This is a genomic window from Streptomyces sp. NPDC007917, from assembly GCF_042959105.1.
Lineage (GTDB): Bacteria > Actinomycetota > Actinomycetes > Streptomycetales > Streptomycetaceae > Streptomyces.
This window is the reverse complement of sequence record NZ_JBIBKK010000009.1, coordinates 226,404-337,327: the sequence shown is the minus strand read 5'-3', so window position 1 is coordinate 337,327 and position 110,924 is coordinate 226,404. Positions and strand designations below refer to the sequence as shown.

Below are 110,924 nucleotides of genomic sequence, written 5' to 3'. Positions count from 1 at the left end.
CGACGCCTGCGCCGAGCTGGCCCGTCAAGTGGGCGCGGACACGGCGGTGTTCCGGCCGCTGTACCCGGTCGGTGTCGCGGAGCGGAATCAGGAGCTGATGCCGAGTTTCGCGGACTACACCGAGGCGCTGAACGGCCTGGCCCGGCTGGGCAGTGCAAGCCCCACCGACCCCGGCAGCCCCGGCGGCCCCGGCAACCCCGGCAGCCCCGGCAGCCCCGTGGATCTACATCACATCGACCCGTTCAGCCCGCATTCCCGGCAGGAGACGCAGTCCGTCATCCACCAGAACTACGGCTGCGGCGCCGGAAACCTCGTGTGCTCCGTCTCCGTGTCCGGCGACGTCAACCCGTGCAGCTTCCTCGGCCCGGATTTCGTCGCCGCCAACGTACGGGACACCTCCCTGGCCGAGATCTGGCACCACAGCGCCGGCTTCCAGGCGATACGGGCCCTCCCGCACACCGACCCGGCCAGCGGCCACGGCCAGACCGCCACCTTCGCCGGCGGCTGCCGCGCCCGCTCCCTCGTCCTGGCCGGTTCGGTCAACGCCCCCGATCCCTGGATCGCCGAACAGGTCCAGGCCGAAGCGCTCTCGGGGTCGGCGGTCCGCAACCCGCTCGTCATCCTCGACGTCTCCGCCCGGCCGGGCGGGCGCGCCTGCCACGGATCGTGCGGGTAGGGCGAGATGGGAGCGGAACACGACATGGGAGCCGCGTACGAATGGCTGCGCGCCGACCACACCGCCACCGGCAGCGCCCGTGAACTGCTGCGGCTCGCCCGCGAGCTGGAGGCCCGGGGCGACCCGCGCACCGCCGCGACCGCGTACGACCGCGCGCGCATGGTCGCCCCGGACGACCCCGAGATCGCCGAGGAGCGCGGCGCGCTGCTGGACCGGATGGCGGTCGAGGAGCACGGCATCCTCTTCCGCTATGTCCCGGCCGGCTCCTTCGCGATGGGCTCCGCCCACGGCGACCCGGACGAGCGCCCGGTGCACCCGGTCCGGCTCGGCGACTACTGGCTGTCCGAGACCCCGGTGAGCTGGGCCGCTTTCTGCGACCTCATGGACTGGGAGCCGCCTCCCACCGGGATGCCCCGGGAGGAGCTGAAGCGGAGCGGAACGGTGGACCCCGGCTGGTTCCTGTACGAGGCGAACAAGATCCGCCTGCAGTACTGCGAGGACGCGACCGTCCGCGCCACCGACTGGCACGCCCACGCGCCGCGCCACGACTGGGTCAGCGGAGACGGCGAGCGGGTCGACTCCCGGACCCTGTTCGGCACGCCGCGCCGGGACGACCCCCGGCGGCCGTGGGCCTATGACCGCAAGCCCATGGTGAGCGTGTCCTGGCAGGACGCCGAGGAGCTGTGCGAGCGGCTGTCCACCGGCGAGGTCCGCTACGGCCTGCCCACCGAGGCGGAGTGGGAGCGGGCCGCGCGCGGCGGCCTGCCAGGACACCGCTACCCCTGGGGGGACGCGCCCCCCACCCCCGAGCGCTGCGACTTCGACCGCTTCGACCAGTTCTCCATCCTGCCCATGCGGCGCCTTCCGGCGAACGGCTACGGGCTGTACGGGATGAGCGGAGGGGTGTGGGAGTGGACGGCCGACTGGTACGACGCGCAGTACTACGGGACCGGCCCCGGGACCGACCCGACCGGCCCCGCCCGGGGCCAGGAACGGGTGCTGCGCGGCGGCTCGTGGGCGGACTGCGCCGAGGCGGTCACGGTGTCCTTCCGGATGTCCCGTGAGGCGGGCAGCTGGCGGGAGGGCGGCTGGGGCGCGCACATGACCCCCAACATCGGCTTCCGGCTGTGCCGCAAGGACCTCGCGCCCACGGCGACGCCATGACGGGCCACCCCCCGTACGGCGCCGTGCGCAACCCCGGCGCCGTACGGGCCCTGATCGACGGGGCCCTGTCCGAGGACGAGATCCGGGACCTGTGCTTCGACCACTACCCGCAGGTGTATCGGGAGCTCGCGGCGGCCATGAGCCGCCGCGAGTGCATCCGCAGGCTGGTCGCTTGGTGCCACGGCAGACGGGAGCTCGGCGCGCTCGTCGCCCGCGTCGCCGAGCTCAACGCGGAGGCCGTCGCCGCGCACGCCGAAGCGCTCGCAGCGCCCCCACAGGACTCGCAGCACGCACAGGACTCGCACGACCCACAGGACTCACAGGACCCACAGCACTCACAGGGCTGGCAGGGCTGGCAGGACTCGCAGGACGGGGCCCCGGAGGCCGCTCCCCGGGGACGCCCCCTGACGGCGGGCATCATCCACGCCCTGCCGCCCGCCCCCGGCTTCGTCGGCCGCGCGGACGAACTGGCGGCCCTCGGCCGCTTCTGGCAGGACGGCGAGCCGGGCGTGCTGGCGCTGCTCGGACTGGGCGGCGCGGGGAAGACGGCCCTGGCGGGGGAGTTCCTGGCCCGGCTGCGGAGGAAGGGGGACCCGCCCCCCGACGAGCTGTTCATCTGGAGCTTCTACCTCAACCAGGACGTCAAGGAGTTCCTGGAGGTCGCCTACGCCTACTTCAGCGGGGGCGCGGTCGTACGCGGCAGCCCCATGGGCACCTTCTACCTGCTCACCGAGATCCTGACCCGACCGGGCCGCAGGCTGCTCGTCCTGGACGGCCTGGAGCGGGTGCAGCGCCCGGCCACCGACCGTCAGGGCGTCTTCGGCGATCTGACCGACCGGCTGCTCGCCCAGGTCATCGACCGCCTCGCCGACGGCCTGGGCACCACCAAGTGCCTGATCACCAGCCGCCTCCCGCTGCCCCGGCTGGCGCCCTGGCACGGCCGCGGCTACGCCTGGCTCGACATCGACCAGCTGTGCCGCAAGGACGCGGTGGCCCTGGTCCGCGACCGCGGCGTACGCGGCGACGACGACGCGCTGCACGCCCTGGTCGACGAGTACGGCGCCCACGCCCTGACCCTCGACCACCTCAGCGGCTACCTCGTCGCGTACGCCGACGCCGACCCGGCCCGCGCCGCCTCGCTGCCCGAGCCGCGCGCCGACTCCGGAGAGCCGCAGGAGCGGCGCCTGGCGCGGGTGCTCGACGCGTACGAGACCGCGCTGAGCGAGCGGGAGACGGCCCTGCTCGCCCGGCTGTGCATCTTCCGCTTCGGCGCGTCCGCCGAGCAGCTGCACTCCGTCTTCACCCGCGCCTCCAACCCCCTGATCGCGGGCCCGCTGCGCGGCCTCGACCAGCGCGAGGTCCTGGCCGCCCTGCGCCGCCTGCACCAACTCCACCTGGTGCTGCGCGAATCCGGCGCCCTGTTCACCGTCCACCCCGCGGTCCGCGACCACTTCTACCGGTCCTTCGCCGACCCGCGCTCCGTCCACCAGGCCGTACGCCGCCACTACAGCGCCCTGGTCACCGGCCCCGGCGTACGGCCCGCGGACCACCCCGAGACCCTGGACCTGCTCGAAGAGCTGGTCCACCACTCCCTCGCGGCCGGCCATGTCGCCGAGGCCGAGGAGGTCTACCGGCTCCGCATGGGCGGCTATCAGCACCTCGCCTGGCAGATCGGCCAGTACAGCCGCTGTGTCCGCGTCCTGGAGGAGTTCCCCGCCTGCCCCGACCCCGGCGGCCTCCTGTGGTGCTACCGCGCGATCGGCGACCTTCCCGCCGCCCTGGCCCGTATCGACCCGGACGACAGCTGGTGGCTCGCCATGATCGGCACTCTCAGAGGCCGCCTCGCCGAAGTGGCCGATCTCCTGCGCGGCAGCCGCCGCGACCCCATCCTCGCCGTCTCCCGTGCCCTCACCGGCTCCCTGCCCGTCGACGAACTGGCCGCCGCCCCCGTCTGGTTCGGCCTGCCGATCTCACCGGCCGAATGCCTCCTGGAGGCCGGCCTTACCGAACCGGCGAGCGCCTACCTCGCCCGCGCCCGCGCGGAGCTGACCGACGTCTCCCTGGGCGCCGACTGGAAGGACGAGGTCGCCCGCTACGACCTGATCGAGGCCGCTCTCGCCTGCCACTCCGGCGACCTCGTCATGGCCCAGAGCCTGCTGGACAAAGCCACCCAGTGGATCGTCACCTCCGGCTCGCAGGAACACCTCTGCCTCCTCCACCTCGGCCGCGCCCGCCTCGCCCGCGCCCAGCGCCACCACACCCTCGCCGCCACCGCCCTCCGCGAAGGCCTCCGCACCGCAGAACAGTGCGGCTTCGGCCTCCACCGCCTCCCCCTCCTCCTCGAAAAGGCCGAACTCGCCCTCCATCTCGACGACCTCCACACCGCCACCGCCGCCGCCACCACCGCCCTCGACGCCGCCTCCGACCCGGCCTGCCACCACGTCTGGGCCATGGCCCGAGCGGGCCGCCTCCTGGAGACGATCGAGCAGCGGACGTAGTCGTCCCCTGAACCGGAGTCGGTGACCTCAGACCGCCGAGACCAGCGCCAGCGCCTCGGCCAAGTGGTGCTCGGCGATTCCCCGCATGAACGCCCGGTCGGGGAAGTCCCCCTCCAGCAGTCGGAGCGGACCCGCCGTCAGCGAAAGCCGCTGGGCGAGCGTGTAGAGCGCGATCCGGTCCTCGTCGAGGCCGTCCACCGCCAACCGCCGGTAGTGGCCCTCGGGGTGCCGGACCCGCAGGAACACGTGCTCCCACTCGACGTCGAAGTACATCAGATCCTCGATGTCGATCAGAACGGGGTTGCCGTCCCGGTCCACCAGCACGTGATCCAGCCCCAGCTCGCCATGGACGACCGAGTACTCGGCACGCGGCCGCACCGCCGCGGCGAGCTCCCGTAGCCGCTCCTCCAGCCGGTCGCGGGCCCCCGCGATCCTCTGGTCACGCGCGGCCGCCTCGGCGAGGCAGCGCAGCGCGAAGTCGAGCACGGCACCCTCGCACGACACCCCCCGCGACGTTCCTCCCCCGTCGACCAGGGCCACCTTGCCGAATGACCGCGCCTGATGACCCCGCATCGCCGCCAGGGCATCGGCGAGGCGCGCCATCGTCGGCTCCGCGCCGCTCGGGTCGCGGTTGACCAGGTCCAGCAGGTCCTCGCCGGGGAAGTCCTCCACGATCGCGAGGTCGGCCGGGCAGTGAACGCGGTCGCGGTCGACCAAGTGGAGCTCGGGAACCCGCAGGCCCAGCGAGCCCAGCCGGGCGCGGGCGGCCTCGAACAGGCCGAGCCCGACACCGGGCGAGAACGGATCGGTGAGGTCGCCGTCGCCCTCGGCCGCCGGCCAGTAGTTCTCCGACTCCTCCCACAGATAGGCGATCGCCGTGGTGGAGTCGTCCATCGTCAGGCGGTACACGCCCTTCCGGCTGCCACCGGCCAGCCGCTCGACCGCCTCCAGCCGCCGCCCGCCACCCAGAGCGACCCGCGCCGCCTCCGCCAACTGCTCTCGCGTCACTGTCCGGGGTGCCACGTCCACCACTCGCCTTTCCCACTCGACAACCGCTGGGCCTTAGGGTGAAGGCATGCTTTGACGCCTGCCCGCCGGCCGGGCACCCCCGCGAACTCCTTCGTACGTCCGATTCCGACTCCGCGAATCCCACGAAGGAGACTTTTTCATGAACACGTCGACCCTGATCGACGTCCCCGACGCCTTCGCCGCGTCCTACGGCGGCAACGACCCCTCCGCGCGCGCCTGGATCGCCGGGCTGCCCCGCCTGGGCGGTGAGTTCCTGGACCGCTGGGAGCTGCGGTCCGACGGGCCGGTCGCGTATGGGATGGCCTCGCTGGTGCTGCCCGTCCGGCGGGCCGACGGGACGGCCGCCGTCCTCAAGCTGCAGCAGCTGCGGGAGGAGACGGCGGGTGTCGCCGCCGGGCTGCGCGCGTGGCGCGGTGATGGCATCGTGAGGCTGCTCGACTACGACGAGGAGAACGGTACGCAGCTGCTGGAGCGGCTGGACGCGGGGCGGACCCTGTCGTCGGTGGCCGACGACAGCGCGGCCATGCGCATCCTGGCCGAGCTGATGGCGCGGCTGACCTCGGTGGCCGCCCCCGAGGGGCTGCGGGGGCTGGCCGACATCGCGGCCGCCATGCTCGACGAGACCCCGCGGGCGGTACGGGCGCTGCGCGACCCCGCCGAGCAGCGGCTGTTGCGCGGCTGCGCGTCCGCCGTGGCCGAGCTCATCGGCGAGCCTGGAGACCGGCTGCTGCACTGGGACCTGCACTACGACAATGTCCTGGCCGGGGAGCGGGAGCCGTGGCTGGCCATCGACCCCGAGCCGCTGGCGGGCGACCCGGGGTTCGAGTTGCTGCCCGCGCTGGACAACCGGTGGGACGACGTGGTGGCCACCGGCGATGTCGTCCGTACGGTGCTCCGCCGCTTCGACCTGCTGACCGAGGCCGTCGGGCTGGACCGGCAGCGGGCGGTCGGCTGGACGCTCGGGCGCGTGCTGCAGAACGCGCTGTGGGACATCGAGGACGGCAAGGCGGCGCTGGAGCCGGCCCAGGTCGCCATCGCCACGGCCTTGCTGCGCCACCGTTAGACCAGGAGATCAGGCCGCTGGTGCCGGGGCGGGCTCCTAGCCCAGCACCAGCAGCGTCGCCAGCGCCGGGCCCAGCGCCCCGCCCAGCTGGTAGCCGAGGGTGAACAGCCCGATGGCGGTCGGGCGTTGGGCCGCGGGGACGGCGGAGGCGGCGTCCATGGACTGGGTGGCGTTGGCGCCCGTCGCGCAAAACACCGCCGCACCCGCCGCCGCGAGCAGCGCGGGCGCGCTGTGGGCCCACGTCGCCGTCGCGGCGGCCAGCACCCCGACCGTGAGCAGCACCGCCCGCACCCGCAGCCGCCCGAGCCGCGCCGAGACCGCCGCGAAGCCGAGGGCCAGGGCCGAACCGGTCAGCAGCGCCACCAGCTGGCCGGTGGCCACCGCCCCCGTCGACCAGCCGGCCCGCCCGGCGATCAGCCGTGGCACCGCGAACAGCAGCACGAAGTACGACGTGGAGAGGGTGAGCGCGAGCAGCGTCGCGGTGCGGAAGACGGGGGTGCGCAGCACCGCCGACGGTACGAACCCCTCCGGGCGGCGGCGTATGTGCAGGGCGAGCAGCACGGCCGCGGCCACCGCCACCCCGACGGCCGGCAGCGGACAGGAGGGCAGCAGGATGACACCGGTGGCCAGGGCCGAGAGCAGCAGCGCGCCCCGGGTGTCGAAGCGGCCCTCGGCGGGCGGGGCCTTGGTGACATGGCGCCCGACGGCCGGTACGGCGAGCAGCGCCACCATGGACACCGCCAGCGCGGCCCGCCAGGACACCGCCCCGGTGATGCGCTCGCCGAGCAGGGGGCCGGCCGCGCCCAGCATGCCGAACCCGGCGCTGATCACCCCCATCCGCCGGGCGTTGCCCGCCAGGCTCATCGCCACCGCGATCAGCCCCGCGCCGCCCGCGGCCTGCGCGGCGCGCCCGACGAGGGTCAACGGCAGCCACGGCGACGCGATCAGCACCACGCTGCCGCCGAGCACGAGAGACGCCCCGACCCGCAGCGCCACCCGCGCCCCGCGCCGCCGCAGCAGCGTCGCCAGCAGCGGCATCCCCACGCTCATCGCCCACGCGAACGTGGTGACCAGCCAGGCGGCGGTCGCCGTGCCGACGCCCAGCGAACGGCTCATGTCGTCGAGGATCAGTACGGGCGCGTTGGCCCCGGCGGCGACCGGCGTGGCCAGCAACGCCAGCCAGAGCACGGGGACGTGGCGGGCTCCGTTGCCGCTTGTCCCGGTGCCGGTGCCGGTGCCGGTGCCGGTGCCGGTGCCGGTGCCGGTGTCCGTGCGGGTGCCGGCGTCGGCGTCGGCGTCGGTGGCAGCGGAAGTCGCGGTGGACGTGGTGCCGGTGGCGCGTGGGTCCGGCCTCGGGGTGGTGGACAACGGTTCCCCCGTCTCATTTATCTCAAGGTTGACTCTCTCAACGTTGAGATAAAAGCAGCCGGGCTTGTGCGCCGTCAAGTGTCTTAACCTTGAGAAGGTCTACGCTGAGGAAGTCGAGGAAACCGGGGGACGTCGAGAGGAGCGCCGATGAGCGACGTGGTCGACCACATCACCGAACAGTGGGTGAAGGAGCGCCCCGAGCTGACGGACGATCTCTGGCCGGTCCACGTGCTCGCCCGCGTGCAGCGGGTGCAGCGCGTCATCGACAAGTCGCTCAAGGCGTTCTGCGCCGAACACGGCCTGGAGCCGGGCGAGTTCGATGTCCTCACCACGCTCCGCCGCTCGGGCCCGCCCTACGCCCTGACGGCGGGCGGCTTCCTCAAGGCGGCCATGGTGACCTCCGGGGCCATCACCAACCGCATCGACCGCATGGAGGCCAAGGGGCTGGTCGAGCGGGTGCGCGAGGGCGGCGACCGGCGCACCGTCCTCATCCAGTTGACCGAGCGCGGCCGGGAGCTCATCGACACCGTGATGGTCGCGCATCTGCGCAACTACGCGAAGATCCTCGATACTCTCGACCGCGACGAGTGCGAGCGGATCGCCGCGGGTCTGCGCAAGGTCCTGGAGGCCCACGGCGACTCGTCCATCACCTGAGAGGCGTCCTGAGCCCCTGACTCTCCTGGGCCCCTGACCCTCCTTGAGCCCCGTGTCCTCCGCGACTCGTCAGGGCTCGAGGTCGGCCACTCCCTTGCCGCTCGCTATGTCGAACGGCACAGAGACCTGGTCGTGTGCGATCAGCCAGGTGCCGTCGGTCTTCCGGAAGCAGAGAGTGCCCCGGACCCACATGCCGCCTATCGCCGCCCCGTTGGGCAGCGTGCCGCTGAGCCGGCCGAAGAAGTGTCCGAACGCCACATCGCCGCCCACGGTGACGGACAGGTCGCGAACCTCATACCGCACGTCCTGGAAGAACGTGAACGCCCTCGCCCAGTTCTTCATCTTCGCCTCCACCCCCACATGCTGCAGCGGCGGCTCGACATCGAAGGACACGACGTCCGTGGCGTAGAGCCGCTTCAGGCCGTCGAGATCCTTGGCTCCGATTCCTTCCACGATTCTGTCGACCTGCTGACGGATCTCGGCCTCGTCGGCCTCGCGCTGCGTGGACATCGCGCCACATCCCTTCCGATCGGTGTGGAATCCCGGTTTCGAGCTCCTTCGATTACTACGACGGCGTAGCCCGTCGAAATGTCACGTGGCGGCCCGGCGGCTAGCGCGGGGCGAGGAGCCGGTCCACGGCGCGGCGGGTGCGGTCGGCCGCTTCCGGGGCGGCGAAGAGCTGGATCTCCTGGTTGAGGGCCATGTAGAGGCCGACCAACTCGTACGCGATCTGCTCCGGGTCGGCGTCAGCCGGCAGGTCGCCCGCCGCGACGGCGGTGCGCGCCTCCGCGGCCAGCCGGCGCCGCCAGAGCCCGAACAGCCGGGCCACCGCGTCCCGTACGAGCCCGGCGCGGGCGTCGAACTCGATGGAGGCGGTGGTGAAGAGGCAGCCGCCGGGGAAGGTGTCGCGGGCCGTCTCCAGATAGGTGATCCACGCCTCACAGAGGGCGCGCAGCCTCGGCAGCCCCCGCTGTGCGCCCTGCGCGGGCTCCCACACCAGCCGTGAGAAAGTGGCCGCCCCCGCGTCCAGGGTGGCGAGTTGCAGCGCCTCCTTGGTGCCGAAGTGGCCGAGCACCCCGGCCTTGCTCATCCCCAGGTCGGTGGCGAGCCGCCCGATGGTCAGCCCTTCGAGGCCTTCGACCGAGGCGAGGGCAACTCCGCGTTCCGTGATGCGCTCCCGTGTTCTGCGGGCTTCGGCGACGGACTTGCGTGGGCTCATGGCGTCAGGATACCCAGCCGCACCCATTTAGCTTCCGATCGATCGGTTGCTATATTCCCCGACAGTGAAGCGTAGACAGTGTCTGCCGTACGTCCAGCCGAGGAGAACAGCCGTGTCCGGAAGCCGCATTGCCGCCCTGGGGCACTACCAGCCCTCGCGCGTGATGACCAACGACGACCTGTCGGCCATGGTCGACACCAGCGACGAATGGATCCGCCGCCGCACCGGCATCGCCACGCGCCGTATCGCCGCCACCGACGAGTCCGTCACCGACATGGCGACCGCCGCCGCGGGCAAGGCCCTCGCCGGAGCCGGCCTGCAGCCGTCCGACATCGGTCTGATCACCGTGGCCACCTGCACCGCGATCGACCGCTGCCCGTCGATCGCCGCCCAGGTCGCGGGCCGCCTCGCCATCCCGTCCGCCGTGGCCTTCGACCTGAACAACGGCTGCGCCGGCTTCTGCACCGCCCTCGCCTGCGCGGACCACTCCGTACGGGCGGGCGCCGCCCGCCACGCCTTGGTCATCGGCGCCGAGAAGATGTCCGACGTGACGGACTGGGGCGACCGCAGTACGTGTGTGCTGCTCGGCGACGGCGCGGGCGCCGCCGTGATCAGCGCCGCCGAGGACACCGGCATCGGCCCCGTTACCTGGGGCTCCGACCCCACCCGCGGCCACGCCGTACGCCTGGTCGACGACTGGCACCCGTACTTCGCCCAGGAGGGGCAGACCGTCTTCCGCTGGGCCACCGGCGAACTCCCCGCCATCGCCCGCGAGGCCTGCCACCGCGCCGGCCTCGCCCCCGCCGACCTCGCGGGCGTGGTCACCCACCAGGCCAACCTCCGCATCATCGAGGCCGTCGTACGCCAACTCGACCTCCCCGAGGACGCGGTGATCGCCCAGGACGTCGTCGAGTCCGGCAACACCTCCGCCGCGTCCGTCCCGCTCGCCCTGTCCAAGCTGACGGCGCGCGGCGACCTCCCCTCGGGCGCCCCGGTGCTGCTGCTCGCGTTCGGCGGCGGGCTGTCGTGGGCGGGCCAGGTGGTGGCCTGCCCCTGAGGCACGCTGGGAAAGATGGCATGGAAAACTTCCGGCCATGAACGTTGGGGCGGCGGAGCTGCTACTCGGCGGCGTCGTCCTGGCAGGCGCGTCCGTGCAGTGGCTGACGGGGATGGGGTTCGCCCTCGTCGCCGTGCCCGCCCTCGTCCTGCTGCTCGGCCCGGCCCAGGGTGTCGCCCTCGCCAACTGCGCGGCCGGCGTCATCTGCGCGGTGGGCCTCGCCGACGGCGGCTGGCGGCGGGTCCGGCTGACCGCGATGGTCCCCCTGGTCGCCGCCTCCGCCTGTACCGTCCCGGCCGGCACCTGGGTCGCCGCCCGCCTGCCCGAACCCGTCCTGCTCGCCGCCATGGGCGGCCTGGTCACCGTGGCCGTCCTGCTCGTGATGGGCGGCACGCGCGTGCCCGCCCTCAGCGGCGTCAAGGGAGCGCTGACCGCGGGCGCAGCCGGGGGCTTCATGAACTCCTCGGCCGGGGTCGGCGGCCCACCCGTGTCCCTGTACGCCATGAACGCGGGCTGGGCCGTCCGCGAGTTCGTGCCGAACGCGCAGTTCTACGGGATCGTGGTGAACGCCTTCTCCATCGCCGCCAACGGGGTTCCCCGGCTGGAGTCGGGCGTATGGGCGTTGGCGGTGGCCGGAATGGCGGCGGGCGCGGTCATCGGCAAGGCGCTCGCCGAGCGCGTCCCGGAGCGGGGCGCCCGGCTGCTCGTCCTCCTGATCGCGCTGGGCGGCGGGCTGTCCACGCTGGTCAAGGGGGTATGGGAGCTGTGAGCCGGGGGCTGTGGCCCGAGGGCCGCGACCCGGAGACTGGGGCCCCGGGACCGTGTCCCGAGGCTGTGTCCCTCACCGCGTTCCGCTGTCCTCCCGTTCCACCGGAAGCCACAACTCCGCGTCGGCCTCCGCCTTGTCCGGTGACATCCGGACGCGCAAGATCTCCGGGCCGGGGCGGCTGCGGTACGGGTTCGACGGGAACCACTCCGTGAACACGTCATGCCACAGGAGCTGGATGGCCTCCGGCGCCGGCCCGGAGGTGGTGAACACCGCCCAGCTACCGGCCGGGACGGGGAGGACGGCCGCACTCTCGGGCAGCGCCGCACTCTCGGGCGGCGCCGCGCCCTCGGGCGGCGCCGCGCCCTCGGAGGTGCCCGCCGAGGTGACCACCCCGTGGTAGTAGTCGAGCTCGGTGCCCTCGGCGCGGCTCGTGTCCAGGTCGTCGCAGACCGCGACAATGCCCTGCGGCTCCTGGTCCGACAGCTTCTCCAGGCGCTCCAGGGCCTGCGGTTCGACCCCCCGGACGAAGTCGATGATCGCCTGGTTCGGCCCCATGTGTACCAGTGGCACCCGGGCCTTGAAACCGACGACGCTGAAGGCCGGCCTGTCCACGACCCGATAACGCATACTGCTGCTCCCTTCGACGGTGAGCCGGAAGGTCAACCGGGGCTGGGAGACCAGCGCCGCACCGCCGCGCCGCGCCTCGCCTGGCCCGACACCGTGCATGGCCCGGAACGCCCGCGCGAACGCCTCACCCGAGCCGTAGCCGTAGCGCACCGCGATCTCCAGCAGCGACTCGTCCCCCGCAAGCACCTCGGCCCCCGCGACGGTGAGCCGGCGCCGCCGGATGTACTCCGACAGCGGCATCCCCGCCAGCGCCGAGAACATCCGGCGCAGGTGGTACTCGGAGGTGGCCGCGATCCGCGCCAGCCCCGCCCCGTCGATGGACTGGTCGAGGTGGCGCTCGATGTGCTCCATGGCCTGGTTGAGCCGCTCCAGCACGCCCGGTTTCCTTCCTCTCGTGCGCTCACCACGCTAGGCAGCGCGCAACCCCCGGCACCCGACATCCTGTGCCCGATCAGATCGGGTTCTCCGTCCGGGGCTCTAGGACCACGGCCCGAGGCGTGCGGGCCTCGTGATCAGTACCGTCGCGAGCCATGAACACCGCCAAGGAACCGCGCGGCGCTGAACAGCGGCGGCGTGACGTGCTCGAAAGACTGCGGACAGAGGAAGACGTCTGGGTCGCCTCGGCGGACGCGGAAGGACTGCCGTGCCTGGTGCCGCTGTGGTTCCTCTGGGACGGCGCGGCGATGTGGATGTCGACCAGACTCACCAACCCCACCGGGCGCAACCTGCGGCAAACGGGCCGGGCTCGCCTTGCGCTGGGCCATACCCGGGATGTCGTCCTGATCGACGGAAGGGTGGAGACCTTCACCGCCGAGGAGGTGCCGACCGCCGCAGCGGACGCGTTCGCGTCGAGGTGGGGCTGGGACCCGCGGGAGGACCACGCCTCCTACGCGTATTTCAAGGTGCTTCCGCAGGCGATACAGGCGTGGCACGGGGAGCATGAGCTCAAGGGCAGGCATGTGATGCGCGACGGGGAGTGGATCGACAGGTGAGTCTCATGATCGGCACACGGGGGTGGGGGGTTGGTCCGGGAGGTAGAGCGACCGTTCACTGCGGGTGAAGGACCTTTGGACCGATTGACAGACCTTCTTGATGGAGGAGGCGGGGTCAAGCAGATCGACATCCCAGAAGCGGATCTTCCCGTCGTCCCCGCCGCTGGCCAAAGTACGGCCGTCCGGGTTGAACGCCACCGACCGCACGGTGTCGGTGTGTCCGGTCAGGGTGGTTCGGAGCGTGCCCCTCGCCGCATCCCACAGGCGGATCTTTCCGTCGCCCCCGCCGCTCGCGAGCATCCGTCCGTCCGGACTGAATACCACTGTCCCGACGGCATCGGCGTCGCCGGTTAGGGTGCTACGGAGCTTGCCGGTTGCCGCATCCCACAGGCGGATCTTCCTGTCGTTCCCACCACTGGCCAGAACGCGGCTGTCCGGACTGAACCCCACCGACCACACCGCATCGGCGCCCCCGGTCAAAGTCGTGCGCAGCCTGCCCGTCCCCGGATCCCACAGGCGGACTTTCCCGTCGTCCCCGCCGCTTGCCAGGGTGTGGCCGTTCGGGCTGAACGCCACCGACCGCACGGTGTCGGTGTGCCCGGTCAGGGTGCTACGAAGCTTGCCGGTTGCTGTATCCCACAGGCGGATCTTTCCGTTGTCCCCGCCGCTCGCCAGCGCTCGCCCGTCCGGGCTGAACTCCATTGTCCCCACGGCATCGGCGTTGCCGGTCAGGGTGGTTTGGAGCTTGCCACTCGCTGTATCCCACAGGCGGATCTTTCCGTTGTCCCCGCCGCTCGCCAGCACCCGCCCGTCCGGACTGAACCCCACCGCCCACACCGTATCGGCGACCCTGGGCCAAGTCGTAGGCATGGTGCGCAGCCCTCCAGTCGCTAAATCCCACAGGCGCGCCGTCCAGTCACCACTGCTGCTGGCCAAAGTGCGGCCGTCCGGACTGAAGGCCACCGACCACACGGCGCCGAAGTCCACAGTGAGCGGGATGCGCGGCCCGCGGGGCGCTGCATCCCACAGGCGCACCGTCGTGTCGACCGCACTGCTGGCCAAGGTGCGGCCGTCCGGACTGAACGCCACCGAGTTCACAGTGGCGGTGTGCCCGGTCAGAGTCGTGCGCAGCTTGCCGGTTGCTACGTCCCACAGGCGCACCGTCGTGTCGCCCCCGCTGCTGGCCAAGGTGCGGCCGTCCGGACTGAACGCCACCGAACCCACAAAGTCGGTTGATCCGGACAGGGTGGTTCGGAGCTTGCCCCTCGTCGGATCCCACAGGCGGATCTTTCCGTCATCTCCGCCGCTTGCCAGAACGCGCCCGTCCGGGCTGAACACCACCGACATGCTGTGCCCGGTGAGAGTCGTGCGCAGCTTGCCAGTGGCTGTATCCCACAGGCGCACCGTCTTGTCGCGCCCGCTGCTGGCCAAAGTGCGGCCGTCCGGGCTGAACGCCACCGACCGCACGGCATCGGTGTGTCCGGTCAGGGTGGTTCGCAGCTTGCCACTGGCTGCATCCCACAGGCGGATCTTCCCGTCGTCCCCGCCGCTCGCCAGTACCCGCCCATCCGGGCTGAATACCACTGCCTTCACGGCATCGGCGTCCCCGGTCAAAGTCATGCGCACCCTGCCGGCCGCCGGATCCCACAGCCGGATCCTTCCATCGTCCCCGCCAGTCGCCAGAACGCGCCCGTCCGGGCTGAACGCCACCGACAAAGCGTGGAAGGTGCGCCCGGTCAGAGTCGTGCGCAGCTTGCCGGTCGCTACGTCCCACAGGCACACCGTCGTGTCGTCGCTGCCGCTGGCCAGGGTGCGGCCGTCCGGGCTGAACGCCACCGGTGCCACGAAGCCGGTGTGCCCGGCGAGGCGGTGCTTGAGGGGAAGAGCCGCAGCGGTGAAGAGACCGGCTGTGGCCTCCTTAGTCGGACTGGTCCGGTACGCCTGCACCGCCAGGAGCGAGGCCAGGTCGGGATTAGAGTCCAAGAGGTCGGCCGACTGGGCGGCCAACTGGCGGGAGAGCGCGATCCGTTGGGCCGCGAGCGCCTGGTGTCGTTGCTGCTCGCTGGTCCGGTACTGCTGCCAGGCGATCAGTCCGGCGGTCAGGGCGAGGACGAGCAGGACTGAGACGGTGGTGGCGAACTGGCGCAGACGCCGAGTGGCGCGGGCAGCTGCTTGTTCCTCGTGGTGGCGGGTGGCCGTGCTGCGGGTGAGGAAGTCGCGTTCCAGAGGGGTGAGGTCGGCGTCAGCTGTGGGGAAGGACTCCTCGGCGGCGGCGAGTCGCGTGCCCCGGTACAGCGCGCCGGAGTCGCGGCCGAGGTCCCGCCAGGTGTGGGCGGCGTCGGTGAGCTGGCGGTGGAGGCGCAGGCGGTCACGGTCCTCGTCGATCCACTTGCGTAGCCGGGGCCAGGTGCCGATGAGGGCTTCATGGGCGAGGTGCACGGTGTGGCCGTCGAGGGTGACCAGTCGTGTTTTCACCAACCGCTCCAGCACCTCAGCGGTGGCGGGGGAGGTGTCGGTCTCCAGCTCTTCCTGGGGCACGGGCCGCCGGGTGTCCTGTGCGCCCTCTCCTGGGGTGATCAGGCGCAGCAGGATCCGCCGGGCGTAGGCGGCTTGGTCGGAGGACAGGCCGGTGTAGAGGTCTTCGGCTGTCTGGGCGATGGCGCCGTGGACGCCGCCGGCGGCTTCGTAGGCGGTGAGGGTGAGGGCACGGCCTTTGCGGCGGTGCCAGGTTTCCAGCAGGGCGTGGGACATCAGGGGCAGGGCGCCGGGTTCGCCGTCGACTTCGTCGATGATGCGGGCGGTCAGAGTGCGTTCGACGATGAGACCTGCGGCTTGGGCGGGTTTGACGACGGCCTCGCGGAGTTCGTCGCGGTTCATCGGCGGGACCAGGAGCGTGGCTTCGCGCAGCGCGTCGGCGAGGGGGCGGTGGCCGGCGAGGTGGCCGAAGAAGTCGGCCCGTACGGCGATCAGCACCCGCAGCCGACTGTCGGGGGCGGCGGCGGTCAGGAGGCGGTCGATGAACGCGGTGCGTTCTTCCGGGTCGGTGCAGAGGGTGTACAGCTCCTCCATCTGATCCACGACGAGCCACGTGTCCCCCTCCTCACCCTCCTTTGGCACCAACCGCTGCTCGTGGTCGCGCAGGGGGTGGCCGCCGGGGGTGATGACCCGCAGGGCGGCAGGCCGTAAGCCGAGGTTGTCGGTGGTGCGCAGGCGCGGAATGAGACCGGCGCGCAGCAGGGAGGACTTTCCGCTGCCGGAGGCGCCGACCACCGCCGTGATCCGGTGGTGGCCGGTCAGGTGGAGCAGGTCTTCGATGAGCTGGTCGCGGCCGAAGAACAACGCCGCATCGTCCGGCTCGAAGCGGGCCAGGCCCCGGTACGGAGGCTCGGCGTCCTCGTCGGCGCGTGGCTCGGCGGCTTCTTTCGCCGCCGCCTGCCGCCACCGTTCCTCCCACTCCTCAGGGTCGCCGCCACAGGCCTGCGCGTAGGCCAGCACGACCGGCAGGGTCGGCAGCCGTTCCCCGGCGGCCGCCTGGGACAGCGTGCTCGCGCCGTGGTCGGTACGCGCGGCCATGGCCCGGTACGTAGGGCTGCCCGCCTCCGCCCGCAGCTTCCGTAACTCGAACGCCAACCGCTGCACCGGACCCGCGCTCGGATCCAGCGGACTCTCAGGACGCCCCGCCATCGGTCACCCCTCCCCCTCCCGCCTCCCCCGGACGCGGATTGACCGCCGCCAAGCTACGCACGCCCTGTCGGGTCGGCAAGAGCTGTGAGCTGGGGCGCAGGCATTGATCAGACCGGCGGAACAGGGCTGCCATTCAATTCCGCAGCCGCTGAACTCGATGTCAGACACCCACCGGGCCGACGCCAAGGGGCGGCTCCCCCGCCGGTGTTCACATCTCCACTCATCCGGAAGGGCACATTCATCATGAGCACACAGCTGGCGGATTCAGGCGAACGGAACCTGAGCCTGTCCCGGACACGCCGCTGACCTGCGTGGACATTCCTGGACTGTCCCGGACGCCCGAAATCGTTGCCGAGGCCGCCGAACACTCCGAGGCTCCTTCTCACGGCCCTGTGCCGGCGGCCGCACGGTCCACTTCATCAATCTCCGAGGGGGTATCACCATGCACAGCACACCGGTGAAAAGCCCGTACGTCGTGAACTCGTCCGAGGACGACAACTACTACCAAGGCCGCTGTCTGGTCAGCAGGCCACCGGCAGCTCTCTGCAGTCGCGGCAGCGGGTCGGCTCCACCGCGCGGAAGGCGCGTTCGCAGCCGTCGCATGTCTGCCACGGCAGCACGGCCGGCTTGCTGGGCGCGGTGAACGCGGCGGCGCCGGGGGCCGGGAGGGGCGGTTCGCTGAGGCGGAAGGCCAGGATCCGGGCCGGGCGGGCGCGTAAGCGGTCCGGGAGGCCGGTGGTGAGCGCGCCGGTGATCTGCCTGGGGCCCACGCCCGCCGCGAGCCACTGCGTGACCGCCGGGGCCAGTTCGGCTACCTCGCGCCTGGACAGGATCAGCCGTGGGTCGGCGATCCGCAGCGAGGCGAGGAGGGCGACGGCCTGTGCGTCGGCCTCGGCGAGTGGCGGCGGGGGAGCGGGCGCGGGGGTCCGCTCCGGCGCTGTCGGGGTGGGCGGCTGGGGTCGCGGTGGTGGGGTGGGCAGGTCGCGTTGCGGTACGTCGCGGACGTACGTACGCGTGCGGATCAGCCCGCCGGGCCCGCGCTCGCGGCGCCGCTCCAGATAACCGGCGGTCTCCAGTTCCCTGAGCGCCCGCGAGATCAGGATCTCGCCCTCGGTGAAGTGCTCGCATAGTGCGGCGATGCTCACGGGAGCGCCATCCGGCAGCGAGAGGATGTAGACCGCCACGCCGATCGTGACCGCGCTTCCGCGTCGCTGTGCGAGGGCGTTGGCGATCACGGTGAAGTCGGCGTTGAGTCGGGTACGGATGTGGATCACGCCGGAGGTCGTTGCTCCGGCGTCGACGCGCGCATGCGCGTTAGACTGCGGCTCAGCCATCGGGAAGGTGCTTCTTCCTGATTGGTCAGGCCCTCGTTCGGGATTGCCGTCCCTGCGGGGGCCGTCGTCTGTTTGGGGTTGTTGCGGCGAACGTAACCGCCTGCATCCCACACCCGCAAGCCGGTCACTCGTACGGGTGATGCGAGGGAAGGGAGGGTGGGTGGGAGGTTATTTACTCCAGGTTCTTTAGGGGAGTTCGTGGCCCGCCGGGCCCCCGCGTACGAGGACCCGGCGGGGCAGGGGTGCGCACGGCGGTGGCGGCGTCAGGGCGCGGGCGGGCGCCTTGGGGACGGAAACCGGAAGAGGCTGTAGATCAGCGCCACGCACCCGAAGGCGAAGGCCCACGCGCCCGGACCGAGGGAGGCGAGGTCCCCCTCATCGTCGTACGTGAGGATGACGAAAACCGCGAACAGGGTGGTGGCGAGTGCGGTGGTGAGCAGGTGCAGAAGCCGGACCCAGCGTGGGATGGGAGCGGCGGGGGCGCGGCGCAGCACAGTCAGTGCTGCGGCGGAGGTGCCTGCGCTCAGCACAGCGAGCACGGCGAACGGCCAGGAGCCCTCCTCCAGGTGGTTGACAACATTCTCCCCGTGGGAGGCGGGCAGGAGCATGGCGAATGCCAGCGCCACCAAGGCGGTCCACAAGGGGCGGGCGGCGCGGTGGTGTGCCGGGGGTGGGGTGAACGCGTTGGCGGGCACGCCAGCGGGAGCCGCCGCAGGCTGCGCGGGGGCGAGGGCGGGCGCGGGTGGCGCGGCCACGGGCTGCGGCGGAACGGGCGGGGTGGGCGCCGTGACGGTGGCGGGCAGCGCACGGGCGACCGGGTCGGGCAGCCAGGCTGCGGTACGGGGGACGACCTCGGTGGGTGTGTATCCGTCGGCAGCCGGCACCAGGGCCAGCTCCTCGACGAGTTCGGCCACCGCCGGACGCCGGGCGGGGTCCTTCGCCAGGCAGCGGGAGATAATCTCCAGTCCCGGCGACGGCAGTTCGGCGAGGTCCGGTTCCTCGTACACGATACGGAAGTTGAGCGCCTGCGCCGAGCCGGTGCCGAAGGGGCCCACGCCGGTGGCCGCGTACGCCAGCACCGCGCCCAGGGCGAACACGTCGCTGGCCGGGGTGACGGGCTTGCCGGTGAGCTGTTCCGGCGCCATGAAGCCGGGGGTGCCCACGATCATTCCGGTGCTGGTGAGCGCGGTGGCCTCGGCCGCCACGGAGATCCCGAAGTCGACGACTCTGGGCCCGTCCGGGGCGATCAGTACGTTGGAGGGCTTGAGGTCCCGATGGACCAGACCGGCCGCGTGGATGGCCTCCAGAGCCTCCGCCAGCCCCGCGCCCAGCGCCCGTACCGATTCCGCCGGCCAGCGGCCGTGCGCCGCCACGGCCTTGTCCAGGGGCAGGCCGGGCACGTAGGCGGTGGCCAGCCACGGGGGTGAACCGTCGGGGTCGGCGTCGACCAAGGCGGCCGTGAAGAACCCGTTGACCTTCCGTGCCGCCGCCACCTCCCGGGCGAACCGGCGGCGGAAGCCGGGGTCCTCGGCCAGGTCAGGCCGCACCACCTTCACCGCCACCAGCCGCCCGCCGGGCGAATGCCCCAGGTAGACCCGGCCCATCCCGCCCGCGCCCAGCCGCCCGGTGATCCGGTACCGCCCTACTTGCCGTGGATCAGTCGGCTGAAGTTCACTCATCAGACCCCCGTTGCATATCCGAGTCGAAGTGATCCGCCGGACGCCCGTGTACGGGGATCCGGCGGGGCGGGTCAGAGGCCGGGGCTGGTCTTCAGGCTGGCTATGAAGGACGTCCAGGAGCCCGCCGGGAAGGTGAGGGCGGGGGCGTCGGGGTTCTTGCTGTCACGGATGGGTACGACGCCGGGTATCCCGTCGGCCACCTCCACGCAGTCGCCACCGGCCTGGTTGCTGTAGCTGCTTTTGCGCCAGGCGGCGCCGTTCAGATCGGGACGGGACACTCGCTCCACGGTGGTTGCCCTCCATCACGGATCGGATCATGTCAAGCGACATGAATGGGGGCAGAGACACTGCCCGCAGCCGATCGTAGGTCACCGCGAGACGCTTGACGTGGCTTGGTTCTTCGAAGAGTTGACCAAAGTCCGCGCCCTCCTTGTAGGCGACTTCGGCACCATCCGGCAGGGTCAGCACGGTCAGGGATCCGCCCATCTCCTCGTGCTCGCCGTGGTCGAACGGCAGCACTTGCACAGTGATGTGGCGCTGTTCCGTTGCCTTCAGTAGTTGGGCCAACTGGGCCCGCATGACCGTCTCGCCACCCACCGGGCGTCTCAGCACCGCCTCGTCCAGGACCACCCACAGCTCCGGGCGACCGGGAGACACGAGCCGCTTCTGGCGGCCGAGGCGGGCGGTTACGCGTTCCTCTAATTGCTCCTCTCCGCTGAGCAGCGTGTCGAGGCTCAGGACGGCCCTCGCGTAGTCCTCCGTCTGCAATAAGCCAGGCACTACATGCGCCGCGTACTGCCTGATGGACACCGCCCGTTCCGAGTAGGCCATGAACGCCCGCGACCAGTCCGGGAACGCCTCGCGGTACACGTACGGCCACATGTCGATCAGCAGATTGTCCGCCCCGAGGATCGTGTCGAGCACCTGCGTCAGCTCGAACGTCGGTTTCGCTCCGGAAGCCCGCTCGATCTGGGTGATACGCGTGCTGACCACGTGCGCCTTCGCGCCCAGCTCGGTCTGGGTCAGCCCGGCGGCCAGCCGGAGTCTGCGCACCTGTGAGCCGAACAGCGCCGCCATGGACGACTGAGGATCAATAGCTTTGGCCAAAACATCACTTCCGTTCCTTACGGGATGAGAGGTAATGCGTCACGGCCTTTTGAGCGTAGACCCGCCAGGCGACCCTTGAGTACGGAACGTCACGATGCGCACACGCTACGAATCGTACGAAAGCTCGATGGACAGAAATGGACAACAACCGTGCTGAAGGCGAACACCCTGCCGGACGAAGGCGTCCAGCTCCCCTCGACACCGCGCGGGGCGCGGCTCGCGCGGCGGCTTGCCGTGCGGCGCATGGGGGAGTGGGGATATCCGCCCGACTCGGACACGTCCTGCACCGTGGCCCTGCTGGTGGCGGAGCTCGCCTCCAACGCCGTACGCCACGGGCGCGTGGCCGGGCGGAGCTTCCGGCTCCGGCTCGCCCTCGTGGCAGCGGCTCGTACGATCCGCATCGAGGTCTCGGACGCCCGCGAGGACCGGCTCCCGGTCAGTCCGCAGGCTCCGTCGGACGACGACGAAACGGGGCGCGGGCTGCTGCTTGTGGAGCTGTTGGCCACGCGGTGGGGGGTGGTCCCTCGTAGCCCGGTCGGGAAGACGGTGTGGGCGGAGGTGGCGGCCGACCGCTTGGCGGGCGATGCCGCTAGTGGAGGTGGAAGAAGTGCGTCATGATCGGACGCGTATCAGTCGTCAAGTTCCGTGAGGACCTTTCGGCATGGCCATCATCCACCGCACCACCCTCAAGCCGACCAAGGTGGAACTGCTCACCTCCTGGCTGCCCTCCCGCCCGTGGTACGTCGGCGCCGGTGAACCCAGGCTGGCCAAGGCCGGTGGTTTCCGGCTGGACGACCCGCAGGGCGAGGTCGGGATCGAGTTCATGGTGGTCACCGACGCCGCCGGGGCTGAGCCGATCAGCTATCTGGTGCCGCTGACCTATCGCGGGGCCCCTCTCGACGGGGCGGAGCACGCCCTCGTCGGGACCATGGAGCACGGAGTGCTGGGGCCCCGCTGGGCCTATGACGGCTGCCATGACCCGGTGCTGGTCGCCCAGTTGTGGGCCCTGATCGAGGGACGGGTCCAGGCTCAGGCACAGAGCATCACCGACACCGTCGACCGGGAGGTCACCCGCTCCTACGACGGTGCGGGCCTCACGTCGGAGAAGGTCACCCCTGCCACCGACGAACGGGACGGCACCTGGCTGCCCGCACCGGATGGCACGACGCTCCGTCTGCACCGGGTCCTGCGGCCCGCCCTGGACGGCGCGTCGCTCCTTCCCGAAGGCGCCACCGGCCACGTCGCCGGTGCCTGGCAGCTGCCGGACGGCACCCGCGCCCGCGGGCTGTTCGCCGCCCTGCACACCGACTCTCGGGGCTAGGTTCAATACCGGTGAATTCCGCGTCCGGAGGCTGAGTTGCTGGTGAGTATCGGACAGCGACACGCCGTGGTGTCGGCGTGTCGCTGTCCGATACTCACCGCAAAGTCACTGGCACTGGGCTAGCTGGCGTCCTCCCCGTTCGGTGCAGCAGTCGCATCTGTGGGGATGCGTCGTGAGCGAGCACGCCTTCGGGAGCGGCAAAGAACCGGTGAGTTGTTTCGACAGCGGTGGGCGATTCCGTCAAGCCGGCATAGATCTCGTCCAGATGCTCGTCGATCCATGCCACTAGGCTGCCATCGAGGCTTTCGTCCACATTCACAGCCCGCGCGAGATCCCACGTGTGGACAGTGCTGTCCGTGATCCTCACGGCAAGTGCCTGCTGGCCGCTCACCGGGCCCAAGGGGTAGTCCAGAGTCCGCTGAAGAGCACCGGTCTCTCCGAACGCTTGGGCACACTCCCGTACGGACAGGGTGTACGCGCCAACCGGATCCGTACCCAGCGCGTCAGCGTCCCGCAGCCGCAGGAAATCCGCGGCGCTGCCGCCATGCAGCAGACTCGCGTAATTGAGGTTTCCGCGAGCCATGTGGTTGACCAACTGCCGCACGTTCCACTCGGTGCAGGGAGTCGGCCAGGACCACTGCTCGGATCGCACTGCTCGCAGCTTCCGTTCGAACTCGGCGCTGGACAGGAGGAACCGATCGATGAGCCCTTCAAACACGTTGACCATGTGGCCCAGGATGCTCGCCGCGGGCGGCCGGGTCTGGCGGGTATCGGACATAAAGGTGGAGTTCTCGAAATACCGATACCTGCCCACCCCCAGGGTCTACGAGGGCATCGCCGCGCTGCAGACCGGGCGACGGCCGGGGGCGTCCGGCTCCCGCTCGATGGTGGCGTCCTGGTCGGCGCGGAAGGCGTCCAACGAGATGTCGGGAGCGGTGCGGGACATGGCCGTGAACTCGCCGCGCGGGACGAACCGCCTGCGTCGCCGCAGGGGGACCAGCTCACCGATGCGGTGCCCGTCCCACGTGACGGTGAAGGCCTGGCCGGCCTGGACAGCGTCCATGATCTCTTTGGATCTGGTGCGGAGATCGCGTTGGGTGATTTCGGGCTGTCCACTCATATCGCCCACGATAGGCGCCCGTGCCATCCGGTGCTAAAGGGTGCCATGGGCACGACGAGCGCCATCCGGAACTACTCGCGCGCCTCGCCCGCGCGGCTCACTTCCCGGTGGCCGACAGCGCGGTGACGCTGTCGCCGATGGCGACGTAGACCCGCCCGAAACCGGCCGCGGCTTCGAAGGTCTCCGAGGGCCTGTACCTCCACCGCGACTTCCCGTTCGCCGCGTTCACGGCCCAGATGAACGGCCACCGATAGTCGTCGTCCGGCTGGTAGTAGTAGCCCACGTCGGTGGCGATCCGCTGGCCGACCAGGACGTAGACGGTGGAGTCGGCGACCAGGAGATTCACCAGGCCGACCTTGCCTTCGGGGATCACGGAAGAGCGCCACTTCTCTTCACCGGATCGGGGATCGAGTGCGTGGAGCGTCAAGGTCGTACGTCCGGCGGCGTCCTCGGTCTGCGTGGTGACGAAGACCTGCGAGCCGTTCGCGTTCGCCGCCGGGATGCCGAAGCCCCCGTACGCCTTCGCGGGCCGCCTCTTGGTCCAGATGCGCACTCCGGTGGCGGGGTCGACGGCGATCAGACGGTCGGCCGCGTAGATGAGGGTGTCGCCCACCGCGCACAGGTTGGGGAGTTCGCTGACGTTGCCCGTTGCCTCGGGCAGAGGAGCCGTCCATCCCGGGGCGCCCTGCTTCCGGGCGCTGAGCACCTGGAGACGGGCCTGCTGTCCGCCGCCATATGTGGAGAGCAGGTGAAACACCCGGTTTCCGGAAGGCGGCACGACCACGGTGCCGAACCCCTCCGCCTTGTTGAACTCGCGCTCCCAGATCTTCCGGCGTGACGCGATGTCCACCGCCCAGACCATGTTGAAGGTGCCTCTTTCGATCGTGCTGCCGGTGGCGTAGACGATGCCGTCCCGCCCGCCGGATATCGACCCGATGTAATACGGGTGCGGGGCGACGGGCGCTGACCATGCCCGCTTCCCTCTCGCGAGATCCACGGCGACCACCTGTGCGTCCGCATCGCTCGAGGCATCGACGGGGAGTGGCCCCCCGGCGCCGAGACAGAGCATGCCCTCGCGGATCACACCGGCGCAGACTCCCCTGGTCCCGAGGGTGTCCAGGCCCAGCAGGGGCAGCTTCCAGCGCGGGTTTCCCGCGGTGTCGAAGCTCCAGACCGCTTCGGCGGACTCGTCCGAGTCGGGCCGAGCTCCCATCCACAGGACGCCGCCGTCGTATGCGATGAGCGAGTCGATTCTCGGGACGCTGCTCCGCCACAGCGGACGCGCTTCCGCCACATCGTCGATCTTCGGCACCGGGCCCGTGCCCTTGCCGCCACCGCCGTCACCGCCACCGCCGAAGCCCTTCGCGGCGATCACCCCGCCACCGATGAGGACGGCCGCGCCTCCGGCCATGCCGAGGATCGCCCGGCGGCTCGGTCTCGCGACGTGGGTCCGATCGGCAGTCGTCGGCGGTTGGACGGCGGCGGGCTCGGTGTCGCGTGCCGCGAGGGGCACCGGCGCCGTGGGGTCCACGACGGTGCCGTGGCCGTTGTGGCTTCCCGGGCGTTCCTGACCGCTCGGAGCCAGCCTGGCCAGTACGTCCGCGATCCCCGGCCGGTCGTCGGGCTCCTTGGCGAGACACGCCTCGACGGTGTCCCGGAGGGCCCCCGACAGGCCGCCGAGCCGGGGTGGTTCGCTGATGATCCGGTGCACGATCGCGGGAATGGTCTCCGCGTCGAAGGGGCCGTGCCCGGTTGCGGCGAAGCCCAGGACGGCGCCGAGCGAGAAGACATCACTCGCGGGCCCGGCCTGGTCCGCGCGCACCTGTTCCGGCGACATGAACGCGAAGGTGCCGATGACCACGCCCAGCGACGTCAGCGCGCTGGCGTCTGCGGAGCGGGCGATGCCGAAGTCGATGATGCGCGGCCCGTCGTCCGCCATGATGACGTTGCCGGGCTTCAGATCGCGGTGCACCAGACCGCACCCGTGGATCGCCGCGAGTCCTTCGGCGAGCCCGGCCCCCAGGGCGCGCAGGGCGTCCGGGGCGAGCGGGCCGCCCGTGGTGACGACCTCGTGCAGGGAGGGGCCGGGGATGTACGCCGTGGCCAGCCATGGCGACGGCGCGTCGGGGTCGGCGGCGATGACCTGCGCGGTGTGGAATCCGCCGACGAGCCGGGCGGCCTCGACCTCCCGGGCGAAGCGGCGGCGGAACTGCGGATTCCTGGCGTGTTCGGGACGGATCACCTTGACGGCGACGTGGCGGCCACCGGGCGACCTGCCGAGGTAGACCTGCCCCATGCCACCGGCGCCGAGCCGCCCCTCCAGGACGTAGGGGCCGATCTGGTCGGGGTCTGCCGGGAGCAAGTCGTCCATCAGCGTCCTCTCCGGACCCGGTGTCGTTCCCGGCCCCCATGCCCGCTGCCGCTGACCGGAGTTGTCCGGCGACAGTCGAGCGCAGTCTGCCAGACGGCGGGCGGCGAAGGTCAACGGGAGCAGTGAAACGACGCGCCCGGACGGCCTCCTAACGAACCTCGCATTCCTTGAGGCCTGCGAGCGCCTGTGCCCGCTCCGCCGGGTGCGCGGCGGCCCCGGGGACGTCGAGGGCCAACCGGAACTGCTCGCGCGCCTCGGTCACGCGGCCCGCCGCCGCGTAGGCGCGGCCCAGGCGGCAGCGGATGTCCATCTCGATCCGGTCGTAGTGGGGTTCGGTGAGCGGGTCGAGCACGTGGTGCCGGGAGAGCGCCTGGTGATGGATGGCTATGGCGTCGCTCAGGTTTCCCGCGCCCTGCTCCGCCGTGCCCAGCCGGGCCAGGGTGAGGCAGTGCAGGAAGACGTCCCCGGCCTCCTCGACCAGGTCGGCCGCCCGGCGGAGCAGGGTCGTGGCCTCGCCGTAGTCGCCGAGGCCGACGTGGACATCGGCGGCGAAGGTCAGGACCCTGCTGAGCATGCGGGGCCGGCCGTTCGCCTTGGCGTGGGTGCGGGCGCCGTCGAAGGAGATCAGCGCTTCCTCGTTCCGTCCCTGGAGGTGGTGGATGGCGCCGAGGAGGGACAGGCCCATCGCGATCAGCCAGTCGTCGGCGAGCTGCCGGGACAGCTCCACCGCCGCGGTGAGATGCGGAACCGCCTGGTCGGGCCGGCCCAGATTCAGGTCGGCGGTGGCCAGCCCGCCCAGCGCCCGGGCCTCTTCACGCCGGTCCGCCCGGCGGCGGCTGAGGTCGAGGGCTTCGGTGAACCAGGCGTGCGCTTGCGCGTAGCGGCCCTGGTAGACGTCGGTGATCCCCATGCAGTTGCGCAGCGCGAGGGCCATTCGCTGGTCGCCGGCCCGGTCCGCGTGGGCGAGCGCGAGCTCGAGGGCCGTGCGGCATTCGTGGTAGCGGCCCCGGCCCAGGAAGTGGTCGGTCAGCGCCTCGGCGATCCAGCAGGCGTAGTCGGCTTCGCCGAGCGCGGCGGCGTGCCCGACGACGTCGGCGAGTTCCGCGCTGGCCGCGTCCAGCCAGGATTCCGCGTCCCTCCAGCCCGCGAACGGCGCTTCGGCGGGCCGCGGCCCGGTGGGGAAGCCGCGGGGGCCCCAGTCGCTGGTGATCCGGCCCGCGTCCAGGAAGAGGCGGAGGGCGGCGGTGCGCGCCGCGGCGGCTTCGGCGGCTTCGGCAGGGGTGGCTTCCGCGAGCCGGCGGGCATGCGCGCGGACCAGGTCGTGCAGTCGGTAGCGACCGGGGCGGGGCTGCTGGAGGAGGCTCGTATCGACCAGGCTCTCCAGGGTCCGCTCGGCCTCGCAGGACGGCCGGTCCAGCATGGCGGCCGCCAGCAGCAGATCGAACTCGACGGTCGGAGCCACGCCCAGGGTGCGGAACCCGCGCTGCTGCTCCGGCGTGAGCTGGTCGTACGACAGGCGGAAGGCCGCCTCCACGCTGCGGTCCCCGGCGCTCAGCTCGCCGAGGAGATGCTCGTCGTCGGCCATGCGGTCCACCAGGTAGGCCAGCGTCCAGGCGGGGCGGGTCTGCAGCCGGGTCCCGGCGATACGCAGCGCCAGCGGCAGCCCGTCGCACAGCCTGACCAGCTCATGCGTCGCGTCCGGCTCCCGGTCCGCGCGGTCCTCCCCGACGATGTTCCGGAGCAGGGACACCGCGGCGCCCGGCTCCAGGGGCTCCAGGGTGATGCGCCGATCGGCGTCCAGGCCGGGCAGCCGCCGTCGGCCGGCCACGATCACCAGGCTGCCGGGGCCGGCGGGCAGCAGCGGCCGGATCTGCCGCGTCCCCAGGGCGTCGTCCAGTACGAGCAGCAGCCGCAGCGAGCTGGTGGCGGCGCGCCAGGCGGCGGTGAGTTCGTCGAGGTCGCCCGGCACCTCGCTGTCGGCCGCGCCGAGCGACCGCAGCAACCGCCGCAGCACGCGCTGCGGCGCCAGCTTCTGCCGCCCTCCTGCGCTGTGGGCGCGCAGGTCCACGAACAGGCAGCCGTCGGGGTAGTGGGCGCGCAGGCTCTGGGCCGCGCGTACGACCAGGGCGGTCTTGCCGACCCCGGCGGGGCCGTCCACCGTCACGACCGCCACGGATTCGGGTGGAAGTGGGGTGGTGAGGAGGGCCAGTTCGGGTTTTCGGCCGATGAGGTGGCCTGCGTCGCCCGGCAGTTCATTGACCGCGGCGCGGTGGGGGCGGGCCTGGGCGGGCGGAGCGGCGGGGCGCCGTGCCGGCTCCCGCCCTGGTTCCCGTACAGGCTGCCCTGCCGGCTCCCGCCCTGGTTCCCGTACCGGCTCCCGTGCCGACTGCCGCCCTGGTTCCCCTACCGGCTCCTGCCCGAGGAGATACGCGTCGTCCCGGCGCAGCACGGCTTCGTGCACCCGGCGCAGCTCCGTGCCGGGATCGACCCCGAGCTCGTCGCGCAACCGCTCGCGCATGGCCTGGAAGGCGTTCAGCGCCTCCGCCTGACGTTCGCTGCCGTACAGAGCGCGCATACGCAGCGCCAGCAGCGACTCGTCATAGGGATCGGAGGCGGACAGCGCGGCGAGGTCGTCCAGGGCTTCGCCGGACCGGTCCAGCAGTACCAGGCACTCCAGCCGCTCCGACTGGAGCTTGCGCTGACGCTCCGCCAGCCGCCGCCGCTCGACCTGCGCGAACGGGCCCGGCAGCCCGGCCAGGGGCTCGCCCCGGAACAGGGCGAGTGCTTGCGAGAACCGGTCCGCGGCGGTGGCCAGGTCGCCGGATGCCTTCGCGCGCTGTGCCTCGTCGGCCCGTTCGGCCAGCTCCGTCACATCGAGCCGGACCCCGTCGGCGACGAAGCGATACCCGCCCCGGCCGCTGCGGATCACGGACTGCTGCTGCCTGTCGGCCCCTGCTTCGGCGTCGAGCGCCTTGCGCAGCGGGTAGACGTAGCTCGGGAGCACCCGACGGCCGGACTTCGGTGGGCTCGACCCCCACACCCCGTCCAGCAACTGCTCATGGCTCACCATCACGCCCGGCCGCAGCACCAGCGCGCCGAGCACCGCCTGCCGCCGCACCGGACCCAGCTCAAGCGGCGTACCATCCCGCCAGGCCAGGACCGGTCCGAGCACCGCGATCCGAAGCCGCTGCGGTTCCGGCTCCGGTTCCCGCTCCAGTACCCGCTCCGGCTCCCGCTCCGGCTCCCGCTCCGGTTCCCGATGTGGTCGCCCCTGCGGAGTTCCCCCGTCCACCTCGAAGCCTCCGCCCACCGCATCATCGAAATTTCATCTGCATTGCAGCGCCTGCGGCGATGGTTGGCAAGTCACGACTGAGTACCGCTGGAAGCGTGGGGTCCATGGCTGGGATGAAAAGACGGCATGTGAACAGAGTCGTCTCCGACGCCAGATTCGCCTTCAATCGAGGCGATTTCACATTCGAAGCCGTCATCGACATCAACCCGCGCGCCAACCCCTCCATGAGAAAGATCCGCGGAGCCGTGGACGAACTCGTCTCCGCCATCGAGGCAGTGGGCTGGCAATGCGTCGGCGTCCAACCCTTCCTCGCATCAGTCGAAATGCAGTTCGTCCGTGCCGTTTGACGCGGTGGAGCGGTTCAGAAAGGAACAGGCGTTGACGGGGGAAGAGCTCACGTCGGCCGACGCACAGCCGCGGTCGGTGGACCGCAGGAAGGCCCTGCTGCTCGGCGGCGCCGCAGCCGTGGTGCTGGCCCTGGTGGCCGGGTTGCTGGTCTGGCTGACCTCATCGGACGACGACGAGTCGACGAAGGCGTTGGAGCGGAACCGGAAGCCGTTCGTCGAGGCGCTGTCCGAACTCGCGGAAGCCCGGGGCCTGCACTACAAGGACACGGCGATGGTCGGCATCACCGAGCGGGACGTCATGGTGACCGCGTCCGGCACGGTGTTCGGCCACACGGGCGATGGCGTCGAGAGTCTGGACAGGGACGTCCTCCGCATCGGCGGCAAGACCTATACGCGCTGGAAGAAGGGCCGGGACTACGAGGCACCGGACGGGAAGCAGAAGGACCCGGACGCCCCGGGCAGGTGGACCATCGGGTCACCGGGAGAGTCGTACACCCTCGACCCGGTCATGGCCCAGTACCTGCCTCCGAGCGACCTGGCGTTCAAACTCCTCGGCGCACTCGACCAGCTGGACGAACTGCCCGACCCGAGCGACCCGGGCCTGCCGTCGCTGACGGTGGGCGGAGTGCCCGCGCTGGCGGCCGACACCTCGGCGGGCCGCCTCGTCGTCTCCAAGAACAAGCCCTACCGAGTGCTGCGGCTGGAACCCTACGATCTGCGCGACCAGATCAAGGACGCGCGCAAGCAGCTCGAGGCGGGCGCGACCCCGTCCGTGGCTCCGCGGGTGACCACCGGTCCGTTGAAGGACGGCGACTCCCAGGGGATGGAGCTGTCCCCGCTCGTCGGCGAGCAGGCCGACGCGATGTACGACACCCTCGAGCAGTACGCCAAGCAGCTGAACGGCGCGGTGGACGACGGGGTCGACTTCACACTGGACGGCTCCGGGAAGCTGAACTGCGGGTCCGGGGGATGCTCGGTCGTTCAGAAGTTCACCGGGAAACTGTCCACCGAGGCCAAGGCCCGGATCACCGGCGGCACGGTCACCGCCACCATGAGCGCGACCATCAGCATCGACGGTCAGCCCGCGGGCGGCTGTACGGTCCCCAGCCGCACCTTCCCCCTCACCGGCAACTCCGTCTCCGGCTCCCTGTCCTGCTCCGCCCCGGAGGCCGGCCCCGTCTTCGCCGCGGCCGACGCGAAGGCCAAGGCCCAGGCCGAACAGCAGGCCCGGGCATCCGGCGGGCGGGTCACGGTCCGCTTCTACTCGCGGGCCAACACCCTCATCGACGCCCGCGCCCTGGCCGTGGGCGAGGTGGACCGCCTCGTCGATCAGGTGGGGCGGGAGCGGCGCAGCGAGCCGTGCCTGACCGGCAAGAGCTCCGCCTCCGGTGTTTCCGCGCAGCTCGCCGGCGGTCACCGTCCGATGGCGCAGCCGATCCTCAGCGGCCGGAGCCACACGCTGGGCGACACCGCAGCCGAACGGCCGAGCGGTACCGTCCCCGTCTTCGGTGACCTTTCGCTTCAGCGCGGAGGAGGGTGCCTTCCCGCCCTCCGGGACTGGAACAGCCAGCGATTCCAGTTCGGGAATCAGACATTCCTGCTCGACAAGAAGGGGATGGAGCACATCCTCACGCGCCATCACCCCAAATACTGGGACGGTTCGACCAAGAAGGATCAGTCCTTCTTCGACTCCCGCATGAGCGTCAAGGACGTGCAGAACGCGATCGGCGAGGTTCTGCGGCAGAACCGGGAAAAGCTGGTGCAACGGGGGAGCAGGGGGATGTACCAGATCCAGGGGAAGGTCGACGGAGTCGAGTACGTGCTCGGTCTGAACAGGGGCCGGGTGGGTCAGTTCTACCCGAAAGGCGAGTAGCTGGATAATCTGGCGACATGGTGGAGATCGAGACGTTCCTGAGGGACCCGGCCGGTGGGTTCGTGCGGGCGGAGGCCTGTCACACCCCGCCGCCGGACCTCGACTACATCGAGGGCGCCATCCGGTTGTCCGTGGATGGGCTGGAGCTGATCGGTCTCGGGGAATGGGACTACGTCGACCAGCTCTGGTGCTACATCGCCGAGATGGTGCCGCGGTTTTGCTCGACGGGTCACGCGGAGACCTATTTCCCGGACCAGCCGATCGGGCTGTCCTTTCAGAAAACGGGATCCCGCGTTTTGGTGACCGTCAAGAGCGGCGGAGAGGTCAGGAAGGCGAGCGCTTCGTCCGCCGATCTCCTGAACTCCCTCAAAGCGGCCGGGCTGAGCTTCTTCGAGAAGATGTCCGAGCTGGCCCCGGGCCATTCGTACGCCGAGGCGCGGCAGGAGCTGCTGTCGGTCTGAGCACGCGGCCGTGCCAGGGAACGATGGGTAGCCAGGGAAGGGCGGATAGTCAGGGAAGTGCGGGTGGTCAGGGGAGGGCGAGTAGTCAGGGAACGATGCGCACCGCCCGGTAGTCGTACCCGTCCTGCTCGAAGCCGGGCGCTTCCCATTCGAGGGAGACCCGCTGCCCCGCCGCCAGGGAACGGAACCCCTCCGTCTCGACGGCGCTGAAATGACCCCAGCAGCCGCCCGGGGTGTCGGGGCAGTCGAGCACGCCCCAGCCTTCCTCGTCGTGCCACTCGCGTACCGTCGCAGTCACCATGAGCGGGAGCCTACTCAAGCTCCGCCTCCTGTGCCTCGACGAGCCGGGCGAGGTTGGCCAGCGCCATCCGCGTACCGGTCTCGTTGTCGGCGGCGGGCACGGCGTCCGGAATCCCTTCGTGTACGACGAGGACATCGGTGCCGCCACCGTCCGCGTCGGCGAGGGTGGTCGTCATCGTCATCGTGGCGCGCAGCGCGGTATCCGCGGTCTCGAACGCGAACACCTCGACCACCTGCTCGTCCGGCACGAGCTTCGCGAAGTGGCCGTGGTAGGTGTCGGTGTGCGGAGCCGTCTTGCCGGTGCCGACCGGCTCGTCGTAGGTGAGCGAGATGCGGAACGCCCCGCCTTCGCGGGCGTCGAATGTGTGCACATGGCTGCTCATACCCGTCGGCACCCGCCATTTCGCGAGTGCGTCAGCGTCCACGAGCGCCCGGTAGACGGCCGTACGCGAGGCATTCACATGCTGGGAGACCCGAGTCGAGTGCATGGCGTCAACGTACCGCCGATGAGAGGTGAGAAGTAGGGTCGCCTCACCTGTCTGATCTCTTCCCGAGGCGGCCCCGTGAGCGACACGTACTCACCGATACCTGAACTCAATCTCCTCAAAGAGTTTGATGACGAATGCACGGACTTCTATTCGCCAGGTTTCGAACTGCGGGAGTACCACCAGGGATTCTGGCTGGAATCGGAGAACTCGGAGTTCGACGACCGAGTCATTCCCTTCGCCCAGGCCACCACCTCCGGTTCCCTTTACGCGCTGTGGCGGTCAGACGACCGGGAGGACCTTGCCACGCTTCCCGTCCTCTTCCTCGGCGACGAGGGGGATCTCTATGTCGTCGCGCACAATCTGCGGGATCTGTTCTGGGACCTCCTCGACGAAGAGCTCGACGGTGGCCCCGCCCCCACGCGCCAGACGTACCTCGACACCCGCCAGGCGTATCTCACCTGGCTGCGGCGGAACTTCGGGCCCACACCGCCCGCATTCGACCGGAGCCCCATGGAGGAGCACGGCTGGCGGTTCGTGGACTGGCTGCTGAGCGTGGGGGAAGAGGATGCCGCTGACGTCGTGACCGAGAATCTCGACCTTTTCGAGGTGCCGCGCCCCTCGTGAGGAGCGACGGTCGGACAGCGCCGCGATCGAACGGCGATGGGACCGAACGGCTGGTTACACAACAAGGACATCCAGGCGTACAACCGGAGACCTGCCTTCCGAGTCGGACTGTGTGGGGGCGCGGCGCGTGCCGTGATGAACTCGACCACGTTGAGAGGCAGTTGTATGTCCCGAGCAGGACGCAGGATCCGTACCGCACGGCTGGGCTCGCCCCTGGCCGCCGCGGTGCTGCTCGCCGGAGGGTTCAGCGCCTGGGCCCTCACCGGAGCCTCGGCCCAGGCCGCCCCCGCGTCGGTGGACGTCCAGGACGACTTCAACGGCGACGGCTACGCCGACCTCGTCATCGGGGCGCCGAACGCCACGGTGTCCGACAAGGCGAAGGCCGGCTACGTGGCCATCACCTACGGCTCGGCGAGCGGACTGTCCACCGCCAACAAGAAGATCGTGAGCCGGTCGACCAGCGGGATACCGGGCTCCGCGACCGCGGGCGAGCGCTTCGGGCTGAACTTCACCAAGGGCGACCTGGACGGCGACGGCTACGGCGACCTCGTGATCGCGGGCGGCGCCCAGGGCTCCGTCGTGCTGTGGGGCTCCCCCTCCGGGCTCACCGGCGGCACGAACCTCGCCGGGTACGGGCAGGCCCCGCAGGCGGGTGACTTCGACGGGGACGGCAAGACCGACCTCGCGCTGTTCGCCCACAGCACTGTCGCGGGCGACGACCCGCCGAGCGCCAAGGCCGCCCTGTGGAAGGGCCCGATCTCCCGGACCGGCACGCCCGCCGCCGTGCTCAACATCCTCGACAAGTCCGAGTGGTGGGGCTACGACGAGGACGACGCCTCCTGCGCCACGGGTGGCGGCTGCGAGGAGGACGGTGACTCGATCACCGGTCCCATCGTCAACGGCCACGTCGGCGACATCAACGGCGACGGCAAGGACGACATCGTCCAATGGATCTACACCGGTGACGGAACCTGGGGCAACCGGCTGCTGTACGGAAGCGCGTCGGGCTTCACCAGGTCCTGGGCCCCCGGCGACGGCACGAGCGAGGCCCCGGGCACCGGCGTGGGCGACGTGAACGGTGACGGCTACGACGACATCGTGGTCGGTGGCGACAGCCGGACCAGCGAGGTCCGCGTCGCCTACGGCTCGGCCTCCGGCCTGTCCGACGCGAACACCAAGTCCTTCGACCAGAGCCTGCCCGGCTTCTACGGCGCGGAGGAGGAGGGCGACGGCCTCGGTGCCGCCGTCTCCGTGGACGACGTCAACGGCGACGGCTACGCCGACATCGCCCTCGGTATCCCCGGCGAGGACTTCAGCGGCCTCACCGACGCCGGTTCGTTCGCCCTGGTGCCCGGCAGCGCCTCCGGCTTCACCGGTACCGGCAGCCAGGTCTTCCACCAGAACACCGACGGGGTGCCCGGAGTCGCCGAGACGGGCGACAAGTTCGGCGCCACCACCGCGCTCCTCGACGTCAACGGAGACGGCCACCGCGACATCGCCGTCGCCTCCACCGCCGAGAACGGCGACAACGGCGCGGTCTGGGTGCTGCGCGGCACGTCCACCGGTCTGACCACGAACTCCGCCCTCGCCTTCGGCCCGGACGACCTGTCCGCGCCCGCCACCAAGGCCCTGTTCGGGGACAGCCTGCGCTGACCGCCCGGGCGGAGTGACGTACGGCGGGAGTGACGTACGGGCGGAGTGACGTACGGGCCGTACGGCCGGCCTCACCCACGTGGCCCCTGGCTTCCCGCCAGGGGCCACGGCTCACGCTCCGCGTCACCCCCCTGAACAGCCCCGGTGAGCTTCGGAGACCGCGCTGCGTGCGCCGGGCGTGATTCACTCGACGGCGGCGGGTCGGTAGGCGTCACGGTCGGGGAAGAGAACCGCGGCCACGTGCTGGGTGTCGGCGTATTCGACGACGGAAACGATCTTGCCCTCGCGCACCGTGTAGATGCCGAGGCAGCGGTTGTCGTAGGTGCCGCCATAGACGGTCTTGGCCTTCGAGGTCCATTCGGCCACCACGCGGTCGCCCTCGGCGATCGTGCTGACCAGTTCGATGTCCAGGGTTCCGGGGACGAGGATCGGCCCCATGCCACCGAGGAAGTCGTTGATGATCTGGTCGCGGCCGTGCCACACCTTGGAAATGGGCAGGTTGCCCGGGTAGTGCCAGGTTGCGTCTGCGGCGAAGCTGTCATGGATGACATCGACGGCGCCGTCGCGTACGGCCTCGACGTAGCGGATGACGACGGCCCTGGGATCGGCTGTGGTGGTCATGGTCTTGCTCCTTCGGTCGTACGTGTGTCCGGTCGTTCCGGCGTGGTTCAGGAGAGGGTGAGGACGGCCCTGCCGTGGATGCGGCGGCCGACCGCACCGCCAGGCCTTCCGGTGGGGTGGCTTCCGGGACCATCTGACCGCGTGGTGTGGCGACGCGGCCAACAACCAAGCCGCTTGACGGACAACGCATGGTTGTCGCATCGGGTCGGCGGCACGGACGGCGGGCCGCCGATGAGCTGAACACCAGCCCTCGTGTGAACTGGTGAAGCTCGCGGCGTCGGGCAGTAGGGGAACGGTTTGCTGTTCGTCCGCGTCGTCCCTCTTCGGGGCACGGTGGCTGTGCCCGGGGAGGGGAGACCGGGTGCATACGGGCGGCTTCGCCAAGTGGACACGGCGGTTCGAGGACGAGTGCGAGCGCAGGCGCGCCCAGGGTGACCCGGACTGGGGGCAAGGCGCGACGCTGCATCCGGCGGTGTGGGCCGGCATCCAGCGCTTCCAGGTCGGCGAGGACGGTGACGGCGCCAACCTCGTCGGCAAAGCGGACAAGGCCGGCGACGGCGACTACGCGCAGGCAGTCCGGCTCTTTGTCGCCGAGGAGCAGAACCACGCCCGTCTCCTCGCCCGGCTGCTGGCCGCAGGCGGTGTACCGACGCTGACCGGCCACTGGAGCGACACGGTCTTCGTCCGGCTGCGGCGTCTCATGGGCCTGCGCATGGAACTGCTGGTGCTGATGATCGCGGAAGTGGTGGCACTGCGTTATTACCGGGCCCTGCGCGATGGCGCAGGCGACTCGCTCGCTTCGGATGTGGCGGGGCGGATCCTCTCCGACGAGCAGCGCCACGTCCCGTTCCACTGCGAGCGGCTGCACGCCTCCCTGGCGGAGCTGCCACGCGCGACGCGTCGCCCGGTCATGGCTCTATGGCAGCTCGTTCTCCTCGCGGTCTCCCTGGTCGTCGCCGTCGACCACGGTCCGGCGCTGCGACGGCTCGACATCGGACGCCTGCGATTCGTGGCTGATGTCGCGGCCTCGTCCGGCGCGGTCGTCTCCGCGGTGCTGTCGCCCACCTCACCGGGCGCGAGAGGTGAACGAGGCCGCCTTTCGCGTCGGACCGCCGAGGGCTAGGGTCTCGGTGGAGCGAGTCAGCCACGAGGAGCCAAGCCATGGTCGGTGTTCCGAGCGCGCGTTGACGTTGTAGGCCGTGACCGGCCCGTCATCGCGTGCTGCCCCTGAAGTTGCGGCACAGCGAGCCTTTCCCTGCCTGAACCGCCGGTGCACCTTTCATGTGCTCGGCGGCGGGCCTCGTTGTCGGCAACACAAGGGATTCCCGTGCCGTCCGCTTCCTCCGCTGCATCCGATTCCGGTCGACCTGTTCCGCCAAGCCTGTGGCGGGACGCCGACTTCCGCAGACTCTGGATGGGCCAGACAGCCTCCCAACTCGGCGAACACGCAAGCCTGGTGGTGCTGCCGCTCTTCGCCGTCCTGACGCTCAACGCCGGCGCCGGCCAGCTGGGCGTCCTGCGCGCGGTGGGACAGGCGCCGATCCTGCTCCTCTCGCTCTTCGTCGGCGCGTGGGTGGACCGATGGCGGTCCCGCACGACGATGGTGCTCACCGACGCCGGCCGGGCCCTGGCCCTGGGCGCCGCCGCCATGGCCGGCCTCTTCGGCTGGCTCGGCCTGCCCGGCCTGCTCGCGCTCGCCTTCGCCGTCGGGGCCCTGTCCGTGTTCTTCGACGTGGCGTACCAGGTGTCTCTCGTACGACTGGTGGATCGAGACCAACTGGTCCCAGGCAACAGCGCGCTCGAGGGCAGCCGGTCCGCGGCGCAGATCGGCGGCCCCGCTCTCGGCGGTGCGCTGGTGTCCCTGCTGTCGGCGCCGATCGCTGCCGCCTCCAGCGCGCTGTTCTTCGCGCTGTCGTTCCTGTCGATCCGGCGTATCCGCCGAGCCGAATCGATCCCGGAGCGCCCGGAACACGCCCCTCGGGTCTGGCGGCGGATTCATGAGGGCCTGCGTTTCGTCGCCGGCGATACCGCCCTGAGGACCGTGTGCCTGGCCTCGGCCGCCTTTCAGTTCTCCTTCGCGGCCATGATGACCGTCTATCTGCTCTTCCTGCCACGAGAACTGCACCTGTCCGGCACCGTCATAGGGCTGGCCCTCGCGGCGACGGGGCCGGGCGCGCTCCTGGGCTCCCTGCTGGCCGCCCGCCTGCCGAGCCGCTTCGGTTATGGCACGGTCCTCGTGTGCGCGGCGGCACTCGGCGACGGCGTGTTCCTGTGCGTACCCGCCCTCCACGGCTCCTCCGCGACAACGGTTCCCGCCCTCCTCGCGGTCAGCTTCCTGTTCGGGCTCGGCTGCCAGTTGGTGAATGTCACGGTCATGGCCGTCCGGCAGGCCGTCACTCCGGCCGGGATGCAGGGCCGCACGGCCGCGACGATCACGTTCGTCGGCATGGGGCTGTCCCCGCTCGGTTCTCTGACCGGCGGATGTCTCGCGGAGGACTGGGGTCTGCGCACCGGCCTGCTGGTGACGGCCGCAGGCATGATGCTGTCCCCAGTGATCATGACGTTGTCCCCCCTCGCCCGCCTGGGCCGGAAGCTCCCGGCCTCACACGACGCGCCGCCGACGGCCGTCCACTGATCTCAGGACCACTGACGAGGTGGCGCGCATGACCGCAGACCAAGCGCTGAGTGTGCTGCATGAGCGGCATGACGGGCCCTGAGCGGTTCCTGCCAACGGCGGCCGTGCCCCATCGCCGAAACGACAAAGGGCCAGTCCGGGAGGATCACCCTCCTCAGCTGGCCCTTTCTTCTGTGCCCCCGGCAGGATTCGAACCTGCGACACCCGCTTTAGGAGAGCGGTGCTCTATCCCCTGAGCTACGGAGGCGCGACGCTCTGCTCGCGCAGCGTGCACCGGCGTCAGTGTAGCGGTTGCGCTGGAGGCGGCGCAGGGCGCTGAGGGGTGGGGGTGCTGGTTGACCGCCGGTTGGCGGATTCTGGGCTTGAGGCAACCCTGTCCCGGTGTCATGGCGTTCACCATGTGTGAAAGACACGGTTCGGACAGGGGCGCCATGGCGAGGACACGACAGTGACGGGCGCGACGCCCGGCTTCGAGGAGTTCGTCGCCGCGCGCGGGCCTCGGCTGCTGAGGGTGGCCTGGCTGCTTACGGGGGATGCGCACCTGGCCGAGGATCTGCTGCAGACCGTGCTGGCCAAGGTGTGGCCGAAGTGGCGGCGGATCGCGGGGGAGAATCCGGAGGCGTACGTCCGGAAGGCGCTGGTCAATACGCATGCCTCGTGGTGGCGGCGGCGCTGGCGTGGGGAGGTGCCGCACGACGAGGTGCCGGATACGCGGGCCGTGCCGGATCCGTTCGAGGGGGTGGATCTGGAGCAGTCGCTGGCGGCGGTGGTGCGGGGGCTGCCGGTGCGGCAGCGGGCGGTGGTGGTGCTGCGCTATTTCGAGGACCTGAGTGTGGAGGACACCGCCGAGGTGCTGGGCTGCTCCACCGGCACGGTCAAGAGTCAGGCGTCCAAGGCGTTGCGCACCCTGCACGGGCTGCTGCCCGCCGCCGAGATGGTGGAGGGTGGTGAGCGCCGTGGGTGAGCCGGTTCCTGGGCGGGATGTTTCTGGCGGCGGTGGTGGCGGCGGTGGTGGATGCGGTGGGGAGGGCGGCGAGAGCGCTGAGGCCCGCTGTGAGGCGGAGCTGCGGGCGTTGCTGGAGCGGGGTGTGCCCCGGCTGGCCGCTCCCGCGCAGCGGATGCGGCGGGTGCGGCGGCTGGTGGTGCGGCGACGGCGGCGGCGGGTGGCCGGGGTGGTCGGGGCCGCCGGGGTGGCCGGGGGAGTGGTGGCCGCTGTGGCGCTGGTCGTGCTGGGGCAGGTGTCGGCCACGGGGTCCGGGGGCCCCGGCGCGACGTATCAGGTGCCGGCCGCCTCGCCCACCGCCGACGGTGTCCTCTTTCGCTATTCCGGGCTGGATGGGCTGACCGTCCGGCTGCCGAGCGGCTGGAGTGGCCGGGACACCGGGGGCGCGGGCGGCGCGGGGGCGGTGGGGCCGGCAGGGGACCGGCCGGCGGCGGTGGGGCTGGCGGGGGACCAGCCGGCGGCGGTGGACAAGGATCGGTGTACGGACATCCGGCGCTACTGTCTGGCGCCGGATGAGCTGCGGCGCGGGGAGGGGCTGCTGGTCCTGCGGCTGGGGCGGAAGAACCCCCTGGGGGCCACCGGCCAGCGGGCGAGGCTGATGGACACGCCGCCGGGGGATTCCTGCCGCCTCGCGGGCGGTACCCGCGAGCTGGTGGGCTGGCGTGCGGCCGGGGACTCCCGGCCGCACGAGCTGATCACCGCCTCCGTCTGTCTCAACCGGCCGACCGCCGTCACGGTGGGGCAGGTCCGGTCCATACTCGGTTCCGCCGTCTTCCGAGGCGGTGAGGCCACACCTCCTACCCCCTGAACCGCGCGATGGGGTTCTCCAGCGTCCCGATCAGCTGGAGCGCCCCGGCCGGGTCCTGCAGGTCGAGCATCTGCTGGTTGTTCCGCAGCTGCAGGCGGTTCAGGCAGGACAGCGCGAATTCGGGCGCGAACATGTCGTACCGCTCGAACTTCTCCGCCAGCTCCGGCACCGATGCCTGGTAGTCCGAGACGCAGTCCGCCACCGTCCGCCAGAAGGTCTCCTCCTCCAGGAGGCCCTCGGTGACGAGGATGCCGCTCAGGAAGCGCAGGAAGCAGTCGAAGACATCGGTGAAGACCGACAGCAGCTTCTTGTCCTCAGGGACCTCCACCCGGATCCGCGTGACGGCCGGCGGAAGGACGGCGTCCGGGTCCATGACGGCGATCTCCTCGGCGATGTCCTTGAAGATCGCCCGCCGCACCGCGCCGTCCTCGATCACGAGGATGACGTTCTCGCCGTGCGGCATGAAGACCAGGTCGTAGGCGTAGAAGCAGTGCAGCACCGGCCTCAGGTACGCGTCGAGGTAGCGGCGCAGCCAGCGTGCCGGGGGCAGGCCGGACTCCTCGACGAGGGCGCTGACGAAGGAGCCGCCGTCGGGGTCGGTGTGGAGGAGGGAGGCCATGGTGACGAGCCGCTGGCCGGGTTCGAGGGTGGGGACGGGGCTCTCGCGCCAGAGCGCGGCGAGCATTTTGCGGTACGGGGAGTACTTGTCGGTGGCGCGCTCGTACTGCCGGTGGTGGTAGCCGATGGCGGCGCGCTCGCGGATGATCGAGAAGCGGGCGGCACGGAGGAGGTCGTCGCCCGCGATCAGGCCCGCGAGCCAGTCGTTGATGGCGGGGGTGGCCTCCATGTAGGCGGCGGACAGGCCGCGCATGAAGCCCATGTTGAGGACGGACAGGGCCGTTTTCACATAGTGCTTGGCCGGGTCGTCGGTGTTGAAGAAGGTACGGATCGACTGCTGCGCGAGGTACGCGTCGTCGCCGGTGCCCAGGCACACCAGGCGCTGCTGGGCGACCTCGGCGGCGAAGGTGACCGACAGCTTGTTCCACCACTGCCAGGGGTGGACGGGGATGAGGCGGTAGTCGGCCAGGTCGAGGCCGAGGCCGGCCAAGGTGTCGGCGAAGCGGGTCAGGGTGGCCTCGCCCAGCTCGCCGCCGATCAGCCCGTCGTAGTCGAGGTCGGAGGAGGAGGTGAAGGTGGCGTGGTCGCGGTGGGCGGCAAGCCAGATCAGCTGGACCGGGCTCGCGGTCTCGGGGGCGTACGAGAGGTATTCGTGGACGCCGAAGCCCAGGCGGCCGTTGTTGGCGACGAAGCAGGGGTGGCCCTCGGTCATGCCGGTCTCGACCGTCTGGAAGTCGGACTTGGCGAGCTCGGCGGCGCCGGCCGGCTCGCCGCTGAGCTTGTACGCGGTGCCGGAGAGGGTGGAGCTGATCTCCTCCAGGTAGACGGGGAGGATCTGGTCGCCGAGCCCCAGCCGACCGCGCAGCTCCAGGAAGAAGTCGAGCGCGTCGAGCGGCAGCTCGGAGCCGTCGCGGGTGTCGTGGCGGCTGATGGAGTCCGCGTCGACCATCCAGTGGTCCAGGGCCAGCAGGCGGGCCGCGAAGCGGTAGGTCACCGAGCCGTCGTCGCTGGTGACGGCGTAGCGGCCGGGGTCGTCGGGCAAGGGCTCGGGGGCCAGCAGGCGCTCGTGGGAGAACTCGGCGAGCGCCTTGCGCACGAGGAGGCGGCCCGCACGCTCCCAGAGGGCGGGGGTGAGGTGGGCGACGGCGTCGCGGGGGCTCATCGCAGTCCTCCTTGGACGGGCTGGTCTGACTCTTCGGGTCCGGTCGCTTCGGGGCCGGTCGCCTCGGGTACGGTCGCCGTCGCGGCACTGAATTGATCCCGGGTACAGAAGCTCAGATACGCCTCCTTCTCCGGTTTTTTCACCGTCCCCGCGATCTCGAAGCCGACGGCCGCGTTGAGCCGGTGCACCGCCGTGTTGCGGACGTCGGGCTCGACCACGACGCGCCGGGTCGCCGGGTCGGCGAAGAGGAACCCCATGACGGTGGTGATCACCGCGCGGGTGAACCCGTGCACCGGGGTGTCGGCCGGCGCGCACAGGAAGTGCATGCCGACGTCGCCTTCCTGGGCGGGGTAGAGGCCCGCCAGCTCCACCCGGGCCGGGTCGTAGCGCTCGGTGAGGAAGGCGGGGCGGTCCTCGTGCAGACCGATGAAGGCGTCGTGGTGCGGATGCTCGGCGATCTTCCGGTACTCGAAGGCGACCTGCGCCACATCGGCGTCCTGCATCAGCCAGAAGGACGCCTTGGGGTGGGTGACCCAGTGGTGCAGCAGTTCGGCGTCGGCGGCCGGGTCGAGGGGGCGTACGGAGAAGCGGCCGAGCGCGGCGTCGTGGTGGGTGAACAGGGCCGTGGTCATCGAAGCGATCCCTCAGGGGCCGCGAACTCCTGGAAGGCGATGGTCTTCTCGACGGCGTAGTGCTCGCGGCCCAGCAGCCCGCGGATGATGCACGAGTTGCGGTAGGCGGCCATCCCGAGGTCGGGGGTGACGAAGCCGTGGGTGTGCAGTTCGGCGTTCTGTACGTAGATCTCCCGCCCGGCGGTGGCGGTGTTGATGCTGTAGTCGCGGGCGACCGCGAAGCGCCCGGCCCCGTCCCAGGCGATGCGGTCCCGGACGGGCGCCAGGAACTCCGGCACCTGGTAGCGGTAGCCGGTGGCCAGGATCAGGCCCTGGGTGGTGAGGGTGAAGTCCTGGCCCTGCTCCTCCTGGCGCAGCCCCAGGGTGTACGAGCCGGCCGAAGCGTCGTACGAGGCCTCTTGCAGCGCGGTGTTGGTCATCAGCCGGGTCGGGCACGGACCTCTTCGGTTCTTGATGTAGAGCAGATCGAAGATGGCGTTGATGAGATCGGAGTTGATCCCCTTGTAGAGGTTCTTCTGCGTGGTGTTCAGCCGTTCGCGGGTGTGCGCGGGCAGCCCGTGGAAGTAGTCCACGTACTCCGGGGAGGTCATCTCCAGCGTGAGCTTGGTGTACTCGAGCGGGAAGAAGCGGGGCGAGCGGGTGATCCAGTCGAGCCGGTAGCCGTGTGTGTCGATGTCCTGCAGCAGGTCGTGGTAGATCTCGGCGGCGCTCTGGCCGCTGCCCACGACGGTGATGCTCTCCTTCGCCTGGAGGGCTTCCTTGTGCTCCAGGTAGCGGGAGTTGTGGATCAGGTCGCCGCCGAGGCCACGGCAGGCCTCGGGGACGTACGGCGGCGTCCCGGTGCCCAGCACCAGCCGCCCGGCCCGCCAGGTGCGGCGCTCGCCGGTCGCGGTCTCGGTGGTGTGGACGACGTACCGGCCCTCGGCCTCGTCGTACTCGACGGAGGTGACCTCCTGGCCGAAGCGGACCGAGCCGAGCCGGGCGGCCACCCAGCGGCAGTAGTCGTTGAACTCCTCCCGCAGCGGATAGAAGCTCTCGCGGATGTAGAAGGAGTACAGCCGGCCGTTCTCCTTCAGGTAGTTGAGGAAGGAGTACGGGGAGGTGGGGTCGGCGAGGGTGACCAGGTCAGACATGAACGGCGTCTGCAGTGTGCTGCCTTCGAGGAACATCCCCGAGTGCCAGTCGAAGTCCGGCTTGCGCTCCAGGAACACCCCGTTCAGCTCGTCGATCGGGTCGGTGAGCGCGGCGAGGCCGAGGTTGAAGGGGCCCAGGCCGATGGCGATGAAGTCGTGGGAGTCGTGTGATGCGTGGGAAGACACGGTGGACACGTGGGTCTCCGGCGGGGTGGAAGGCGGTCAGCTGGCCCGGGCCCGGCTGAACTCCGGTTCGGCGGCGTCGAGGGAGGACAGGTAGCGGTCGGCGTGGCCGGCGATCAGGTCGAGGACGTGGGCGATGTCGCCGATCGAGGTCTCCGGGTTGAGCAGCGTGAACTTGAGGTAGTGCGCCCCGTCCACGACCGTTCCGGCCACCACGGCCTCGCCGGAGGCGGCCAGCGCCTCGCGCGCGTGCAGATTCGCCCGGTCCAGCGGCCCGGGGTCCAGCAGTGCGGGGTCGAGCCGCGCGGCGGACGGCCCCCCGGTGTAGCGGAAGACCAGCGTGCTCAGCTGTGGGCGGGTGACCACCTCGTACCGCGGATCGGCGTCCAGCAGCCGCCAGGCCTCGGCCGCCCGGTCCACCACCTCGTCGAACAGCTCCCCGACGGCGTCCGCGCCCATGACGCGCAGCGTCAGCCACAGCTTGAGCGCGTCGAAGCGCCGCGTGGTCTGCAGGGACTTGTCCACCTGGTTGGGGATCAGCCGCTCCGCGCTGTGCGCCGGGTTGAGGTAGTCGGCGTGGTACGTGGCGTGGCTGAGCGTCGTACGGTCGCGCACCAGGACCGCGCTGGAGCTGACCGGCTGGAAGAAGGACTTGTGGTAGTCGACGGTGACCGAGTCGGCGCGCTCGATGCCGTCGAGGAGGTGCCGGCGGCGCGAGGAGACCAGCAGGCCGCAGCCGTACGCCGCGTCGACGTGCAGCCAGGCCCCGGCCCGCGCGCACAGGTCGGCGATCTCGGGCAGCGGGTCGATGGAGCCGAAGTCGGTGGTCCCGGCGGTGGCCACGACCGCCATGACGACCAGGCCCTCGCGGCGGCAGCGGTCGAGCTCGCGGGCGAGCGCGACGGTGCGCATCCGCCGGTCCTGGTCACAGGGCACGGCGATGACCGCCTCGTAGCCGAGCCCGAGGACGGCGGCCGCCTTGGCGATGGAGAAGTGGCTCGCCTGGGAGGCGAGGATGCGCAGCCGGGGCAGGATCTGCGGTTTGCCGAGCGGCGCCCCGGCCGCCGCCGTCTCCTTCTCCACCAGCTTGCAGGCCTCGTCGCGGGCGAGCAGCATCGCGTGCAGATTGGACTGCGTCCCGCCGCTGGTGAAGACGCCGTCCGCGGCGTCGCCGAGCCCGAGGCGCGCCGCCGTCCAGTCGATCAGGCGCCGTTCGATCAGGGTGCCGCCGGCGCTCTGGTCCCAGGTGTCCAGCGAGGAGTTGACGGCGGAGAGGACCGCCTCGCCGAGCAGCGCGGGGATGACCACGGGGCAGTTGAGATGGGCCAGGTAGCGGGGGTGGTGGAAGTAGACGGCGTCCTTGAGATAGACGCGTTCGAGCTCGTCGAGGGCGGCGGCCGGGTCGCCCAGCGGCCGCTCCAGGTCGATCCCGGAGATCTCGGGGGCGAGTTCGGCCGGGGTCACGCCGGTGAACGGGCGGGTGGTGCGGGCGACGGTGGAGGCCACCAGGCCGACGCCGTCGGACACGGACCGCCGGTAGCGGTCCGCCGTACGGTCGTTGAAGAGGTGGGCCCTGCCATCCGCCGCCCCGGGTATCGGCCCTGACGACGGGTCCTCAGCGGGGTGCGCGAGGAGACTCACGGTCTGTCCCTCCTGGGTTGGGCTGCTTGCGGGCATGGGTGTGCCCTGGACACGGCATGGGTGTGCCCTGGACGGGGGTGCGGGCGTGCTGACGTGCTGGTGTGCGGGGTGATGAGCGGTACGGGGCGCTGGGTGCGGGGTGCCGGGTGTGTGCGGGGTGCGCGGCGCTGGGCGTGTACGGGGTGCCGGGTGGGTTCGGGGTGTCGTGTACGGGTGTTCCGCGCTGGTCAGTCGTCGTCCGACGCCGGGCCGGTGCCGCTCACGGCCTCCTCGACGAGCTGGTCGTCGGTCGCGCCCAGCCGCCAGTAGCCGGTGAAGGTGACCGCCTTGCGGTCGTAGCCGCGCTCGCGTACGAGGTGGCGGCGCAGCGCGCGGACCGTACCGGCCTCGCCCGCGATCCAGGCGTACGGCACGCCCTCGGGCAGCGCCGCGTCGCGTACGCCGTCCAGGAGGAGGGCCGAGCGCGGGTCGGCGGGGTCGGCGCCGTCGCGGACCAGCCAGACGATCTCGGCGTCCGCCTCGGTGGGCAGTTCCCGCAGGTCCTCCGCGTGCTGGACCTCGATCCAGACCCTGGCCCCGATGCCGGCCGGCAGCCAGTCGAGGATCCCGGCGACGGCGGGCAGCGCGGTCTCGTCGGCGGCGATGAGGACCCAGTCGGTGCCCGGCGGCGGGCGGAAGTCGACGCCGCCGTTGTCGGGGGCGACCGGGCCGAGGAGCATGGCGCGGTCCCCGGGCCGGGCGCGCGCGGCCCAGCGGGAGGCCGGGCCGCCCGCTGTGGCGGCACCGGCCGCGTCGGCGCCGTGCAGCGCGAAGTCCACGTCGACCTCCTCGGGTTCGCGCCGCTGCTCGCGCACGGTGTACGAGCGCATGACGGCGCGTACGGCGGGGTCCATGGCCCGCCACACCGGGAACCACTCCGCGCCCGCCTCGACCGGCACGACGGGGGCCTCCTGGTGGGGGTGCGGCAGGAACAGCTTGAAGCGCTGGTCGCGGCCGCCGGAGGCGAAGTCCTTCAGGGCCTCGCCGCCGAAGGTGATCCGCACCATGGACGGCCCGAGGGCCTGGGTGCGGACGACCCGTACGTCGAAGAAGCGGAACGGGACGGCGGCCGGGGCCGGGGCGGGGGCCGGGGCGGGGGCCGGGGTCTCGGCCGGTTCGGCGGAGGTGCGGGGGGTGGAGAGGGGGGAGGTGGCGGTGCGGGGGGTGGCGGCGGTGGTCATGAGAGCGGTCTCTTCCCTTCGCTTGCCTGAGTCAGCTGACCTTCTTCGCGTCCTGGATGGCCTTGGTGAGGGCCTCGACATGCGGTGCGGCACCCGCGTACGAGAAGCGCGGCTCGCTGCTCCAGGGGACGATCTGGCCGGCCTTGACGGCGGGGAGCTTGGACCACGTCGGCTTGGCGGTCAGGTCCTTGGGCTGCAAGGTGGCGGTGCGGTTGTCGAGGAACAGCAGATCGGCACCGTATTTGTCGGCGTTCTCCCAGCTCAGGCTCTCGAAGTAGCCGCCCTTGTCCGTCTTCTCCGGGACGACGAAGTCGACGCCGAGCTCGCGGAAGTAGATCAGGTCGGCGTTGACCGCCGGGTTGGAGACATAGAAGAGGTCGGCGCTGGCGGAGCAGGCCATGACCTTGACCTTCTTCGACTTGACGGTCTTGCGCAGCGTCTCGGCGGCGGCCTCGAAGCGGGCCTTGGCGTCGGTGACCTTCTTGGCCTTCAGGTCGGCGCCGAGGGCGGCGGCGAGTTCGGCGTAGCGCTTGATGGGCTCGATCATGGAGACCCGGCCGGTGGCGAGGGCGGCGCTGGGGGCCAGGGCGAGGATCTTGTCCTTGGAATCGTCCGGGATGTAGAACAGGGCGCCCGGGTCGTACATGTTGGTGATCAGCAGCTGCGGGTTGAGCGAGGCGTACTTCTCGAGGTTGAACTGGCCCCAGGCGTTGCCGAGGACGGTCACCTTGTCGACGTCGAGGTCTCCGGCCTGCACGTCCGGCTCGCCGTTCTTCAGCTTGGTCGGGCCGAAGACGCCGACGATCTGGTCGTCGATGCCGAAGTCGTGCAGCGCGGCCGCCGCGCCGATGTACGCGACGACGCGCTCGGGGCGGCCGCCGAGGTCGATCTTCTTCTTGCGGTCGTCGGTGAACGACCAGGCCCCGCCGCCGCTTTTGCCCTCGTCGCCCGAGGACCCCGAGCCGTCTTTGCTCCCGCACGCGGTGACGAGGGCGCCGATTCCGGCGAGGCCGCCGGCGGCCAGCAGTCCGCGGCGGGAGAGGGGGAGGGCGCTGGGGTGGGGCATGGGGTGCCTTCTCTCGATGCGTACGGGGGCAGCCACGGACATCGCCCGAGGTCATAGTTAGGTTAGCCTAACCAACCTTGATGTCCAGTGGGCAGGGCCCGGAGGCGGTACGCATCACAGGCGGCGGACCGGAGGCCGTCAGCGGTTCTTCAGAGGTCGAGGACGAGACGGCGGCCGCGGCAGCGCGAGACGCAGATCATCATCGTTTCGCCCAACTCCCGCTCCTCATCGGTGAGTACGGAGTCCCGGTGCTCCACCTCGCCCTCGACGACCTCGGTCTCACATGTCCCGCACGTCCCTTCCCCGCACGAGTACAGAACCGAAACGCCCGCCGCCTCGACCGCCCGCAGCACGCTGCGCTCCGGCGGCACGGTCAGGGTCAGCCCGGAGCGGGCGAGGACCAACTCGAAGGATTCGGCGTCAGTTCGGGGGCGGTCCGCGGTCACCGGCTCCGTGACGTCCGTACGGGGCTGGAAGCGCTCGGTGCGCAGCGAACCTGAGGGCCAGGCGCGGCAGCGCTCCTCGACCGCTTGCAGCAGCGGCTCGGGGCCACAGCAGTAGACGAGCGTGTCCGGGGCGGGTGCGGCGAGGAAGGACGCGAGGTCGGGCAGGCCGGACTCGTCCTGGGGGACGAGCCGCACCTTCGGCCCGTAGCGGTCGGCGAGTTGGCCGGCGAAGGCCATCGAGGCGCGGGTCCGCCCTCCGTACAGCAGCGTCCAGTCGGCCCCCGCCGCCTCGGCCGCGGCTGTCATCGGGACCAGTGGTGTGATCCCGATGCCGCCCGCGATGAAGAGGTAGCGGGCGGCGGGGCGCAGCGGGAAGCGGTTGCGCGGGCCGCGCACTTGGACGGCGGCGCCCTCGGTGAGGGCGTCGTGGACGTACGCGGAGCCGCCGCGTCCGTCGGGGGCGCGGTGCACGGCGATCTGCCAGCGGGCGCGGTCGGCGGGGTCGCCGCACAGCGAGTACTGGCGGGTCAGGGACTCGCCGAGGAGCAGGTCGAGATGCGCGCCGGGCCGCCAGGCGGGCAACTCGCGGCCGGCGGGGTGGCGGAGGGTGAGGAGGACGACGTCCGACGCGGCGTCGGCTCTGTCCGTGACGACGAGGGTGTCGGTGAACTCGCCCGCCGGGCCTGCCGATGCCCGCGAGGGGACGGTGGTGGGGCGGGCATCGGCGGGGCGGGTGTCGGCGGGATGGGCGTGTCCTGTGGGGTGGCCGTGGACCGCGGGGTGTTCGTGGCCCGTGGGGTGGGCCAGCATCCACTCCCACAGCTCCACCGGGTCCTCCGCCGAGCGTTCGGCGCCGCAGTGGCAGACGCCGTGCAGAAGGTCGGTGCCCGGCAGCCAGTCGATCCGGTAGACCTCGGCGGTCGGCGGCCCGCTCATCGCCCGCTCACCGAGGCGGGCCCAGCGGGGGCTGCGGGCCGGCCGGTGTCCGGGGCGGCCGGGGCGGCTGGGGCGGCTGGGGCGGCTGGGGCGGCCGGGCGCTCGTGCGCGCCCTCGGCGGCGAGGCGGGCGAGGATACGGCGCGCGGCGAGGCCGCCGGTGTCGATGTTGATGCTGAGCTCCTGGTAGTCCTCGGGCTCGGTGTCCAGTGCCCGCTGCAGCAGGTTCAGCGCGTCGACGTCCTGCATGACCACGGTGCGGTTGAAGTCGTGGAGGAAGGTGGTGACCTCCTCGTCGTCCTGCGCGAAGTCCCGTGAGACGGCCCAGAAGTCGTACACCGCGCGCTCCGTGGACGGTGTGATCGCGTACGTGATCTCGACGTGGAAGGCGTCGGGGTCCGCGCCGTCAGGCCTCGGCAGCACGCCGACCGGGGCGATGCGGCTGTGCAGCAGATACAGGCAGGGGGCGTGGTATTCGATGTCCTGCCAGCGGGTGATGCGGCCTTCGATGCCGGTGGAGCGGGAGTAGAAGGGCGGGCACTCCGCGTCGTCCATGTGCCGGCTCACCCGCACCACGCCCGCGCCCTCGTCGACGGTGGTGGTGATGGGGGTCTCGGCGACCTCGGGGGTGCCGATGTAGCCGCCGTGCAGATATGTCTCATGGGACAGGTCCAGGAGGTTGTCCACGAGCAGCCCGTAGTCCGCGTCGATCGGCTCCATGCCGCCGACGGTCGTCCAGCGCGGGTCGGCCAGCCACGGGGCGCGCGGTATGGCGGCGGGGTCGGCGAGTTTCGGGTCGCCGATCCACACCCACACCAGGGAGTCCTGCTCCACGACCGGGTACGAGGCGACCCGGGCGGTGCGCGGGACGCGTTTCTGGCCGGGGACGAAGACGCAGGTGCCGGTGGTGTCGTAGGTGAAGCCGTGGTAGCCGCAGACGACCCGGTCACCGTCGAGCCGGCTGGCCGACAGCGGGTAGCGGCGGTGGACGCAGCGGTCGTGGAGGGCGACGACCGTGCCGTCCGACTCGCTGCGGTAGAAGGCGATGGGTTCGCCCAGGATGGTGCGCCCGAGCAGTTCGCGGCCGATTTCACGGCCATAGGCGGCGACGTACCACTGGTTCCGTGCGAATGCGGTCATGACATCAGCGTGGTGACGTGCGTCACGTACGGGCAACGGCCCTTCCGCTCAGTGGAAGGGCCGTTGGGCGCGTGGGGGAGCGTCAGCCGAACTGCCAGAAGACCGAGTTGTCCAGCGTCACCAAGGTGATCAGCAGCACGACATCGGCGACCCCGAGGGCGAGGCCGAGCAGGGCGCGGCCGCGGCGCTGGGTCTGCCGGGCGATCGCCAGGGTGCCCAGGACGATCGCGCACGGTCCGAAGACGGCGTTGAAGAGCAACAGTCCGATCAGGCCGAGGACGAATGAGGCCACGGCCATGCCGTCGGCGTCCCGGCGCCGCGCGGCCGACGCCGTGTTGGTGGTGGGTGCGGTCAGTGCCATGGGTCAGCCCTCCTTGTGGCCGGTGCGTTCGCGGACGAAGAAGATCAGCAGCCAGGTGGCGATGGCGGCGGACGCGGCGAGGAAGACCGGGAGCGGGGTGTGGGCCGCCGCTCCCAGGAGGATCCCCATCAGTGCGAGAGCCGCGACGATGAAGAGCATGTGTGCCTCTCTCGGGAGCCGGTTCAAGGGTGCGGATGGCGTACGTCGGATGCAGCTTCGGTGAACACTTGGGATGACAACTGTTCACTGACTTCAGGGTACCCCCGTACGACGCTGGAAAAAGTCGGCGAACGATTGTTTACTGAATGACATGAGTCACACCCTCGGGGTACGGCAGGCCCAGAAGCAGCGGACCCGGCGGGCGCTCCTGGACGCGGGGCTGCGGCTGCTGGAGGACCAGAGCCTCAGCAGCCTGGGCCTGCGCGAGGTGACGCGCGTGGTGGGGGTGGCTCCAGCCGCCTTCTACCGGCACTTCCGCGATATGAGCGACCTCGGCGTGGCGCTCGTGGAGGAGTCCCTGGGCAGCCTGCACGGGGTGGTCCGGGTGATCCTCGCCGAGCGGGACGGGGACGAGGAGCTGATCGACGCCACCGTCGAGGCCGTCGCCGAGCTGGTGCGCCGCTATCCGGCGCACATCCGCTTCATCGCGCGCGAGCGCCACGGCGGCGTACGGCCCGTACGGGAGGCGATAGCCGCCGAGCTGGGCCGTTTCGCCGATGAGGTCGCGGAGGCGTTCGCCCCCCAGCTCACGGCGGAGGGCTGGTCCGCCCAGGACGTCCGGATGCTTGCCGAGCTGTATGTGGACCACATGGTGATGACCGCCACGGCGTTCCTGGAGGCCCAGCCCGGCGTTGGGCCCGACGCTCGGCCCGGCGTTGGGCCCGAGGCTCGGCCCGGCGTTGGGCCCGAGGCTCGGCCCGGCGTTGGGCCCGAGGCTCGGCCGGGGGAGCCGGTCGCCGAAGGGTCCGGCGACTCCGAGGCCGTACGGCGGGTGGCGGCGACCGCCCGCAGACAGCTGCTGCTGATCAGCCTCGGCCGCCGCCACTGGCGTACCGGGTGATCTCCACGCGGTAGTCCCCCCGGGAGTCGCGCCCGGTGACCCGGACCCGGACGCCGGTGCCCAGCGCGCCGCCGGTGAAGGTCTTGCCGGGGGTGAAGGCCGCGTCGCTCAGCCCGGGGTGCACATTGCGCTCGTCCGTGCAGCCGCCGCTGCCCGGGGTGCTGTCCACGACGGTGATCGGTCCCCGGCCGGAGTCGAGGCGGGTGTCCACCCAGGAGACCAGGACTCCGGCCTTGCAGACCGCTTCGTCGTTGCCCTCGTCGGTGCGCGCCTCCACGGCGTATCCGGCGTACTTCGAGACCGGGATGAAGATCAGCTTGGTTCCGCCCCGCCGGCCGAGCGGGCTCAGGGCCCGCCGTGTGATGCCGGGGCGGGCGATGCACCGGACCTGCCCCGCGCCGAGCCACCCGAGCTTCCACTTGTGCCAGGCCATCAGGTCGTTTCCGGTGCCCCAGTCCTCGGACATCACGTCCCAGTGGCCCGCGCTGTCCCCGCCGTGTCGGGTGTAGAGGTCGGGGAGCCCGAAGACATGGCCGTTCTCGTGCGGGAGCACGCGGTAGCCGGTCTGCGCGAGCGTGCCGGAGCCGTCGTCCTGGCGGCTGTAGACGAAGGAGACGTTGGCCAGGGGTACGCCGTCGGCGACCGGGGCGTGCTGGTTGTCGGCGTAGGTGACGGACAGCACGGCGCGTGCGGCGGGCGGTCCGGCGTTCGGGGTGACCAGGACGTTGACCAGGTCGTAGCGGCTGAAGTCGACGCGCGGGTCGGCGGCCTTGACGATGTCCGCGATCAGCTTGCGGTAGCCCGGCTCGAAGGGGCTGCCGCGTTTGATGCCATAGCTGCGGAAGGAGTGGGGCATCCGCAGCCAGCGGTTGATCGGGGTCATGGGCCGGTACTTCAGCCGGCCGTACGAGCTGCGCTTGAACCACCGCGAGGTCTGCGGGAAGAACTCCGCGAAGCGTTTGCGGGCGGTGCCCTGGCCCTTGACGTCCGGGAAGTCGATCATGAGGGTGAGGGCCTTGACCGTCCCGGTGCTGCGGACATAGCCGTGTCCGGTCGGCAGTCCCTCGGTCATCTGCAGCCCCTCGGCGGGGGCCAGGGCGCAGGGTGCCAGCGCGGCGCCGTACGCCGGATTGGCCGACAGGGCCGGGGCGCGTACGGGAGGGGCGGGGGCGGAGGGCGGGTCGGGGACCGCCGCCGGGGTGGCGGCCGCGGCCAGTGTGAGCACGGCCGCCGCGGCGAACGCGCTGCCTCGGCGGGGCCTGCGTATTCGGTGGCGCACGCGGTGGCGCATGCGGTGGGGTATTCGGTGGCGCGCCCGATGGGGGGCTCGGCGTCGCGCTCGACGGCGGGTCGGCTCGCCCGAGCGCTTCAGGGTCGGCTCGCCCCCCGAGCGCTTCAGGGTCGGCTCGCCCGAGTGTTTGCGGGGCGTCTCGCGTGAGTGCTTCATGGCGAGTCCACCGTGTGGCGGCGCCCGTCCGGGCGCCTGTGGGGTGCGGCCGGGCGGGGGAAAAGGCTGCTCCGTCCGGGCGGCTCGGCTGCCGGACAGGTGTGATGCAGGTCACTTCGGCTCGTGAAATTTCCGGGGACCGCCTCCCCGTTTAACTGGATGTACGAAACGGGGACCGACTCCCCGGAAATGTTGAACGCCGAATCTTCGTGCCGGAAGGAGTGCCGCCGTGGGTACCGCCATCACCCAGCAGCCCGCGCGGCCCAGGCTGCGCGCCGACGCCCTGCGCAACAGGGAGCGGATCGTCGCGGCGGCCCGGGAGGTGCTCGTCGAGCATGGGGCCGAGATCTCGCTCGATGAAATCGCTCGACGGGCGGGGGTCGGCAATGCCACCCTTTACCGGCACTTCGCGGACCGCGGCGAGCTCGTCCGCTACGTCACCGTCTCGGTGATGGAGCGCATCGCCGACCAGGCGGAAGCCGCCTTGGCGGAGGAGCCCGACGCCTTCGCGGCGCTGCGTCGCTTTGTGCACGCGGCGGCCGAGGAGCGCGTCGGCGCCCTGTGCCCGCTGCTTTCCGACGGCATCGACAAGGAGCACCCTGACCACATTGCCGCGCAGACGCGCCTGGAGGGCGCCATAGGCGCCCTGATGGCCGCCGCGCGCGACTCCGGCCGGCTGCGCGCCGACATCGACGTCGGTGATCTGATGGTCGCCCTGACTCAGCTCACCAGGCCGCTGCCCGGCGGCGCCTGTGTGAACTTCGACCTCTTCGTGCACCGGCACCTGCAGCTGTTCCTGGACGGGCTGGCTGCCCCGGCGCGCTCCGTACTCTCCGGCTCCGCCGCCACCTTGGAGGATCTCAAGCGTCGTCCGTGACACACATCACGCGTCGTCCGGTGACCTGGACCGATTAGTTCCCGTTCGTTCGCCGGTCAGTCTTCTCGTCGTCAGTAAACGGCTCGTAGCCAGTAACGACCCGTAGCGCCGCCGTGCGATGTCACGTGCCGGTGTGTCGCACGTCGTTGTTGTGTCAGTCCGTTGCGCTATTAGTTACTCGGTTCCTTACGTAAGTCCCTTACGCCCGTCAGACGTCCCGTTTTTCACTCTCCGCACCGCTAGGTAGGCCCACCCATGCCTGAAACGGCACAGCTCGTCGATCCCCGGCGCTGGAAAGCGCTGATATTCATCGCCCTCGCCCAGCTGATGGTCGTGCTCGACGCGACCATCGTGAACATCGCGCTGCCCTCCGCCCAGGACGCCCTGGACATCTCCGACGGCAACAAGCAGTGGGTCATCACGGCCTACGCGCTGGCCTTTGGAGGTCTGCTGCTCTTCGGCGGACGCCTCGCCGACCTGTGGGGTCGTAAGCAGACCTTCATCGTCGGCCTGATCGGCTTCGCGGCCGCCTCGGCGCTGGGCGGCGCCGCGCTCAACTCGCCCATGCTGATGGGCGCCCGCGCGCTGCAGGGCATCTTCGGCGCGCTGCTCGCCCCGTCGGCGCTGTCGCTGCTGGCGGTGACGTTCACCGACGCCAAGGAGCGCGCCAAGGCGTTCGGCATCTTCGGCGCCATCGCGGGTGGTGGCGGTGCCGTCGGTCTGATCCTCGGCGGTGTGCTGACCGAGTACATGAACTGGCGCTGGACGTTCTTCGTCAACATCCCGTTCGCCGTCGTCGCCGCGGTCGGCGCGATCTCCGTGATCCGCGAGCCCGCCGAGAGCCGTAACCCCGCCAAGCTCGACATCCCCGGTGTGCTGCTGGCCACGCTGGGCCTGGTCTCGCTGGTCTACGGCTTCACCCGCGCCGAGAGCGACGGCTGGACCGCGGGCATGACCGTGGGCCTGTTCGTCGCGGCCGTCGTGCTGCTGGCCGCCTTCGCGGTCGTCGAGTCCCGGGTCAAGGCGCCGCTGCTGCCGCTGCGCGTCGTCACCGACCGCAACCGCGGTGGCGTCTACCTGGCGCTGGGCCTGGCGATCATCGGCATGTTCGGTCTGTTCCTGTTCCTCACCTACTACATGCAGATGGTGAAGGGGTACAGCCCGGTCAAGAGCGGTCTGTCCTTCCTGCCGATGATCGTCGGCATGATCACCGGCTCGACGCAGATCGGCACCCGGCTGATGACCCGGGTCCCGGCCCGGATGCTGATGGGCCCGGGCTTCCTGGTCGCCGCGGTCGGCATGCTGCTGCTGACCCAGATCGACCTGGACACCTCGTACCCGCTCCTGATCCTGCCCGCGTTCCTGCTGCTGGGCCTCGGTATGGGTACGGCGTTCATGCCGGCGATGAGCCTGTCCACGTTCGGCGTCCAGCCGCGTGACGCGGGTGTCGCCTCCGCGATGGTCAACACCTCGCAGCAGGTCGGCGGCGCGATCGGCACCGCGCTCCTCAACACCATCGCCACCAGCGCGGGGGAGAAGTACGGCAAGGCGCACGCCGCCACGGCGTCCTCGCCCGACCTGCTGCGGCTGCAGTCGCAGGTGCACGGCTACACCACCGCCATCTGGTGGGCGGTCGGCATTCTGGTGGTCGCCGCGGCGATCGCCGTGACCTTCATCACCGCCGGGCGGCAGGACGGCGGCTCCGCGGCCACCGGCTCCGGCGAGGGCGCGGCCGAGGACGCGATCCCGGTCATGGCGCACTGATGCGGGTTCGGCCGTAGCCGTACGACGTGGAAAGCCCCGCTCCGGGAGGAGCGGGGCTTTCCGCTGTTCTCGGCCGCGCTGTTCTCGACTCCGCTGTCCTCGGCTGCGCTGTTCTCCGCTCAGCGCAGCCAGGGGAGGTCGGCACCCTCCGGCTGCAGCCCGTCGGCGATGATGCGGCAGATGTCGCCGAACTGGGCGACCTGCTCCGGTGTGAGCCGGTCGAATATGGCGGCGCGCACGGCCTCGACATGGCCGGGCGCCGCTTTCTTCAGCACCTCGAACCCCTCCTCCGTCAGCACGGCGTTCTGGCCGCGCTTGTCGGAGGAGCAGTCCTCGCGCCGTACCCAGCCGTTTTTCTCCAGGCGGGTGATGGCATGCGAGAGGCGGGACCGGGTGATCTTCGCGGCGGCGGCCAGCTCCGTCATCCGCAGCCGGTGCCGAGGTGCCCAGGAGAGCTTCACCAGCAGGCCGTAGTACACATGCGGCAAGCCCGCGTCGCGCTGCAGCTGACGGTCGAGATGGTCTTCGAGCAGCATGTTCGCCTGGACGTAGGCCTGCCAGGCGTGCTGTTCATCGTCGGTCAGCCAGCGGGGTTCTTCGGCGTCTGCAGGGATCTTCATCGCTTCCACGGGCTCATTGTAAAAGCTGTTTCTTGAAATTTAAACTAGTGGGGGCTACAGTGGGTTCCGAAAGTTTTTCTTGAGACTTCAAGTTATGGCAGGGGAGCCGCCATGTCCGCCGCCGCCACGCCGTCCGCGTCCGTATCGGGTGGGCGTATGCCTGCCCTCTATCTCAGCCACGGTGCTCCGCCGCTCGCCGACGACCCGGTCTGGCCCGGCCAGCTCGCCGCCTGGTCGGCGGGGCTGCCCCGGCCCACGGCGATCCTGATGGTCTCCGCCCACTGGGAGGAGGCGCCGCTGGCCCTCGGGGCGACCCGGGCCGTGCCGCTGGTGTACGACTTCTGGGGCTTCCCCGAGCACTACTACCGGGTGCGCTACGACGCCCCCGGCGCGCCCGAACTCGCCGAGCGCGTGCGCAAGACGCTGCGTACGGCGGGCACGCCCGTCCAGGACATCCCGGACCGGGGCCTGGACCACGGCGCGTACGTCCCGCTCGTCGAGATGTACCCGGACGCCGACATCCCCGTCCTGCAGGTGTCGATGCCGACCCTCGACCCGGGCGAGCTGCTGGCCATCGGCCGCAAGCTCGCCCCGCTGCGGGACGAGGGCGTGCTGATCGTCGGCAGCGGCTTCTTCACCCACAACCTGGCCGCGCTGCGGAACGCGGGGCCGACGCCGCCCGGCTGGTCGACGGAGTTCGACGACTGGGGGCAGCGGGCGCTGGACGCCCAGGACGTCGACGCGCTGCTGGACTTCGAGCGCAAGTCCCCGGCGGGCCGCCTGGCTCATCCGCGCACCGAGCACTTCGCGCCGCTGTTCGTCACCCTGGGCGCCGCGGAGTCCGACCTCGGCAGCCAGCGCAGCGTCATCGACGGCTTCTGGATGGGGCTGGCCAAGCGGTCCGTGCAGTTCGGCTGACGGTCGCGCGTTCGCGTGTTCGCGCGCTTGCCCGTGCGAGGGTTCGCGGATTCGCGGGTTCCCTCGTTTCCGCGTTTCCGCGCGGGGTCATGCCATCGGCTCGATGAGCGCGCAGGCGCGCAGGGCCGCCGCCGGGGCGAGGTCGTCGCCCCCGCCGGTCGTCTCTGTCCGGGCCGCCTGCGGCATCGCCATGACGTCGAGCACGGTGTCGGCCAGCTTGATCGCGTGCTCGTCGCCGTGCGCGGCGGCGCGCGCGAAGATCTCCTCGGCCCGCTCGGCGGGCGTGGCCCCGGCCGGTACGGTCGGCAGCTCGCCGGGCGGAAGGGCCGTGGGCGGCGCGTACGCGGCCAGTACCGCGGCGTTCGCCGCCCACGCCGCGTCCAGGCTGGTCGCCCAGAGCTCACGGGGGAGCGCGGGCAGGGTGCGCAGCACGGCGTTGGGCGCGGTCACGGCGTGGACCATCATGATCGGCGAGCCGTGTGCGTGGGTGGCGTAGCGGTGGGCGGCGGCCCGTACGAGCTCGGCCAGCAGCTCGCGCGCCCGGTCAGGACCCAGCGCCCCGGAGGCGGGGTCGGGCCAGAGGGGGAACGTCGTGATCTGCGCCAGCCGGTCGCGGATGCCACCGCTCTGGTCCGCGACGCGCGGGACGGCGGCCATCGCCTCGGCGGCGGTGCGCGGGGCGGGCCCCGGCAGCCGGTCGAGCGGGGGCAGCGGGGCGTGGCGGGCGGCCCAGTAGCCGAGGGCGTGGGCGAGCTCATGGGCGCGGGGCCCGGTCGCGAGCTCGTCGGCGGGGGAGGGGGCGCCCTGGGGGCCGGTGGCGGGGTGCGTCTCGCCGAGGAGGGTGCGTACCGCGTGGCCGACGCGGATGACCGGGTGCGTCGCCCCGCCGGCGATCCCGGGCAGCAGCCGCGGCCACCACTGGGCGAGGACGTCGCGCCAGGGCTGGTCGGCGAGTTCGCGGGTGAAGTACGCGGTCCAGTCGGCGATCCGGCGCGGGTCGCCGAGCGCCTCGGGCCAGTTCTCGGCGGTGACGGTGGCGTACGGGGTCGGCATGTCCTCGAGCTTGCCGGCGTAGAGGTCGAGCCAGCGGTGCACCGTGGGGCCCTGTCCGTGTCGGACCAGGGCCTCGACGGCCATCGGGGCGTGGTTGGTCAGCCAGCCGCCGCGCTCGGGGCCCGTGGCGTGCAGCCGTTCCAGTGCTTCGTCGAGTGTGCCGCTCGTGTCGTCCATGAACGCCACGCTAGGCAGGGGCGCCGGGCCCCGTAACGGTCCGGCGATGTACCGCAGCGGGGCCCGCGGACCTACGCCGGGCGACCGGGGCCAGTGGGTCCGGGGGCCTGGGGCGCTTGGGAATTCCGCGGGCTCTGGGAGGTTTGGGAGGTTTGGGGGGCCTGAGCGCCGCCCCGTCGGCCGGACGATGTCGGGTGGGTGCGGAAGACATAGAAGGACGCGGCGTACATCGCGAGCGCGCCGCCGAGGCCCATCATCGAGGAGCGGAACACGGAGTGGCCGCTCAGGCTGTAGAGGAAGCCGAAGGCACAGCCGAAGAGCGCCCCGTACGCGACCGACCTCAGCTCCGGCATCAGGGCGGACTGGAACCGGCCGACCAGATAGCAGAGCGCCCCGACGACCACGGCCGCCACCAGGCCGAGCAGGCCGGCCTGGAGGATGGGAGACCCCTCGTTGTGGGCGATGAAGATCGCGTATCCGCCCAGGAAGATCCCCAGGACGACCGGGACCACCCAAGACGCGGAGGGGTGCGGCCGGGTCTCGAGGTGGAGGTGGGGGATGCGGAGGTGCGGGTGATGGCGGTGGCGCGCCGGAGCGGCGGTGGGGGCGTTCATGGCGGCTCTCCTTCCTCGACGCCCTGACCTCTCTTCTCTTCTCTGTCCAGCGCACACCCGGGTGACGGGCCGGGCAACTCGGCCGGGTGCCGGTGGGACGTCGGTGCGGTGCCGGTGGGGTGATCGCGCAACCAGAATCCGGCCACGGACGTCTTCGGGGGTGAGAGCAACCGCGGGCGCCGCACCGGACCGCCCTTGACACCCGCCCTGACCTGCACTTCCGGGCGTTATGAGGGCAAATCGGCACCGTGTGTCGGGACAGGGTACTGCATGATCGCGAAAACGCGTGCGCGGCATGGGAATTCTGTCCGGATTCCAGTCGTTGTTTCCATCGGACGGGGCACCCGGCAGGAATACCGTCCATAGTCCGCGCCCGATCCATCTGTAAGGGAGCACGCATGGCAACCCGTGCCGTCGCCCGCAATCAGGCCACCGGAAGTGGCGCTGATGGGGCCAACAGTGTTCGCGCCACAGGCGGGGAGATCGCCGATCGCGACCTGGTCGGCATGTATCTCGACGAGATCGCTCGCACCCCGCTGCTCGACGCGGCCAAGGAGGTCGAGCTGTCTCAGGCAATCGAAGCGGGTGTCTATGCCCAGCAGATCCTGGACGGTGAGGCCGACGACGCCCCGGCGGCCGGTGCGAGCCGCGAGGAGCTGGAGGCGATAGCCGCCGAGGGCGCCCGTGCCAAGGACGTCTTCATCCGCTCCAACCTGCGCCTGGTCGTGGCCGTCGCCCGCCGGTACCCGCGCAGCGGGCTGCCGCTTCTCGACCTGATCCAGGAGGGAAACGCAGGCCTGGTCCGCGCGGTGGAGAAGTTCGACTACACAAAGGGCTTCAAGTTCTCGACGTATGCCACGTGGTGGATCCGCCAGGCCATCACCCGCTCGATCGCCGACCAGTCCCGCACCATCCGGCTGCCCGTCCACCTGGTCGAGGAGCTGGGCCGGATCCGGCGGGTGCAGCGCGAGTTCAACCGTGAGCACGGCCGCGAGCCGGAGCACTCGGAGATCGCCGCGGAGCTGGGCTCCACGACCGAGCGGGTCTCGGATGTGCTCGACTGGGCCCGCGACCCCGTCAGTCTGAACATGTCGGTGGACGACGAGGGCGAGACCCAGTTCGGCGATCTGCTGGAGGACACCTCGGCCGTCTCGCCCGAGCAGTCGGTGATGACGCTGCTGCGCAGCGAGGAGCTGGAGGATCTGATCGGTCGGCTCGACGACCGCACGGCGTCCATCATCAAGGCCCGGTACGGCATCGACGACGGGCGGGAGCGCACGCTCACCGAGGTCGGCAAGCAGCATGGCCTCACGCGCGAGCGGATCCGCCAGATCGAGAAGCACGCGCTGCTGGAGCTGAAGAAGATGGCGCGCCAGACCGGCTTCGACGAAGCCGCCTGAGCCACCGTCCCCCGTTACCCCTCTCCCTACGTCTTTGCTTGTCTCTGGTCCCTGTCCGCAGTTTCCGCCCGCAGCCTCTCTCCGCGGAGTCTGCCCATGACCGAGCCCCGGTGCCTCTCCCCCCCAGGCGCCGGGGCTCGACCCTGGGCTGCTCAGACGGCGAAGCCGCCGTCCACGGCGATCGCGGCCCCGGTGATGTACCGGCCGGCGTCCCCGGCGAGATGGGAGACGGTCGCGGCGATCTCCGACGGCTGTCCGTAGCGGCCGAGCGCGGTGAAGCCGCTCTGCATGGCGGCGCCCTCCCCGTCGGCGGGGTTCATCTCGGTGTCGACGGGGCCGGGGTGGACGAGGTTGGCGGTGATGCCGCGCGGGCCGAGCTCGCGGGCCAGCGCCTTGGTCAGACCGGTGAGGGCGGTCTTGCTCATCGCGTACAGCGAGCCGCCGGGGAAGGCGACGCGCTCGGCCATGCAGCTGCCGATGTTGATGATGCGACCGCCGTCGGTCAGGTGGTGGGCGGCGGCCTGAGCGGCCAGGAAAGGCGCGCGGATGTTGACGGCCAGGACGCGGTCCACGTCCTCAAGCGCAAGGTCGCCGACCGGGCCGAGCACGCCGACGCCCGCGTTGTTGACCAGGATGTCGAGCCGCCCGAACTCCGCGGCCGCCCCGGCCACGGCCTCGCGTACCGCGCTGGGGTCCGCGCTGTCGGCCCGGACGGCCCAGGCCCGGCGGCCCAGGGCCTTGATCCGGTCGACGACGGCCGCCGCCCGCTCCTCGCTGTTCTGGTAGGTCAGGGCGACGTCGGCGCCGTCTTCGGCGAGCCGGAGCGCCACCGCTTCGCCGATGCCCCGGCTGCCGCCGGTGACCAGTGCCGCCTTGCCGTCGAGTGCCATGTGTGTCCCTCGTTCTGATTCCCGCCGACTGTTTTCTGCCGACGTTTTCTGTTGATCCGTTGTGGTCTGTGCCGTCCTGGAGGACATGACTCGATCCTCGTGGGGCGGGGTCGGAGATTCCGGCGGCATTCGGACGTCGCGCTGACCCGTCGCGGGCCGTCACGGACGTACCGCGAACCCCTCGCGAACCCCTCGCGAACCCCTCGAGACCGCTGGCGAACCACTCGGGCGTGCCCGATCCCGTCCGACTTGGGTCCGAGCGTGTCCGTACGGGGCTGTTTTCTGCCCGAGTCTGTTTACTTCCCGGCATTGGGGACGTAACCTGGCCGCGAAATCACAGGTTCGGGCATGGAAAGGACGTAAACCCACATGTACGCACCGGAGCGGCAGCAGGAGATCCTCCGGCTGGCTCGCGAGAGCGGCCGGGTGGATGTGCTGTCCCTCGCCGAGGAGTTCCAGGTCACCGCCGAAACGGTGCGGCGCGACCTGCGGGCGCTCGACCGGGCGGGCCTGGTCCGCCGCGTGCACGGGGGTGCCATTCCGGCCGGCCGTCTCGACTTCGAACCCGACCTCGCCGAGCGCGAGAGCACCGCCGCCGACGAGAAGGACCGCATCGCCCGCGCCGCCGTCGCCGAACTGCCCGCCGACGGCAGCGTGATCATCGACGCGGGCTCGACGGCGGCCCGGCTCGCCGCCGCGGTCCCGCTGGAATCCGATCTCACCGTGGTCACCCACGCGCTGCCGATCGCCGCCCGGCTCGCCGACCACCCCGGCATCGCCCTCCATCTCGTCGGCGGCCGGGTCCGGCACCGCACACGCGCCGCGGTGGACGCATGGGCGCTGCGCGGCTACGGCGAGATCAAGGCCGATGTCGTCTTCCTCGCCACCAACGGCTTCTCGCTCGAGGGCGGCCTGACCACCCCCGATCTCGCGGAGGCCGCCGTCAAGCGCGCCATCGTCGCCGCCGCCCGCCGGGTCGTCCTCCTCGCTGACTCGTCCAAGTTCGGCCAGGAGCACTTCGCCAGGTTCGGCGATCTCGGCCATGTCGATCTGCTCATCACCGACACCGGGCTCAGCCCGCAGGACGCCCTGGCTATCGAGCGGCAGGGCACGGAAGTAGCGCGCGTATGATCCTCACCGTCACCCCCAATCCCAGCCTGGACCGCACCTACGAGATTCCGGCGCTGGAGCGCGGCGCCGTGCTGCGCGCCGCGGCCGACCGGGTCGATCCCGGCGGCAAGGGCGTCAATGTCTCGCGGGCCGTGGCCGCGGCCGGGCACCGCACGGTCGCCGTGCTGCCGCTGGGCGGGCCGGAGGGCGCGCTGCTGGCGCGGCTGCTCGGCGAACTGGGGATCGAGGCCGCGGGCGTCTCCGTACAGGGCTCGACCCGGGTCAATATCTCCGTGGCCGAGCCCGACGGCACCCTCACCAAGATCAACGCGGCCGGACCCGAGCTGACCCCCGCCGAGGCGGAGGCACTGCTGGAGGCCGTACGGACCCAGTCGGCCGACGCCGACTGGATCGCCTGCTGCGGCAGCCTGCCCCGCGGACTCGCCCCCGAGTGGTACGCCGAACTCGTGGCGCGGGCCCACCGCGCGGGCGCCCGGATCGCCCTGGACACCTCCGGCCCCTCGCTCACGGCGGCCCTGCGCGAGCGCCCCGACGTCGTCAAGCCGAACGCCGAGGAGCTGGCCCAGGCCGTGGGCCGCCCGCTGGCCACCGTCGGCGACGCGGTCAAGGCGGCCGAGGAGCTGCGGGCGCTCGGCGCACGCGCCGTCCTGGCCAGCCTCGGCGCGGACGGCCAGCTGCTCGTCGACGAGACGGGCACCTACTTCGGCGCGGCTCAGGTCGCCGCCGTCCGCAGTAATGTCGGTGCGGGCGACGCTTCCCTCGCCGGATTCCTCGCGGCGGGCGGCCTCGGGCCGGCCGCCCTGGCCTCGGCCGTGGCCCACGGCGCGGCCGCCGTACAACTGCCGGGCAGCGTCATGCCCACCCCGGCCGATCTGGACCCGTCCGCCGTCACCACGACCGCGGACGTCCCGCTGGACCGCGCCCTCACGGAGCCCGCGTGACCAGCCCGACCCCGTCCCACCCCCTCCCCCCAGTCCCCACTCCGCCGCCCACCTTCCCCGGGGCGGCACCGCACACAAGGGAGCCGCGAGATGAGTGAGCTGATCACCGCGGACCTGGTCGACCTGGACCTGTCCGCCGACACCAAGGAAGCGGCTGCCCGGTCGCTCGCCGAACGCATGGTCGCGGCCGGCCGCGTCACGGACCTCGACGGCTTCCTCGCCGACGTGGCGGCCCGTGAGGCCCAGATGCCGACCGGTCTGGACGGCGGCATCGGCATACCGCACTGCCGCAGCGAGCATGTCACCGAGCCGACCCTGGCCTTCGGGCGCAGCGCCGCGCGCATCGACTTCGGCGCCGCGGACGGCCCGGCCGACCTGATCTTTCTGATCGCCGCCCCGGCGGGCGCGGACAGCGATCACCTGACCATCCTGTCCAGCCTGGCGCGCCAGCTGATGAACGCCGAGTTCACCGGCGCGCTGCGGTCGGTCGAGGACCCGCGACAGGCGGCCGCCCTGATCCGCGGCGACCAGCCGGAGCCGTCGTCGGCGGCCGACGCCGAGGCGAGCACGCAGCCCCCCGCGGCCGACGCCGAGCCCGCGGCGTCCGAGCCCTTCCGGATCGTGGCCGTCACCTCCTGCCCCACCGGCATCGCGCACACCTATATGGCAGCCGAGTCGCTGGAGAACGCGGCTCGGGATGCCGGGGTCGAGCTGGTGGTCGAGACCCAGGGCTCGGCCGGGTTCGACAGGCTCGCCCCCGCGACCATCGCCGCCGCCGACGCGGTGATCTTCGCGCATGACGTGGGGGTGCGGGACAAGGAGCGGTTCGCCGGGAAGCCGACCGTGGACGTCGGGGTGAAGGCGGGCATCAACCGCCCGGCGGAGCTGATCGCCGAGGTGCGAGAGAAGGCCGCGCGCGGTGAGATCAGCGCACCGGCCACCGCCTCCGCGGACGCCGACCGCTCGGCGCCGATGGACCGGGCCGGCGAGTCCGGCGACCGCTTCGGCACCCGGCTGCGCAAGTGGCTGATGACCGGCGTCAGCTACATGGTCCCCTTCGTGGCCGCGGGCGGTCTGCTGATCGCGCTGGCCTTCGCGATCGGTGGCTACGAGATCGCGAGCGCCAAGTCCGTCGCCGACCACTTCGTGTGGGCCGAGAAGGACAGCTGGGCGGCGCTGCTCTTCCAGATCGGCGGGGCTGCGTTCACCTTCCTGGTGCCGGTCCTGGCCGGCTATATCGCCTACGGCATGGCCGACAGGCCCGGCCTGGTGCCCGGCTTCGTCGGTGGCTACATCGCGACCACCATCAAGGCGGGGTTCCTGGGCGGCCTGGTCGCGGGTCTGATCGCGGGCGCGGTCGTCATGGGCATCCAGCGGTTCAAGGTCCCGGCGTCGCTGCGCGGCATCATGCCGGTCGTGGTGATACCGCTGATCTCCTCGGCGATCGTCGGCTTCCTGATGTTCGTGGTGATCGGCAAGCCCATCGCCTCCGCGCAGAAGGGCATGACCGACTGGCTCAACGGCCTCTCCGGCACGAACGCCATCATCCTCGGCGTCATCCTGGGCCTGATGATGTGCTTCGACCTGGGCGGCCCGGTCAACAAGGTCGCGTACGCCTTCGCGACCGGCGGTATCGCGGTGTCGGACCCGAGCACCGGCAGCCTCAAGATCATGGCCGCGGTGATGGCGGCCGGCATGGTCCCGCCGCTGGCCATGGCACTGGCCACCACCGTCCGCGGACAGCTGTTCACCAAGGCGGAGCGGGAGAACGGCAAGGCGGCCTGGGTGCTGGGGGCCTCCTTCATCAGCGAGGGCGCGATCCCCTTCGCGGCGGCGGACCCGCTGCGGGTGATCCCCTCCTCGATGGTGGGCGGCGCGGTCACCGGCGCGCTGTCGATGCTCTTCGACTGCACGCTGCGCGCCCCGCACGGCGGCATCTTCGTGGTCCCGCTGATCGGCCAGCCGTTCCTGTACCTGCTGGCCATCGTGGCGGGCACGGCGGTCTCCGCCGGTCTGGTCATCGTCCTCAAGGGGATGCGCAAGACCGCCCGGCCCGAGACGGCCGCCGCGGCGGCCGACGGCAAGCCCGCCCCGGGCGCCGGTGCCGGCGGCGAGGCCAAGGTGCCCGTCACGGTCTGACCGCGCCGACCTCCACCGCAACCACCACCACATCCACCGCCGCCATCCGCGGCGCCCTTCCCTCGGCGGTGAGACGGAGCCATCCCGTCTCACCGCCGGGTCATGCGCGGGGTGGTACGTCATCCGTCACCACCGTCGGCAGGCCGCGTGACGCGTAGTAGGCGCCGAGCGCGGCCTCGCTCCCCGACCCCATGGCGGTCGCGATCCGCTGGAAGCGGGCGGAGCGCAGATCGCCCGCGGTGAAGACCCTGGGGTGCTGACGGGAGGGCGGACAGTAGCCCGAGGAGTCGGTGGAGAGGTCCCCGCCGGGCGGCGTGGGGCCGCTGCCGAGGTTGCGGAACCCGAGGTGGCCGGTCAGGGTGCGCCGCTCGCCGTCCACGGTCACCACCTCGGCCGTGAGCGGAGCGTCGGCTGTGGGCGGCTCTCCGGGCTGCTCCTCGGGCGGGGGCGACGCGAGGGTCAGGCGACGCACCGGCACCAGCTCGACCCGCGGGTCCTGGGCGATCTCCTCGGCCTTGTACGCGTCACCCGGCGGACAGGCGACGACGAACCGGCTCTCCAGGTCCGGATGGGCCCGCAGAAATGTGCCGAGCGGCCGGTCGGCGCCGAGGACCAGCGCGGTGCGGCCGCTGAGCGCGGCCGGGTCCGCCTCCCACAGCGGGGGCAGCACCAGCCCTTGCCGACCGTCGATCCACCCGGCGTCCTCCAGCCGCAGCGGCCCGACGCCGGTGGCGACCACGGCGTACGGCGCGGTCAGCAGCAGCGCGGAACCGGGCGCCTCCGCGGGCACGGTGGTCACCTCCACCCGGTCCTCGTGGGCGCCGATCCGCACGGCGCGCCGACCGAGCTCCACCCGGCACAGATCGCTGCGGGCGACATCGGCCCTGATCGCCGCCGCCAGAGCCGGACCGGTGGCGAAGCCCAGCACATTGCCGAGCACCGCGACGCGCTCCAGCCCTCGGCACAGCGACTCATCCGACTCGATGAGCACGGACCGCATCCCGAGGCCCGCCGCCATCACCACGGCGGCGCAGCCGGCCGGGCCACCGCCGACGACGATCAAGTCGGCCTCGACGGCAGCGGCCTCCACGGCAGCCACATCCATGGTGGCGGCATCCATGGTGGTGGCCTTCCTGGCCGTGGTGTCCCCAGCGGTTGTGTCCGTCATCGCTCCCCTCACCTCCCTCGCCCCGGCTACGCGGAGCTCTCCCTACGGGCCCCCGCCCCGCCTTCCGTCTCGTCCTGCGGTCCTGCCTGCCCGGAGCCGTACAGCTCGCGGTACGAGGGGAACACGCCCCCCGGCCCGTCCACCCCCTCGGCCGCCAGCACCCCCTTGACCACCGCGCGCGTCAGCACATCCGCCCCCGCGGCCAATACCTCGTTCAGCGCGCCGGCTTCCACATGCACCCCGAACGCCGGGTCCTGCGCGCCGTCGGCGCCCTCCGGCACGAGCGGGCGGTCGCCCGTCGCCAGGGCGAAGACCGTGTCACCGTCGGACAGCAGATGCACGGGCCGCACCGCGCGCGCCAGGCCGTCGTGTGCCGTGCCCGCGAGCTTGTGCGCCTGGGCGCGGCTGAGCACCGCGTCCGTGGCGACCACCGCCAAGGTGGTGTTCAGCGGGGGCCGCACGGACGCCGCCGAACGCCGCTCCGACTCGGCCCGCGCGGCGGCCAGCCGACGCTGTGCCCTGGCGTGCTCCGCCTCGCCGGGACGGTGGACCCGGCCGCCCTCCGGCACCGCCTCATACGGCTCGTACGGCTCGCCGAACCACTCCCCGTACAGCGCGCCCGTCAGCGGATCGACCACCGAGCCCGCCGCGTTGACCGCCGCCAGGGCGGCCACGGTGATCCCGGACGGCAGGACCACGCTCGCCGAGCCGATGCCGCCCTTGACGCCTCCCGCCACCGCGCCCGTGCCGGCCCCCACACAGCCCTGCGCGACCGGCGCGCCCAGGTCCGTACCGGCCGCGGCCTCGATGGCCTCGCGCCCCAGCGCGGCGTCCGGCCGGGCCCGCCAGTCGCCCCCGCGCCCGAGGTCGAAGAGGGCGGCGGCCGGTACGACCGGCACCACCTGCGCCGGGTCGGGGCCGACCCGGAAGCCACGGCCCTGCTCCTCGAGCCAGGCGGCCACTCCGGAGGCGGCGTCCAGTCCGAACGCGCTGCCGCCGGTCAGCACGACGGCATCGACGCGCTGGACGAGATTGCGCGGATCGAGGGCGTCGGTCTCGCGGGTGCCGGGGCCACCGCCTCGGACATCGACCGCGGCGATCGCACCTCCTTCGGGGGCCAGTACGACGGTCGTGCCGCTGAGCCATCCGTCGCCGGTCCGCCGCGCATGGCCGACGCGCAGCCCGGGTACATCCGTCAGGGCATCGACCCGGCCGGGGCGGGCGGGTCGGGGTGTCTTCCGGTCGCTGTCCATGGGCGCTATGCGTAGCACGGAAGCCGTGGCGAAGGGGCCGCGGGCGCGGGAGCGTTCGCGCGGAGCCCTCGTCAACAGGACGTTCATCAGACGTTGATTGGCCGACGGCAGGCTGTGCGATATGCCGTTCGCCCTCGTCCGAAGGAAGACCAACGTGCCCCGTACGTCTCGGACGGAGGAGCTCCCGACCCTGGCCGCCGCCGCGCGGCAGGCGCCTCGGGTGGCCCTCCGCTGGATCAGTGAGCCGGACTGCGAGGAGGAGCTGACGCACGCCGAACTGCTCGACCAGGCGGGGCGGGCGGCGGCGGCCCTGACGAGGCTCGGCGTGCGCGCGGGGGACCGGGTGGCGGTGCATCTGCCGCTGATCCCCGAATCCGTGATCGCCACGCTCGCCTGTGGCCGCCTCGACGCCGTACGCTCCACGCTCCCCGTCGGGCTGCGCGTCCATGAGCTGCGCGCCCGGCTGGCGGGGATGGACGCGAAGGTGCTGATCACCGCGGACGGCGACTGGCGGCGCGGGGAGCCGCAGCCGCTCAAGCCGCTGATCGACCGGGCGCTGGCGGGCAGCGCGCGGACCCCGAAGGTCCTGGTCGTCCACCGTCTGGCCCGCCCCGTGTCCTGGACGCCCGGCCGGGACCTGTGGTGGCACGAGCAGCTGGCCGGCGCCCCCGCCGACGCGCCGTCCGACCGGTCGTACTCTTGACGCATGAGCACCGCCCCCGACCCCGGACCGCGCGACCCGGCAGCCGCGCTGATCTTCGACGATCCGCTGGCGCAGCGCTCCTCGGACGACACGGACCGCGGCTGGGGTGAGCGCCCGGCCGGCGGCGGCACCGGCGATGGCACCGACGGCGCCGCGGACCTGGCCCGCTTCCTCGACGAGAAGCCGCCCCACCACCTCTGAGCTCCGGAACCCCGAGGGCTCAGGTGCTCGATGCGCTGCCGCGCAGCGCGACCAGCTCGTCCCTTATCTCGCGGAGCAGCGCGATCTCGGCGCTCTCCTTCTCGGCCTGCTTCTCCTCTTCCTGCTGCTCCTTGGCGGCCTTCCGCGCCAGATAGCGCGACATCGGCAGCACCATCAGGAAGTACACCACCGCCGCCGTGATCAGGAAGGTGAGCACGGCGCTCAGCACGGTCCCCCAGAGGATGGGGATGCCCCTGGTGACCTCGCCCGCGGCGTTCGTCTCGCAGGGGGCCTCCAGGCAGGAGCGGTACTTCTCCAGGTCCTTGGTGCCGAAGGCGCCGACGACCGGATTGATCAGGCCCTTCACTATGGAGTTCACGACGCCCGTGAACGCGGCTCCGACCACGACCGCGACAGCCAGATCGATGACGTTGCCACGCATCAGGAAGGCCTTGAAGCCCTCCATGACGCTCTTCTTCTCCTCGCTCAACCCTTTGCCTTTCTCTCGCCGCACCGGTTGTGGAGCGGACGGCTCCGCAACCTACGGTCAAGATCGGCACAGCGCCACCGCCAACTTCGATGTGGCCGCCGCACCGGCCAGGGCCGCCGCGGTCGGCCGCTCCACCGCGAGCACGACCAGCGCTCCGCCACTCGCCGCTCCGAGGTCCGCGCTCTCGACGTCCGCCGCCGTCATACGCCCCGGCCGCGGCACATCGGTCACCCGCGCACCACGAGCGATCACATGCGCGGCGGCAGGGCCGCGGGCCTGACCGGGCCCCGGGGCGGCCAGCACATCCACTCGGTCACCGGGGCGCAGCAGCCGCACAGCCGCCGCGTCGGCGATCCGCACCGGCGCGGACACCACGGCCGGCCGCGGCTCGCGTCGGCCGTCGTCCGGCGGCGCGGAGGCCGCCGGACGCGGTTCGGAGCCGCCGGAGGGCGCGGCGGCTGCCAGCGCGGCCGCGGTCATCGCCAGACCCGCCGCCATCGAGCGCCGGCGCCGCCGTAACGCCCGCCGCAGCCGATGTCCGCCGCGGCCCACCCGCACCGGCCCGAACCCCGGCACCGCGCACGTCGGGGGAGTGCGACGGGACCGCTCGGCCCAGGAAGGAGCCGAGCGCGCCCGGGACGCGGGCGAAGGCGACAAAGGCGATGAGAGGGACAGAGAGGGCGATAGTGAGGGCGGCGGGGATGGAGGGGATGGAAGTGACGGAGGAGAGGAAGCGGACGGAGAGCGGAGGAACGGGTCGGACACGGCAATCACCGCCTGTCGTGAGAGGCCGGGAGCTTCTGGCCCCTTCACGATGCCCGTCCTCGCCGAATCCCGCTCGGGCCTGTGCACAACCCCCAGGCTGTGGATAACTCCGTCACCCGCGCGGGTAAACCCGCCGACCGCTACGGCAGCTCGATCCCCAGGTCCCAGCCGTCGTGCCCATGGGTGCACAGGCACTCCCGCGCCTCGGCGGCCGGCAGCGCGCCCACCGCGTCGAACAGCACGTCGCGCAGCCGCTCCAAGTTCTCCCCGAACACCCGCAGCACCTCGCCGTGCGAGACCCCCTCGCCCGTCTCCGCACCCGCGTCCAGGTCCGTGACCAGCGTCAACGACGTGTAGCAGAGCTCCAGTTCACGGGCGAGCACCGCTTCCGGATGTCCCGTCATGCCGACCACCGACCACCCCTGCGCCGCATGCCACCGCGACTCGGCCCGGGTGGAGAAGCGCGGCCCCTCGATCACGCACAGCGTGCCGCCGTCCACCGGTTCCCAGTCGCGCCCGCGCGCCGCCGCCACCGCGACCTGCCGCCCCGTCGGGCAGTACGGATCGGCGAAGGTGGTGTGCACCACGTTCGGGACCTGCCCGTCCGGCAGCGCCTCGCCGTCGAAATAGGTCTGGACGCGGCCCTTCGTGCGGTCCACCAACTGGTCCGGCACCAGGAGCGTCCCCGGCCCGTACTCGGGCCGCAGCCCGCCCACCGCGCACGGGCCGAAGATCTGCCGTACCCCGACCGAGCGCAGCGCCCACAGGTTGGCGCGGTAGTTGATCCGGTGTGGGGGCAGGTGGTGCTTGCGGCCGTGGCGCGGGAGGAAGGCGACCCTCCGCCCGGCGACCTCGCCGAGGAAGAGCGAGTCGCTCGGTGCGCCATAGGGGGTCTTGACGGTGATCTCGGTCACATTGTCGAGGAAGGAGTAGAACCCCGACCCGCCGATGACCCCTATCTCCGCCGTCTCCGCATACGTACTGCTGGTCTCCGCCATGCGGTCACCCTAGCCAGCGCCGTCCGCGCATACGACATCCCGCCGCCTCCCCCTGAGGGAAGCGGCGGGATGTCGTATGCGCTTGGGGCGGCCGTATGTCAGGCGGCCGACGAGGTGCTGCTCGACGTGGTCGACGACGAAGAACTCGACGACGAGCCCGACGAAGAACTCGAGGACGACGACGAAGACGTGTCCGAGGAGGAGGACGAAGACGAGGAGCCCTCGCTCTTCGCGGCCGCCGGCTTCGACGAGCCGCCGCCGGTGCTGCCGGACGACGAGCCGCGGCTGTCGTTCCGGTAGAAACCGGAGCCCTTGAAGACGATGCCGACCGCCGAGAACACCTTCTTCAGGCGTCCCTTGCAGCTGGGGCACTCGGTGAGCGCGTCGTCAGTGAACTTCTGCACCGCCTCGAGGCCCTCGCCACACTCGGTGCACTGGTACTGATAGGTCGGCACTTACTCCTCCTGGCACTCTCACTCAATGAGTGCTAACGACGGTCCATAGTGCAGTATTCCTGCCCGCCAGTCCACTGCGGCGGGCCATACGGTGACCCAGCCCACGCGGCCCGGCCCGACCGTCACTGCCCGCTCGTGCCCAGCCAGCCCGCCAGCTTGCCGCCCCGGCCCACCGCCCGCAGCCGCTCCTCCGCCGCGTCCCGCACCGGGTCCGTGGCCACGACCAGCAGCTCGTCGCCGCGCCGCAGCACGGTCGAGGGCTGCGGCACAAAGCTCTTCGCTTCCCGGACGACCAAGGTGACCGCCGCCCCCGTCGGCAGCCGCAGCTCGCCGACCTCCACGCCGTGCATCTTGGAGTCCCTGGGGATCGAAACCGACAGCAGATGCCCGCGCAGCCGCTCCAGCGGCGCCGACTCGATGCCGAGGTCCGCCGCCCCCTCCTCCTCGCCCAGGCGCAGCCGGCGCGCGACCCAGGGCAGGGTCGGGCCCTGCACCAGGGTGTAGACGATCACCAGCACGAAGACGATGTTGAAGACGCGGCGGCTGTCGGGCACGTCCGAGACCACCGGGATGGTGGCGAGCACGATCGGCACCGCACCGCGCAGCCCCGCCCACGACAGCAGCGCCTTCTCCCGCCACGGCACCTGGAAGGGCAGCGTGCTCACCAGCACCGAAAGCGGCCGGGCCACCGCGGTCAGCGCCAGCCCGACGCCGATGGCCGGCCAGACGTCGTCGCCCAGGTCGTGGGGGGTCACCAGCAGGCCGAGCAGCACGAACATGCCGATCTGCGCTATCCAGCCGAGCCCCTCGGCGAAGCCGCGCGTCGCCGGCCAGTGCGGCAGCTTCGCGTTCCCCAGGATCAGCGAGGCCAGGTAGACGGCGAGGAAGCCGGAGCCGTGGGCCAGCGCCCCGCCCGCGTACGCGATCACGGCGATCGCCATCACCGCGATCGGGTACAGGCCCGAGGCGGGCAGCGCGACATGCCGCAGGCCGTACGCCCCCAGCCAGCCGATGGCCAGCCCCACCACCGCGCCGATGGCCAGCTCCAGGGCGATCTCGCCGAGCAGCAGGTACCACGGCTCAATCGCGCGCTGGGCGGAGAAGGCGACCACGAGGATCACCACCGGGGCGTCGTTGAAGCCGGACTCCGCCTCCAGGGTGCCCGTGAGCCTCCTCGGCAGGGGCACCTTGCGCAGCACTGAGAAGACCGCCGCCGCGTCCGTGGAGGACACCACCGCACCGATGATCAGCGCTTGCCGCCAGTCGAGCCCGACCAGATAGTGCGCGGCCGACGCCGTGACCCCGACGCTCACCGCGACCCCCACCGTGGACAGCACGGCGGCGAGGGGCAGGGCGGGTTTGATTTCCCGCCACTTCGTGCCGAGGCCGCCCTCGGCCAGGATGACCACAAGCGCGGCATAGCCGAGGACCTGCGTGAGCGCGGCGTCCCCGAAGACGACGCCGATCCCGTCCTGCCCGATCGCGACGCCGAGGCCGAGGTAGATGAGCAGGGTCGGCAGCCCGCTGCGCGTCGAGACCCTGACGGCCGCCACCGCGACGAGCAGGACGAGTGAGCAGATCAGCAGGAGTTCGTTGAGGTGGTGGACAGTCAGCGGCCGAACCTTTCTCACGGGAGCGGCCGGAAGGCTCCCCGACCGACCGGAACTTCATTGCCTTACCTAATATTTTACGGGTTCTTGACGCGGGTGTCTGACATCGGTTTTTCGCGGGTGGTGGCCGGTGGGTGGCCCCAGTCATGACTCCGCGTAGGGGCGGCGACAGCGCTGCGCCTATGGTTGCTCCAGCACTCCAGGATCACCCTGCCCCCTCGAAGGACAGCGATGCCCGCCAACAAAAACGGCCCTTCTGGCAAGAAGAAGGGCCGACGTGCCCGCCTGATCGTGATCGCAGTCGTGCTGCTGCTCGTGGGGGGCGTCGGATACGGCACGTACTGGAGCATCAGTACGGTGCGTGCCTCCTTCCCGGAGACCACGGGATCGCTGCAGCTCAAGGGCCTGTCCGGGCCTGTGCAGGTCAAGCGCGACGGCTACGGGATACCGCAGATCTACGCCGACACCCCCGAGGACCTCTTCCGCGCCCAGGGGTTCGTCCAGGCCCAGGACCGCTTCTGGGAGATGGACGTACGCCGCCATATGACGGCCGGTAGGCTCTCCGAGATGTTCGGCTCCGGACAGGTGGAGACCGACGCGTTCCTGCGCACTCTGGGCTGGCACCGCGTCGCGCAGCAGGAGTACGACACCAAGTTGTCGCCGTCCACCAAGAAGTATCTGCGGGCCTATGCCGACGGGGTCAACGCCTATCTCGCGGACCACCAGGGCAAGGAGCTGTCCGTCGAGTACGCGGCCCTGGAGTTCGAGCACGACTACAGGCCCGAGAAGTGGACCCCGGTCGACTCGGTGGCCTGGCTCAAGGCCATGGCGTGGGACTTGCGCGGCAATATGCAGGACGAGGTCGACCGCGCGCTGGCCTCCAGCCGCTTGAGCGCCAAGGAGATCGAAGAGCTGTACCCGGCCTACCCGTACAGCCGCAACAAGCCGATCGTGGACGGCGGCGCGGTGGACGGGACCACCGGCGCGTTCGACCCCAAGGCGACCGCGACGGACACCTCCACCGACTCCCCGGCGAACGGGGTCGCGGGCGCCACCCAGGGCTTCCAGACCCAGCTCTCCTCGCTCTCCAAGACCCTCGACGACGTGCCGGCGCTGCTCGGCCCGAACGGCACCGGCATCGGCTCCAACTCGTGGGTGGTCGCGGGCCGGTACACGACCACCGGTAAGCCGCTGCTCGCCAACGACCCGCATCTGGCCCCCCAGCTGCCGTCCGTCTGGTACCAGATGGGCCTGCACTGCAACCAGGTCAGCACCGCGTGCCCGTACGACGTGGCGGGCTTCACGTTCTCCGGTATGCCGGGGGTCGTCATAGGCCACAACCAGAACATCGCCTGGGGCATGACCAACCTGGGCGCGGACGTGACCGACCTCTACCTGGAGAAGGTCACCGACCAGGGCTACCTCTACGACGGCAAGCAGGTGCCCTTCAAGACCCGTGAGGAGACCATCAAGGTCGCCGGCGGCAAGTCCCGGACGATCACCGTCCGCTCCACCCGGCACGGCCCGATCGTCTCCGACCGGGACGACGAACTCGGGGACGTCGGCAAGAGCGCACCGGTAGGCAGCGACGTCGGCGATGTGGCACCCGACCGCGGCGACGGCTACGCCGTCTCGCTGCGCTGGACCGCGCTGGACCCGTCCAACTCCATGGACGCGGTCTTCGAGCTCGACTCCGCCAAGAACTTCACCGACTTCCGCAAGGCGGCCCGCGACTTCGCCGTCCCCGCCCAGAACCTGATCTACGCCGACACCAAGAACCACATCGGCTACCAGATGCCCGGCAAGATCCCCACGCGCGCCAAGGGTGACGGCCGTTACCCGGCGCCCGGCTGGGACTCGCGCTACGAGTGGAACGGCTACATCCCGCAGGCCGAGCTGCCCTGGGACTACGACCCCAAGCGCGGCTACATCGTCACCGCCAACCAGGCCGTCATAGGCAAGGACTACAAGTACCAGCTGACGGACGACTGGGGATACGGGGCGCGCAGCCAGCGGATAACCGACCTGATCGAGTCGAAGATCAAGGACAACGGGAAGATCTCGACCGACGACATGCAGTCCATGCAGATGGACAACAGCAGCGAGATCGCCGAGCTGCTGACCCCCTACCTGCTGAAGATCGACGTCAAGGACGGCTTCGTCAGGGAGGCGCAGAAGCTCCTGGAGGGCTGGGACTACACCCAGGACTCGGACTCCCCGGCCGCCGCCTACTTCAACGCCGTCTATCGCAACGTCCTTATGCTCGCGTTCGGAAACAAACTTCCGAAGGAGCTGCGGGTGAAGGGCCAGTGTCTGCGGGTCCGGCCGGCCGATGACTCCGGCCCCGCCGAGGACCTGAACGGCAAGGCCCGGCTGGTGCGCGAGTGCGGCCAGCGCGACGCGGCGTCGGCCCAGCCGGACGGCGGCGACCGCTGGTACGAGGTCATCCGCAAGATCATCAAGGATCCCAAGAACCACTGGTGGAAGACCACCGGCACCCGCCTCGAGCCCGCCGCCACCAACCGGGACCAGCTCCTGGGCCAGGCCCTGAAGGACGCCCGCGCCGAGCTCACCGCCAAGCTGGGCAAGGACATCAACAGCTGGAGCTGGGGCCGACTGCACCGGCTGACGCTGAAGAACCAGACCCTGGGCACCGAGGGCCCGGGTGTGGTGCAGTGGCTCCTCAACCGCGGCCCCTGGAACCTGTCCGGCGGCGAGGCCGCGGTCAACGCCACCGGGTGGAACGCGGCGGGCGGCTACGGCGTCACCTGGGTGCCGTCCATGCGGATGGTCGTCAACCTCGACAATCTGGACAAGTCGCGGTGGATCAACCTCACCGGCGCCTCCGGGCACGCCTACCACGCGCACTACACCGACCAGACGGAGAAGTGGGTGAAGGGTGAGCTGCTGCCCTGGTCCTTCAGTGAGAGCGCGGTGAAGAAGTCGACTGACGACGAGCTGGCGCTCACGCCCTGACCTCTTCGGTCAGCACGGCCACGCACGCCCCCCGCGAGACCCCCGCCCCTGCCGCGGACAGGTTTCGCGAGGGGCGTGCCGCCGTATAAGGGGCGCGCCTACGGGGCCCGGAACGCTCCTACGGCCCGGAACGCGCCTACAGGACCTGGAGCGCGCCTACAGGGTCCGGAAGCGGTGCACCGCCGAGGGCGTCACCGCCGCGTGCACCGGTTGGTCGTGGGCCTCGCCCGGGACCTCGTCCAGCACCTCGCCGTCGTACAGCAGGACCACCAGCGCCGGACGCGCCCCGGCCCGGTCCAGCCGGGCCAGCACCCGGTCGTACGAACCGCCGCCGCGGCCCAGGCGCACCCCGCGCCGGTCCACCGCGAGCCCGGGCAGCAGCACGACGTCCGCCCCGGTGACCGCCTCGGGGCCAAGCCGCGGTCCCCCCGGCTCCAGCAGCCCCCGCCCGGCGCGCACCAGGCGGTCGGGGCCCTCGTCCCGGCCCCAGTCGAGGTCGTTGTCCTCCCGCAGAACCGGGAGCAGCACCCGTACGCCCCGCGCGCGCAGCGCCTCCCTCAGGTCCCGTGTGCCGGGCTCGCTGCCCACCGAGACATACGCGGCCACCGTCCCCGCCCCCGCGAGCTCCGGCAGCTCCAGTGCGCGACACGCCAGACGTGCCTGGGTGTCCGCGATGTCATCCGCCGTCAACCTGGCTCTCACCGCGATGAGACTTCGCCGCAACTCCGGCTTACTACCTTCGCTGTTGATCACTGCGTGCACAAACTTCCTGTCTCATGTCATATTCACTGAACCCTCATCAAGCTCTCAAAGGCACCCGATAGGGTTCAGTACATGACTCAAGCGCGTACTCGGATCAGCAAGGCTGTCATCCCTGCCGCGGGGCTTGGAACCCGCTTCCTGCCGGCCACGAAGGCCACGCCCAAGGAGATGCTGCCGGTCGTCGACAAGCCGGCGATCCAGTACGTCGTCGAGGAAGCCGTCACCGCCGGGCTGTCCGATGTGCTCATGATCACCGGCCGTAACAAGCGGCCCCTGGAGGATCACTTCGATCGCAACTACGAGCTCGAAGAGGCCCTGAGCCGCAAGGGCGACGAGACCCGACTCGCCCGCGTCCAGGAATCCAGCGATCTCGCGACCATGCACTACGTCCGCCAGGGCGATCCCAGGGGCCTTGGCCACGCCGTGCTGTGCGCCGCCCCGCACGTCGGTGACCAGCCCTTTGCCGTCCTCCTCGGCGACGACCTCATCGATGCCCGCGATCCGCTCCTGTCCCACATGGTCGAGGTGCAGGAGCAGCACGGCGGCAGCGTCATCGCCCTGATGGAGGTGGACCCCGAGCAGATCCACCTCTACGGCTGCGCCGCCGTCAAGCCGACCCTGGACGGGGATGTGGTGCGGGTGACCGGGCTCGTCGAGAAGCCGGACCCGGCCGACGCGCCCAGCAACTACGCCGTCATCGGCCGCTATGTCCTCGACCCCGCCGTCTTCGACGTGCTGCGCGCCACCGAGCCCGGGCGCGGCGGCGAGATCCAGCTGACCGACGCCCTGCAGGCGCTCGCCGCCGATCCGGACGTCGGCGGGCCGGTCCACGGTGTCGTCTTCAAGGGGCGCCGCTACGACACAGGAGACCGTGGCGACTATCTGCGTGCCATTGTCAGACTCGCGTGCGAACGTGAAGACCTGGGCCCGGACTTCCGGGACTGGCTTCGCCGTTACGTCACCGAGGAGATGTAGCACTGTGAGCAGCACCGCAGCACGCGCCACCGACCAGGGCCCGGACCAGGGGCCGGGCCCGCGGCCCGGCTCGTCCGGGCCGGGGCGGGGCGAGGAGAGGGGCGGGGGTCGGAGCGGCGAGGACCGCGGTGAGGGCCGCGTGTGGACGGTGGCCGAGCATCTCGACGACATCCTCAGCCATCTCCATCCCCTCGACCCCATTGAGCTGCAGCTGCTCGAGGCCCAGGGCTGTGTCCTCGTCGAGGACGTCACCGTCCCCTCCGCCCTCCCCCCGTTCGACAACAGCTCCATGGACGGCTACGCCGTCCGTACGGCCGACATCGCGGCGGCGACCGAGGAGTACCCCGCGGTGCTCACCGTCGTCGGAGACATCGCGGCGGGCAGCGAAACCGCGCCCGCCGTCGGGCCCGGCGAGGCCGCCCGCATCATGACCGGCGCCCCACTGCCGCCCGGCGCCCAGGCCGTCGTGCCCGTCGAGTGGACCGACGGCGGCCTCGGCCGGGGCCCGGTCTCCGCCATGCCCGCCTACAGCGAGGCCCCCGAGGGCGCGAGAGGCAGGGTGCGGGTGTACCGCCCGGCCGCGGCCGGGCAGCATGTGCGCCCCCGCGGCTGCGACGCCGGGGCGGGCGAGCTGGCGCTGCGCGCCGGCACAATCCTGGGGGCGCCGCAGATCGGTCTGCTGGCCGCGCTCGGGCGCGCCACCGTCAGGGTGCGGCCGCGGCCGCGCGTGGTGGTGCTGTCGACCGGCAGCGAGCTGGTCCAGCCCGGCCAGGAGGCGGGCCCGGGCCGGATCCACGACTCGAACAGCTTCCAGCTCACCGCCGCCGCGCAGGACGCCGGGGCGATCGCCTTCCGGGTGGGCGCGGTCGCCGACGACGCCGGGACGCTGCGGGCGACCGTCGAGGACCAGCTGAGCCGGGCGGACATCGTGGTCACCAGCGGCGGCGTCAGCGTCGGCGCGTACGACGTGGTCAAGGAGGCCATGCGGGAGGTCGACTTCCGCAAGCTGGCCATGCAGCCGGGCAAGCCTCAGGGCTTCGGGCGGGTCGGCCCTGACCGCGTCCCGTTCCTCGCCCTCCCCGGGAACCCGGTCAGCTCCTATGTCTCCTTCGAGCTGTTCGTACGGCCCGCCATCCGCACCCTGATGGGCATCGGCCCCGTCCACCGCCCCCTCGTGCGGGCGCGCTGCCCCAAGGGCGTCGCGTCCTCCCCGCGGGGCCGGCGCCAGTTCCTGCGCGGCTGGTACGAGCCGCCGGGGGTGGACGCCGAGACCGGCCTTGTCACCCCTGTGGGTGGCTCCGGATCCCACCTGATCAAGGCGCTCGCGCACGCCAACGCGCTGATCGTGGTCCCCGAGGAGACCACGGAGGTCGCCGCCGGCGCCGAAGTGGACGTCGTCCTGCTCACCTAGGCGCCTGACCGCCGCCCGCTGCGGGTACGGTGTCGTCCCACAGGAGCCACCTGGCCCGGACCGGGAGAACGATGAGCAGCGCCCAGGACCATCTCACCCATCTCGACCCATCGGGCGCGGCGCGCATGGTCGACGTCTCGGACAAGGACGTCACCGCCCGCACCGCCCGCGCCAGCGGCCGCGTGCTCGTCGCCCCGCGCGTCGTGGAGCTGCTGCGCGGCGATGGCGTCCCCAAGGGCGACGCCATCGCCACCGCGCGCATCGCGGGCATCATGGGCGCCAAGCGCACCCCGGACCTGATCCCGCTGTGCCATCCGCTCGCCGTCTCGGGCGTGACCGTGGACCTCACGGTCGCCGACGACGCGGTGGAGATCACCGCCACGGTCCGCACCACCGACCGTACGGGCGTCGAGATGGAGGCCCTGACGGCGGTCAGCGTGGCCGCCCTCACGGTGATCGACATGGTCAAGGCCGTGGACAAGTCCGCCGTCATCACGGACGTACGGGTGGAGGAGAAAACGGGCGGGAAGTCCGGCGACTGGAGCCGGGCATGAGCGGCTCGCCGGCCTACCGCGCCCTGGTCGTCACCGCCTCCAACCGCGCCGCCGCCGGGGTCTACGCCGACAAGGGCGGCCCGCTGCTCGTGGACGGGCTGGCGGCGCTGGGCCTCGCGGTCGACGGGCCGTGCGTGGTCCCCGACGGCGACCCGGTGGAGGCGGCCCTGCGCGAGGCGGTGACCGCTTCGTACGACGTGGTCGTGACCACGGGCGGCACGGGGATCTCACCCACCGACCACACCCCCGAGGCGACCCGCCGCGTGCTCGACTACGAGATTCCGGGCATCGCGGAAGCGGTCCGCGCCGAGGGGCTGGCCAAAGTGCCCACCGCCGCGCTCTCCCGTGGCCTGGCCGGGGTCGCCGGGACCACCCTGATCGTCAACCTGCCTGGGTCGACCGGCGGCGTACGGGACGGGCTCGCGGTCCTGGGGCGGATTCTGGTCCACGCCCTCGAGCAGCTGCACGGCGGCGACCACCCCAGACCCGCCGACCCTCCTGATCCCGGCGGCCCGTCTCATCCCGCCGGCCCGTCTCATGCCGTCGATCCGGCTCACCCCGCCGACCCGGCGGTCACCCCTGACGGCCGCACCGGTCCTGCCGGTTCTGTTGGGAGCGCGAGCTGAACGCGCCCTGGCCGGTCGTGCTGGCGGACGGCGATACGGTCCTCCGCCCCATAAAGCTGCGCGACCAGCGCGCCTGGCGCGAGGTCAACCAGCGCAACCGCGAGTGGCTGCGCCCCTGGGAGGCCACCATTCCGCCGCCCCCGCCCGGCGGCCCCGTCACCCACCGGCCCACCTACCGCCAGATGGTCCGCCACCTTCGCGCCGAGGCGCATGCCGGGCGGATGCTGCCGTTCGTCGTCGAATACCGGGGGCGGCTGGCCGGACAGCTGACGGTGGCCGGGATCACCTGGGGTTCGATGTGCTCGGGCCATATCGGCTATTGGATCGATGAGGCGGTCGCCGGCCGCGGGGTGATGCCGACCGCCGTCGCGCTCGCCACGGACCACTGCTTCCGCGCGGTCGGGCTGCACCGCATCGAGGTGTGTATCCGGCCGGAGAACGGGCCGAGCCGGCGCGTGGTGGAAAAACTGGGATTCCGCGAGGAGGGGCTGCGGCCCCGCTACCTCCACATCGACGGCGCCTGGCGTGACCACCTTGTCTTCGCCCTCACGGCGGAGGAGGTCCCGGAGGGGCTGCTGGCCCGGTGGCACCGGATGAGACCAGGTGCATCGCAAAAATAAAATATGTGTTCGAAATCGCCGGGCATTTGAGCACATTCTCAACCTGGTCATCCCAACAATCACAAAAAAAGTTCGAGATATCAGCCAGATCGTGCGACACACCGCGCCAATTGGCAGATGGCCTCGCGCGTACCCCTCTACCGTGTGACCGTGAGCAGCAGTGGCCTCATCTACGCAGTCATCGTCGGGGCCTGGGCCGCCTATTTGGTGCCGATGTGGCTCCGTAGGCAGGACGAGCTCAATGAAGCCCGTCCCACGGAGCGCTTCAGTACCGCCATCCGGCTGTTGTCCGGGCGGGCGGGAATGGAACGTCGTTACGCCAAGGAACGGGCGGAGCTCGAGGCCCTCGGTGGCCTGGAGGACCAGGAGGGCCGCGCCGACGACGCGGACCGCCCCGAGGCCGGGGGAGACCCCGCCGCCCCGGACCGGCGCGTGGCCGACCCGGACGCCGTGACCGACGCGGTCGACGTCCGGGCCTTCGCCGACCCCGTGACCATGCGTACGCCCGTGCCGCCCCCCGCCCCACCCGTCGACGGCCCGGCCCCGGCCTCCTCCGGGTCCTCCGGGTCCTCTGGGTCCTCTGGGTCCTCTGGGGCGCCTGCCACGGCCGCGGCCCGCAGCCCGCGCGCGAAGGTGCTCGCGCGCCGTCGGCGCACCACCATCGTTCTCTTCCTCGCCTTCACCCTCGGCGCGGTTGTCGCGGCGGTCGGCGGTCTCGCCTTCCTGTGGGCGCCGGGCATCCCGGCCGTCCTGCTGAGCGCCTACATCGCCTACCTCCGTACCCAGGAGCGCCGCCGCTTCGCCTTCACCATGGACCAGCGCCGCGCCGAGCTGGCCGCCCAGCGCCTCCGCGAACGCCGCCCGCACCCCCGCCCGCCCGCCGAGAACCCCACCGACGACGACGGCCCCGCCGAGCCGCCCGCGCGCGCCGAGGCCGACCGCGCGGCCCCGGCCGCCTCCCCGCACGCGGCCGGCCGCCGCGCCCTGGTCGAGCAGACCGACCACGCGGAGTGGGTGGACCAGCAGCGCGAGCGCGAACGCGGCCCGTCCACCGGCGAGAGCTGGGAGCCGGTGCCCGTCCCCCTGCCCACCTACGTCACCGCGCCCGTCGCCCCCCGCGCCACCGGCAGCGTCGACCTGGGCGCCCCCGACGCCTGGAGCTCCGCCCGCTCCAGCACCGCCGAACCCACCCACGCCGCCGACCCCGCCACCCACCAGCCGCCCGCCGCCCGCGCCCCCCGCGAGCGGGGCCGCACCCCCCTGTTCGACCAGTACGCGGACGAGGACCGCCCGCGCGCCGCCAACGAGTGACCCTGACCAGCGGGGACCGGCCCGGAGGCCGCGAGGAACGGATTTCCAAGCACCCCGGAGGGGATGCTAGAGTTTCACTCGCTGCAAGGGCCTGTGGCGCAGACTGGTAGCGCACCTCGTTCGCATCGAGGGGGTCAGGGGTTCAAATCCCCTCAGGTCCACCCAGCTCAAAGCCCCCGCCGGGGAAATCCGGCGGGGGCTTTTTGGTGCTGTACAGCAGCGAAGTACAGCAACACTAGTGCGTCCACAGATCGCGGGCCGCCTGCTTGGCCGCTTCCTGCGCCTTCTGGCGGAGCTGCAACGCCGTGACGCAGATCCGGGGGAGGGGCAGGGTCGCAGTGGAAGCCTCCGTCTTGAGTTGCTGGCCGCCGAGTTCCACGCGGCAGAAGACCTAGATCAACTCCTGATTCCGCGACGCGCGCGCCGAGTGAAGCGAGCCATGTCCGCGAAGGCCCAGAAGCACCCGGTGTATCTGGAGCATGGCGAAGGCGTTCAAGTCACGTCTACGCAAGGGTTGTGGTCTTTCTTCTTGGAACAGGACTCGAACCGCTTGGCGTACTCCTTGACGGCTGACTCGAACACGTTCGCAGAGGAGACAATCGTCCACTGCTTCGTTCCCACACCGGGGTCACGGTTGAGCGTTAGCCGGGTTCGATCTTGAGAGAGGATGCCCGTGACGGCCCCATAGTCGGTCAGACCGTCGAACTCAAACGTGCTGTCCGAGCCGCGCCCGTTGAAGTCACTCTTCTCCTGAGTGAACGGACTGCCCCAGTCGTCGAAGCTCACCAGCTTGTACTTCCCGATCAGCTGGCCGCCCTCGGGGTGGACCTGGAACGCCAGCATGGCGTGCTTCCTCCCGTCCACGGCCATGGCGACATACTTGCGGGCTTGGGCCGCCTGTGCCGTACTCGTGGCTCGGCTGTCGGCGGCCGAGCCGGCGTTAGCAGCAGGTTGCTTGTCGCCGCCGGAGCAGCCAGCGGTCGACACAACCAGCAGCGCGGTCAAACCTCCGATGGCGACAGCATGCATCCGCACGCGCAGGAGCAAACGCCGTAACTTCGTTACCCGACCCACGAGACCCCCGGTATTGCAGTCGCTGGCGTTGCGCACTACGGCCCAGCAAAGTAGCAGCGGCGCCGATTGGCGTCGACACTCGCTTCGTCGGTCGGCGTGCCGCGTGTGAAGTACAGCAGGGAAGTACAGCAACCGCCTCAACCACAGTCGACCGCGTACCCGGCGAAGTGCGGCCGCTGCCCGGTCAGGTGCTCGACGGACAGCCGTCGTCGTCGCGCCGGCTCGGCTCTTGGGCCATCAGCGGTGCGGGGTGGGGCTGGATGCGGCGCAGGGCGAGCAGGCCGCCGATGCCGGGGATGGCGGCGAGCCGGCGGGCGGTGGGGGTGGCGGTGGGGGTCATCCAGGTGCAGACGATGACGGTGAGGTAGCACAGGCCGTGCACCGGGCCGCCGAGGGCCGTGATGGCCTTGGTGTGGACGGTGGCCAGGTTGATCAGCAGGGCCGCGAGGGATATCGCCTCGATGGCGGCGGCGATCCGCAGGGTGCGCATGGCGGTCACGCTCCTGTGGTGGAGCCGGGGCGGACGATCATCAGGACGACCACGATCGCCCACAGCAGATTGAAGATTCCGGTGGTCATGGCCAGCCGGGTCGCCGCCGCTGCCCGCGTGTTCTCGGCGGTGTCCGTGCCGTCCGGCGTGGCCAGCAGGCGTTGTTGGGCGGGGAGGATGGCCAGCGCCAGCAGGGCGGCGGCGATGGCGGTCAGGGCGATCGAGGTGATGAGCCAGGCGTCGCCCAGGACGCCGAGTTGGGCACCGGTGGCGAGGCCGAAGACCGGGACGGTGAGGCCGACGACGGTGTAGCCGCGGCAGACGCGGTGCAGGTACGCGGCTATCGGGGGGCCTTGCCGGTCCTCGCCGGGGTCTCGGGCGAAGCGGGGGAAGAGCGAGGCGGCCACGGCGATCGGGCCGATCGCCAGGATCGCGGCCAGGACGTGCACGGACAAGAGCAGCTTGGTCACTGCGACTCCGGTTGAGTAAACGGCCTATATGTTGGCTGCCAATATATAGCCCGCCTACAGGAGGATGGGTAGGCTGCTCTCCCATGAAGGGAGATGCGGTACGCGGACACCTGGACGCGCTGTTGCTGTCCGTGCTCGAGCAGGGGCCGCTGCACGGCTACGCGATCATCACGGCCGTTCAGCAGCGCAGCGGCGGCGCACTGGAGCTGCGGACGGGCACGATGTATCCGGCGCTCAACCGGCTGGAGCGGCTTGGGCTGCTGCGCAGCGACTGGCAGTCGGTCGGCGAGCGCCGCCGCCGCTGCTACGAGCTGACCGACGCCGGGCGGCGCGGCCTGGCCGAGGAGCGTACGGCCTGGCGCGAGCTCACCGCCGCGATCGGCGCCGTCCTGGACCCCGCCCCGGCGCCGAGGCCGGCCACATGACGGCCCTCGACCGCGGTGCCGCGCCCGGCCCGGACCCGATCGAGGAGCACGTCGCCGCTTTGGGGGCGGCCCTGCACGGCCCGGCGCGGATCAAGGCCCGGATGCTGACCGAGGCGCGCGACGCGCTCACCGACGCCGCGGCGGACATCGCCGACGGGGGGAGCCCCGACGGCCGCGCCGCACGTCAGGCCGTCGAGGACTTCGGGAGCGTCGAGGAGACCGCGCCCGCCTTCCAGCGGGAGCTCACCATCGCCCAGGCCCGCGACACCGCGCGCCGCGTCGCGCTCATCGCGCCGTTCCTGATCCTCTGTTGGTATGTGATGGCGATCGTCGACCGCGGCCGGGGCCTGCCGTACTCCGTCGAGGTCCTGGCCGCCCACGTGGGTGGCGTAGCGACCGCGGCCGCGCTGCTGGCGGCGGCGTCGCTGGCCGCCACCGGCGTCCTCGCCCGCTGGCTGCCCACCCCGCGGCGGCTTCCGCTGGTGGTCGCCTGGACCGGCACCGCCGCCGGTGTGGCCATGGCGATCAGCGCCGTGACGTTCACCACCGCATCGGCCCTGGCCGGGAACTGGCTGGTCAGCGCGGGCGTCGGCGTCATCACCATCGCCTCGCACATACGGATCGCGGCCTCCGCCCGCGCCTGCCGGCAGTGCGCCCGTCTGCCCATCGTCCCGTACGCGATCTCTCCCCAGCACGGCTGAAGCGGGCTGTGGTCAGCTCCGCCGCGGGTGGCGCCGGCGGCCGCGCGGCCTTGGGAGTCGCGGTGGCCGCGGCGCTCCTGGCCGCCGTGTGGTGGGCGGTCGTCGGGCTCGGCACCGAGAACTTCGGCAGCGACTGCCTCTTCTACTACGGCGAGAGCGGACCGCGAGCAGAACACTGCCGGCGGGTGAACGAGCGGGCGCAGGCATGGCTTCCGTGGCTGGTGGCGCTCGCGTGGGCCGGTGCCGTGCTGAGCCTCGTCCTGCCGCGCCGGGTCCGTCCGGGGAAGGTCCCGGGGCGGCGGGCAGCCGCCGGGGTCGCCGTCGGCTCCCTGGCCGTCGCGGTGGTGCTCGGGGCCCAGGCCATGGCCGTCTCCCGGCCGTGACCCGCGGGCGGTCAGCCCACGCGTTCGATCACAGCCCGCCGGATGAGGAACTTCCCGGGCTCGCGCACCTGCTCGAACGCGGCGTTGTTGAGCAGTGCGCAGCTTCCCGAGGCCGAGGTCACGCTCACCGTGGTGGACTTGTTGTTGTCCAGATTGGTGACCTTGAGCCGGGTGCCGACCGGGAACTGGTTGCTGGAGGCGGCGGGCGCGCCCTCCTCGCCGGAGAGGGTGACCGTGGAGCCGGCGCAGACCACCTCGCCGGAGGCCCCGTCGGCGCCGTCGCCCGTCTGCTGGGCGCCGCCGGTGGCCGGGGCGGTGGGCTCGGGAGTCGTGGCCGGGGCGGTGGTCTCGGGGGCCGCCGTCGCCGGGGCGGAGGGCGTGACGGTCTCTGTGCAGCCCGCCACCTGGCGGCGCTGCTGGATCTGGGCCACGACGTCCTGACGGTTGGCGATCCTGGCCTCGGACTGGGCGTCCGGGTTGGCCTGTTGGGCGGCGATGAAGTTCAGATTGTTCCGCAGCGCGGTGTCCAGCCCCGCGCAGTTCTCCGTGGGCGCCTTGGCCTGGGTGGTCTCCGATGCCTGACTGACCCCGACTCCGACGGCGAGGCCGCCGCCGACGAGCCCTGCCGCGCCGATGGTCAGGGCGATCTTCTGGGGCCGGGTCACACGACGCTTCCGGGACATGCGGAACTCCTCGTTGGATCGGTCCGTGCTGTGCGGTGCCTGTCGCAGCCCAGATACGGCCTTGCACGGCGAACCGTTCAACGAGGTCCAGACCTTTACCATCGGGCCTGGTCAGAGCCTTGGAGGAGAAGGCTCAGGAGTGGACGGCCGGGCCGACATCCTCCATGACGAGGGCCGGGAGAGAGGCCACGGCCACCTGCCGGGGAGCGGCGTGGGGCGTGGCGGTCTGCTCCGCGAGGGCGGGGCGCCAGGAGGTCAGGCGGTGCAGGGTGGTGTCCAGGCCCCTCTCGTCGTTGTCCAGGAGCGCGGCGATCAGGGCGACGGTGTCGGCGCGGGGTGAGCCGGCCGGGGCGGGGAGATCCTTCAGGCGGGGGACGAGGTGGGCCGCGGCGCCGTCCGAGGCCGCGGCGGCCAGCGCGGCGAGAGCGAACCGGGCAGCGTCGGCCTCCTCGTCCCAGCGGGCCAGGAGGCGCGGCAGCGCGCGGCCGATGGCCCGCCGCGTCAGCTCCGTGCCCGCGGGCTCCTGCCAGACGTCGCCGAGCGCGGCGCTGCGGTCGGCCGTGGAGACGGCGAGCCAGGCGCCGGTGGCCGCGAGCTGGAGCAGGTCACCGAGCACGATCACCCGGACCGCGGGCGGGATGCCGCCGTCGCGCGCCAACTCGGCCAGGAAGGGGACGGCCTCGACCGTGTCGTCGGTGCAGGTGCCCTGATGGGCCACGGCATCCGCCAGGTCGCCCAGGAACGCGCCCGTGGTCGCGTACGGCTCGCCGAAGGCGAAGGCCTCGTCGAGCAGCCACCCCACGGAGCCGGGGGCCGCGTCCGCAGCGCCGTACATCCGCTCCGCCACGGCCACGGCCGCCCGCACCACGCCCTCGGGCCGGTCGGGTCCGCCGGACGCCAGTCCGGTCCACCGCGGCCCCAGGGCGGGCGGGGCCGGGTCGGCGGGCAGCGGGGCGGGCGGGGTGACCTCGGCCGTGGCGCGCTCGTGCAGCAGGCCGTCCCGGGTGAAGGCCTGTTGCAGGGTGGCCGCGTGCCCCTCGGCGCCGCCCTGGCGGAATCCGCCGTGGGACCGGGCGACCCCGGCGATCCGTATGCGCTCATGCCGGAGGAACGGCTCCAGCGCGCGGCGGTCGTGGCCGGTGTGGACGGCCAGCGAGAACACCTGCCACCAGCCGGTCAGTTCGGGATCGAGCGACGGCTTGCCGTACCAGAAGCTCGACGGATCGGACCGGAAGTGATCGTGGGCCCGCGCGGCGATCAGCCGGTGCCCGAGCGCGGCGAGCTCCGCCGCGGCCTGCCGCGCGGCGTCCTCGGTGGGCAGACACAGCGTGTGCTGGACGCCCCACGCGGGTGGGGAGGCGGCCGGCGGGTCGGTGGGTGTCATGTCGTCGATGGTGCACCCGACCACTGACAGCGCCGCCCGCGCACACTGCCACCCGCGCACACTGCGGCCCACTCATATCGGCGATCGGCGACGGCGCCGTCGGCCCAGCGCAGTACGGGGGAACGGCCTGCGATGCGCTCGAGCATTGGTCGATCAGCGCGCCGCTGTGCGGATGATGGCCTCGGCGGTCCGCCAGAGGCGGGGGAGGAAGCGGGTGACCTCCTCGGCGCGGTGGAGGAGGTCGGCGGTCGAGGCGATGCCGAGGTCGGCGACGGCGGCGCGGAAGGGCGGGGTGAGCGCCTGGTGGGCCTCGGGGGCGTCGGCGGCCAGGATGGCGTGGCAGCGGGCGAAGGTCGCGATGATCCAGAAGACCGCCTCGTGGTGGCGGCCGCGGTCGATGAGGTCCTGGCTGCCGTCGATCGCGATGGGCCGCGCGGCCGGGGTGATGTCGCTGCTGAAGGGGAACGGCGTCCTCGCCACGGCGGCGGTGGCGTCGAACGTCGTGGCCAGCTCCCGCAGATGGTGCGCGACGCGTTCGGCGGGCAGGTGGGCGCAGCCGAGGAGGCCGAGGAGTTCGGGGTAGAGGTCGAGACGGCCATGGTCGGCGAGGACGTCGCGGGCGGCCGGATAGCGCAGCCGTACGGTGGGGTTGCGCAGGGCGGCGACGAGCAGCACATGGGTGGTCACGCCGGTGGGGAACAGCCAGGACGTCACCTGTTGGTGGAACGGCGCCGATGTGTCGATTGACGCGAGCCCGCGCTCGATCCGGTCGCGGGCGTCCTGGCATCTGCGGCGCACCCACGGCCGGGCGGCGAAGTCGCGCGAGACGCGGGCGCGCAGGGCGCGCAGCCGGCCGGTGGGGTCGTCGATGACCGTGTCGGTCCGGAAGCTGTTGGCCAGGTGGTACGAGGAGAGAACGGCGTCGGGCGGGGCGAGCAGCGCCCAGGGCAGGTAGCTGACCTCCAGCAGCGCGCCGTCGTGGTGGAGTTTGCCCGGCTTGGGCGGCGGGTCGTCCTCGGCGGTGACGACCACGACGTCGACATCGGAGGTCGGGGGCAGCTCGGTGTCGTCGGGCAGGCCGACCGTCGAACCGCTGAAGTACGCCCCGCGGTAGGCGGGGTCGGGGCGGGCGTACCGGTCCACCCACTGGGCCGCGGCGGCACGTGCGAAGCCGACCTTCACCATGCGATCTCCCTGCGTTGTCAGACCACCGTGGCACAGTCGACCACATGGACACCGATCGCTTCTGGAGCGTCATCGAATCCGCGCGGGCGGGCGGCCCGGGCGGCCCGGACGGAAAGCCTTTCGACGAGGCGCTGGTCGACCTGCTCGCCGCGCTCTCGAAGGAAGACATCCTCGACTTCCAGACGCGGTTCGACGAGATACACGGCGCCGTCTATCGGTGGGATGTCTGGGCCGCCGCCTATCTCATCGGCGGCGGCTGCTCCGACGACAGCTTCATCGACTTCCGCGCCGGGCTGATCGCGCTGGGCCGCGCGTGGTACGAGCGTGCGGCCGCCGACCCGGACAGCCTCGCGGAGCACCCGGTCGTGATCGAGTGCGCGGCCGGCGGCTGCGATGAGGCTCTGTTCTACGAGGACGTCAACTACGTGCCCAGCACGGCGTTCGAGCGGATCGCGGCAGTCGGTGAGGACTTCTACGAGGAGTGGAAGCGGCACCGCTCCGCCCAGGTCGGCAGCGGGGAAGGCGGCCTCGGGACGGGCGCCGAGGCGGACATGGGGGAGGACTTCGACTTCGACGACCATGAGGAGATGAGCCGCCGCCTGCCGCGCCTGGCGGCGCTGTGTCTGGATGAGCTCGCGGCCTGAGCTGTTCCCGCGTCCGCGTGGCAGCGCGTGATCGATCGCCCTCGCCCGCGGCGGATCGCCCCGGGGGGCGCCTGTTACGCCGGCGACATCACCTCGTACAGGTTTCCCGTCTCGTCCTGGAAGAACAGGCCCCGGGGGCACAGGGGGTGGTCGATCCGGCCGTTGTCGGGCTGGGTGGGGTCGCTGCCGTAGGGGATGCCCGCCGCGCGGATCCGGGACAGGATTCCGTCGAAGGTGGCCGGGTTCACGTCGAAGGCGAGGTGGTGCCCTTCGGGGTCGGCCATGGTCATGAAGTCCAGGGTGAGTGTGTCGTTCACCCGTACGGGGGCGAAGTGGCCGTGGCGGCCGGCGGGCGGCAGTGCCTCCAGGCCCATGACGGAGGCGAAGAAGCGGGCCGCCTCGCGGTGGTTGGCGGCGGGGACGATGGTGTGGTTCAGCGTGACGGTCATGTGCCGCTCCCGGAGTGGTCGAGGGTGCCGTGCAGGAGGACGTCGACGAGCTCCACCGGATCGACGTCGGCGCCCTCGGCGCCGAAGTGCAGTTGGGTGAAGAGCATGCCGAGGAAGATCGAGGCGACTCTTTCGGGGGGCAGGCGCAGGGCCGCCCGGTCGGGTTCGACGAGTTCGGTCAGGGCGTCGCGGGTCGCGCGCATCGACGCCTCCCGGCTGTCCGCCGGCCGGTCGGGCCCGCCGTGCGGGGCGTCGGCGGCCTGGGGGTCGGGGGCTCGGGTGCCGTTGGCCCGGGTGCTGTCGGCCCCGCCGCCGGTCGCCCGGGCGGCGGGGGTGCGTTCGCGGCGGTGGCCCGAGGCCTGCAGCGCCCCGGCCACCGCGCCCATGCGCGCCAGGTGGGCCCGCATCGCCTCGGCCGCCTCGGCCAGCCGGTCGGCGAGCGGCTGGCCGAGGGAGATGGAGGCCAGCTCGCGCAGCACATGACTGGGGTTCATCGCCTCAGCCGTGCACGCGGCCAGCACCTCCTCCTTGTCCTTGAAGGCGCGGAAGATCGTCGCCTCGCCGATGCCGGCGGCGCGGGCGATCTGTGCCGTGGTCACCGCGGCGCCGTACTCGGCGACCAAGGGGAGCGCGGCGGCGACGATCATCGCCCGGCGCTGCTCGGTGCTCATGCCCGGCGCACGCCGCCGGGCCGGTGGTTCTGCCATGCCCTCACCGTACGGAGTGAGTACTCACTCCGTCAATGCGCGAGACGACGCGTTGACGCGATGTCATGGAATCGTGCTGACCCGGTTCGTGTTGTGTGCGGGCTGTGAACCAGGTGACGGCTGTGGCCAGGTGCGCGGGCATAGTGGGGGCTTGTCCCGGAAGGGGCACGAGGCGGCAAGCAGCAAGAAGCCGCAACCAGCAAGAAGCGACAAGCAGCAAACGCAACACAGCACCACACAGGGGGACAAGGCTCCATGCCATCGATACGCCGCTCCGCCGCAACCGCCGCGGCCATGGCCGCGCTGCTCGCGGTCACCGCCACGGCCTGCGGCCCGAGTGACGACAACGCCGGGTCCGAGCCGAGCGCTTCGGCCACCGCCGGGGACAAGGCCAAGGAAAAGGAAGGCCTGAAGATTCCGGACGGGGTGCCGACCAGTCTGGACGACCTGAAGAAGTGGAAGGACGGCGGCTGGAAGAACTGGGACAACTGGGCCCGCAAGGCTTCCGATTTCGCCAACCCCGTCATCAAGGACTTCTGGCAGCCGTCCCGGATGGCCGAGGCCAAGGACTCGCCGAACACCGTCTCCGCCAAGAGCGCCGGTCAGGGCCAGGCGGCCACCGACCCCGAGCCGGCCGCGATCCAGGCCAAGCAGGTCTCGCGGCCGTACCACCAGAACATGGCGCCGGTCGGCAGGGTCTTCTTCGACAGCCCGGACGGGCCGATGGTGTGCTCGGGCACGGTCGTCGAGGACCCGGCCCACCCGGGCAAGTCCAATCTGGTGTGGACGGCGGGCCACTGCGTGCACTCCGGCAAGCAGGGCGGCTGGATGCGGAACATCGTCTTCGTGCCGTCGTACAACGACAACGGGCTGCCGGCCGAGCGGACCGGGACCGCCGCGAGCCAGGAGGTCACCCCGTACGGCGTGTGGTGGGCGGACTGGTCGCAGACCTCCTCGCAGTGGATCGCCGAGGGCGCCCACACCGGCAACGTCGCCTCGTCGTACGACTTCGCGGTGCTCCATGTGAAGCCGGAGAACGGTGGCGGCAAGTCGCTGCAGGAGACGGTCGGGGCCGCGGTCCCGGTGTGGTTCGACGCGCCGGCGGCGAACCAGGTCAGCTCGATCGGCGCGTACGGCTACCCGGCGGCGCCGCCGTACGACGGGGCGCTGATGTTCAGCTGCCTGGACCGGCCCAACCGGCTGTCGTTCTCGCCGACCGCGCCGACGATGTACCGGATCGGCTGCACGATGACCGGCGGCTCGTCCGGCGGCGGGTGGCTGGTGAACCGCGGTGGCAGGACGGCGCTGGTGTCCAACACCTCCATCAGCTCCAACGCGCACACCTGGCTCGCCGGGCCGCGTCTGGGCAGTGAGGCCAAGGGCGTGTTCGACGCGATCAGCCGGAAGTTCGCGGCCAACGGCTGACCCGCGGCGTCACCCCGCGCGCCTCGTGGGCTGTGTCGACGCAGTGGGTCACGAGGTGCGCGGGGGGCGGTCTGCGGCAAGAGTGGGGGTATGGCCGAGAACATCCTGTTTCTGGATCTTCCGGGGCCGGAAGCGGCCCCTCAGGCGCTCGACGCACTGGTCCGCGCGGACGATGCGGGCACGCTGGAGCTGTGCGAGGGCGCGGTGATCGCGCGGGCCGTGGACGGGACGCTCGATCTGCCGGACTGCGTGGACCACTCCGGGGCCCGCTGCTTCACCATGGACGACCTGATGGGCGGGCTCGTGGGCCTGCTGGGCGGGCCGCTGGGCCTGATGATCGGCTTCGGGGAGGGCGGATACGTCGGCGCGGCCCGGGACGCGCGCGAGGGCATGGGCGCGCCCGGGCGTATGGGCGCGGGCGAAGGGGTCCGCGCGGGCGAGGGGGTGGGTGTGAGCGCCGCCCTGGAGATGCTGGCCGCCGAGGTCCCGCCGGGCACCACCGTGCTGGTCGCCGATGTGCGCGAGCCGTCTCCCGAGGCGGCCGACCGGGCCCTGGCGCCGTACGGCCACCCGGTCGCCCGGTACCCGGCCGGCCGGGTGCGCAGGGAGATCGAGTCGGCGAAGGCCGACCCCTCCTAGACCCCTCCTGGACCCCCTAGGCCCCTCCTGGGAGTCCAGGTGGGGCCTAGGAGTCCAGCAGCGGCTTGCCGTAGCAGCGGCTGGACTCCTCGAAGCGGTACAGCCCGAACTTGGGGATCGGCACATAGCCGGAGGAGGTGTAGAGCGCGATGGCCTCCGGCTGCTCGGTCCCCGTCTCCAGCACCATCCGCCGCCGCCCCGCCGCCCGGGCGCTGTCCTCCAGCGCGGCCAGGATCCGGCGGGCCAGCCCCTGCCCCCGCGCCTCCCGGACCACGAACATCCGCTTGATCTCGGCGTCCCCGTCCGAGTGACCCTCCTCGCTGTGCTCCTGGCTGCGCCAGCCGCCACTGGCCACCGCGCGGCCCTGTGCGTCGTACGCGAGGAGGTACAGCCCCTGGGGCGGTTCGAAGTGCGTCGGGTCCATGACGGTCAGGTCGGGGTCGCCGTAGCGCTCGACGTATTCGGCCTGCACCTCGTCGTTGAGCTTGACGGCGTCGGGGTGGTCATAAGGGATGGGCTGGATATTCATGCGAGAGATCGTACATTCATGCGAGGCGGCGGGGTGCTCGGTTTTTTCTGGCGTATCGTGCCGGAATGCTCACCGTGACCACCGTGAATGTAAACGGGCTGCGCGCCGCAGCCAAGAAGGGCTTCCTGCCATGGCTCGCGGGCACCGCCGCGGACGTGGTGTGCCTGCAGGAGGTGCGTGCCGAGCCCGGTGAGCTGACCGCGCCGGTCCGCGAGCCCGACGGCTGGCACACCGTGCACGCCTCGGCGGACGCCAAGGGCCGGGCCGGGGTCGCCGTCTACACACGGCGGGAGCCCGAGGGCGTACGGGTCGGCTTCGGGTCCGCGGAGTTCGACGGCAGCGGCCGCTATCTGGAGGTGGACCTGCCCGGGGTGACGGTCGCCAGCCTGTATCTGCCCTCGGGGGAGGTCGGCACGGAGCGGCAGGAGGAGAAGGAGCGCTTCATGGGCGAGTTCCTGCCCTACCTGAAGGAGCTGCGCGAGCGCGCCGCGGCCGGCGGGCGCGAGGTGCTGGTGTGCGGCGACTGGAACATCGCGCACCGGGAGGCCGACCTCAAGAACTGGAAGGCCAACCGGAAGAAGGCCGGGTTCCTCCCCGAGGAGCGCGCGTGGCTGAGCCGGGTGTACGACGAGGCGGCGTACGTGGACGTGGTGCGCGCGCTGCACCCGGACGTCGAAGGGCCGTACTCGTGGTGGTCGTACCGCGGGAAGGCCTTCGACAACGACGCGGGGTGGCGCATCGACCTGCTGGTCGCCACGCCGGGGCTGGCCGAGCGGGCCGTGAAGGCGCAGGTGGAGCGGGCGGCGAGCTACGACCAGCGGTGGAGCGACCACGCCCCGGTGACGGCGGTCTTCGGCGGCTGACAGGGGCGGCCCCGGGCTGAGATGCTGCGCCGGTGAACACTGCGGCAGCGGATTGGGAGCGGCGGGTCGCGGACCTGTGGGCCGCCTTCGACGACCACGACCCCGCCGACTTCCTGGCGGCGATGAAGGCACTGGCGGCCGAACTCCCGGCCGGCGACCCCGTCGCGGCCTTCGAGACGGCCTCGGCGTACGACGCCACCGACCGCGAGGAGGAGGCCGCCCCGCGCTACCGCGAGGCCCTGGCCGCCGGACTCACCGGTCCGCGGCGCCGCCAGGCGGTGATCCAGCTGGCCAGCACGGTGCGCAATCTCGGCCGGCCTGAGGAGGGCGTCGCGCTGCTCACCGCGGAACGCGAAGCGGAATCCGACGAACTCGACGACGCCGTCGCCGCGTTCCTCGCGCTCGCGCTCGTCGACGCCGGGCGGGAGCGTGAGGCGGTGGCCCTCGCCCTGTCGGCCCTCTCCCGCCATCTGCCCATGTACAACCGCTCGCTGGCGCGCTACGCCGACGAACTCGCGGGCGAGGCGGGCGAGGCAGACGAGGCAGGCGAGGCGGGCGAAGCGAGCGAGGCGGACGGGGCGGAACGCTGAGCGAGACGCCGAACGGCGCGCGCGTGCACCGCTGGCCGGAGGGGGCCGGCCGGGGTGACCTCCCCGCGTTCGCCCTGGCCGACTCGGAAGACAACAGCGTCTGGGGCGTCTGCGCCGATGTCTCGGGCCTGTTCGTCGAGCCGCCCGTCCGCTCCTACCAGCTCCTGGCCTGCGCCCCGGCGGGCCCGCTGCGCGACGCGCTGGGCGGCGCGCCAGGGGCGGGCGGCGGGGCGCCGCAGGCGCCGTGGCCCCTGGGCGAGCTGTGGCTGCGGCCCCTCGGGGACGACCGGTGCCCGGAGGGTTCGGAGCGGCTCGACGCCTGGCAGCTGGAGGACGTACGGGTCATCGGCCACCGCCCCCACCCCGGTGACCCCTCCCTGGTCGACGTCTTCATCGAGGGCGCCGACGGCTACCCGGACCCGCCCGACGATCCGTACCTCGCGGCGGGCCTGCTGCTGCACGACGGCCGTGAACACCTCGGCACCTGCGCCGACTTCTCCGACATCGTCGCACCCGACGACGACCGGTCCGCTGCGGATGCCCCGCTGTGCCTCCTCGGCTGCGCCCCCGGCGACCGGCTCCGGTCGGCCCTCGCGGCCGGGACCCGCCGCCGGCTGCGGCTGGAGGAGGCCATGCTGCTGGTCCTCGACCGGAACGGCGCGGAGGACACGTACCGGTACGTCCATGCCGAGATCGCCGACTGGAAGCCGTCACCCCTCGGCCCCGGCCTCCTCGACATCCGCCTCACCCAGGGCCTGTGGGACCCGCCGCCCCCGCGGGCCAGGCCCCTCTGGCAGCGGTGGTACGACGGTCCGCCGACGGCCCCGAACCAGTGGGCCGGGTACGGGACCGGCGACCGCGAGCTGTGGCTCGACTGCGTGCGCGAGCGAGGGCGCGGCCCGGCCGTTCCGGCCGCGCCGCCCGGGCGCGTGTACGAGGTGGACGGGCGCCACATCACGGATGTGCCCGGCCTCTATCTCGCCCTCGGCGAGGCCATGCGCGGCCCCGGCGGCTACTTCGGCGGAAACGCCGACGCGCTGGACGACTGCCTCTGCGGAGGCTTCGGGGTCACCACGCCGTGCACGCTGGTCTGGCACGACGCACAGGTCGCGCGGCGGAGCCTCCAGCGCGTCCTCGACTCGCAGGGGGAGCCGTACAGCTACTTCGACCTGGTGCTCGAGGTCCTGAGGGAGCGCCGGGTCGAGGTGCGGCTGATGGACTGGGCCTGAGCCGCCTCAGGTGCAGTCGTTGGTGACGTCCCAGCAGGTCTCCTCCGGCAAGTCGGCCGGATCCGGTGAGTCCGTCGAGGGCGGCGGGTCGTCGGTCGGCGCCGGCGGGTCATACGGGGTCCAGGTCGGTGTCGGTGAACTCCGCGCGGGCTGCGACTTCTTGGGGGCCGTCGTCTTCGGGGGCGTGGGCGTAGGCGTGGGCGTCGACGAGGTCTCCCGCGGTTCGGTGGCCGACGGTTCGTCCTTGACGGGTTTCGCGTCGGCGGCGCTGGAGGAGGCACCGCCGGAGGGACGGCTCGGTGTGACCGAGGAGGTGCCGGCCGCCGGCGCCTCCGTACGGCTGCTCTCGCGCGGCTCGCCGGGTTTGTCGCCGGGGTGCAGAATCGCCGTGGCCGCGGCGGTCAGGAGCACGATGGCGACCGTGGCCGCGATGACCACGCCCGGTCGCCGGAGGCGGCGCCCGGCGACCTTCAGCCCCTTCGGCTCTTCGGGCCGCGCTGCGCGGGGGGAACTCCCCGCCCCCGCCCCCGCGGTCACCGGCTCCGGGCCCTCGGCCAACGGTTTCGGGCCCTTGGTCACCGGCTCCGGGTCTTCGGCCAACGGTTTCGGGCCCTTGGCCAATGGCTCCTCGGCCATGGGCGTCAGCTCCTCGGCCAACGGCTCCTCGGCCAACGGCTCCGGGTCCTCCGTCCCCGGCTCCGCGACCGACACCGTCTCCACGGTGGGTGACGGCACGGTGATGTCCGTGGGCGACGCCCCCGCGGCCTCGGAGGACTCCTGCTCGACCTCGACGGCCAGGCGCCTGCGGACCCCCACCCACTCCTCTGCCGTGGCCTCGTCACCGCTGCAGGCGCGGACGAAGGCCGCCACCAGCTCCTCCCGGGGCAGCTCCTGTCTGTTCAGCGCTCCGGCGAGGGTGGCACGCGGCAGCACGTCCCCCGCCGCCCCGGCACGGCGTTCCAGCTCGCGATAGCTCAGATCAGCCCATTGGCGCAGCTGACGCATCACCGCCACGAACTCCGCGGAGTCCTTGACGTCGTGCGGCTGTGGAATCCTTCCGTCCACTTCGGCCCCCGTGTGTTTTGTTGTGTCGGAGCTCGGTCCTCCCAGGGCAGCTTAAAGGGCTCGCCAAGGAAACTCGCAAAGAGTCACGGTCACTTGCCGTGCATATGCCGCTCGACGACTTCTCGCACCCGGTGCCTCAGCCAGCCTTCTTCGCCGTTCGGGTCCAGGCCCTCCGCCGTGAAGACGGCGTCGGTGAACTCGTCCACGTCGGTGGGCGGCGCTTCGCGCAGCCGGCGTATGTCGTCCGGCGGAAGACAGAAACCGAGGTCGACGCACAACTCATAGAGGAGCGCGTAGGCCTCATCCGACGACAGAGGATTTGTCATGCCTGGCTACGGTACCGATGGCGCGCGCCCCGGGCACCTGCTTTGCGGGGATCAGACGTCCGCCGCGCGCCGAGGGGCGCGCCCCTGCGCCTCGAACCGGTCCTGCGCGGCCAGTACGTCGTCCGTGTACCGCTTCGCCCACGCGCCCATCGCCCGCATGGGGACGAGCAGGGCGGTTCCGGCCTCGGTCAGCGCGTAGTCGACGCGCGGCGGCGCCTCCGCGTACGTACGGCGCTCGACCAGGCCGTTGTACTCCAGGCGCCGCAGCGCGTCGTTGAGGACCTTGGGGCTGATCCCGCCGATCCGGGCGACCAGCGCCCGGGGCCGCATCGGGCCGCAGGCGCCGAGAGTGTAGACCACGACGCTGTCCCAGCGGTTCGCGAGCACCTCGAACGCGATGCGCGCACGGCAGTCCGCGGTGTACGCGTCCGCGGTGTGTGCCGTGTCCGCGGCGTTCGTGTCCGCCGCGTGCGCGGGCGCGGCGTCCCGCGGGCGGGTCGGCATCTCCATGCGCGTATCCTGCCCGATCCGACGCACACCGCGCGGTGTGCGTCGGCCGCCCCGGCGCCCCGGGCCGCCGCCCCGGGCCGCCGTGCCGTGTCAGGCCATGACCACCGCCAGCCCCTCCGGCGCCGTCACGCTCACCGCTCCGTCCGCCGCCAGCGCGACGTCCAGCCGCCCCCGCCGACCTGGAGCCCCGTCACCGTCAGCGGGCCGTACGCCCGGGCGAAGGTGGGGGCCACGGTGACCGTGCCGCCCGGGACGTCGGCCTCCAGGCCGAGGGCCGAGCGCAGGACCTGGACCGAGGAGGCGGCCGCCCACGCCTGGGGGCGGCAGGAGGCGGGGTAGGGGGCGGGGCGCGGGCCCGCCTCGGCGCCGTGGCCGGCGAAGAGCTCCGGCAGCCGCGCGTCGAACCCCGCCGACGCCGTCAGCAGGCCCGCCGCCAGCGGCGCCGCCGCGTCCGGGAAACCGGCCCTGACCAGGCCGTGCACGGCGATCGCGGTGTCGTGCGGCCAGATCGAACCGATGTGGTAGCCGTACGGGTTGAAGCCCACCGAGTCGCTGCTCAGCGTGCGCAGGCCGTGGCCCGAGTCGAGGTCGGGGCCGGTCAGCCGGGCCGCCAGCGCCGCGCTCTCCTCCCGGTTCAGCAGGCCCGTGCCGAGGAGGTGGCCGAAGCCCGAGGTGACCGAGTCCACCGGCCTGCCGTCGCGGTCCAGCGCGACCGCCGGGTAGGGGCCCCGGGCGTCCTCCACCCAGAAGCGCGTCCGGAACCGGTCGGCGAGCCCTTCCGCCCACTCCTCCCACGCGTCCGCGCCCGGCCGCCCGAACGCGCGCAGCAGCGCCGCCCCGCCCCGCGCGGCCTCGTACGCGTACGCCTGCACCTCGCACAGCGCGATCGGCGGGTCGGCGAGGCGGCCGTCGCGCCCTTCGTGCAGGATCTTGCCCGGCTGCTCCTCCGTGGCCGGATCGACGGCCGCGCCCTGGCGGCGGGCGAGCGTGCGCAGCGTGCCGGCCGCGAGGTCGGTGCCGAGCGGGAGCAGCATACGGGCGGCCCACAGCGAGTCGCGGCCGAAGAGGGTCAGGAACCACGGGGCCCCGGCGGCCAGGAACTGGTCCACGCCGCCCGTCCGTCCCACGCGCCTCTCGTCGGACCGCGGGTCCATCAGGCGCAGCCGGTCAGCGTCGGCGACCGACTGGTCAAGCCACTGGTCGAAGCGGCGGTCCGCGCTGCGCAGGGCCGGGGTGCGCCACGGTACGGCGTCCGCCGGGGCCGCCGGGAACTGGTCGCCGTCCGCGTACGCCGCCGTGCAGCGCAGCGCCGCCGTCCACGAGGCCCCGGGGGCCAGTTCGACGTCGTACGACAGCCGGCCCTCCGCCGCCTCCAGCGCGTCCGGCGCCGGCTCGCTGACCAGGCGTACGGAGAAGCCGTCGCGGGACCACGCCAGACCGTGCCCATCACTCGCGGCCCGTGCCGGCACCGGCTCCAGGACGTGGCCCGACTTCAGGGGGCGAACTCGGGGGCCGTCAAGGAGTAGGGGCCCGGCTCCGCCCGCATCCTGCCTTATCCGGCGCACACCGCGTGGTGTGCGTCGGCCTGCCTAAAGTCCCCGTCATCACCAAGGTTTCTCAGGACGGGAGCACCATGCGCATCGGGATTCTGGGCACGGGCGGGATGGCCACGACACTGGGCGGCGCGTGGGTCCGCGCCGGACACGACGTCCTCGTCGGCGGGCGCGACCGCGCGGCGGCGCAGGCCACCGCGGGGCGTATCGGCGCCGCCGGGCACGGCACGCTCGCCGACGCGGCGGCGTACGGCGATGTCGTCCTGGCGGCCGTCCCGGCGGACGTGGCGCCCGAGCTGGTCAAGGGGGTCGCGGACGTCCTCGGCGGCCGTACCGTGATCGACTGTACGAACCCCGTCGTGCCGACCGACGACGGCCTGATGCTGTCCACCGGCGGCACGACCTCCATCGCCCTGCGGATGGCGGAGGCCGCGCCGGACGCCCACGTGGTCAAGGCGTTCAACCTCTGCCACGACAGCATCTGGACCCTGCCGCGCCCGGCGTTCGAGGGCGCCCCGCTGGCCGTCCCGTACTGCGGCGACGACCCGGGCGCCCTCGACCGGACCGCCGCGCTGATCACCTCCATGGGCTGCACGCCCATCCCCTGCGGGGGCCTCGCCCGCGCGGTGTACGTGGAGGCGACGGCGGCCCTCGCCATCGGAATATGGATGAACGGCGCGGAACCCCGGTTCGCGTTTCCGGTGCCCATGGCGGCGCCCGGCACACCTGCCTCCTAGGGTTTCCGGGAGGCGCACGCCGTGTCGGCACGGACCGGCCGTGGCCGGGTGCGCCGCCTGTCGTACGACCGGTGATGGCTGGCCGTCCATGTCGTCGGTCACGAACGCGGAGCTGTCGGTGCCGGTGTCGATCGCGGGGCTTTTCGCACCGATCCGGTGGACCGGCCCGTCGGGGGCCAGCAGCGGATCGATCACCCTGATGGCGCCGGAGGGCACGGTCATGCCGACGGTCGCGGAGCCGGTCGGCCACGCGATGTTGCCGGCGTAGCTCATGTTCACTGGTTTCTTGAATTCGTTGAACAGCTTGCCCTGGCCTCCCGCGACCACATTGTTGGCGATGGTCGAGTCGACCGGCGGGAGCCTGTAGTTGGCGCCGACCTCGATATTCGACACGTTGTTCACGAAGGTGTTGTTCACGACGGTCGCCCGGTAGACACGCCAGAGTTGTTGTAGATCGTGTGGTCCTGGCCGTAGATCCGGATCCCTCCGGTTCCCGCCTTCCCCTCGCCGAGGAAGAAGTTTCCGTAGAACGCGCCGCGGTTTCCGTGCCGCTGTGACAGCACGCCCTGCGAGGAGCGGAACGTGTTGTAGCGGACGGTGTTGTCGTTGCTCTTCACGGAAACGATTTCCGGATCACCGTCGCAGTCCTCGAAGAGGTTCGACTCGACGACGGTGAATCCGTTCGACTGGGAGATCCCGCTCCAGTCGACCCGGATCGCCTCCATTTCGTTCTCCGCACGCGGGCCGATATTGCGGAAGTGGTTGTGGTCGATGAGATCGTGCTGCGACTGCTGGGTCTCGGAGCCGTCGACGGTGATGGGCTGGTCGGCGGTGCCGTTCCTGCCGGTCATCTTGCCCTGATCGCCACCGTCGCCGTCACCGCCGTCGGGCCCGTTGACGGTGGTCTCGGTGATGCTGGTTTAGCCGTTGGTGGTGTTGCCGTGGCCGACGATGCGCAGGCTGACGGTCACCGGAGGACCCGCCGCCGACGCGACCGGGTGGTATACCCCCAAGACCCCGACGGTGAGCACGCCCACCAAGGGCGCACGATACGTTCGTCTCATCGGGACCTCACTTCGCCTCGACGTCGTACACCCGAACCCAGTCGACCTCGAACACGGCCGGGCGCAGGCCGCTGTCGCCGGTGAAGTTGTCGAGCTGAATGTTGAGATGTCCCGAGGGCATCGCCTGGATGTTCCCGCGGTCGGAGTTCGCGCCGCCCGACAGCCGGAACCATTCGACACCGTCGACGTAGCCGGCCAACGCGTCCGGTGTCCACTCGAACGCGAAGTTGTGCCACTGCGTCATGTCCATGGGGCAGAGGTCGCGGCGTTCTTTCTTGTCCGACGGACTCTTCGGATAGTGCAGGAACGCCGTGAGGCACTGCGCGTCGGGGTTCGAGTATTCGACCCAGTCGTACTCCCCGTTTTCGAGCCGGTTGCCCGCGGTGGGCCAGATCAGGTGCAGCGCATGGTAAAGCCCGCCGTCCGATCCGAGGTTCCGCGAGCGTGACCGGATTTCCCACCGGCCGTACTGGGCGTCACGCTTCTGCCTGATCCATCCTGTATCGCCGTTCGCCTCGCCGCGCATGGTGAGCATGCCGTCCGAGACGGTGCTGTTCTTCGCGCACCGGCGGCCGTTTCCGGCGTGCCCCTCCCAGCATCCGGCCGTGCCGCCGACGTCGCCCGACGGCACCGCCCACTTCGCGGAGTCGACCGGGCCGGTGTAGCCGAACTCGTCGGATATCGGCAGCGGTGTGCCCCAGCCGTACCGTTCGGCGGCCTGCGTCTGGTCGGATGATCCCTCGTCGCCGTGTGTGACGCTCAGACCGTAGATCTTCACCTCGCCGTAGTTGCCGTCGCTGCACGGCGAGGAGTTGCCGCAGTTGGCCTGGGTGTACGCGCCTGCCTTGAAGTAGGCGCCGGAGAAATTCTTCGAGAGCGTGGTCTGCAGCACGCCATTGTAGTAAGCCTTGATTTTTCCGTCGCTGACCACGAACTTGGCCTGGAATTTGGTGCCGAGCACGTAGTTGTCCGTCACCAGCTTGTGGTGGCTGGAATCGCCGTCGGTGATGTAGAGCTTGCTGCCTTCCAGGCGGAAGACCGAGACGTCGTCGTCGGCGTCGTGGATCTGCCCGGCGACGACATGGGGCTTGTCCTCGGGCAGCGCCGTGATGGCTTGGTCGATCACCATCGTGTGTTTGCCCGACGTCGACGACCAACTGGCCTTCGTCTGCCCCGAGTCCGTCATCTCGCGCAGTTCCGAGCGGGGGTAGCTGGAACCGCTCGTGGTGACCCCGTTGACGGCGGCACGGAACTGGACCGCGTCGCAGTCCGGGGTTGAGGTGAACCACGGGTCGTTCGCGTACGTGGCGAGTTCTGGTTGCTCGACGTTGGTCGGCTTCTCTTCCTCGCCAACCGGCAACCCGACGTACCAGTTCGTCAGGTTCAGCACCTCGGCCGGGTAGTCACAGCTGCCACCGCCATCTCCGCCGTCGGGCCCGTTGACGGCGGTTTCGGTGATGCTGGTCCAGTCGTTGGTGGTGTTGCCGTGGCCGACGATGCGCAGGTATCGGGCGGAGGTGTCGGCGAAGTCGTAGTTCTGGGGTTCGAGTGTGGTGCCGGTGCTGGTCTTCCGTGCCAGTGCTGTCGTCCATGACGATCCGTCGTTGGACAGTTGGACGTCGAAGGTGTCTTTCCGGGTGTCGCCCTTGTGCCAGGCGATCGACACTGAGCCGATGGTCTGGGCCGATCCGAGGTCGTATCGGATCCATACGCCGTCGCCCTCGGCGGACCAGCGGGTGCTCAGGTCTTTGTCGAGGGTGTTGGCGGGGACGTTTCCGTCATGCGCGCTGGCCGAGACGCCCGTGAAGGTCACCGGAGGACCCGCCGCCGACGCGACCGGGTGGAACGCCCCCGAGACCCCGAGGGCGAGCACCCCTACCAAGAGCGCACGATACGTTCGTCGCATAGAGCCTCACTTCGGTTGAAGCACCAGATCAGCCGAGGTGGTTGAGCTGGTGCTGAACGGCTGTGTCCCGAACACCGCCAGGTGGTGCACGGCGATGCGGCGTGCCGAGCCGGGGCCGTGTCGGAGAGCGTTCTTCCAGGTGTGGCGCCATGGCGACCCGGCCGGACTCCGGCCCGCGGGCCAGGCTGTCAGCACCGTGGCGGGACCGGTCCATGCATCGCGTCAGCCTTTAAGAGCTTTAAGCGGCTCGCGCGCTGAGGAGTTGAGGACCGTGGCGGAGCGGAGCCCAGGCGCGGCTCATGGGCGGCTGTTGCTCGCCCGGAACGTGCGCCGGTAGGCGACCGGCGAGACGCCCAGCACGGAACGCATGTGCTGGCGCAGTGAGTTGGCGGTGCCAAACCCGGCGCGATGGGCCACCAGGTCGACTGGGAGGTCGCTGGTCTCCAGGAGCTGACGGGCCAGTTCGATCCGCTGGGCCGTGAGCCAGCGACCCGGAGTCTCGCCGACCTCGTCGCGGAAGCGCCGGGTGAACGTGCGCAGGCTCATCCGCGCGTGGTCCGCCAGTTCACCGAGCGGCAACGGCTCCTGGAGCCTTTCCAGTGCCCATGCGCGCGTCGCGGCCGTGGTCGCGGCTGTGGGCTCGGGAACCGGCCGTTCGATGAACTGCGCCTGCCCGCCGTCCCGCCACGGCGGTACGACACAGCGGCGGGCCACCTGGTTGGCGACGGCGGCACCGTGGTCGCGGCGTATGAGGTGCAGACAGAGGTCGACGCCCGCGGCGACCCCGGCGGCGGTGAGGACCTCTCCGTCGTCCACGAAGAGCACGTCCTCGTCGACCTTGACGCGCGGGAAGGCGCGCTGGAAGTCCTGGGCCACCTGCCAGTGTGTGGTCGCGCGCCGGCCGTCCAGCAGACCGGCGGCGGCGAGGACGTACGAGCCCGTGCAGATGGACACCATGCGGGTCCCGGGGCGGACCCGCGCCAGCGCGGCCGCGGTCCGCGGGGGCAGTGGATCGCCCTGCCCGAAGGGGCCGAGCCGGCTGGTGGGCGGGACGACCACGGTGTCCGCGGTCGCCAGCGCCTCCGGTCCGTGCTCGACCGCCACCGAGAATCCGGCGTCGCTGCTCACCGGTGAGCCGTCCGGGGTGCAGACGACCACCTCGTACAGGGGCCGTCCCCCGGCGTCCTCCGCGCTGCCCAGAACCCGGGACGGAATGCTCAGTTCGAAGGGGTAGACGCCCTCCTGGGCGAGGACCGCGACGCGATGCCTGCCCTCGTCCCCGCCCCCGTCACCGCGGTTTCCTTCACCACCGACCGTCATGGCCGGATTCTGTCGCACCATGACCAAACTGCCAACACTGTGATCGATCGTTCCGGCGCACGCTGGTGGTCCGCGCTCACCAGAGATGAGGAAAAGAACATGAGCGAGACGATGCGTGCCGTCAGCCCCCGTGCGTGGGGCGCCCCCGAGGTCCTGATCCCGGTCGAGGTGGACCGCCCCGAGCCGGGCCTGACCGAGATCCTGGTACGGGTCCGTGCCGCGGGAGTGAACCCGGTCGACTGGAAGGTCCGCGCCAACGGCCCCATCGGCCCCGTCGGCGACCCCCCGATCCTCGGGTACGACGTTTCCGGCACCGTCGAGGCCGTCGGCCCCGGCGTGACCCTCTTCGCGCCCGGCGACGAGGTCTTCGGCATGCCGCGCTTCCCGGAACAGGCAGGCGGCTACGCCGAGTTCGTCACCGCCCCGGCCCGGCGCTTCGTCCGCAAGCCGACAGGCATCGACCACGTCCAGGCCGCCGCGCTGCCGCTGGCCGCACTCACCGCCTGGCAGTCCCTGGTCGACACGGCCGGGCTGCGGGCCGGTCAGCGGGTGCTGATCCACGCGGCCGCGGGCGGTGTCGGCCACCTTGCCGTGCAGATCGCCAAGGCGCGGGGCGCGTACGTCATCGGGACGGCCCGCACCGAGAAGCACGACTTCCTGCGGGGGCTCGGCGCCGACGAGGCCATCGACTACACGCGCGTGGACTTCACCCAGGCGGTGCGGGACGTGGACGTCGTCCTGGACGCCTTCGGCGGGGACTACGGAACGCGGTCCCTCGGCGTGCTGCGCCGCGGCGGCCACCTGGTGACGCTGCCGTCCGGGGACGACCTGCCGGCCGCGGCCGCGGCCGAGGCGGCCGGGGTGCGCTCCGGCTGGACGGTGGTCGAGCCGGACTCGGCAGGGCTGCTGGCGATCGCGCGGCTGGTGGAGGAGGGGAAGTTGCGGGCAGAGGTCGACACGGTGCTGCCGTTGGAGGAGGCGGCCAAGGCCCATGCGTACGGGGAGTTGGGCCGGACCCGGGGCAAGATCGTCCTCACCGTCTGAGTTCTGTCCGGCGGATCGCGTCCGTGCGGCCCGCCGGACAGCTCGTGGCCCAACTTCTCAGACTTGTCCCGTACCCACATACGGGACAAGCCTCAGCGGACGCGGCAGCCCTCACCCCTCCTCCGGCAGGGGCGGCAGCGGCGCCGGCCGCTCACCCGGGGATGGGCCAGCCGATGACCTGATCGAGCTCGACATCGCGAAGGACGGCGTTGTCCAGCTTGACGTCGGTGGCATCGGTCAGGCCATGGGGCGGGGCGCCGGTGAGGACCCGGCCCAAGCGCGCGCCGGTCAGGTCCGCGTCCCGAAGATCGGCGCCGGTCAGGTCACAGCCCGCAAGACCGACCCCTCTCATCGAGGCGCCCCTCAGATCGGCCCCGCGGAAATCGCACAGTTTGAAGTGGCAGCCGTCGAGGGTGGCTTGGCGGAGATCGGCCCCGCGAAACGTGCATCGCGTGAACCACAACGGCCGCAGGCACACCGAGACGAGATCCGCACCGTCGAACGACTCGCGCTGAACGGTCGCGTGCTGATGGCGGGACGCGAGCATGTCCTTCAGTGTCACCGGTCGGCCCATGCCGGACATCGTGTCAGAACGGGGCGCTGTGGTCACCGCTCAGGCTTGCGCCGTGGTGGCCCGGCGTAGGCTGGCGCCACCACGCGTGAACGGGGAGCGGAGCAGTGCGGATAGAGCGACACCAGGTGGGCGAGGCCGCGGTTTCGGCGGCTCGTGAGGACTTCGCCAACCGGATCGGTTCGATGGTCCGCTCCATGTCGAAGGCCGGGCGGATGACCACCTACGACTGGGAGCTGATCTCGGAGGAGTTCCTCGACTACCTGGGCGCTCTGTCCGTCGCCACCCCCGACCTCGACACCCCCGAGGCCAAGGCCGTCCTCGACAACGCCACCGAGGCCGCCGCCGGTGCCGTGGCGTATGCCGCGTACTACCCCACCAACGACTTCCACGTCTTCCTCGACTATGTGAACTTCGGGATGAGCTACGACAGCGGGGAGGAAGGGGACCGGGAGTCCATCTCCGCGAGCCACTGGCTCGACGCCTTCTGCCTGGCGGTCCTCTCCGACAAGGCCTCTTGGCACGGCGAGGCGTTCCACTTCGCCCGCAAGCCGTTCGAGGAGGGCGGGGCCGGGCGGCCGGCCGTCGAGCTCATCAACGGCTTCATGGCGTACGTCATCGGGGACACGGGAGACGACGCCGACGACTACCCGCCGACCAGGGAGCAGAAGCTCGCCGCGCTGGACGCCGCGCTCGCCCGGCTACGGGCCCTCGACGCCGCGCCCGGCGAGGGCGGCCTCCTCGACCGGCCGCACTCCGTCGCGCTGGGCGCGCTGCGCGCGCTGACCACCGGCGACCGGGATTCCTTCCGCACCGCGCTGGCCAAGCTGCTGCTCCCGTACAGCGCGCTCCCCGGCCCCGGCGCCAGGCCCCGCACCCTGCTGCCGCTCCTGCCGCTGGCCCTGGCCGCGCTCGCCTACCGCCGCGAGGGCTGGCAGCCGCCCATCGACACCGGGTACCTCCCGCAGGCGCTGGTGACCGGGTTCGAGACGGCGGGGCCACGGGTCCAGGCGTACGGCCGCCTCCGGGGCCCGGACGCGGTCGCCGCGCTGGCCGCCGGGCCGGTGGTGGTCGAGCGGCCCGCAGCCCCGCAGGAGATGAACCCGGAGAGCGAGGCCCTGTTCGAGCAGTACACCAGGGAGGCTCTGACGCCGGAGGGCGGAAAGCCGCTCTCCGCCTGGAACCTGTCGGACGCCCTGCGCTACCAGGACCTCCTGTTCAAGGCCCGCGCCTCGCTCACCGCAGACGTCACGGACCAGCAGCTCGCAAATCTGCGCCTCGCCGCCGAGCTGAGCGCGGCGCTGTTCCGCGCCACGCTCGCCGAGCCCGGCACGGACATCGAGGTGACGATCGACGGCAGCACGCTCAGCTTCCCCGCCTACCACGGTGATCAGGCCGGGCCCGGCGCCTGGCACACCGCCATGAACTTCGCCCTGATCGGCGGCCGGCGCGAGGACATCGCCGCGCTCGTCCTCAGCGGCTCCGCCCGCCTCAAGGGGGACGGCTCCGCCTTCGCCTCGTACCGCCTGGCGCTCCACGACTATCTGCGGGGCGTGGACCCCGAACCCGCCACGGACCGCGCCCTGGAGGACAGCGTGAAGGCCAGGAACTGGGGCTTCTTCCCGCCGCCCGCCGTTCTCCTGTCCCAGCTCGTCGAGGGTGACGAGGAGAGCTTCAACCTCGCCCTCGCCGACGCCCTCGAAGCCCACCGCGCCCACTACCAGGTCGCCGACCGCGCCGACAGCGTCGACGCCGCCATCGACCTCGACACCCTGGCCCTGGCCTGCCACGCCCGCCGCCGGGGCTGGAACATCCGCGTCGTCTCCCCGTACCTGCCGCCGCGACTGCTCGTCAGCTGAAGTCGGCGGCGTGGTCGGACACCCACGCACGGTAGGTGCGGGCCGGTGCGCCCGTGACCGCCTCGACCGCCCCGGTGACGGCCGGGAGAGGGGCGTCGAGCATGTCGGCGTAGCCGTCGAGGAGCGGGTCCACGAAGGCGTCGGGGAAGGAGTCATCGGCCAGCAGCCGCTGACGTGCCTCTTCCCGGGACAGCTCCTGCCAGCGGAGCGGACGGCCCAGCACCTCGCCGATGGTGCGCACCTGCTCCGCCTGGGTGAGGACTTCGGGTCCGGTGAGGGCGTAGGCGGTGTGGCCGTGGCCGTCCTCGGTGAGGGCCCGCACCGCCACGGCGGCGATGTCCGCCTCGTGGAGGAGGGCCATGGGCACGGCCCCGTACGCGCCCCGTACGACGTCCCCGGCGCGGATCTGGCCGGCCCACCACAGGGTGTTCGCGGCGAAGGTGCTCGGGCGCAGATGGGTCCAGACGAGCCCCGACCTCTCGATGAGCCGTTCGACGCGCGCATGGGACCGGCCCACGGGGTGCGTCTGCCGCTCGGGCGCCACGCCCTCCTGGACGGCGCCGGACGACAGGAACACCACCCGGCCGGCATGCCACTTGATGGCATCCACGACGGCGGGGGCCGCGTCGGCGCCGTGGAAGGGCCACATCAGGAACACCGCGTCCACCCCCTTCAGCGCCGCCTCCAGCGCGTCCGGGTCGGCCAGGTCGCCCTGGCGTACGTCGACCCCGCCGGGCAGGGCGGTGGCGCCGGGGTCGCGGGTCAGCGCCCGCACTTCGCCGGTGTGCCCGGCGATGAGCCGGGACACCACCTGCCGCCCCACATTCCCGGTCGCCCCCGTGACGAGGATCGTCCTCTCGGCAGCCATCTGAGCTCTCCTTGCCCGTACGTCCGTTCCGACGGCTTCACGATCGACGTGCCCGGGGGAGCGGTGCCAGCCAGCAGGGCTCCAGTGCCGGAAACCGTCATCGGAGCGGGTGAGACGACGGATGCCGTCACCGCTGTCACCGCTCGGTCGGCGGGGTTTCCCGGTCTCCGTCGGCCCACGCCACCAGCTCCGCGCGGATGCGGCGGTCCATGGCCATCGACAGCTCGGCCTCCACGACCCCCTCGGCCATCGGCCGCAGCTCCTCCAGCGTCGCGCCGATCCGGGAGGCGGGCTCGGCCAGGACCGTGGTGCGCAGGAGGGCGGCGAAGACCTCGGCGATCGCGTCCACATGACGGCGTACGTCGCGTGCCGCCCCCAGGACGGCGGCGAGCGGCAGGCCCCGGTCGACCAGATCGCGGGAGACGTCCAGGAGGCGTCGGCTGACGTGGACCAACTGGTCGCCGTCGACCGCGAGATAGCCGAGGTCGAGGGAGGCGGCAAGGTTTTCCGGTGTCGCCTGCCCCTGGAAGTAGTCGGCCAGGGCCTCCGGGGTGAGCCGGACCGGGGTCTCCTGCGACCAGGCGGGGACGGGGATGGGGGTGGCGCGCAGGCCGAGGAGGTCGGCGACGTCGCGGGCGCCGCTGTCGAAGGCGGCGAGGAGTTCGGCGATGCCGCCGAGGGTGTGGCCGCGCTCCAGCAGGGCGGCGATCGTATGGAGCCGGGCGAGGTGGTGGTCGTTGTACCAGGCGACGCGGCCCTCGCGGCGCGGCGGCGGGATGAGCTTGCGCTCCCGGTAGAAGCGCAGCGTGCGCACGGTGATCCCGGCCTTCTCGGCCAGCTCCGCGATGCGGTATTCGCGGTGTTCGCTGGTCTTCTCCGGGCTGTTGGAGTCAGGGCCGCCCACGTCAGGGCCGTCCGCGCCCTCGCGTTCTTCGCTCGTCGCCACCTCGGCAGCCTATGCCCGCGCCCAAGTGCGGTGAACCGCCGGTAACTTCCCCCCGCCCGGCCCCTACCGCTCGGTAGCACCCTGTCCTACGCTCAAACCGTGCCAGTAATTGCTGGCGCGGTTCCGAGTGTTGCGGGAGGCGGCCGCATGACTGGCGCTGAGGTGACGCGAGAGCACGTACGGGTGGCGGTGATCGGAGCCGGATTCGGCGGGCTGGGGGCGGCCGTGCGGCTGCGCCGGGCGGGGATCACCGACTTCGTGGTCCTGGAGCGGGCCGGCGCGGTCGGGGGCACCTGGCGGGACAACACCTATCCGGGCTGCGCCTGCGATGTGCCGTCCCATCTGTACTCGTTCTCCTTCGCGCCCAACCCCGAGTGGCCGCGTAACTTCTCCGGGCAGCCGCATATCCGGGCGTATCTGGAGCGGCTCACCGACACGTTCGGGCTGCGGCCGCACCTCCGCTTCGACGCCGAGGTGCGGGCCATGCGCTGGGACTCACGCGCCCTGCACTGGGAGATCGACACCGCGTCAGGTCCGCTGACCGCCGATGTCGTGGTCAGCGCCACCGGGCCGCTCTCCGACCCCAAGATCCCGGACCTCCCGGGCCTGGCCGGTTTCCCCGGCCGGATCTTCCACTCCTCGCGCTGGGACCACGGCTACGACCTGCGCGGCAAGCGCGTCGCGGTGATCGGCACCGGCGCCTCGGCCATCCAGATCGTGCCCGCCATCCACCGGGAGGTGGACCGGCTGACCCTCTTCCAGCGCACCCCGGCCTGGGTGCTGCCGCGCATGGACCGCCGTATATCCGCCGCCGAACACTGGCTGCACACCAAGGTCCCGGCGACCCGGGCGCTGCGGCGGGCGGTGCTGTGGGGGGTACGGGAGCTGCAGACCGGCGCGTTCACCAAGCGGCCCGATTCGCTGCGGCTGGTGGAGCTGCTGGCCGTCCGCCATATGCGGCGGGCCATCGCGGACCCGGCCCTGCGGGCCAGGCTGACGCCC

General features: G+C 71.6%; 109 protein-coding genes, 2 tRNA genes and 1 pseudogene (2 of these 112 cut by a window edge). 51 read left to right on the top strand and 61 right to left on the bottom strand.

What is annotated here, in order from left to right; genetic code table 11:
* The 3 genes in view from ACFZDL_RS20915 to ACFZDL_RS20905 are tightly spaced (at most 24 nt apart) and all read left to right on the top strand, a layout consistent with a single transcriptional unit that may run on beyond the window.
* A protein-coding gene (locus tag ACFZDL_RS20915) for a radical SAM protein (RefSeq protein ID WP_353587973.1) crosses the window boundary here: on the top strand, nt 1–676 show its final stretch. 752 nt of this gene lie to the left of the window's left edge; 676 of the gene's 1,428 nt are visible here — the last part of the coding sequence; the start codon falls outside the window, past its left edge; it ends in the stop codon at nt 674–676.
* A 24-nt stretch (nt 677–700) separates the two neighbouring features.
* Nucleotides 701–1,840: an SUMF1/EgtB/PvdO family nonheme iron enzyme gene (locus ACFZDL_RS20910; RefSeq protein WP_353587971.1), complete on the top strand. Its 1,140-nt coding sequence runs from the start codon at nt 701–703 to the stop codon at nt 1,838–1,840.
* Complete coding sequence (locus ACFZDL_RS20905) at nt 1,837–4,338, top strand: hypothetical protein (RefSeq protein ID WP_353587969.1); 2,502 nt, start codon at nt 1,837–1,839, stop codon at nt 4,336–4,338. The genes ACFZDL_RS20910 and ACFZDL_RS20905 overlap by 4 nt, the downstream gene beginning before the upstream one ends.
* 27 nt (nt 4,339–4,365) lie before the next feature.
* Here ACFZDL_RS20905 and ACFZDL_RS20900 read toward each other — a convergent pair whose 3' ends face one another.
* The gene (locus ACFZDL_RS20900) at nt 4,366–5,346 is read right to left on the bottom strand and encodes a phosphotransferase (protein ID WP_353588159.1); all 981 of its coding nucleotides are present in this window, start codon (nt 5,344–5,346) and stop codon (nt 4,366–4,368) included.
* 160 nt (nt 5,347–5,506) lie between these two features.
* On the opposite strand from ACFZDL_RS20900, the gene ACFZDL_RS20895 reads away from it, so the two are divergent.
* The gene (locus ACFZDL_RS20895) at nt 5,507–6,430 is read left to right on the top strand and encodes an aminoglycoside phosphotransferase family protein (protein WP_353587967.1); all 924 of its coding nucleotides are present in this window, start codon (nt 5,507–5,509) and stop codon (nt 6,428–6,430) included.
* A 36-nt stretch (nt 6,431–6,466) separates the two neighbouring features.
* On the opposite strand, the gene ACFZDL_RS20890 is transcribed toward ACFZDL_RS20895, so the two are convergent.
* The gene (locus ACFZDL_RS20890) at nt 6,467–7,798 is read right to left on the bottom strand and encodes an MFS transporter (RefSeq protein ID WP_353587965.1); all 1,332 of its coding nucleotides are present in this window, start codon (nt 7,796–7,798) and stop codon (nt 6,467–6,469) included.
* A gap of 147 nt (nt 7,799–7,945) precedes the next feature.
* Here ACFZDL_RS20890 and ACFZDL_RS20885 point away from each other — a divergent pair, with 147 nt between their 5' ends.
* Nucleotides 7,946–8,452: a MarR family transcriptional regulator gene (locus ACFZDL_RS20885; protein ID WP_353587963.1), complete on the top strand. Its 507-nt coding sequence runs from the start codon at nt 7,946–7,948 to the stop codon at nt 8,450–8,452.
* A gap of 69 nt (nt 8,453–8,521) precedes the next feature.
* Here the strand turns inward: ACFZDL_RS20885 and ACFZDL_RS20880 are convergent, their stop codons facing one another.
* Together ACFZDL_RS20880 and ACFZDL_RS20875 are read right to left on the bottom strand one after the other, a co-directional pair.
* Entirely contained in the window at nt 8,522–8,962 is a 441-nt protein-coding gene (locus tag ACFZDL_RS20880; RefSeq protein WP_353587961.1) for a nuclear transport factor 2 family protein, read from the bottom strand.
* A 100-nt stretch (nt 8,963–9,062) separates the two neighbouring features.
* Complete coding sequence (locus ACFZDL_RS20875) at nt 9,063–9,671, bottom strand: TetR/AcrR family transcriptional regulator (RefSeq protein WP_353587959.1); 609 nt, start codon at nt 9,669–9,671, stop codon at nt 9,063–9,065.
* 112 nt (nt 9,672–9,783) lie between these two features.
* Between ACFZDL_RS20875 and ACFZDL_RS20870 the strand changes: the two genes are divergently transcribed.
* Both ACFZDL_RS20870 and ACFZDL_RS20865 read left to right on the top strand, forming a co-directional pair.
* The gene (locus ACFZDL_RS20870) at nt 9,784–10,728 is read left to right on the top strand and encodes a beta-ketoacyl-ACP synthase III (RefSeq protein WP_353587957.1); all 945 of its coding nucleotides are present in this window, start codon (nt 9,784–9,786) and stop codon (nt 10,726–10,728) included.
* A 37-nt stretch (nt 10,729–10,765) separates the two neighbouring features.
* Nucleotides 10,766–11,497, top strand: coding sequence for a sulfite exporter TauE/SafE family protein (locus ACFZDL_RS20865; protein WP_353587955.1), 732 nt, complete (start codon nt 10,766–10,768; stop codon nt 11,495–11,497).
* A gap of 72 nt (nt 11,498–11,569) precedes the next feature.
* Here ACFZDL_RS20865 and ACFZDL_RS20860 read toward each other — a convergent pair whose 3' ends face one another.
* Nucleotides 11,570–12,499, bottom strand: coding sequence for an AraC family transcriptional regulator (locus ACFZDL_RS20860; protein ID WP_353587953.1), 930 nt, complete (start codon nt 12,497–12,499; stop codon nt 11,570–11,572).
* A 155-nt stretch (nt 12,500–12,654) separates the two neighbouring features.
* Between ACFZDL_RS20860 and ACFZDL_RS20855 the strand changes: the two genes are divergently transcribed.
* On the top strand, nt 12,655–13,116 hold the full coding sequence (locus ACFZDL_RS20855; protein ID WP_353587951.1) for a pyridoxamine 5'-phosphate oxidase family protein: 462 nt from the start codon (nt 12,655–12,657) through the stop codon (nt 13,114–13,116).
* A gap of 3 nt (nt 13,117–13,119) precedes the next feature.
* On the opposite strand, the gene ACFZDL_RS20850 is transcribed toward ACFZDL_RS20855, so the two are convergent.
* The 5 genes from ACFZDL_RS20850 to ACFZDL_RS20830 all read right to left on the bottom strand — a co-directional run bounded on the left by ACFZDL_RS20850 (nt 13,120) and on the right by ACFZDL_RS20830 (nt 20,890).
* Entirely contained in the window at nt 13,120–16,800 is a 3,681-nt protein-coding gene (locus ACFZDL_RS20850) for a helix-turn-helix domain-containing protein (protein ID WP_353587949.1), read from the bottom strand.
* Between the two features lie 521 nt (nt 16,801–17,321).
* The gene (locus ACFZDL_RS20845; protein ID WP_353587947.1) at nt 17,322–18,134 is read right to left on the bottom strand and encodes a hypothetical protein; all 813 of its coding nucleotides are present in this window, start codon (nt 18,132–18,134) and stop codon (nt 17,322–17,324) included.
* Between the two features lie 263 nt (nt 18,135–18,397).
* On the bottom strand, nt 18,398–19,813 hold the full coding sequence (locus ACFZDL_RS20840) for a serine/threonine-protein kinase (protein WP_353587945.1): 1,416 nt from the start codon (nt 19,811–19,813) through the stop codon (nt 18,398–18,400).
* Between the two features lie 71 nt (nt 19,814–19,884).
* A complete protein-coding gene (locus tag ACFZDL_RS20835) occupies nt 19,885–20,013 on the bottom strand; it encodes a DUF397 domain-containing protein (protein WP_353587943.1) in 129 nt (42 codons plus the stop codon).
* A complete protein-coding gene (locus ACFZDL_RS20830; protein WP_353587941.1) occupies nt 19,976–20,890 on the bottom strand; it encodes a helix-turn-helix transcriptional regulator in 915 nt (304 codons plus the stop codon). The genes ACFZDL_RS20835 and ACFZDL_RS20830 overlap by 38 nt, the downstream gene beginning before the upstream one ends.
* A 180-nt stretch (nt 20,891–21,070) precedes the next feature.
* Between ACFZDL_RS20830 and ACFZDL_RS20825 the strand changes: the two genes are divergently transcribed.
* Both ACFZDL_RS20825 and ACFZDL_RS20820 read left to right on the top strand, forming a co-directional pair.
* Nucleotides 21,071–21,538: an ATP-binding protein gene (locus ACFZDL_RS20825; protein ID WP_353587939.1), complete on the top strand. Its 468-nt coding sequence runs from the start codon at nt 21,071–21,073 to the stop codon at nt 21,536–21,538.
* A 43-nt stretch (nt 21,539–21,581) separates the two neighbouring features.
* Nucleotides 21,582–22,241 carry a 1,4-alpha-glucan branching protein gene (locus tag ACFZDL_RS20820; RefSeq protein ID WP_353587937.1) on the top strand — a complete coding sequence of 220 codons (660 nt, stop codon included), beginning with the start codon at nt 21,582–21,584 and terminating at the stop codon, nt 22,239–22,241.
* Between the two features lie 94 nt (nt 22,242–22,335).
* Here ACFZDL_RS20820 and ACFZDL_RS20815 read toward each other — a convergent pair whose 3' ends face one another.
* The 4 genes from ACFZDL_RS20815 to ACFZDL_RS20800 form a co-directional block, all read right to left on the bottom strand.
* Nucleotides 22,336–23,019, bottom strand: a complete 684-nt coding sequence (locus ACFZDL_RS20815) for a TIGR03086 family metal-binding protein (RefSeq protein ID WP_353587935.1) — start codon at nt 23,017–23,019, stop codon at nt 22,336–22,338.
* 45 nt (nt 23,020–23,064) lie between these two features.
* Entirely contained in the window at nt 23,065–23,361 is a 297-nt protein-coding gene (locus tag ACFZDL_RS20810) for a prevent-host-death protein (protein WP_353587933.1), read from the bottom strand.
* Nucleotides 23,362–23,458: 97 nt separating this feature from the next.
* Nucleotides 23,459–25,732 (bottom strand): protein kinase, encoded by a 2,274-nt coding sequence (locus ACFZDL_RS20805; RefSeq protein ID WP_353587931.1) that lies wholly within the window; start codon nt 25,730–25,732, stop codon nt 23,459–23,461.
* Nucleotides 25,733–25,880: 148 nt separating this feature from the next.
* Nucleotides 25,881–29,042: a BTAD domain-containing putative transcriptional regulator gene (locus ACFZDL_RS20800; protein ID WP_353587929.1), complete on the bottom strand. Its 3,162-nt coding sequence runs from the start codon at nt 29,040–29,042 to the stop codon at nt 25,881–25,883.
* A 110-nt stretch (nt 29,043–29,152) separates the two neighbouring features.
* Between ACFZDL_RS20800 and ACFZDL_RS20795 the strand changes: the two genes are divergently transcribed.
* From ACFZDL_RS20795 to ACFZDL_RS20785, 3 genes are read left to right on the top strand one after another with little or no spacing between them, the layout of a single operon-like run.
* Nucleotides 29,153–29,371, top strand: a complete 219-nt coding sequence (locus ACFZDL_RS20795; protein WP_353587927.1) for a hypothetical protein — start codon at nt 29,153–29,155, stop codon at nt 29,369–29,371.
* Nucleotides 29,372–29,402: 31 nt separating this feature from the next.
* Nucleotides 29,403–31,244 carry a hypothetical protein gene (locus ACFZDL_RS20790; protein ID WP_353587925.1) on the top strand — a complete coding sequence of 614 codons (1,842 nt, stop codon included), beginning with the start codon at nt 29,403–29,405 and terminating at the stop codon, nt 31,242–31,244.
* 17 nt (nt 31,245–31,261) lie between these two features.
* A complete protein-coding gene (locus ACFZDL_RS20785; RefSeq protein WP_353587923.1) occupies nt 31,262–31,705 on the top strand; it encodes a hypothetical protein in 444 nt (147 codons plus the stop codon).
* 85 nt (nt 31,706–31,790) lie between these two features.
* Here ACFZDL_RS20785 and ACFZDL_RS20780 read toward each other — a convergent pair whose 3' ends face one another.
* Nucleotides 31,791–32,006 carry a cold shock domain-containing protein gene (locus ACFZDL_RS20780; protein WP_353587921.1) on the bottom strand — a complete coding sequence of 72 codons (216 nt, stop codon included), beginning with the start codon at nt 32,004–32,006 and terminating at the stop codon, nt 31,791–31,793.
* A gap of 10 nt (nt 32,007–32,016) precedes the next feature.
* Entirely contained in the window at nt 32,017–32,493 is a 477-nt protein-coding gene (locus ACFZDL_RS20775; protein ID WP_353587920.1) for an SRPBCC domain-containing protein, read from the bottom strand.
* Nucleotides 32,494–32,568: 75 nt separating this feature from the next.
* Here ACFZDL_RS20775 and ACFZDL_RS20770 point away from each other — a divergent pair, with 75 nt between their 5' ends.
* Nucleotides 32,569–33,117, top strand: coding sequence for a hypothetical protein (locus ACFZDL_RS20770; protein ID WP_353587919.1), 549 nt, complete (start codon nt 32,569–32,571; stop codon nt 33,115–33,117).
* Nucleotides 33,118–33,282: 165 nt separating this feature from the next.
* Nucleotides 33,283–34,770 (top strand): FG-GAP-like repeat-containing protein, encoded by a 1,488-nt coding sequence (locus tag ACFZDL_RS20765; protein ID WP_353587918.1) that lies wholly within the window; start codon nt 33,283–33,285, stop codon nt 34,768–34,770.
* A gap of 183 nt (nt 34,771–34,953) precedes the next feature.
* Here ACFZDL_RS20765 and ACFZDL_RS20760 read toward each other — a convergent pair whose 3' ends face one another.
* Entirely contained in the window at nt 34,954–35,391 is a 438-nt protein-coding gene (locus ACFZDL_RS20760; protein WP_353587917.1) for a nuclear transport factor 2 family protein, read from the bottom strand.
* A 361-nt stretch (nt 35,392–35,752) separates the two neighbouring features.
* Between ACFZDL_RS20760 and ACFZDL_RS20755 the strand changes: the two genes are divergently transcribed.
* Nucleotides 35,753–36,514: a ferritin-like domain-containing protein gene (locus ACFZDL_RS20755; RefSeq protein ID WP_353587916.1), complete on the top strand. Its 762-nt coding sequence runs from the start codon at nt 35,753–35,755 to the stop codon at nt 36,512–36,514.
* 204 nt (nt 36,515–36,718) lie between these two features.
* Complete coding sequence (locus ACFZDL_RS20750) at nt 36,719–38,026, top strand: MFS transporter (protein ID WP_391191783.1); 1,308 nt, start codon at nt 36,719–36,721, stop codon at nt 38,024–38,026.
* A 174-nt stretch (nt 38,027–38,200) separates the two neighbouring features.
* Here the strand turns inward: ACFZDL_RS20750 and ACFZDL_RS20745 are convergent.
* Nucleotides 38,201–38,273, bottom strand: a tRNA-Arg gene (locus ACFZDL_RS20745).
* 201 nt (nt 38,274–38,474) lie between these two features.
* Between ACFZDL_RS20745 and ACFZDL_RS20740 the strand changes: the two genes are divergently transcribed.
* On the top strand, nt 38,475–38,990 hold the full coding sequence (locus ACFZDL_RS20740; RefSeq protein ID WP_353587914.1) for a SigE family RNA polymerase sigma factor: 516 nt from the start codon (nt 38,475–38,477) through the stop codon (nt 38,988–38,990).
* Nucleotides 38,974–39,837, top strand: coding sequence for a hypothetical protein (locus tag ACFZDL_RS20735; protein WP_353587912.1), 864 nt, complete (start codon nt 38,974–38,976; stop codon nt 39,835–39,837). The genes ACFZDL_RS20740 and ACFZDL_RS20735 overlap by 17 nt, the downstream gene beginning before the upstream one ends.
* On the opposite strand, the gene ACFZDL_RS20730 is transcribed toward ACFZDL_RS20735, so the two are convergent.
* The 10 genes from ACFZDL_RS20730 to ACFZDL_RS20685 form a co-directional block, all read right to left on the bottom strand.
* On the bottom strand, nt 39,827–41,617 hold the full coding sequence (locus ACFZDL_RS20730) for an IucA/IucC family siderophore biosynthesis protein (protein ID WP_353587910.1): 1,791 nt from the start codon (nt 41,615–41,617) through the stop codon (nt 39,827–39,829). The two genes, ACFZDL_RS20735 and ACFZDL_RS20730, sit on opposite strands and share 11 nt — an antisense overlap.
* Nucleotides 41,614–42,249 (bottom strand): GNAT family N-acetyltransferase, encoded by a 636-nt coding sequence (locus ACFZDL_RS20725; protein ID WP_353587908.1) that lies wholly within the window; start codon nt 42,247–42,249, stop codon nt 41,614–41,616. Before ACFZDL_RS20725 ends, ACFZDL_RS20730 begins: the two co-directional genes overlap by 4 nt.
* A complete protein-coding gene (locus ACFZDL_RS20720; RefSeq protein ID WP_353587906.1) occupies nt 42,246–43,577 on the bottom strand; it encodes a lysine N(6)-hydroxylase/L-ornithine N(5)-oxygenase family protein in 1,332 nt (443 codons plus the stop codon). Before ACFZDL_RS20720 ends, ACFZDL_RS20725 begins: the two co-directional genes overlap by 4 nt.
* A 27-nt stretch (nt 43,578–43,604) precedes the next feature.
* Nucleotides 43,605–45,206 (bottom strand): aspartate aminotransferase family protein, encoded by a 1,602-nt coding sequence (locus tag ACFZDL_RS20715; RefSeq protein ID WP_353587904.1) that lies wholly within the window; start codon nt 45,204–45,206, stop codon nt 43,605–43,607.
* 227 nt (nt 45,207–45,433) lie between these two features.
* A complete protein-coding gene (locus ACFZDL_RS20710) occupies nt 45,434–46,426 on the bottom strand; it encodes a siderophore-interacting protein (RefSeq protein ID WP_353587903.1) in 993 nt (330 codons plus the stop codon).
* Nucleotides 46,427–46,457: 31 nt separating this feature from the next.
* Nucleotides 46,458–47,492 carry an ABC transporter substrate-binding protein gene (locus ACFZDL_RS20705; protein WP_353587901.1) on the bottom strand — a complete coding sequence of 345 codons (1,035 nt, stop codon included), beginning with the start codon at nt 47,490–47,492 and terminating at the stop codon, nt 46,458–46,460.
* A 149-nt stretch (nt 47,493–47,641) separates the two neighbouring features.
* Nucleotides 47,642–48,748: a 2Fe-2S iron-sulfur cluster-binding protein gene (locus tag ACFZDL_RS20700; RefSeq protein ID WP_391191857.1), complete on the bottom strand. Its 1,107-nt coding sequence runs from the start codon at nt 48,746–48,748 to the stop codon at nt 47,642–47,644.
* 122 nt (nt 48,749–48,870) lie between these two features.
* Nucleotides 48,871–50,013 carry an aromatic ring-hydroxylating dioxygenase subunit alpha gene (locus ACFZDL_RS20695; protein WP_353587899.1) on the bottom strand — a complete coding sequence of 381 codons (1,143 nt, stop codon included), beginning with the start codon at nt 50,011–50,013 and terminating at the stop codon, nt 48,871–48,873.
* An 82-nt stretch (nt 50,014–50,095) separates the two neighbouring features.
* Nucleotides 50,096–50,374 (bottom strand): DUF4190 domain-containing protein, encoded by a 279-nt coding sequence (locus ACFZDL_RS20690; RefSeq protein ID WP_353587898.1) that lies wholly within the window; start codon nt 50,372–50,374, stop codon nt 50,096–50,098.
* A gap of 3 nt (nt 50,375–50,377) precedes the next feature.
* A complete protein-coding gene (locus tag ACFZDL_RS20685; protein ID WP_353587896.1) occupies nt 50,378–50,533 on the bottom strand; it encodes a hypothetical protein in 156 nt (51 codons plus the stop codon).
* A 151-nt stretch (nt 50,534–50,684) separates the two neighbouring features.
* Between ACFZDL_RS20685 and ACFZDL_RS20680 the strand changes: the two genes are divergently transcribed.
* Nucleotides 50,685–51,434: a TetR family transcriptional regulator gene (locus tag ACFZDL_RS20680; RefSeq protein ID WP_353587894.1), complete on the top strand. Its 750-nt coding sequence runs from the start codon at nt 50,685–50,687 to the stop codon at nt 51,432–51,434.
* On the opposite strand, the gene ACFZDL_RS20675 is transcribed toward ACFZDL_RS20680, so the two are convergent.
* Nucleotides 51,400–52,725, bottom strand: a complete 1,326-nt coding sequence (locus tag ACFZDL_RS20675; protein WP_353587892.1) for a M6 family metalloprotease domain-containing protein — start codon at nt 52,723–52,725, stop codon at nt 51,400–51,402. The genes ACFZDL_RS20680 and ACFZDL_RS20675 overlap by 35 nt on opposite strands.
* 385 nt (nt 52,726–53,110) lie before the next feature.
* Here ACFZDL_RS20675 and ACFZDL_RS20670 point away from each other — a divergent pair, with 385 nt between their 5' ends.
* Nucleotides 53,111–53,758, top strand: coding sequence for a helix-turn-helix domain-containing protein (locus tag ACFZDL_RS20670; RefSeq protein ID WP_353587890.1), 648 nt, complete (start codon nt 53,111–53,113; stop codon nt 53,756–53,758).
* A 255-nt stretch (nt 53,759–54,013) separates the two neighbouring features.
* Nucleotides 54,014–55,522 carry an MFS transporter gene (locus ACFZDL_RS20665; RefSeq protein WP_353587888.1) on the top strand — a complete coding sequence of 503 codons (1,509 nt, stop codon included), beginning with the start codon at nt 54,014–54,016 and terminating at the stop codon, nt 55,520–55,522.
* Between the two features lie 119 nt (nt 55,523–55,641).
* On the opposite strand, the gene ACFZDL_RS20660 is transcribed toward ACFZDL_RS20665, so the two are convergent.
* Nucleotides 55,642–56,142: a MarR family transcriptional regulator gene (locus tag ACFZDL_RS20660; protein WP_353587886.1), complete on the bottom strand. Its 501-nt coding sequence runs from the start codon at nt 56,140–56,142 to the stop codon at nt 55,642–55,644.
* 156 nt (nt 56,143–56,298) lie between these two features.
* Between ACFZDL_RS20660 and ACFZDL_RS20655 the strand changes: the two genes are divergently transcribed.
* Nucleotides 56,299–57,060 (top strand): class III extradiol ring-cleavage dioxygenase, encoded by a 762-nt coding sequence (locus ACFZDL_RS20655; protein WP_353587884.1) that lies wholly within the window; start codon nt 56,299–56,301, stop codon nt 57,058–57,060.
* 87 nt (nt 57,061–57,147) lie between these two features.
* Here ACFZDL_RS20655 and ACFZDL_RS20650 read toward each other — a convergent pair whose 3' ends face one another.
* Both ACFZDL_RS20650 and ACFZDL_RS20645 read right to left on the bottom strand, forming a co-directional pair.
* Nucleotides 57,148–58,290 carry a questin oxidase family protein gene (locus tag ACFZDL_RS20650; RefSeq protein ID WP_353587882.1) on the bottom strand — a complete coding sequence of 381 codons (1,143 nt, stop codon included), beginning with the start codon at nt 58,288–58,290 and terminating at the stop codon, nt 57,148–57,150.
* Between the two features lie 71 nt (nt 58,291–58,361).
* Nucleotides 58,362–58,904 (bottom strand): hypothetical protein, encoded by a 543-nt coding sequence (locus ACFZDL_RS20645; RefSeq protein ID WP_353587880.1) that lies wholly within the window; start codon nt 58,902–58,904, stop codon nt 58,362–58,364.
* Nucleotides 58,905–59,302: 398 nt separating this feature from the next.
* Here ACFZDL_RS20645 and ACFZDL_RS20640 point away from each other — a divergent pair, with 398 nt between their 5' ends.
* Entirely contained in the window at nt 59,303–60,304 is a 1,002-nt protein-coding gene (locus ACFZDL_RS20640) for a sigma-70 family RNA polymerase sigma factor (RefSeq protein WP_353587878.1), read from the top strand.
* A 152-nt stretch (nt 60,305–60,456) separates the two neighbouring features.
* Here ACFZDL_RS20640 and ACFZDL_RS20635 read toward each other — a convergent pair whose 3' ends face one another.
* The gene (locus tag ACFZDL_RS20635) at nt 60,457–61,194 is read right to left on the bottom strand and encodes a 3-oxoacyl-ACP reductase family protein (protein ID WP_353587876.1); all 738 of its coding nucleotides are present in this window, start codon (nt 61,192–61,194) and stop codon (nt 60,457–60,459) included.
* A gap of 369 nt (nt 61,195–61,563) precedes the next feature.
* On the opposite strand from ACFZDL_RS20635, the gene ACFZDL_RS20630 reads away from it, so the two are divergent.
* The 3 genes from ACFZDL_RS20630 (at nt 61,564) to ACFZDL_RS20620 (ending at nt 65,405) form a co-directional block, all read left to right on the top strand.
* Nucleotides 61,564–62,325, top strand: coding sequence for a DeoR/GlpR family DNA-binding transcription regulator (locus tag ACFZDL_RS20630; protein WP_353587874.1), 762 nt, complete (start codon nt 61,564–61,566; stop codon nt 62,323–62,325).
* Nucleotides 62,322–63,266, top strand: coding sequence for a 1-phosphofructokinase (gene pfkB / locus ACFZDL_RS20625; RefSeq protein ID WP_353587872.1), 945 nt, complete (start codon nt 62,322–62,324; stop codon nt 63,264–63,266). Before ACFZDL_RS20630 ends, pfkB begins: the two co-directional genes overlap by 4 nt.
* A gap of 90 nt (nt 63,267–63,356) precedes the next feature.
* Nucleotides 63,357–65,405 carry a fructose-specific PTS transporter subunit EIIC gene (locus tag ACFZDL_RS20620; RefSeq protein WP_353587870.1) on the top strand — a complete coding sequence of 683 codons (2,049 nt, stop codon included), beginning with the start codon at nt 63,357–63,359 and terminating at the stop codon, nt 65,403–65,405.
* Nucleotides 65,406–65,505: 100 nt separating this feature from the next.
* Here ACFZDL_RS20620 and ACFZDL_RS20615 read toward each other — a convergent pair whose 3' ends face one another.
* Both ACFZDL_RS20615 and ACFZDL_RS20610 read right to left on the bottom strand, forming a co-directional pair.
* Nucleotides 65,506–66,525: a pyridine nucleotide-disulfide oxidoreductase gene (locus tag ACFZDL_RS20615; RefSeq protein WP_353588155.1), complete on the bottom strand. Its 1,020-nt coding sequence runs from the start codon at nt 66,523–66,525 to the stop codon at nt 65,506–65,508.
* A gap of 74 nt (nt 66,526–66,599) precedes the next feature.
* Entirely contained in the window at nt 66,600–67,826 is a 1,227-nt protein-coding gene (locus ACFZDL_RS20610; RefSeq protein ID WP_353587868.1) for a P1 family peptidase, read from the bottom strand.
* Between the two features lie 154 nt (nt 67,827–67,980).
* Between ACFZDL_RS20610 and ACFZDL_RS20605 the strand changes: the two genes are divergently transcribed.
* Together ACFZDL_RS20605 and ACFZDL_RS20600 are read left to right on the top strand one after the other, a co-directional pair.
* Nucleotides 67,981–68,529, top strand: a complete 549-nt coding sequence (locus tag ACFZDL_RS20605; RefSeq protein WP_353587866.1) for an AMP-binding protein — start codon at nt 67,981–67,983, stop codon at nt 68,527–68,529.
* Between the two features lie 3 nt (nt 68,530–68,532).
* A complete protein-coding gene (locus ACFZDL_RS20600; RefSeq protein WP_353587865.1) occupies nt 68,533–68,730 on the top strand; it encodes a hypothetical protein in 198 nt (65 codons plus the stop codon).
* A gap of 19 nt (nt 68,731–68,749) precedes the next feature.
* Here the strand turns inward: ACFZDL_RS20600 and mscL are convergent, their stop codons facing one another.
* The 5 genes from mscL to ACFZDL_RS20575 all read right to left on the bottom strand — a co-directional run bounded on the left by mscL (nt 68,750) and on the right by ACFZDL_RS20575 (nt 73,069).
* A complete protein-coding gene (gene mscL / locus ACFZDL_RS20595; protein ID WP_353587863.1) occupies nt 68,750–69,220 on the bottom strand; it encodes a large conductance mechanosensitive channel protein MscL in 471 nt (156 codons plus the stop codon).
* Between the two features lie 57 nt (nt 69,221–69,277).
* Nucleotides 69,278–69,718, bottom strand: a complete 441-nt coding sequence (locus ACFZDL_RS20590) for an RcpC/CpaB family pilus assembly protein (protein ID WP_353587861.1) — start codon at nt 69,716–69,718, stop codon at nt 69,278–69,280.
* Nucleotides 69,719–70,125: 407 nt separating this feature from the next.
* Complete coding sequence (locus ACFZDL_RS20585; RefSeq protein WP_353587859.1) at nt 70,126–70,983, bottom strand: S-methyl-5'-thioadenosine phosphorylase; 858 nt, start codon at nt 70,981–70,983, stop codon at nt 70,126–70,128.
* A gap of 98 nt (nt 70,984–71,081) precedes the next feature.
* Complete coding sequence (locus ACFZDL_RS20580) at nt 71,082–71,438, bottom strand: FmdB family zinc ribbon protein (protein ID WP_353587857.1); 357 nt, start codon at nt 71,436–71,438, stop codon at nt 71,082–71,084.
* Between the two features lie 122 nt (nt 71,439–71,560).
* Complete coding sequence (locus ACFZDL_RS20575) at nt 71,561–73,069, bottom strand: potassium/proton antiporter (protein WP_353587855.1); 1,509 nt, start codon at nt 73,067–73,069, stop codon at nt 71,561–71,563.
* Between the two features lie 210 nt (nt 73,070–73,279).
* Here ACFZDL_RS20575 and ACFZDL_RS20570 point away from each other — a divergent pair, with 210 nt between their 5' ends.
* On the top strand, nt 73,280–76,024 hold the full coding sequence (locus tag ACFZDL_RS20570; RefSeq protein WP_353587853.1) for a penicillin acylase family protein: 2,745 nt from the start codon (nt 73,280–73,282) through the stop codon (nt 76,022–76,024).
* Between the two features lie 156 nt (nt 76,025–76,180).
* Here the strand turns inward: ACFZDL_RS20570 and ACFZDL_RS20565 are convergent, their stop codons facing one another.
* Nucleotides 76,181–76,774 (bottom strand): 5-formyltetrahydrofolate cyclo-ligase, encoded by a 594-nt coding sequence (locus tag ACFZDL_RS20565; protein ID WP_391191853.1) that lies wholly within the window; start codon nt 76,772–76,774, stop codon nt 76,181–76,183.
* A gap of 84 nt (nt 76,775–76,858) precedes the next feature.
* Here ACFZDL_RS20565 and galU point away from each other — a divergent pair, with 84 nt between their 5' ends.
* From galU to ACFZDL_RS20530, 7 genes are all read left to right on the top strand, one after another.
* Nucleotides 76,859–77,761, top strand: a complete 903-nt coding sequence (gene galU / locus ACFZDL_RS20560) for a UTP--glucose-1-phosphate uridylyltransferase GalU (protein ID WP_353587849.1) — start codon at nt 76,859–76,861, stop codon at nt 77,759–77,761.
* A gap of 4 nt (nt 77,762–77,765) precedes the next feature.
* Complete coding sequence (glp, locus tag ACFZDL_RS20555) at nt 77,766–79,172, top strand: gephyrin-like molybdotransferase Glp (protein ID WP_391191766.1); 1,407 nt, start codon at nt 77,766–77,768, stop codon at nt 79,170–79,172.
* Between the two features lie 71 nt (nt 79,173–79,243).
* On the top strand, nt 79,244–79,726 hold the full coding sequence (gene moaC / locus ACFZDL_RS20550) for a cyclic pyranopterin monophosphate synthase MoaC (RefSeq protein WP_353587848.1): 483 nt from the start codon (nt 79,244–79,246) through the stop codon (nt 79,724–79,726).
* Nucleotides 79,723–80,352 (top strand): MogA/MoaB family molybdenum cofactor biosynthesis protein, encoded by a 630-nt coding sequence (locus ACFZDL_RS20545; RefSeq protein WP_353587846.1) that lies wholly within the window; start codon nt 79,723–79,725, stop codon nt 80,350–80,352. Before moaC ends, ACFZDL_RS20545 begins: the two co-directional genes overlap by 4 nt.
* Nucleotides 80,349–80,972 carry a GNAT family N-acetyltransferase gene (locus ACFZDL_RS20540; RefSeq protein ID WP_065963484.1) on the top strand — a complete coding sequence of 208 codons (624 nt, stop codon included), beginning with the start codon at nt 80,349–80,351 and terminating at the stop codon, nt 80,970–80,972. The genes ACFZDL_RS20545 and ACFZDL_RS20540 overlap by 4 nt, the downstream gene beginning before the upstream one ends.
* 150 nt (nt 80,973–81,122) lie before the next feature.
* Entirely contained in the window at nt 81,123–82,283 is a 1,161-nt protein-coding gene (gene glpR, locus ACFZDL_RS20535) for a gephyrin-like molybdotransferase receptor GlpR (RefSeq protein ID WP_353587844.1), read from the top strand.
* An 87-nt stretch (nt 82,284–82,370) separates the two neighbouring features.
* A tRNA-Ala gene (locus ACFZDL_RS20530) sits at nt 82,371–82,444 on the top strand.
* A gap of 331 nt (nt 82,445–82,775) precedes the next feature.
* Here ACFZDL_RS20530 and ACFZDL_RS20525 read toward each other — a convergent pair.
* From ACFZDL_RS20525 to ACFZDL_RS20515, 3 genes are all read right to left on the bottom strand, one after another.
* Entirely contained in the window at nt 82,776–83,288 is a 513-nt protein-coding gene (locus ACFZDL_RS20525; protein ID WP_353587842.1) for a hypothetical protein, read from the bottom strand.
* A 253-nt stretch (nt 83,289–83,541) separates the two neighbouring features.
* On the bottom strand, nt 83,542–83,847 hold the full coding sequence (locus tag ACFZDL_RS20520; protein WP_353587840.1) for a hypothetical protein: 306 nt from the start codon (nt 83,845–83,847) through the stop codon (nt 83,542–83,544).
* Nucleotides 83,848–83,852: 5 nt separating this feature from the next.
* On the bottom strand, nt 83,853–84,317 hold the full coding sequence (locus ACFZDL_RS20515) for a DUF2269 family protein (protein ID WP_353587838.1): 465 nt from the start codon (nt 84,315–84,317) through the stop codon (nt 83,853–83,855).
* A gap of 83 nt (nt 84,318–84,400) precedes the next feature.
* Between ACFZDL_RS20515 and ACFZDL_RS20510 the strand changes: the two genes are divergently transcribed.
* From ACFZDL_RS20510 to ACFZDL_RS20500, 3 genes are all read left to right on the top strand, one after another.
* Nucleotides 84,401–84,742 (top strand): PadR family transcriptional regulator, encoded by a 342-nt coding sequence (locus ACFZDL_RS20510; RefSeq protein ID WP_179284945.1) that lies wholly within the window; start codon nt 84,401–84,403, stop codon nt 84,740–84,742.
* A complete protein-coding gene (locus tag ACFZDL_RS20505) occupies nt 84,739–85,443 on the top strand; it encodes a hypothetical protein (protein ID WP_353587835.1) in 705 nt (234 codons plus the stop codon). Before ACFZDL_RS20510 ends, ACFZDL_RS20505 begins: the two co-directional genes overlap by 4 nt.
* A gap of 62 nt (nt 85,444–85,505) precedes the next feature.
* Nucleotides 85,506–85,826, top strand: coding sequence for a hypothetical protein (locus ACFZDL_RS20500; protein ID WP_353587833.1), 321 nt, complete (start codon nt 85,506–85,508; stop codon nt 85,824–85,826).
* 11 nt (nt 85,827–85,837) lie between these two features.
* Here the strand turns inward: ACFZDL_RS20500 and ACFZDL_RS20495 are convergent, their stop codons facing one another.
* From ACFZDL_RS20495 to ACFZDL_RS20485, 3 genes are all read right to left on the bottom strand, one after another.
* Nucleotides 85,838–86,509 (bottom strand): hypothetical protein, encoded by a 672-nt coding sequence (locus tag ACFZDL_RS20495; protein ID WP_353587831.1) that lies wholly within the window; start codon nt 86,507–86,509, stop codon nt 85,838–85,840.
* Between the two features lie 133 nt (nt 86,510–86,642).
* On the bottom strand, nt 86,643–87,893 hold the full coding sequence (locus ACFZDL_RS20490; protein ID WP_353587829.1) for a hypothetical protein: 1,251 nt from the start codon (nt 87,891–87,893) through the stop codon (nt 86,643–86,645).
* 153 nt (nt 87,894–88,046) lie between these two features.
* Nucleotides 88,047–89,075 (bottom strand): hypothetical protein, encoded by a 1,029-nt coding sequence (locus tag ACFZDL_RS20485; RefSeq protein ID WP_353588151.1) that lies wholly within the window; start codon nt 89,073–89,075, stop codon nt 88,047–88,049.
* Nucleotides 89,076–89,122: 47 nt separating this feature from the next.
* Here ACFZDL_RS20485 and ACFZDL_RS20480 point away from each other — a divergent pair, with 47 nt between their 5' ends.
* Complete coding sequence (locus ACFZDL_RS20480) at nt 89,123–89,722, top strand: DUF4240 domain-containing protein (protein ID WP_353587827.1); 600 nt, start codon at nt 89,123–89,125, stop codon at nt 89,720–89,722.
* 74 nt (nt 89,723–89,796) lie between these two features.
* On the opposite strand, the gene ACFZDL_RS20475 is transcribed toward ACFZDL_RS20480, so the two are convergent.
* The gene (locus ACFZDL_RS20475; RefSeq protein WP_353587825.1) at nt 89,797–90,171 is read right to left on the bottom strand and encodes a VOC family protein; all 375 of its coding nucleotides are present in this window, start codon (nt 90,169–90,171) and stop codon (nt 89,797–89,799) included.
* Complete coding sequence (locus tag ACFZDL_RS20470) at nt 90,168–90,878, bottom strand: helix-turn-helix domain-containing protein (RefSeq protein ID WP_353587823.1); 711 nt, start codon at nt 90,876–90,878, stop codon at nt 90,168–90,170. Before ACFZDL_RS20470 ends, ACFZDL_RS20475 begins: the two co-directional genes overlap by 4 nt.
* Nucleotides 90,879–91,133: 255 nt before the next feature.
* Between ACFZDL_RS20470 and ACFZDL_RS20465 the strand changes: the two genes are divergently transcribed.
* Together ACFZDL_RS20465 and ACFZDL_RS20460 are read left to right on the top strand one after the other, a co-directional pair.
* On the top strand, nt 91,134–92,303 hold the full coding sequence (locus ACFZDL_RS20465; RefSeq protein WP_353587821.1) for a hypothetical protein: 1,170 nt from the start codon (nt 91,134–91,136) through the stop codon (nt 92,301–92,303).
* Nucleotides 92,304–92,393: 90 nt separating this feature from the next.
* Nucleotides 92,394–92,942: a DUF1269 domain-containing protein gene (locus ACFZDL_RS20460; RefSeq protein WP_353587819.1), complete on the top strand. Its 549-nt coding sequence runs from the start codon at nt 92,394–92,396 to the stop codon at nt 92,940–92,942.
* Between the two features lie 46 nt (nt 92,943–92,988).
* Here ACFZDL_RS20460 and ACFZDL_RS20455 read toward each other — a convergent pair whose 3' ends face one another.
* On the bottom strand, nt 92,989–93,471 hold the full coding sequence (locus tag ACFZDL_RS20455) for a GNAT family N-acetyltransferase (protein ID WP_353587817.1): 483 nt from the start codon (nt 93,469–93,471) through the stop codon (nt 92,989–92,991).
* Nucleotides 93,472–93,536: 65 nt separating this feature from the next.
* Here ACFZDL_RS20455 and ACFZDL_RS20450 point away from each other — a divergent pair, with 65 nt between their 5' ends.
* From ACFZDL_RS20450 to ACFZDL_RS20440, 3 genes are read left to right on the top strand one after another with little or no spacing between them, the layout of a single operon-like run.
* Nucleotides 93,537–94,334, top strand: coding sequence for an exodeoxyribonuclease III (locus ACFZDL_RS20450; protein WP_353587815.1), 798 nt, complete (start codon nt 93,537–93,539; stop codon nt 94,332–94,334).
* A 32-nt stretch (nt 94,335–94,366) separates the two neighbouring features.
* The gene (locus tag ACFZDL_RS20445) at nt 94,367–94,924 is read left to right on the top strand and encodes a tetratricopeptide repeat protein (RefSeq protein WP_353587813.1); all 558 of its coding nucleotides are present in this window, start codon (nt 94,367–94,369) and stop codon (nt 94,922–94,924) included.
* Between the two features lie 23 nt (nt 94,925–94,947).
* Entirely contained in the window at nt 94,948–96,153 is a 1,206-nt protein-coding gene (locus ACFZDL_RS20440; protein ID WP_353587811.1) for a barstar family protein, read from the top strand.
* A 6-nt stretch (nt 96,154–96,159) separates the two neighbouring features.
* Here ACFZDL_RS20440 and ACFZDL_RS20435 read toward each other — a convergent pair whose 3' ends face one another.
* The 4 genes from ACFZDL_RS20435 to ACFZDL_RS20420 all read right to left on the bottom strand — a co-directional run bounded on the left by ACFZDL_RS20435 (nt 96,160) and on the right by ACFZDL_RS20420 (nt 99,523).
* Nucleotides 96,160–97,218: a hypothetical protein gene (locus ACFZDL_RS20435; RefSeq protein ID WP_353587809.1), complete on the bottom strand. Its 1,059-nt coding sequence runs from the start codon at nt 97,216–97,218 to the stop codon at nt 96,160–96,162.
* Nucleotides 97,219–97,307: 89 nt separating this feature from the next.
* Nucleotides 97,308–97,544: a hypothetical protein gene (locus ACFZDL_RS20430; RefSeq protein ID WP_353587807.1), complete on the bottom strand. Its 237-nt coding sequence runs from the start codon at nt 97,542–97,544 to the stop codon at nt 97,308–97,310.
* 51 nt (nt 97,545–97,595) lie between these two features.
* On the bottom strand, nt 97,596–98,054 hold the full coding sequence (locus ACFZDL_RS20425; protein ID WP_353587805.1) for a helix-turn-helix domain-containing protein: 459 nt from the start codon (nt 98,052–98,054) through the stop codon (nt 97,596–97,598).
* A gap of 131 nt (nt 98,055–98,185) precedes the next feature.
* On the bottom strand, nt 98,186–99,523 hold the full coding sequence (locus ACFZDL_RS20420; RefSeq protein WP_353587803.1) for a hypothetical protein: 1,338 nt from the start codon (nt 99,521–99,523) through the stop codon (nt 98,186–98,188).
* A 164-nt stretch (nt 99,524–99,687) separates the two neighbouring features.
* On the opposite strand from ACFZDL_RS20420, the pseudogene ACFZDL_RS20415 reads away from it, so the two are divergent.
* Nucleotides 99,688–99,951, top strand: a pseudogene (locus ACFZDL_RS20415) (NAD(P)-binding domain-containing protein); the annotation flags it as partial.
* A 481-nt stretch (nt 99,952–100,432) separates the two neighbouring features.
* Nucleotides 100,433–100,612, top strand: coding sequence for a hypothetical protein (locus tag ACFZDL_RS20410; protein ID WP_353587799.1), 180 nt, complete (start codon nt 100,433–100,435; stop codon nt 100,610–100,612).
* A 145-nt stretch (nt 100,613–100,757) separates the two neighbouring features.
* On the opposite strand, the gene ACFZDL_RS20405 is transcribed toward ACFZDL_RS20410, so the two are convergent.
* The 4 genes from ACFZDL_RS20405 to ACFZDL_RS20390 all read right to left on the bottom strand — a co-directional run bounded on the left by ACFZDL_RS20405 (nt 100,758) and on the right by ACFZDL_RS20390 (nt 104,634).
* Nucleotides 100,758–101,195 (bottom strand): chondroitinase-B domain-containing protein, encoded by a 438-nt coding sequence (locus tag ACFZDL_RS20405; RefSeq protein WP_353587797.1) that lies wholly within the window; start codon nt 101,193–101,195, stop codon nt 100,758–100,760.
* Between the two features lie 69 nt (nt 101,196–101,264).
* Nucleotides 101,265–101,408 carry a hypothetical protein gene (locus tag ACFZDL_RS20400; protein ID WP_353587795.1) on the bottom strand — a complete coding sequence of 48 codons (144 nt, stop codon included), beginning with the start codon at nt 101,406–101,408 and terminating at the stop codon, nt 101,265–101,267.
* 7 nt (nt 101,409–101,415) lie between these two features.
* Complete coding sequence (locus tag ACFZDL_RS20395) at nt 101,416–103,314, bottom strand: polysaccharide lyase family 7 protein (RefSeq protein WP_391191750.1); 1,899 nt, start codon at nt 103,312–103,314, stop codon at nt 101,416–101,418.
* Nucleotides 103,315–103,611: 297 nt separating this feature from the next.
* Nucleotides 103,612–104,634: a helix-turn-helix domain-containing protein gene (locus ACFZDL_RS20390; protein ID WP_353587791.1), complete on the bottom strand. Its 1,023-nt coding sequence runs from the start codon at nt 104,632–104,634 to the stop codon at nt 103,612–103,614.
* Nucleotides 104,635–104,733: 99 nt separating this feature from the next.
* Between ACFZDL_RS20390 and ACFZDL_RS20385 the strand changes: the two genes are divergently transcribed.
* The gene (locus ACFZDL_RS20385; protein WP_353587789.1) at nt 104,734–105,678 is read left to right on the top strand and encodes an NADP-dependent oxidoreductase; all 945 of its coding nucleotides are present in this window, start codon (nt 104,734–104,736) and stop codon (nt 105,676–105,678) included.
* A 151-nt stretch (nt 105,679–105,829) separates the two neighbouring features.
* On the opposite strand, the gene ACFZDL_RS20380 is transcribed toward ACFZDL_RS20385, so the two are convergent.
* On the bottom strand, nt 105,830–106,252 hold the full coding sequence (locus ACFZDL_RS20380) for a pentapeptide repeat-containing protein (RefSeq protein ID WP_353587787.1): 423 nt from the start codon (nt 106,250–106,252) through the stop codon (nt 105,830–105,832).
* 182 nt (nt 106,253–106,434) lie between these two features.
* On the opposite strand from ACFZDL_RS20380, the gene ACFZDL_RS20375 reads away from it, so the two are divergent.
* Nucleotides 106,435–108,108 (top strand): Imm49 family immunity protein, encoded by a 1,674-nt coding sequence (locus ACFZDL_RS20375; RefSeq protein ID WP_353588149.1) that lies wholly within the window; start codon nt 106,435–106,437, stop codon nt 108,106–108,108.
* Here ACFZDL_RS20375 and ACFZDL_RS20370 read toward each other — a convergent pair.
* The gene (locus ACFZDL_RS20370) at nt 108,101–108,976 is read right to left on the bottom strand and encodes an NAD(P)H-binding protein (RefSeq protein WP_353587785.1); all 876 of its coding nucleotides are present in this window, start codon (nt 108,974–108,976) and stop codon (nt 108,101–108,103) included. The genes ACFZDL_RS20375 and ACFZDL_RS20370 overlap by 8 nt on opposite strands.
* A 136-nt stretch (nt 108,977–109,112) precedes the next feature.
* The gene (locus ACFZDL_RS20365; RefSeq protein ID WP_391191746.1) at nt 109,113–109,922 is read right to left on the bottom strand and encodes a MerR family transcriptional regulator; all 810 of its coding nucleotides are present in this window, start codon (nt 109,920–109,922) and stop codon (nt 109,113–109,115) included.
* A gap of 147 nt (nt 109,923–110,069) precedes the next feature.
* Between ACFZDL_RS20365 and ACFZDL_RS20360 the strand changes: the two genes are divergently transcribed.
* Nucleotides 110,070–110,924, top strand: partial view of an NAD(P)/FAD-dependent oxidoreductase gene (locus ACFZDL_RS20360; RefSeq protein ID WP_353587783.1) — the 5' portion only. 693 nt of this gene lie beyond the right edge of the window; 855 of the gene's 1,548 nt are visible here — the first part of the coding sequence; the start codon lies at nt 110,070–110,072; its stop codon lies beyond the right edge, outside the window.

Coding starts and splice junctions, on each gene's coding strand:
- ACFZDL_RS20630 (WP_353587874.1), top strand. CDS start 61,564: ATGTACGCACCGGAGCGGCAGCAGGAGATCCTCCGGCTGGCTCGCGAG.
- ACFZDL_RS20690 (WP_353587898.1), bottom strand. CDS start 50,374: ATGGCACTGACCGCACCCACCACCAACACGGCGTCGGCCGCGCGGCGC.
- ACFZDL_RS20470 (WP_353587823.1), bottom strand. CDS start 90,878: ATGGCAGAACCACCGGCCCGGCGGCGTGCGCCGGGCATGAGCACCGAG.
- ACFZDL_RS20600 (WP_353587865.1), top strand. CDS start 68,533: ATGAGCACCGCCCCCGACCCCGGACCGCGCGACCCGGCAGCCGCGCTG.
- ACFZDL_RS20510 (WP_179284945.1), top strand. CDS start 84,401: ATGAAGGGAGATGCGGTACGCGGACACCTGGACGCGCTGTTGCTGTCC.
- ACFZDL_RS20855 (WP_353587951.1), top strand. CDS start 12,655: ATGAACACCGCCAAGGAACCGCGCGGCGCTGAACAGCGGCGGCGTGAC.
- ACFZDL_RS20695 (WP_353587899.1), bottom strand. CDS start 50,013: ATGACCGCATTCGCACGGAACCAGTGGTACGTCGCCGCCTATGGCCGT.
- ACFZDL_RS20875 (WP_353587959.1), bottom strand. CDS start 9,671: ATGAGCCCACGCAAGTCCGTCGCCGAAGCCCGCAGAACACGGGAGCGC.
- ACFZDL_RS20905 (WP_353587969.1), top strand. CDS start 1,837: ATGACGGGCCACCCCCCGTACGGCGCCGTGCGCAACCCCGGCGCCGTA.
- ACFZDL_RS20395 (WP_391191750.1), bottom strand. CDS start 103,314: ATGCGACGAACGTATCGTGCGCTCTTGGTAGGGGTGCTCGCCCTCGGG.
- ACFZDL_RS20455 (WP_353587817.1), bottom strand. CDS start 93,471: ATGAATATCCAGCCCATCCCTTATGACCACCCCGACGCCGTCAAGCTC.
- ACFZDL_RS20865 (WP_353587955.1), top strand. CDS start 10,766: ATGAACGTTGGGGCGGCGGAGCTGCTACTCGGCGGCGTCGTCCTGGCA.
- ACFZDL_RS20450 (WP_353587815.1), top strand. CDS start 93,537: ATGCTCACCGTGACCACCGTGAATGTAAACGGGCTGCGCGCCGCAGCC.
- ACFZDL_RS20370 (WP_353587785.1), bottom strand. CDS start 108,976: ATGGCTGCCGAGAGGACGATCCTCGTCACGGGGGCGACCGGGAATGTG.
- ACFZDL_RS20700 (WP_391191857.1), bottom strand. CDS start 48,748: ATGCTGGCCCACCCCACGGGCCACGAACACCCCGCGGTCCACGGCCAC.
- ACFZDL_RS20475 (WP_353587825.1), bottom strand. CDS start 90,171: ATGACCGTCACGCTGAACCACACCATCGTCCCCGCCGCCAACCACCGC.
- ACFZDL_RS20460 (WP_353587819.1), top strand. CDS start 92,394: ATGGCCGAGAACATCCTGTTTCTGGATCTTCCGGGGCCGGAAGCGGCC.
- ACFZDL_RS20680 (WP_353587894.1), top strand. CDS start 50,685: ATGAGTCACACCCTCGGGGTACGGCAGGCCCAGAAGCAGCGGACCCGG.
- ACFZDL_RS20380 (WP_353587787.1), bottom strand. CDS start 106,252: ATGGGCCGACCGGTGACACTGAAGGACATGCTCGCGTCCCGCCATCAG.
- ACFZDL_RS20635 (WP_353587876.1), bottom strand. CDS start 61,194: ATGGCACTCGACGGCAAGGCGGCACTGGTCACCGGCGGCAGCCGGGGC.
- ACFZDL_RS20405 (WP_353587797.1), bottom strand. CDS start 101,195: ATGACCGGCAGGAACGGCACCGCCGACCAGCCCATCACCGTCGACGGC.
- ACFZDL_RS20880 (WP_353587961.1), bottom strand. CDS start 8,962: ATGTCCACGCAGCGCGAGGCCGACGAGGCCGAGATCCGTCAGCAGGTC.
- ACFZDL_RS20885 (WP_353587963.1), top strand. CDS start 7,946: ATGAGCGACGTGGTCGACCACATCACCGAACAGTGGGTGAAGGAGCGC.
- ACFZDL_RS20675 (WP_353587892.1), bottom strand. CDS start 52,725: ATGCGCCACCGCGTGCGCCACCGAATACGCAGGCCCCGCCGAGGCAGC.
- ACFZDL_RS20590 (WP_353587861.1), bottom strand. CDS start 69,718: ATGGCGGCGGGTCTGGCGATGACCGCGGCCGCGCTGGCAGCCGCCGCG.
- ACFZDL_RS20765 (WP_353587918.1), top strand. CDS start 33,283: ATGTCCCGAGCAGGACGCAGGATCCGTACCGCACGGCTGGGCTCGCCC.
- ACFZDL_RS20725 (WP_353587908.1), bottom strand. CDS start 42,249: ATGACCACGGCCCTGTTCACCCACCACGACGCCGCGCTCGGCCGCTTC.
- ACFZDL_RS20410 (WP_353587799.1), top strand. CDS start 100,433: ATGTCGTCGGTCACGAACGCGGAGCTGTCGGTGCCGGTGTCGATCGCG.
- ACFZDL_RS20615 (WP_353588155.1), bottom strand. CDS start 66,525: ATGGATGCCGCCACCATGGATGTGGCTGCCGTGGAGGCCGCTGCCGTC.
- ACFZDL_RS20465 (WP_353587821.1), top strand. CDS start 91,134: ATGCCATCGATACGCCGCTCCGCCGCAACCGCCGCGGCCATGGCCGCG.
- ACFZDL_RS20730 (WP_353587910.1), bottom strand. CDS start 41,617: ATGAGCCCCCGCGACGCCGTCGCCCACCTCACCCCCGCCCTCTGGGAG.
- pfkB (WP_353587872.1), top strand. CDS start 62,322: ATGATCCTCACCGTCACCCCCAATCCCAGCCTGGACCGCACCTACGAG.
- ACFZDL_RS20845 (WP_353587947.1), bottom strand. CDS start 18,134: ATGGCTGAGCCGCAGTCTAACGCGCATGCGCGCGTCGACGCCGGAGCA.
- ACFZDL_RS20820 (WP_353587937.1), top strand. CDS start 21,582: ATGGCCATCATCCACCGCACCACCCTCAAGCCGACCAAGGTGGAACTG.
- moaC (WP_353587848.1), top strand. CDS start 79,244: ATGAGCAGCGCCCAGGACCATCTCACCCATCTCGACCCATCGGGCGCG.
- ACFZDL_RS20780 (WP_353587921.1), bottom strand. CDS start 32,006: ATGGTGACTGCGACGGTACGCGAGTGGCACGACGAGGAAGGCTGGGGC.
- ACFZDL_RS20910 (WP_353587971.1), top strand. CDS start 701: ATGGGAGCCGCGTACGAATGGCTGCGCGCCGACCACACCGCCACCGGC.
- ACFZDL_RS20480 (WP_353587827.1), top strand. CDS start 89,123: ATGGACACCGATCGCTTCTGGAGCGTCATCGAATCCGCGCGGGCGGGC.
- ACFZDL_RS20805 (WP_353587931.1), bottom strand. CDS start 25,732: ATGGACGACTTGCTCCCGGCAGACCCCGACCAGATCGGCCCCTACGTC.
- ACFZDL_RS20645 (WP_353587880.1), bottom strand. CDS start 58,904: ATGAACGCCCCCACCGCCGCTCCGGCGCGCCACCGCCATCACCCGCAC.
- ACFZDL_RS20495 (WP_353587831.1), bottom strand. CDS start 86,509: ATGTCCCGGAAGCGTCGTGTGACCCGGCCCCAGAAGATCGCCCTGACC.
- ACFZDL_RS20775 (WP_353587920.1), bottom strand. CDS start 32,493: ATGCACTCGACTCGGGTCTCCCAGCATGTGAATGCCTCGCGTACGGCC.
- ACFZDL_RS20815 (WP_353587935.1), bottom strand. CDS start 23,019: ATGTCCGATACCCGCCAGACCCGGCCGCCCGCGGCGAGCATCCTGGGC.
- ACFZDL_RS20850 (WP_353587949.1), bottom strand. CDS start 16,800: ATGGCGGGGCGTCCTGAGAGTCCGCTGGATCCGAGCGCGGGTCCGGTG.
- ACFZDL_RS20610 (WP_353587868.1), bottom strand. CDS start 67,826: ATGGACAGCGACCGGAAGACACCCCGACCCGCCCGCCCCGGCCGGGTC.
- ACFZDL_RS20660 (WP_353587886.1), bottom strand. CDS start 56,142: ATGAAGATCCCTGCAGACGCCGAAGAACCCCGCTGGCTGACCGACGAT.
- ACFZDL_RS20505 (WP_353587835.1), top strand. CDS start 84,739: ATGACGGCCCTCGACCGCGGTGCCGCGCCCGGCCCGGACCCGATCGAG.
- ACFZDL_RS20390 (WP_353587791.1), bottom strand. CDS start 104,634: ATGACGGTCGGTGGTGAAGGAAACCGCGGTGACGGGGGCGGGGACGAG.
- ACFZDL_RS20640 (WP_353587878.1), top strand. CDS start 59,303: ATGGCAACCCGTGCCGTCGCCCGCAATCAGGCCACCGGAAGTGGCGCT.
- ACFZDL_RS20710 (WP_353587903.1), bottom strand. CDS start 46,426: ATGACCACCGCCGCCACCCCCCGCACCGCCACCTCCCCCCTCTCCACC.
- ACFZDL_RS20585 (WP_353587859.1), bottom strand. CDS start 70,983: ATGGCGGAGACCAGCAGTACGTATGCGGAGACGGCGGAGATAGGGGTC.
- ACFZDL_RS20760 (WP_353587917.1), bottom strand. CDS start 35,391: ATGACCACCACAGCCGATCCCAGGGCCGTCGTCATCCGCTACGTCGAG.
- ACFZDL_RS20655 (WP_353587884.1), top strand. CDS start 56,299: ATGCCTGCCCTCTATCTCAGCCACGGTGCTCCGCCGCTCGCCGACGAC.
- ACFZDL_RS20385 (WP_353587789.1), top strand. CDS start 104,734: ATGAGCGAGACGATGCGTGCCGTCAGCCCCCGTGCGTGGGGCGCCCCC.
- ACFZDL_RS20400 (WP_353587795.1), bottom strand. CDS start 101,408: ATGAGACGAACGTATCGTGCGCCCTTGGTGGGCGTGCTCACCGTCGGG.
- ACFZDL_RS20375 (WP_353588149.1), top strand. CDS start 106,435: ATGGTCCGCTCCATGTCGAAGGCCGGGCGGATGACCACCTACGACTGG.
- ACFZDL_RS20685 (WP_353587896.1), bottom strand. CDS start 50,533: ATGCTCTTCATCGTCGCGGCTCTCGCACTGATGGGGATCCTCCTGGGA.
- ACFZDL_RS20665 (WP_353587888.1), top strand. CDS start 54,014: ATGCCTGAAACGGCACAGCTCGTCGATCCCCGGCGCTGGAAAGCGCTG.
- ACFZDL_RS20570 (WP_353587853.1), top strand. CDS start 73,280: ATGCCCGCCAACAAAAACGGCCCTTCTGGCAAGAAGAAGGGCCGACGT.
- ACFZDL_RS20840 (WP_353587945.1), bottom strand. CDS start 19,813: ATGAGTGAACTTCAGCCGACTGATCCACGGCAAGTAGGGCGGTACCGG.
- galU (WP_353587849.1), top strand. CDS start 76,859: ATGACTCAAGCGCGTACTCGGATCAGCAAGGCTGTCATCCCTGCCGCG.
- ACFZDL_RS20650 (WP_353587882.1), bottom strand. CDS start 58,290: ATGGACGACACGAGCGGCACACTCGACGAAGCACTGGAACGGCTGCAC.
- ACFZDL_RS20425 (WP_353587805.1), bottom strand. CDS start 98,054: ATGGAGATGCCGACCCGCCCGCGGGACGCCGCGCCCGCGCACGCGGCG.
- ACFZDL_RS20705 (WP_353587901.1), bottom strand. CDS start 47,492: ATGCCCCACCCCAGCGCCCTCCCCCTCTCCCGCCGCGGACTGCTGGCC.
- ACFZDL_RS20545 (WP_353587846.1), top strand. CDS start 79,723: ATGAGCGGCTCGCCGGCCTACCGCGCCCTGGTCGTCACCGCCTCCAAC.
- ACFZDL_RS20430 (WP_353587807.1), bottom strand. CDS start 97,544: ATGACAAATCCTCTGTCGTCGGATGAGGCCTACGCGCTCCTCTATGAG.
- ACFZDL_RS20895 (WP_353587967.1), top strand. CDS start 5,507: ATGAACACGTCGACCCTGATCGACGTCCCCGACGCCTTCGCCGCGTCC.
- ACFZDL_RS20620 (WP_353587870.1), top strand. CDS start 63,357: ATGAGTGAGCTGATCACCGCGGACCTGGTCGACCTGGACCTGTCCGCC.
- ACFZDL_RS20810 (WP_353587933.1), bottom strand. CDS start 23,361: ATGAGTGGACAGCCCGAAATCACCCAACGCGATCTCCGCACCAGATCC.
- ACFZDL_RS20520 (WP_353587840.1), bottom strand. CDS start 83,847: ATGCGCACCCTGCGGATCGCCGCCGCCATCGAGGCGATATCCCTCGCG.
- ACFZDL_RS20785 (WP_353587923.1), top strand. CDS start 31,262: ATGGTGGAGATCGAGACGTTCCTGAGGGACCCGGCCGGTGGGTTCGTG.
- ACFZDL_RS20830 (WP_353587941.1), bottom strand. CDS start 20,890: ATGGCGGCGCTGTTCGGCTCACAGGTGCGCAGACTCCGGCTGGCCGCC.
- ACFZDL_RS20490 (WP_353587829.1), bottom strand. CDS start 87,893: ATGACACCCACCGACCCGCCGGCCGCCTCCCCACCCGCGTGGGGCGTC.